The organism is Halomonas ventosae (genome assembly GCF_004361885.1).
GTDB classification, from domain to species: domain Bacteria; phylum Pseudomonadota; class Gammaproteobacteria; order Pseudomonadales; family Halomonadaceae; genus Halomonas; species Halomonas ventosae_C.
In genome coordinates this window covers 1-112975 of record NZ_SNWH01000005.1, presented here as the reverse complement: position 1 = coordinate 112975, position 112975 = coordinate 1, and the positions used below count along the sequence as shown (strand labels likewise).

The window sequence follows — 112975 nt, the reverse complement described above, 5'->3', positions numbered from 1 at the left end:
GCCGGTAACGAAAGCCCCACGCTCTGCGCATTGGCGGTGTGATCGACAACGGTCATCAGGGTCAGTCCCCTGCCCTCTATCGCCGCCCGCAGCCGCTGCTCGACGCGACCGATATCATCGCTCGATGCGAGATGCCGGATGCCGTGCGTTTCCGCCAGAACCGTCAGCGGCATGGCCACGAACAGGGCCATGGCCATCCCGGTCAGTGTCTTGCGCATGGTATCTCCCTCCTCATACACGGAACGCCAGATCGACCTTGGCGAGACGCCTCCATCAACACTACTTCGATTCCTCGGTGGCACGCTGTGCAATGGCGGCGAACAGGGCATCGAGTTCGCGGCCCACCGTTTCCAGTTCCTTGCCGGCCGCGTCCACATAGGGCTCGAGCAGATGAGTCGGCGTCTTCCAGGAGAGCGTGGCACTGCCGTCGTCATTTTCGGTGACATAGAAGCGCATGGGGGCCTCGATCATCGCCGGGACGCTCAGCCGCAGGATCCGTACCGCATAGTCATTGCGAAACACGCCGACGACCCGGTTGCCGGGGAGGGTGATCCCCCGATTCGCGGCGGCCTCGGTGGGCCCTGCCTCGGTGACCACGAACATGCCCTCGGCCTCGACCGCTTCCCTCAAGGCCTCCAGCAGGTCGTCGTAGGCAAGCGAGGTGGGCGTGACCTGCCAGCCCTGGTCAGGCCAATGGGGTTCCGCGCTCACGGGGGCCGCCACCATCAGCACCAGCAGCCAGGTCGCCAGTATCATGCGCGTCATCAGGCACTCCTCCGCGAGAATGACGCCTGCTCCTCTGGCGCCCGCTGCCAGTGGCGAAGCGTGGAGGGATGCACCCCGAATGTCTCGGGCAGATGGATACCCGACTGTTCGGCCAGCAGGGCAATGATAGCCATGTGATGAATGCTGTGACTGGTCAGGAAGGCAAGCTCACGGTCCAGGCTTGACGCCAGGGAGAGCCCCTCCTCATCCAGGGGATAGGCCAGGGTCAGCGCGGCCGAAGACGGCTCACCGCCCAGCACCGACAGCCTTGACTCGATGCCGGCCAGATGGCTTGCGGCTTGCTGCGGCCATTGCTCGAGGGCCTCGTCGCGTCGGCGCTGTTCGTAGTCGATGACCTCCCCTCCTCGCTCGAGCCCCACGAGGAGGGCATCGTAATGATCGATGATGTGACGCACATGCTTGCCCAGGGTGTGGCGCCCGTATTCGCCGAATGCCTGCTGATAGATGTCGGGTGAAAGGGAGGCGACCATGTCCTTCAGCTGGGAAAGGGTCATCAGGTTTTCCTCGACGAGACGCGCGGTGTCGGGAGACGGCCGGGGGTGAGGTGATGTCATGACGGATATCCTGTGAGTTCCGCTTCGGGTTACGTTAGGGGATCGCCGTGAGGCAGCAGAAGGGAAAAGCCAGGCCGCCACCGTGGTGGCGGCCTGGTCTCCCTCAGGGGGAGGGCTCATCCTTCGCCTTCGCCCTCGCCTTCTGCTTCACCCTCGCCTTCGGCTTCCGATTCCCCTTCGGCCTCGGCGCCACCCTCGGCGTGGGCCTCGGCAAGCATCAGGGGAGCCTCCTGGCCATTGGTATAGCCAAGTTCGGGGGACGTCTCGCCGGCCACGGCCTGGAAGGCCGCTCCGCTGGCGACCAGGGCGAGGACTGGTGCCGCATAGCCCAGCTGACGGCTGAGGCGACTCATCAGGCTACGGCGCTTCTCGTCTTGCAGTGTCATGATCATGATCTCCTTGATACAGATTGAGCGACATGCCGAACATGTCGTGTTGCCGTGACGCCGGCAAGGTGGCCGACATCTTCATCGGTGATGCCGGAAGGCATCACCATATGCTCGTGCTCCTGTCATCCTCTCGCCATGGTGGGACGAGTGACCGAGGGGGCGGAGTCTACCCGGGTGACCAGCCAATCGGTCAGTGACGCGGCATCCGGCGCCCCCGGGCCCACCTTCACCGCACTCAAGGCCAGGGTGGAGAGCCAGTCGCCGAGAACCATCACGCTCTGGGCATCCAGCGCCTGGCCATCAACGGTCAGGCAATTCGGCAGCAGGTCGCCAAGCGCCTCCAGCATGGCAACCGGGACAAGAGCCTGGTCAGCAGACGTCTTGGCCGGCAGCAGCATACCGCGGAGAGCCACGGCAGCGGGCAACCCGCTCGAGGCTCCGGCGACGCCCGGCAGGGGAAAGTCCAGGGGCTCGGCGATGCTCGGATCCGAGAGGTTCAGCCGTACGCCGCGGGTCAGCACGCCTCCCGTGGCCTCCCGCAGCCGCTGCAGCAGGGCGCGGCTCTCCTCCCCATCGGGGAGCAGACAGAGCACTCCGCTGCCCTGCGGCGTGATCAGCAGGCCAGCGTCGACGACCGGGCGGCCGGGCATCGCGGCCTGGCGAATCAGGTGCGATGTCAATACCGGACCCAGCTGCGCCAGCGTCAGCCGCGACGCCAGCAGCCGGTTATCGGTGGCCAGGGCATAGCCGCCGGACTCCTGCAGTACCGCCAGCCGCGGCAGCCGGCGCGCCGCCTCGGCGTCAAGCGGCGAGAGCCACTCGCCGAACCATGTCGCCAAGCGCGCCATGGCAGGGCTGCTGGCCACGTCCAGGGCCCAGTCACGGCCGTCCAGTTGGAGCCTCATGGCCCACCTCGACGACGACACTGACGTTGCCTCGTCATGGATCTCACCCTCTTCCGACGACGCTGCCGGTGCAGCGCCTTGCTGGCAGAGCAGGCCGGCACAGCACCAGTCGTGCAGGGTGTTCCACACATCACTACGCAGCGCCGAGAGCTGTGCCGGCACTCCCGCCTCGGCGCTGGCAAACGCCAGCTCATCGGCGATGGCATCGGGGTCCACTCCCTCGGTCGCCAGCAACCAGATCAGCGCCGCCGTGTCGTTGGGCCGGTAGTAGCGACCGCCGCGCGTGTCATAGAGGGCAAGACGCTCCTCGTCGACCAATTCCGCCACGTGGCGCCGCTGCAACCGCAGGGGCGGCAGGGGTCGCCCTGCCAGGGTCTCGGCCAGCTGCAGGTCGGCCGGAGTGGGCAAGGCGAAGTAGGGCAGGTAGCGTTCGGGCTCGACGGCCGGCAGCAGCCGCTGGAAGCCGCCGGCACGTGCCTGCTCGGCCGCTGCTTCGGCGGCCAGTTGCGCCGTGACGTCCGGCTCCTTGGCGGCAGTGCCAGCCTCGGACAGGGCCCGTCCGGGGAGATCGACCAGCGCCACCATGTCATGCACCAGCCCGCCCTTGACGGCCTCCTCGACGCGCCCCCCCGTCTCCGGAGCGGCACAGATGCCCAGCGAGGGGCTAAGGTTGCACTCCAGAATCCACGGCTTGAGGGTGTCGTCCACCAGGCAGTCGAGTCCCAGCAGCTCGTAGCAGCCGCGGGGGTCGGCGCCGGCCTCGGCGGTGCGAGCGCGCATGGCGTCCACGGCGGAGATCGTAGTCAGGGCCACCAGGTCCTCGATGCGCGCAAAGAGAGCCTCGTCGTCGTGCCCCTGATCTCTCAACCAGGCCCGGTATCGCTCCAGGTCGATGAACTCCACCGGCGCCTCGGCGTGGCTATTCAGGGCATTGATGTCCGGGTTGGTGAGTTGGCTGTAGGGGTTGTCGGCATCCTCGGGATCCCAGGGCTCCGAGGCCAGCTTGGCGAAGCCCTGGCGATAGAGATAGACGCGCAGCGGCGCAAGCGAGGTGATCAGCACATAGAGGCGCAGGACATACTTGTGGCCGCGAATGGTATGGGGATTGGCCAGATACTCCTGTACCAGCCAGTCCCGCGCGAGAGGCGCCTCGGCGACATCCTGCAGCACCTGCACACCCTTGCCCTTGGAGGCATTGGTGGGCTTGAGGATCCAGCGCTGCCCGGGGTCGGCCTGGGCGGCCTCCTGCAGCGCATGGTAGTCACCGGGCATCACGTAGGCTCGGGGAAAGAACGCCAGCCGCCGGACAAGGTCATGGTCGGCCCCATGGCTCTCCCGAATGCGCTCGCGAAGGGTGGCGAGGCTGTCATGGAGCCGGCTCTTGACGGTGAGCGCCGCATTGCCCGGGAAGTGGTTCATCTTGCGCGTCGGCGAGACACGCCGGAACTGCGCGGCATCCGGCATGCCGGTGATCCAGCCGGCGTCCCAATCGTGCTCGTCGCCGAGCTGCCAGCCCAGGGGTTCCAGGGCCTCACGGAAGAACCGGTCCTGCTCGGCGGCGCGCTTGCCGCCGAGCCAGAAGCGCCTTGTCGGCGAATGCTGCTCCGTCATGCTCGGGATCTCCTGTCGGCCATGGTGATCGTGGTGCCGATGGTCATGGTATCGGGTTGCTCTGTCGACGCTGCGACTCGCTCCTTACAGCGATAGCAAGTAAAGCGCGATCTGTCGTCCCTTGCATTATGGAACGATCGGTACTAAATTGGCCTACATGACACGCGGACGCCCCATCGCATTCAGCCCGGACGAGGCGGCCAACGCCGCCATGCAGGTCTTCTGGGCACGAGGCTACGAGAGCGCCTCGACTCGCGACCTGCTCGAGGCCATGCGCCTCTCGCGCAGCAGCCTCTATCAGGCCTTCGGCAACAAGGAGCAACTGTTCCTCGAGGCCCTGAGGCGCTATCGCGAGTCCTTGTTGGCACGTCTGGAGCGTCGACTGGAGGCCGCCCCCTCGGCCATGGGTTTCCTCGAGATGCTGTTTTGCGAGACAGCCCAGGAAGCCGGCAGCGAGCGCGCGGCGCTGGGCTGTCTGATCTTCAACTCCGCCAGCGAGCTCGGCCAGCAGGATGGCCTGCCCTCGCAGCATGCCCGCCAGAGCATCGTCGCCATCACGGCACTGTTCCAGCAGGCGGTCATGCGGGGCCAGGCGGAGGGTGACATCGCCCCGAAACGGAATGCAGCGGCCCTGGCCAGCTACCTGACGATGGGCATGGCCGGGCTCAGAACCCTGTTGAAGAGCGGGGCGACTACCGACCAGGCCAGTCAGGCGGTAGAACTGCTCCTGGACGGCCTGCGACGCTGATGAATTGTTTTTCTTGCCATTTATGGAATGATCGTTCCATAAATGGCACAACAGCAGACCCCCACGACCATGAAAGACCCCACGACCATGAAGGAGGCACACACCATGTCCGCCGATTATCAGATGCAACTTCCCCCCCAGACCCTCGACAACGCCGATGCCAAGGCGAAGCCGCTGCTCGAGCAGGCCAACCAGGCACTGGGTTTCGTGCCCAACATGTATGAGAGCATGGCCAAGGCACCGGGCGTGCTGAGCACCTACCTGCACGGCTATGAACTGTTCCGCAACGATTCAGGCTTCGCGCCGCCCGAGCAGGAGGTGGTCTTCCTGACCATCAGCCGACTCAACGGCTGCGGCTACTGCATGTCTGCTCACAGCATGCTGGCCGACAAGATGTCCCAGGTTCCTGCCGACGTGCTGGAAGCAATTCGCAACGGCCAGCCGATTCCCGACGAACGCCTCGCGGCCCTCGCCGAGTTTACCAAGGTGATGTTCGAGACCCGGGGCATGCCCAGCAAGGCGGACGTCAAGGCGTTCCTGGATGCCGGCTTCGAGGAGCAGCAGGTGCTGCAGATCGTGCTGGCCCTGGCGGTCAAGACGCTCTCCAACTACTCCAACCACGTCAACCACCCGGAACTCGACGAGGCCTTCGCCGACTATGCCTGGAAAGGCTGAGCGTACTCCCTCTCATAGCGGCACCGGATATAACGGCGCCGTTTTTATGCGGCAAGGGAATAATTGGGTCAAAAAGGGTTCTTGTCGTCAGATTGCCCTGTGGGGAGGGCACGCCTAGCATCGTGTCATCCCTGATGATGGAGGACACCCCATGAAACGTAGTCTGTTACTCGCCGCTGGCACCCTGGCCCTGGCCGGCCCGGTCCATGCCCAGCATCCCGCTCCGCTGGTCGAGGCTGCGTGGCTCGACCAGCAGTTGGACAGCGACAACCTGGTCATACTTGACGTACGCTCCGCCATCGATGACGGCGGCGACCGAGCGAGCTTCGAGGCGGCTCATATCCCCGGCAGCCGCTACAGCAACTACACCGATGCCGGCTGGCGCGAGGCTCGCCACGGAGTGGCCGGCCTGATGCCCGGCGTCGACGACCTCGAAGCCCTGATCGGCGGCCTGGGCATCGACAATGACGACACCGTGGTGGTGGTTCCGGCCGGCACGGGCCCCACCGACTTCGGCAGCGCCACCCGGGTTTACTGGACCTTCAAGGCCCTGGGCCATGACGAGGTCACCATTCTCAACGGCGGTTTCGCCGGCTGGGAGCAGCAGGGCTTCGAGGTCGCCTCCGGCACCCCCGACGCGCCCGAGGCCACGGACTTCTCAGGCTCCCTGCAGGAGCAGCTGCTGGCGACCACCGCGGAGGTCGAAGCGGCCCTCGACGCCGGCGAACCGCTGGTGGATGCCCGCCCGCCGGCCTTCTACAGAGGCGAGATAAAATCACCTGCCGCCCGCGTGCCCGGCACCATTCCCGGCTCGGTGAACCTGCCCCATGATGGCAGCTTCGCGGAGCGCGACGGGGCCTACTACCTGCAGCCAGACTCGCTGATGGCCCGCATCGACGAACTCGATCTCGACCGCGAGGCACCCGCCGTGGTCTTCTGCAATACTGGCCACTGGGCCGCCAGCGGTTGGTTCCAGCTCAGCGAGATCGGCGGACTGAAGAACGCTACCATGTACGACGGCTCCATGGCCGCCTGGACCCGTGATGACGATCACCTGGTGCAGCTGGCCGAGCGAGGCATCGTCAGCGTCGGCAAGCTAGCCGAGTAGTCTTGCGGCCTAAAGCCCTTACCACGACGCCCCGCGGTCAACCGCGGGGCGTCGCTTGTCGTTGCTAGCTCAGCCGTTCGGCGAGGGTATCGAGGTCGGGAACCGTGATGTCCGGCTCGACTCCCCAGGGGTCGAAGGGGGTATCCGGGGTACGACGCACCCAGGCGGCATGCAGGCCGGCATGGCGGGCGCCGATAACGTCGAAAGGATTGCTGGAGATCAGCCAGGTATCGCCGGGCTCGCTTTCCAGCCGATAGCGAAGATGGGCATAGACCGCGGGGTCGGGCTTGAAGCGCTTGATCTCGTCAACGCTGACCACCGTCTCGAAGCGCTCGAGGATCCCGGCCTGCTTCAACAGCCCCTCAACCGCCTCCCGGCTGCCGTTGGAGAAGGCCACGCAGCGGATCCCTGCCTCGGCGAGGCGATCCAGGGCGGTCGATACATCGCCAAAGGCCGGCAGCCGGGTGTAGACACCCATCAGGTGTTCCTTGTCGGTCTCCGAGAAGCGTGTGTGCAGGGCACGGTCGGTGAACTCCAGCGCCTCGCGCGTGCAGTGGGAAAAATCCACGTAGGCCCCCATCAGGCCGCGGCGGAAGCTGTACTCCAGCTGCTTGTCCCGCCAGCGCCGCGAGAACGCCGGGGCCAGGTCCGAACGGTCCTGCCCGGCGAGGCGCAGCTCGAGCTCGGCGACCACGCCATGAGTGTCGATCAGGGTTCCGTAGACATCGAAGGCCAGTACCTTTGTCATTCCCTTGTTCCTCTTATTGGTGAAAGTTCCTAGCCTGCGCCAGCCGCCGCGCCGCGACAAGTCGAGCGGCAGTAGAAAGGCTCAGCCGGACAGCAGCCGCGACAAGGCAAAGCTGGCGATGGCGGTATCCTGAACGCCGAGGCCGGTGAGATCGCACACCGTCAGGGTATCGTCCGTCAGGCGCAGGCGCTGCCCCTCGGCGATCACACGGCCCAGCTCGTGGACCTTGAAGGGCACTTCCCCGCCCGCGAAGGCCTTGAGCTCACCGTTGTTCTCGCTCTGGCTCCGGCTATCACAGACGAAGGCATCGGCGCGGGTCAGCACCGAGGCATCCAGTTCGCGCTTCTCCGGACTGTCCGAGCCCATGGCGGTGACATGCACGCCAACGGGCAGGTCTCGGGCCTCCAGCAGCGGCGTGCGCGACGGAGTAGCGGTAATGATGATATCCGCGGAGGCACAAGCCTCGGCCATGTCGTCATGGACGTTCACCGCCAGCCCCGTGGCACGCATCCGTTCGGCGTAGGCCTGGGCGGCCTCGCGACGTCGTGCCCAGACATCCAGGGTATCGAGATCGCGGACCAGGCGCAGCGCCTGTACCTGACGTTCGGCCTGCTCACCGGCGCCCAGTACCGTGACCCGATGACTGGTCTCCCGGGACAGGTGCTTGGCGGCGATAGCGCCGGCCAGCGCCGTGCGCACCATGGTCAGATACCCCTCATCGAAGAGTACCGCCTCGACCAGGCCTGTCCTGGCGGAGAAAGCCAGCATCAGACCGTTGAGACTCGGCAGGCCAAGCTGCGGATTATCGAAGAAGCCTGAGCTGACCTTGATGGCGAAGCGCTCGGCCCCCCGGATATGGGCGGTCTTGACGTCCACCTCGCCGTTGGCCTCCTCAATGGCCATGGACAGGATCGGCGGCTGCACCACCTCGCCGCGTCCCAGGGCGGCGAAGCCCGCCTCCACTGCGCGGAGTGCCGCCTGGTCGATACCGACAGTCCGTTCGATGGCATCGCGATGGTAAACCTGCATGGGGAACCTCCAAAGGCAAGTGGCAAGGAGCAAGTGACACAGAGCATTCCGCCCCTTTCTACTTTTTATTGGTGCTTTGGGACTTTCGATTTGCTCTCTACATCTTTGCCCTCTATCGTCCCGCCAGGGCGCGAGCCCGATCAAGCGTCGAAAGCGAGACCGCGTTGCCGGAGAGGATCAGCGCCACCCGCTGACCACGCACGTCCAGACCATGCTCCTCGATGGCCGCCAGGCCCACGGCGGCGGCGCCCTCCACCAGGCGCTTCTCCTCCGCAAGGATATCGACCATGGCCGCGGCGATGGCACGCTCGGATACTTGGAAATGGTCATCCATCACCTTGCGTACTAGAGAAAAGGTACAACGGTTGTTACGGCCGATGCCACCGCCCAGCGAGTCTGCCAGGCTCTCGACCTCCTCGACTGTCACGGGATGACCGGCCTTGAGGCTCTCCCACATGGCCGCACCACGCGACAGGCTCACCCCGGTGATCCGGCAGCTGGGGCGAATCGCCTTCGTGGCCGCCCCGATACCGCCCAGCAGGCCGCCTCCGGAGAGGCCGATGATGACCTGGTCCAGGTCCGGGCAGTCCTCCATGAGCTCGAGGCCGATGGTCCCCTGCCCAGCCACGATCCACGGCTCGTCGAAAGGCGGGATCAGTGTCATGCCATGCTGGTTCACCAGTCGTTCGACTTCGGTGAAGGCCTCGTCCTGGCTGGCGCCGACACGCCTGACCTCGGCGCCTAGCGCCTCGATGGCGGCGACCTTATTAGCCGGTACCAGCCGCGATACGCAGATCACCGCCGGCACGTCCAGACGCGCGGCGGCATGCGCCACCGCGCGGCCGTGATTGCCAGTGGAGGCCGTCACCACCCCGGCTGCCAATGCCTTGCGGCCGCGCTGATCGATCAGCGCGGCGAGCATGTTGGTGGCGCCGCGCAGCTTGAAGGCGCCGGTGGGCTGGCAGGTCTCCACCTTGAGCCGGATATCGGCATCGAAGCGAGCCGAGAGCGCCGCCGAGCACACCAGCGGCGTGCGCACCACTTTGCCGGCGATGCGCCGGCGCGCCTGGTAGATCGCCTCCAGAGAGACATCGTGCTCGTGCATTCTCTCCTCCATGCCATCTGAAGGTCGCTCCCACAAGGCCCAGGCTATCGTTCAGCTGCCGGAGACCGAGCCGAGGGCGCCCAGGCAGTAGTACTTGGTCTCCAGGTACTCGTCGATGCCGGTCACCCCACCCTCGCGGCCGAGGCCGGAGTGCTTGACACCACCAAAGGGCACGGGCGGCCCGGTCATCTTCACCGAGTTCACCGCGACCATGCCGAACTCCAGCGCACGCAGAACCTTCCAGATGCGGCGAATGTCATGGGTATAGAGATAAGCCGCCAGGCCGTACTCGGTGTCGTTGGCCATCTCGATGACCTGGTCATCGTCGGCGTAGGCGGTGATGCCGGCCACCGGGGCAAAGCTCTCCTCGTGCCAGATCTTCATGTCGTGGGTCACGCCCGTCAGCAGTACCGGCATGAAGAAGTTCTCGCCCGGCGCCTGGCTCTGATCGCCGGCCACCAGGGTAGCCCCCTTGGAGATGGCGTCGTCGACGATGGCCGCGGCCTTCTCCACCGCCTGGCGATGGATCAGCGGACCCAGGTCGATCTCGCCCTCCAGGCCGTTGCCCACGGTCAGCGCGGCCATGCGCTCGGCGAAGTGCTCGACGAAGGCGTCATGGATCGACTCGTGGACCAGGATACGGTCCGCGGCGAGGCAGTCCTGACCGGCGGTCTGGAACTTGGCCGCCACCGCGGCGAAGGCCGCCTCCTTGGGGTTCATGTCTGGGCCGACGATAAAAGGCGCGTTGCCGCCCAGCTCCAGCGAAACGCGCTTGACGGTATTGGCACACTGCTCCAGCAATAGTCGGCCAACCCGAGTCGAGCCGGTGAAGGAGAGTGCCTTGACCCGATCCTCGGCGCACAGGATCTTCGACACCTCGGCAGGCTCGCCCAGCACTACGTTGAACACCCCGGCCGGGATGCCGGCGCGCTCGGCGAGCTCCGCCAGCGCCAGCGCTGAGAACGGTGTCTCGCCGGCCGGCTTGACGATCACCGGGCAGCCGGCGGCCATGGCGGCGGCGGCCTTGCGGGTGATCATCGCCAGCGGGAAATTCCATGGGGTGATCAGCGCGGCGATGCCCACCGGCTCCTTGATGGTGCCCAGCGCCGCGTTGGGGATGTGGCTGGGGATGGTCTCGCCGAAGGTGCGCTTGCCCTCCTCGGCGAACCAGCGCACGAAGCTCGCGCCATACTCCACCTCGCCGCGGGCGTCGGGCAGCGGCTTGCCCTGCTCGAGGGTCATCAGGATGGCAAGATCCTCGCGATGAGCCTGCAGCAGGTCGTACCAGGCCAGCAGCCGCTCGCAACGCTCGTCGGCGCGCAGGGCGCGCCAGCGCCTGAAGGCGACCTCGGCGGCATCTACCGCAGCGGTGATCTGGTGCGGCTCCAGCCAGGGAATATGCCCCAGCGTCTCGCCGGTGGCCGGATTGAGCACGGCCTCCTCGCGCCCGCCCTCGCCATGGGTCCACTTGCCGTCGACGTAGGCATATTGACGCAACAGAAGTGGATCGCTGAGCTTGCTGGACAGTGTCATGTGATACCTCCCTGCACCGAGAAAAAAGAAAAACAGTCGAGCCACCGGGGGGTGATCTTCCAGGCGGCTGCTTGGTATCAAGGATAAGGGATCTGGCAGGACGGGACTTTTTGTTTACCCGCAGCAGAAGGCCCAGGATTTTTTGTCCTGAGCCGTAAAGGTGCGGTTTTTTCTGTGGGCCGGCGCAGGAACAGCGAGGGACACCCTCCCGTCCGGTTGTGCAACGCCGCGTGTCCCTGACGAAGGGACACGCGGTTGTCGAGCGACGTTCAGCCCGCCGGGGGGTTGCGCAGCGCCTCCTCGGTGAACACCAGCAGGCCGAGTTCCGGTCGATAGCCATGAATCTCGGTGACGTCCAGGGCCTGCAGGAAGTAGAGGATCTCTTCGCTGACCACCTGCCCCGGGACCAGCACCGGGAAGCCCGGCGGGTAGGGAATCACGAAGCTCGCCGAGACCACGTCGCGGCCGCTGCGCATCTGGGCCTGGAGTTCGCCGTTGTCGAAACGCAGGTACTCGGTGTTCTCGTCGTCGTAGCTGAGGAAATAGGCCTGGCGGATATCCCCCTCGGGGGTGTTACCGCCGGCGTCGGGCCTGAAGGCGTCGTGGAAGCGACTGAAGTCCGGCAGCGGCGGCAGCTCCTTGGTCAGCGAGTGGACCCGGTTCTCGATGATCTTGCGCTCCGGCCGGCTGCTCTCCTCCCAGCGATCCTCGAACTCCTTGGCCAGCTTGATCAACACGTCGAGCAGGTAGGCGATGGACCCCCGGGTGGTGCCGATGTTGGTCATGAACAGCACGGTGTTGCGTGAGGTCTTGTTGATCTGGATGCCGTACTTGTTCATCAGGTATTCGTTCTTGAAGGTATCACCGTCGATGCCCGTGGCGCCGATGGCGATGGTGATGCGGCTGGGGTCGACGACGAACTCGTCGTTGGCCCAGGCCTCCTCCATCTTGTTCCAGCCCGTGACCGGATCATAGAAGGTATCGACCCCCGACTGCCGATACTCCAGCGGCACCATGTCCTGGTTGACCAGCACCCGGAAATACTTCTGCAGCAGCGGATGGCTGTAGAGCTGCTCGCGCAGCGACATGGCGGCCTCAACCTGGGCATGCACTAGCTCGAACCCTTCCATCTCCGCCTGCATGCGACCCACGTCCAGCGAGGCGATGATCTGGTAATTGGGCGAGGTCGAAGTATGCGTCATATAGGCCTCGTGGAACGGCGCCTCGACCTTCTGGCGATAGTCCTGGTCCCAAACGTGGATCATCGAGCCCTGACGCAGCGAGGTCAGGGTCTTGTGGGTGGAGTGGGTGGCATAGGCGCGGATGCGCACCGCCTCGGGGTCGGGCAGCAGGGGCCGGTCGAGCCAGGTCGCATCATCATCGGGGTCGAGGGCGTCGAACGCCGCCTTCCAGGCCGCGTATTCCTCGCGGTAGGCCTCGCTGCGATAGCGGTCACGCAGGGTGCGTGCGGCATGCATGGCGGTACGCGGGCGGTAGGTAGGGTTGAAACCGGCGAAGGCGAACCACGCCTCGTCCCACAGGAACACCAGGTCGGGCTTGATCGCCAGGCACTCTTCCATCACCCGGCGCACGTTGTAGACCACTCCGTCGAAGGTACAGTTGGTCAGCAGCAGCATCTTGACCTTGTGCAGCTGACCCGTACGCTTGTAGCCGAGCAGCGTCTTCTTGATCTCCTTGAGCGGCACCGCGCCGTACATCGAGTAGTCGTCGAGCGGGTAGGAATCGAGGTAGCTGACATGGGCCCCGGCCAGCACCATGCCATAGTGGTGCGACTTGTGGCAGTCGCGGTCGATCAGCACGATGTCGCGCGGCTTGATCAAGGCCTGCACCACGATCTTGTTGGCGGTGGAGGTGCCGTTGGTGACGAAGAAGCTCTGCCGTGCACCGAAGGCGCGGGCGGCATACTCCTGGGCCTTCTTGATCGGGCCGTAGGGCTGCAGCAGCGAGTCGAGGCCGCCGGAGGTGGCCGAGGTTTCGGCGAGGAAGATGTTGATGCCGTAGAAGTCGATCATCTGCCCGGCCCAGTGAGAACGGGTGATCGACTTGCCCCGCGAGATGGGCATGGCATGGAAGACGCCGGTGGGCTTCTTGCTGTACTCGCGCAGCGCATCGAAGAAGGGCGTGCGATAGCGGTTGTCGATGGCACGCAGGATGGTGTGGTGCTGCTCGATGTAGTCCGTCTCGCGATAGAAGATACGCTTGAAGTGACGGATATCACGACTCGCCGTGGCCTCCACTTCGCCGCTGGTGACCAGGAACTGGTCGATCTCGGGACGCAGCTCGTGAATCATAGTGCTCAGCAGGATGCTGCGCTCGGCCTCGGATTGGTGCTCCAGGGACTGCTCGGAGATCCCCTCGAGGTAGCTGCGCAGGGCGCTGAGATTGTACTTCGACTTGTAGGGGAACTCGTAGCGGATCAGGCAGGCCTGGATGTTGGGATTGACCAGCACCGCGATCAGCGCATCCTCGAAGCTGCGCACCGTGACCACGTCGTAGACGAAGCGGTCCTCGGGGCGACGCATGTTGTAGAAAGCCTCGCGGACCACCTCCTCCTCCGGGGTCGAGAGGTTGTCGACGATCAGCAGCTCGAAGTAGGGCTGGGCCGAGCTGTTCGATGCCGGGTGCCCACGGCGCAGCTGTGCCAGGGCGTCGAGGGTTTCGAGGTCCTCGGCGTCGGCGTCGGTTTCGCTGAGATCCACATGGCGACGGCGATAGGATTCACTGATCAGCGCCCGCACCAGGCGCTTGACCACCTTATCCAGCAGGCTGTACTCCGCCCGGTTGAACAGTGACCAGAGGTGGCGGAAGTCCTCCTTGGAAGGGAAGGCGTGGTAGTCCTCGATGATCTCCAGCCGCGTCAGCTTGATGTCGATCGCCTTGATCAGGTTCTTGACCCGAGCGTCTTCGCGCTGGCGCGTCAGTTGTCCAAGGTCATGCTTTAGGGCATTCCAGGTGTCGGCACGCAGCTGGGTGATCTTGTGGTAGAACCCCAAGGCCGTATAGGGCGTTTCGGTATGGCTCGTCTCTTGCATGGCAACACCCATCCTTGCTTTTGTTATCGAGGCGATCACTCGGTAAACCGCCTTAGCCGCTGTGCAGCACGCCGGTGCCGTAGCGTACGGTGATGCGCTCCTCGAGGAAGTCGTCAAAGCTCACATTCAAGTTCATGCCCGGCCAGTGGTACTGGGCGCCCCCCGACCGGGGACGGTAGACCGCGGTATAGACCGTTCCCAGGCCCCGCCGATAGTCGTGGCGAAACAGCGGCGGCGAGGCGAAGGCGGCGATCAGCCGCTGCTCGGTGGTAGCCTCGTCATCCACCAGAATCGACAGCTGACGCTCGCGGATCAGAGTCTCCGAGGCCAGGGCGTGGGCATACCATTCGATGCGTTTCTGGTGGTTGGTGGCCACCGGCACCCGGCGGATGATGGCACGGTGATCCGGGCCGATCATCGCCGTCACGTAGCGACCGGCGGCATCGGCCACGGTGATGTTGTAGGCCATGTGGGTGGGCACACGAGACAGAACGTCTGCCGCCTCGGGCACGCTATCGCAGAACTCCAGTAGGTAGCGCAGGATGATCGGAGCGCCAAAGCCCACTCCCACCGCCTTGCGGCCACCGAAGGCCAGCGACACGGCGAGCCCGCGGTCGTTCATTCCGTCGAGCACCCCCCACAGGCAGTCGGACATGGCGATCACCCGACGCTCATTCCAGTGCGTGTAGAGGATCGTCCCTTCGCAAAGCTCCGGTGGATAATCGTAGTTGCGCACCAGTAGCGTGGAAGTGGGGCGGGCAAGCACCGCCTGGGAACAGCCCGTGATGTAGGGTGGTGGCTGGTAGAGGCTCAGAAACCGGGCTGACAGGTCACCGCCGCCGGCCAGATCACAGAGGGTTCGATACGTATCGAGCAGCTCCGGCATGTACTGACGCACGGCGTTGTAGCAGGCCAGGTACCCGGGTCGCTCGCGTTCACCCTCGCTGAGATACCACTGCACGTAGGCCGGCCAGTGGTACTCGAACAGCCCCTGCCATTTGGCGCCGGCCGTAGCTTCGCGCACGGTGCGAAAATCGAGCATCTTGTCCATGTCGGGTACAGGTACCTCCCGGGCCGAAGGTAAAACGGTCCCGGTATTCACAGGATCTTGAAGTTACCGCCGCCGACGGCATGGCTGACAGCCACTTCTTCCACCACCGGGTCTTGCAAGGACTGGCCAGCGTACTGGCCGCGGATGCCCTCGATCCAGGATTTGGCGCGTTCGGTGAGCTGGAAGTCATCATCCATCAGCCGTCCACGCGTGATCAGGATACCCAAGTCGGCGCCCTCGTAGCGAAAGTCGCCTGCCCCGCTGATGCGCAGGAAGAAACCCTCGTTTTCGCTTTCGGCGGCATGCGGATGATAGCTGTAGTGGTCGTAGCTGACGCTGCCATCATCGGCCATCTGCCAGACACCGGTGCGGGGCGCCCGGGTCAGCAGGTCGATGCTTTCGTCGGTATGCTTGATAACCAGCTGGCTCCAGCTGTCGACGCTGTCGGGGTGCGACCAGCGCTCGTTGATCTCGTTGATGTCGAGGTCGAAATCGATGTCAGAGAACTCCAGCAGATGGAAGAGGAATAGCGGGATGTCGGAGTGGGCGAAGGCCGCCACGTTAGTCAGCGAACTGGCGCCGGTGACACGCGGGTTGAGCTCGCCGAGATAGACTTCGCCGTTGTCCATATCGATCAGAAAATCGAGCTCGAAGTAGCCGCGATAGCCCTCCTCGCGCAGCGCCTCGCCGAACTTGAAGGTGTATTCGCGCGCCTTGTCGCGGATCTCCTGCGTGAAGGCTCCGGCGAACATCTCGTTGCCGCACCAGCCCCCCTTGTAAGGCGTCAGCGACTTGAAGCCGACGAGCTCGGTCATCAGGGGCCCGACCACGGTGCCACAACGGGTGGCACAGGCCTCGATGGCCGAGCCCCGGCAGTTAATGCGCTTCATGATCTTGACCTCGGCCTCGGCTTCGATCTCTTCGGCATGCTTGTAGTAGTCGTCCTCGCTGGCGATGAAGAAGGTGGTATGCCCGGAGTCGCCGAAGGCGGTCTGCACCACCAGGTCGTTGCCCAGCTCCTTGCTCACCTCGCAGAGTTCCTGATAGCTGCCGACCCTGGCCAGCACGTTGGGCACGCTGGGCACACCAGCCTTGTTGCCGATGCGCACGGTGGCGATCTTGTTGTCCATGCGACTTCTTAGCTCCGCCGGGGGGAACGCCACCCGCAGGCCGAGTTGCTTGCAGATCTCCTCGGTATGCTCATCGAACATCAAAAAAGCCGCCACGCCGGCATTCCCATCCTTGGCACGCGACTGGATGAAGTCGATCACTTCCTTGTGCTCGAGGAGGTAGTTGTTGATGTCCTCGATGCTCTCGAAGTCGCGAGGGAATTTCTCCTTGGGCACGAAGACGTTGCGCTGCTGGCCCTCGAAGCAGTCGATGTAGTTGATATGGCGGAAGTTACCCACCCAGTCGCCGATCCCCAGCAGGTTGAAGTTGGTGGCCGAGATGAAGTAGATCGGCTCCTTGTTGTTGAGGAAGTGGCGGCGGACATCGGCAATGGTTGTTATTTTGCTCATCGTGGTCGCTCCATCGGTGACGGGGGAGGTGCCGGTCGCCGGCTCTAGCGCGGCTGACGGCGTGGTACGGAACAGGCGGCGCAGCAGTCGAATCAGTGGTTCCAGCATGGGGGTCCCTTCTTGCCTGCAGCGCCCGCTTGCCTGCAGCGCCCGCAGGCGAGGCGTCAGTATTCCTCGATATCGGCGCGGACCGGCTTGGCCAGCGGGCCCAGCGTATCGAGGAAGGGGCTCGAATGATCCTCGCTGCGGTACAGCGAGAAGTCGACGGTGCGGTCGCGAAAGCTCTTGAGCGGCTGGCCGAGCCCCCTCAGTCCGGTCTCGCGCTCGCGACGCACGCGGCTCATGTCCACCTCAATGGGCATGATCTCCTCGCCGGTACCGGCCTGGTGGATGACGTCACCGGAGGGGCCAACCACGATGGAGCGGCCATTGCCGAGGGCACCGGCGCCATTGATGTCGAAGAAGTAGCACTGGTTGACCGCAGCATTGGTGCGGGCAATGGACAACTCGATGTCGCGGTCGATGGTATCGGTCATGGTCGGGTGCAGGATCACCTCGGCACCCATAGCCGCCAGGGTGCGGGTGGTCTCGGGGAACCACATGTCGTAGCAGATCGACACACCGAAGCGGGCCACGTTGGGCACGTCGAAGGTGACGAACTCGCTGCCGCTTTCCACGCCTGCCTCGTAGGGCCGAAAGGGGAACATCTTGCGGTAGCGGGCCACCACCTGGCCGTGGGGATTGATCACCGACAAGGTATTGAAGACACCGGCATCGGTCTGCTCGAACATCGAGCCGGGAATCAGCCAGATGCGATGCTGCTCGGCGATCTGGCAGAACAGCGCCTCGGCGCTGCTGGGCATCGGCTGGGCGAGGAGCGGCGATGCCCCCATGGGCATCAGCTCGCTGAACAGAACCATCTGCACCTGGGGGAAACGGCTCATCAGCACATCTATCCGATGGCGCATGGCCTCGGTATTGTCACCATGGTGCAGGGCATGCATCTGCACGCCGGCAATCGTGAAATAGGACATCTTGGTCTCTCTTCGTCAGGCGATCTCGGAAACTTCCAGGGCGCTGTCAACTATCAAACACACATGACCGGCACCAGTGGGAGCATGCCGGCGGGATCGCCCGGCCGCGTGAACCTTGGCCCACCCCTCTATTACCAGCTTATGCCACAAGGGGCGTGGTGACATCAACGCTGAAATTTCGCTCAACCGAGGGGGATCAAGCCAGGTCATCGAGGAGCGAGACGCCCGGGGCGGGACGTTTCACGGTCTTGGTGACGATGTAGGTGAAGTAGCGTTCGATGCCGGCCTCGCCGGTCAGCCAGGCGTCCATCCGCCGCTGGTAGGCATCAATGGAGTCGGTCTCGAACTTGATCAGATAGTCGACGCCACCGCCCACCGCCACGCACTCGGTGACCTCGGAGGTGGCGTGAACCAAGGCCTCGAAGCGGGCGAAGCTCTCGGCGTTGTGGGCCTTGAGCTCGACCTGCACCCAGACCGGTGTGCGCTTGATCAGTGCAGCGGCATTGATGCGAGCGCTATAGCCCTCGATGATGCCAGCCTTCTCCAGCCGGCGAACCCGCTCCCAGCAGGGGCTGACCGAGAGGTTGATCGCCTCGGCCAGCTTAGACTTGGTGATGCGTCCATCTCGGGAGAGAATCTCGAGGATCTTCACATCATAGCGGTCGAGTTTCATCGTGCTGCCGACCGCCTCATCCCAGCGAGTCGACGACATCGGCGATCACCGCGATGGTGTCGCCCATGCTCACCAGCGCCGGATGGCGACGGGCGGCCAACACGCCGCTGCGACGGGCGTGGTACGCGACCGGGGCGGTACCGCTGCGGGTCATGTCATAGACCCGGGCCACCACTTGGTTCTCCTCGACCGTCTCGCCCAACGCGACGCAGAGTTCCAGAACGCCGGAATGCTCGCTCTGCACGTAGCAGCTGGCATCGGGCATGTCGAGGTAGACCTGGGGCGCGGCTGGCATTTCCACCTCGCCCTCGAGCAGACCATAGTGGATCAGGAAGTTGCGCACGCCGCGCTCGGTAATCGCCATGCTCTCGGGGGTGGAGGTGCCGCCGCCGCCGAGCTCGGTGGCGACGAAGACCTTGCCCTGGCTCTCCACCGCGGTATCGAACAGTGCCGCAGCGTCGAGCTCGAACATCATCATCGCATAGGGCGCCCCGAAAGCCTTGGCGCCGGCCAGCGCCTGACGCTGCTGTTCGGCATCCTCCAGCACGTGGGAGGCGCCGAAGGGGATGATGTCCAGGGTGCGCCCGCCGGAGTGCAGGTCGAGCACCACGTCGCACATCGGCACCATCACCCGGGTGAAGTAGTCGGCGATCTTCTCGGTCACGCTGCCGTCCGGATCACCGGGAAAGCTGCGATTGAGGTTGCCGCCGTCAAGGCCCGAGGTACGCTTGCCGGCCATCACCGCCGGCTGGTTCATACACGGCACGATAATCACCCGGCCACTGACCTCCTCGGGCTTGAGCTGGCTCGACAGCTTGAGCAGCGAGGTGATGCCCTCGTATTCGTCGCCGTGATTGCCACCGGTGAGTAGCGCCGTGGGGCCCTGGCCGTTCTTGACCACGGTGACCGGTATCATCACCGCCCCCCAGGCGGAGTCGTCAACCGAGATCGGCAGCTTGAGAAAGCCGTGCTGGACGCCGTCAGCATCGAAGTCGACGGTGGAGGAGATGGGGCTGGGACGCTTGGTCATTGTCTAGGACTCCTTATTCTCATTCGGCAGACGACACCACTGCCGCAGCGTCGCTCGGGGCTGACCCGGCGACAGGCCTGCGAGGAGGCGCTGTGAATACTTCCCTGTACGCTACCGACGCCATCCATGGCGTAGAACCTTCTCTTCGGCCTGTCCCCGGCGCCCCCGATTAATCGTTGAAAAATGCTCGGCTTCTGCTCACTCAGCGCACGAAGAGCTGGCGCGGGAAGTCGGCCAGCGTCTCGCAGCCGGTCTCAGTGATCAGGATGCTCTCGGTGATCTCCAGGCCCCAGTCGTCCTCCCACAGGCCGGGCATGAAGTGGAAGGTCATGCCGGGCTGCAGGATGGTCTCATCGGAGGGGCGCAGGCTCATGGTGCGCTCGCCCCAGTCCGGGGGATAGCTGATGCCGATGGGATAGCCGCAGCGCGCGCCGCCGCGGTCGAAGCCGTACTTGTCCATGGCCGCGCCCAGCGCCATGGCGATGTCCGCGGTGCGGTTGCCGGGCTTGGCCACGGCCAGGCCATTCTCGATGCCCTCGAGCAGGGCCGATTCGGCACGCACGAACTCCTGAGGCGGCTTGCCGAGGAAGACCGTCCGCGACAACGGCGCATGGTAGCGCTTGTAGACCCCGGCGATCTCGAAGAAGGTGCCCTCGCCCTCGCGGAACGGCGTGTCGTCCCAGGTCAGGTGGGGGGCGGCGGCATCCTTGCCGGTGGGCAGCATCGGCACGATGGCCGGATAGTCGCCACCAAAGACCCTGCCGTTGTCGTCTGTCCACCCCTCGATGCCCACCCGGTAGATCTCGGAGACCAGCTTGCTCTTGGGCAGGCCGGGCTCGATCACCTCGAGGATCCGCGTGTGCATGCCCTCGACGATCTTCGCCGCCACGCGCATGTACTCGATCTCCTGGCCCGACTTGACCGCACGGCACCAGTTGACCAGCGAGTTGGCATCCATGAAGCGCGCATGGGGCAGCTCGCGCAGCAGGCACTGGTAGGCCTTGGCCGAGAAGTAGTAGTTGTCCATCTCCATGCCCACCACCCCCTCGTGCCAGCCGCGGTCGGGCAGGATGGTCTGGGCAAGGTAGTCCATGGGGTGCATGTCGGGGTTCTGGACGTAGTGGTCCGGGTAGTAGGTGATGTTGTCCGGGGCGATCCAGCAGGTCCGCAGGGCGCCATTGGCGTCCATCCGGCGGCCATACCACACCGGTTCGCCTTCCAGGCCCACGAGCACGCACTGGTGCACGTAGAAGGACCAGCCGTCATAGCCGGTCAACCAGGCCATATTCGAGGGATCACTGACGATCAGCACGTCGATACCACGGCTGGCCATCTCGGCACGCACCTTCCATAGCCGGCTGGCATACTCCTCGCGGGTGAAGGGCAGGGAAACCTGGATCATGAAGCCACTCGCCATCGCATCATCAAGAAAATCGGCCCTCTCTGCCGCGAGAAGGCCGGGCCGGGGGCCGGATCACTGACACGGGGCCGGGCCGCATCAGGGGTGCGGCAGGCATTCCGGACAGCCGCTCGGTTGCGTCGGGTGAAGGTTACTGCCAACCCATGGTGGGCGGTCAAGCATTTCCTGATGCTCTGTCACGCTTGTTCACGGCCCGCCACGCTCCCATGATGGAAGGAGAGATCGCCGATGGAGGAAGCATGAAGGTCCTGGTCCATATCGATGACGCCGAGCAGTGGCGTGACGCCCTGGCCGAGCGGCTACCGGATGCCGAGGTGTTCACCAGCAGCGCCTCGGCCAAGAAGCGCCGCGAGGCCGACTACCTGGCGGTATGGAAGCCGCCGGAGGAGCTACTGCGCGAACCCACCTCCCTCAAGGGCATCATCAACCTCGGCGCCGGGGTCGACGCCCTGCTGGGCAACCCGGGGCTTCCCGAGGGCGTACCCATCGTCAAGCTGCGCGATGCCGGCATGGCCGAGCTGATCGGCGACTATGTGCGCTACGGCATCCTGCACTTCCAGCGTGACTTCGACCGCTACCGCCGCCAGCAGGCGCGCCACGAGTGGCGCGAGCACGCGGTGGTGGACAAGGCCGACTGGTCGGTGGGGGTGCTGGGGCTGGGCGCCATCGGGGCGAAGGTCGCCGCCATGGTGGCCGCCGACGGCTTCCCGGTGCATGGCTGGAGCCGCTCGCCGAAATCCCTGGACGGCATCACCTGCCACCATGGCGAGGCGGGTCTCGATGCGCTGCTCAGCCGGGTACGCACCCTGGTGCTGCTGCTGCCAGACACCCCCGCCACGCGGCATATCGTCGACGCCGAGGCCCTCGGCCGGCTGCCCGAGGGCGCCAGCCTGATCAACCCCGGGCGCGGCACCCTGATCGACGAGGCCGCCCTGCTCGACGCGCTTGGTCCAGATAGCCAGGGCGAGGGGGAGACGGAGGGTCGGCTGCGCGGGGCGCTGCTCGACACCTTCCCCACGGAACCGCTGCCCGACGAAAGCCCGCTCTGGTCGCATCCGCGGGTCTGGGTCACCCCGCATATGGCCGGCCCGACGCCGCTCAAGGCCGCGCTGGATCAGGTCGTCGAAACGATTCGCGCTCTTGAGGCCGGCGAGCCGATCGACACCGTCGACCCCGCGGCCGGTTATTGAGCCCTCCCCCTACAACTGGTAGCGGGAAAGCCTTACGCTTGAAGGAGAAGACACCCAGCGACCGCCAAGGAGGTGCGTGATGACGATAGATGTGGATTATGGGCCCCGTGATGCCCTGCTCGTCGTGGACATGCAGAATGACTTCTGCGAGGGCGGCGCGCTGGCCGTCGACGGCGGGGCAGCCCTGGTGCCCGGCATCAATGCCGAGATCGAGGCGGCCCGGGCGGCAGGTGCCCTGGTGGTCGCCTCACGGGACTGGCACCCCGTCGACCACATGAGCTTCTCGCATCGCGGCGGCCCCTGGCCGGTGCACTGCGTGCAGGACACCCCCGGCGCCGCCTTCCACCCCGACCTGGCCCTGCCTGAAGACGCCATCCGCGTCAGCAAGGCCACCGCCTTCGATGCCGATGCCTACTCCGCCTTCGACGGCACCGGACTCGGCGGCTACCTGCAGGAGAAGGGCATCGAGCGGGTGATCGTCTGCGGCCTGGCGCTGGATGTCTGTGTCCATGCCACGGTACTGGCCGCCAGTCGGGAGGGCTTTACCACCCTGCTGCTGGAGGCGCTATCCGCCGCGGTCGACCCCGATGCCATCGAGGCGTGCCACCGTGACTTCGAGCAAGCCGGTATCGAGGTACGCCCATGAGCGAGCCGATTCCCCTGCAGGTCGAGGATGGCGAGCTGGCCCTGCTCACCGACCTCTACCAGCTGACCATGACCCAGGCCTACTGGAAGGAATCGATGCAGGAGCGGGCCACCTTCAGCCTCTTCTTCCGCAAGATGCCCCCGGCCCGCCGCTTCATGCTGGCCTGCGGGCAGCAGCATGCCGCGGCACTGCTCAGCCGGCTGCGCTTCAACGACGCGGCCCTCGAGCGTCTCGCCAGCACCGGCCTGTTCGACCCGGGCTTCCTAGACTGGCTGGGCGACTGGCGCTTCGAGGGCGACATCTGGACCCTTCCCGAGGGCACGCCGGTATTTGCCAATGAGCCGCTGCTGGAAGTGGATGCCCCCATCGCCCAGGCGCAGCTGCTCGAGAGCCTGGTGATGAACCTGGTGCAGCTGGAAACGGTGCTCGCCTCCAAGGCGGTGCGCATCGTGATGGCCGCCCAGGGCCGCCCGGTGGTGGATTTCGGGATGCGCCGCATGCACGGCGTGGACGCCGCGGTGCGCGGCGTGCGGGCCTACCGCAGCGCAGGGCTGGCCGGGACCAGCAACGTGCTCGGCGGCCTGCGCCACGACCTGGCGATAAACGGCACCATGGCCCACAGCTATATCCTGGCCCACGACGACGAACGGGAGGCCTTCCGTGCCTTCGCCCGCCACTATCCCGGCACCACCCTGCTGGTGGACACCCATGACACCCTGGACGGGGTGCGCAAGGTAATCGAGATCATGCGCGAGGAGCCCGAGGTCGGCGTCAAGGCCATCCGCCTCGACTCCGGCGACCTGGGCGAGCTGGCGAAGGGCGCGCGCGAGCTGCTCGACGAGGCGGGGCTCGAGGAGATCACCATCGTCGCCAGCAGCGGCCTCGACGAGCACAAGATCGCGGCGCTGCTCGAGGACGGCGCGCCCATCGATGCCTTCGGCGTCGGCACCCAGATGGGGGTTTCGGCGGATGCACCGGTGATCGACCTCTCCTACAAGCTGGTGGAGTATGCCGGAACACCACGAGTCAAGCACTCGCCTGGCAAGATCAACCTGCCGTGTCGCAAGCAGCTGTATCGCCGCCGTGACGATCACGGCCGCTACGTCGGCGATATCATCGCCCTGCGCGACGAGGCGATCGATGCTGGTGAACCGCTGCTGCGCCTGCTGGTCCAGGCGGGTCGGCTGAACGATGACGAGATGGCTCAGGCCAATGGGGCCCGCGAGCGAGTCGCCGACGCCCTGTCACGCTTCCCCGAGGATGTCAGGCGTCTCGACCAGGGCGAGAGCGACTACCCCGTCACGCTTAGTCCAGGACTCGAGCGCCTGCAATCCCGATCCTGAGGAGTCGGCCGGATAAACTCAGGATACCCACGCAGCAAATCAGGGCACGGCGCGAGCGCCGTGCCCTGACGAATAATCGCTGATTGCCCGACGAGCGCAGGGCCTTCGCCGGGCGCGACGCTTACAGCGGCTGCTTGGTCGGACGAATGATCAACTCGTTGACGTCGACATCCGCCGGTTGCTCGATAGCGTAGGCGATCGCCCGGGCGATGGCATCGGCATCGATGGCCGCCTCATAGAGCTCATCCACGTTCTTGGCGGTATCAGGGTCGCTAATGGTGGTGGTCAACTCGGTGGCCACCGCCCCCGGGGAGATGTTGGTGGAGCGGATCTCCTCGCCGCCCTCCTGGCGAATGCCTTCCGAGAGCGCCTTGACCGCGAACTTGGTGGCACTGTAGACGGCCGAGGCGGGGAAGACCACATGGCCGGCCACCGACGAGAGGTTGATGATGTGGCCGGCATGCTGCTCGCGCATGGTCGGCAGCACCGCAGCGATACCGTAGAGCACCCCCTTGATGTTGACGTCGACCATCTGCTCCCACTCGTCGACCTTGAGCTGGTCGAGCGGCGAGAGGGGCATCAGACCGGCATTATTGACCAGCACATCGATGCGCCCGTAGGCCTCCTTGGCAGCATCGGCCAGGGCCTCCACCTGACTGCGCTCGGTCACATCCGTGACGCGGTAGATGGCCTCGCCGCCCTGCTCGACGATGGCGTCACGCAGCGCCTGCAGACGTTCTTCGCGACGGGCGCCGAGCACCAGCTTGGCGCCGGCCTTGGCCAGGCGATGCGCGGTGGCTTCGCCGAGGCCGCTGCTGGCGCCGGTGATGATGACAACCTTGCCGTTGATCTCGGACATAGGCTCTTCTCCTTGGGTGGATCGGGATATGTTCCCCCTGGCCACTCGACCGGGGGTCTTGCAACTGTCGGGCCGGTTGCGATCGCCGGTATGGGCCGGCGCTTAACCGCTGCAACGCACTTTCCAGACCCGTCGACTAGCGTCGTGACATACACCTGGAGCGGCAGCGCTCGACCTGACGCCCATCAATGTGTCGTGGAGGGCTCGCGCCTCAGCAGCTGCCGGAAGAGGATCGTCTCGAAACACTCCATGGGGGCCAGCGACCTGACCGTCTTGGCCCGCAGGATGGCGCCTTCCCAGCCGGCCATGATGAAGCTCGCCAGTGCCTCGGGATCGAGGTCCTCCGACACCTCGCCGACCCGGCGTGCCTCTTCAAGGCAGGCCGCCAGCCGACGCTCCCAGGCGCACAGCACCTGATCGAGCCGTGCGCGGAAGACCTCGCTGCGCGCCGAGAGTTCCTGGCCCAGGTTGCCGATCAGGCAACCATGGGCGCAGGAGAGCATGTCCGTCTTGCCGACGGCGAAGTAGCGGCGCAGGCGCTCCAGCGGGGAGGCGTCGCTGGCCCCGAAGATCGCCGCCAGCCGGGCATCGTATTGCTCGGCGAAGGCGTCGATGACCGCCAGGCCGAAATCCTGCTTGCTCGAGAAGTAGTGATAGAAGGATCCCTTGGGAACCGCCGCTCGGCTGAGTACCGCATTGATACCGGTGGCGTTGAACCCTTTCTCGGCGATCAGCTCGGCACCGATATCGATCAGCTTGTCGCGGGTGGCGTGCGTCTTCATACCGTAAAGAATAGACCAGTCGTCTAGTGGCGTCAAATCCCGTCGTCCAAGGGAACCCATGAGGCCCGCCGGGGCTCTCAGTCCTACCCACCGATGGCCATGGAGTCCTTGCATGCTCGTACCGCTGCGTCAATGTACTGTTTTCATGCTGCTTCTGCTGCTGGTCGCCGGCAGCGCCTTTGCCGCCGAGCCGCGTCCCTTCGATGCCCGCTACCGCCTCGAGGTCAGCGGCTGGCCGAACGCCACCATCGAGCACCGCCTGAGCCATGCGGGCGCTGAGTGGCAAAGCGTCATGCGTACTGCCATCACCCTCGCCAGGGGACACGAGAGCAGCCGCTTCACCATCGGCGAGGCGGTTCACTCACTGCACTATTCCAGCGGCTATCGCCTGCTGGGCATCGGCAAAGACTACGAACTGAACCGAGAGAGCCTGACCCGACTGCCCGACCGTCAGGCCGCCCTCTTCGAGCTCTCCCGTCGCGCCGTGGCCGACGACTGCACCACCCCCTGCCGACTGCGCTATGTCGATCATCGCGGCCGCGAGGAGCGGATCGACTATCAGCGGCTTGGCCAGCACACACTCGAGCTACCCGCCGGGCGCTTCGAATCCATCCGAGTGGAAGTCACCGAACCGGACTCTCCCGAACGCCGCCTGGTGTTCAGCTTCCATCCCGACGTGCCGGGCCTGTTGCTGGCCATGGAGTACTATCGCGACGGCAAGCGGCTCAGCCAGTTGCGGCTTAGTGAGCTGTCCCTCGCCGCTGCCGAGCTCGCTTCCACCTCGACGGGAAAATGACTAGAGTGGGCGGCTTTCGGCCGTCCCTGGCGGCCCCTGGGCGGGAAGGGAATCGCCATGCTGAGCGGTCTGGTGATCGTATTATTGCCGCTGGTGCTGGGCTACCTGGTGCCGGTGGGGGATGCCCGGCTGATGGCGCTGATCAACCGCGGCGTGAATGCCTCGATCTATGTGATCCTGCTGCTGATGGGGATGAGCCTGGCGGGCCTGGACGACCTGGCCGGCCAGCTCTCGCGCCTGGGCGGTCAGGCCCTGGTGCTGTTCGCGGTGATCTCGAGCTGCAACCTCGCGGCGCTGTGGTGGCTATCGCACCGTCTGGAGCTCGTCGCCGATCCCTCGACGGCGGTGGCGGGGGCTCCCACCGGCAAGTGGGCCGCCATGGCCGGCTCGCTGGCGCTGGTGGCGGTGGTCGTGGCCGGCGTGCTGCTTGGCCTGCTGCTGGAGTGGTTCACCGGCAGCGGCCTGTTCACCGCTGCCGACTCGCTCGCCGAAGGGGTGCTCTACGCGTTGCTGGCGCTGATCGGCTGCCAGCTGCGCAATTCTGGCATGCTGCTGCACCAGATCGTGCTCAATCGCTTCGGCCTGGCCATCGCCCTGACGCTCTCCGCCAGTTCACTGGTCGGCGGTCTGCTGGCAGCACCGCTGCTGGGCCTGGCGTGGAACGAAGGGCTGGCGCTGGCCGCCGGGTTCGGCTGGTACTCGCTCTCCGGCATCCTGGTCGGCGACCAGCTGGGCCCGCTGATGGGCGGCGTCGCCTTCTTTAACGACCTGGCCCGGGAACTGCTGGCCTTCGTGCTGATTCCGCTGCTGATCCGTGGCCATGCGGCACTAGCGATCGGCTATGGCGGCGCCACCTCCATGGACTTCACCCTGCCGGTGATCCAGCAGCATGGCGGGGTGGCCTGCGTGCCGGTGGCCGTGGTCTCGGGTTTTCTGCTCTCGCTGCTGTCACCGCCGCTGATCCTCTTCTTGCTCTCGCTGTGACGCCTGCCTTGCCGCAGTAGCGGCGCAAGCGAGGCTGACCCCAAGCTGCACATTGCCTGCACACAACCTGCCCGATGGCTGCACGCCGAGCGGCGAGAATGCACCACGCCCCCGCCGCCCCTCGCTCCCGGAGCCCGCCCATGCGCTCGCCACGTCTCCCCCGTCCGGCCGTCTCGCGGCTTGGCATCAAGGCGACAGTGATATCCACCAGGAGCGTGTGATCCAGGGGCCGGCGTGGATCCGCGGAGATGCCCGGCGGCTGCGCCAGCTGTGGAACAACCTGATCGACAACACCTGCGCCTACACCGCGCCCCCGGGGCGGCTGCGCGTATGCCGGACTTGCCGCGACAGGGAGGTACGAGTGACCTGGGAGGACAGCGCTCCCGGCGTGCCCGAGGCCGAGCTGCCGCGGCTCACCGAGCGGCTCTACCGGGTCGAGGGCTCACGCAGCCGCGCCAGTGGCGGCAGCGGCCTGGGGCTATCGATCGCCACCGCTCTGGCCCGCGCCCACGGCGCGCGCATGGAGGCCTCCCCCTCGTCGCTCAGCGGGTTATGCTGGACCCTGACCTTTCCCGCCATCGAGAACCATCCGCCCAGGGAGGACGCCGCATGAGCACCCCGGACAGCGACCAGCAGCCAATCCTGATCGTCAAGGACGAACCCAAGATCGCCCGCCTGGTCGCCGACTATCTACAGGGCAGCGGCTTCACCAGCCACCACCTGGCGCACGGTGATAGCGTGCTGCCCTGGCTGCAGGCCCGCAGCACGCGCCCCGAGCTGGTGCTACTCGACCTGATGCTGCCGGGCACCGATGGCCTAACGCTATGCCGCGAGATCCGCCAGCGCTGGCCGTCGGTGGCGATCATCATGCTCACCGCCCGGGTCGAGGAGGTCGACCGCCTGCTGGGCCTGGAGCTGGGTGCCGACGACTATATCTGCAAGCCCTTCAGCCCGCGTGAGGTGGTGGCCCGGATCAAGGCCGTGCTGAGCCGTAGCCGGGCCAGCGCCTCGCCCGCCGCCGTCGGCAGCGACTTAGTCCTCGACGAGCAGGGCTGGCGGGGCCTGGCCGATGGCCACGACCCAGGGCTCACCGCGGTGGAGTTCCAGCTGCTCAAGGTGATGATGCACTCGCCCGGGCGGATCTTTACCCGCGAGCAGCTGATGGACCACATGTACCGCGACCACCGCATCGTCTCCGAACGTACCGTCGACAGTCACGTCAAGAAGCTGCGCCGCAAGATCGCCGAGACCTGGCCCGAGCGCGAGGTGATCCGCTCGATCTACGGCGTGGGCTACAAGTACCAGCCGGAGGAGTGAGCCCCCGGCCACTCGGCCGGCATGTCACGCGTCACGACACTGCCGGGCCGATGACGCTGCGCGGGCCGATTGATACACCCGGGTTGATGATGGCGCCGCCACCGATCCAACAGTCGTCGCCAATGTCGATGGGATGCCCTGCCTCCAGCCCGCTGCGACGGCTCTCGGCGTCCAACGGGTGAGTGGCCGTATAGAGCTGTACGTTGGGGCCAAACAGCACGTTATCGCCGATCGACACCCTCTGGCGCTGACCGCCGGAGAGGTCCTTGAGCTTGCGCTCGAGCCACCTGTGAAATTCTTTTGCTGCATCCTCGTCGACTATGGTGTAATACATTGTAGTCACTGATATTGAGGTTACCGCCATGAGTGTCACTACAGTTCGCCTTCAGGCAGAAGTTGAACAACACCTGGAAGCAATCGCCAGCAGGCTTCACCGGAGCAAAGGCTGGGTGATTAACCAAGCGCTTTCGGAATACATCGAAAAGCAACAGCGTGAGCAGGAGCGCTGGCAGCAAACGCTAGAGGCAATGGAGTCGGCCGCCCAAGGAAAGGTAGTTGATGCGAGCGAGGTCCATGGTTGGCTCAATAGTTGGGGAACCGAAAACGAGCAGGATGCGCCGAGGTCAGGTAAGTGAAACTGGTTTACACGGACGAAGCCATTGAAGACTTGAAACGCCTCAGGGAGTTTATCGCGGTTCACAATCCTTCTGCGGCAGGCAGGATAGCCACAGAACTGGTTAGCAAAATCGAATTACTACCAGACTTCCCCAGAATGGGAACACCGTTTGAACTGGCGCCGGTTCCTGATTCCATCCGCGACATGGTTTTTGGCAAGTACATTGTTCGCTATTCCGTACATGTGAGTGCCATCATCATTCTACGGGTATGGCACGAGCTGGAGGGTGAACGATAGCAATTTAACCGGCCGCTGTTGTCGGACAGTTTTTCCACCGCTACGTGGCTCCAAAATTGCCGCAAAGCTTCGCGTTCAATTGCAGGATCTCGGCGGCGTGGTCAACACGCCGCGGGCAAGCATCGAAACAGCAGGCAGGGCCCGGCCGGTGCCGGGCCCTTGCCATCAGAACCAGACTTCGGTCTGCACGCCGAAGGTCCACAGGCTACCGGTGAACTCGTCGCTGCCGAAGGAATCGTCGGCACTGTAGTCATTCAACTCTTCGTCCCAGTCGCTCCAACTGGCGAACAGGCGGATCTCCGGCCGCTGCCAGAAGCCCCCCACCTGGGGCTTGAAGGTCGGGGCGATGGTGAACTTGGTGTAGTCCCCGTCGACGGCGGTACGACCGTCGAGGCCCTGGGGGTCGAGGTCCATCCACTGGTAGCTGGCCTCGTACTGCATCTCGAAGTTCTGGGTCAGCTCGTTGGCCAGGCGAATGTTGAGGGTCGCCCAATCGTACTGGTCGCCGTCGACATAGCGGTCCTCGCTGGTCTCGGCCAGCAGCGCCGGGGCCACGCGCCACTTGGGTGCCACATAGGTGGTGCCGTAGAGGGCAACTCGGGTCGCGGTGGCATCCTCGGTCAGGTCACCTCGCGCACCGATGCCCTTGACCTCGGCCCCCAGACCCTGTCCGTGCAGCACGGCGGCCTTGAAATTGCCCTCGCCAAGGCCGAAGAAGCTGTCACCATGGTAGGCCACCATGGTATGGAAACCAGATTCGGCAGCCTCCTGGCCTTCGCCGATATCGCGCTCTTCGTTGTCGGCGGCGGACATGCCGTTGACCATCCACTGCCAGTTACCGAAGTAGTTGTTGGAGGTCAGGATCAGGTTATCGGTATCGCCGCTGTCAAGCCCCGGCGACTCGCTTGTCACGGGGAAGTTGCTGAAGCTGCGGCCATAGAGCGAGAGGCTGGACTTCCAGTTATCGGCCAGCTGCATGTCGTAGATACCCGCCCCTGTGCCGGAGAGGAAGACGATATCGCTGTCGAGCCAGTGGATATCGAAATTGTCACGGTCGAAGCGCTTGCCGGCCCAGATGGAGGCCTTCTCGAAGACACCGGTAAAGCTCGGCAGGTCGCTGAACTCGGCATACACCTGGCGCACGTTGAGGTTGGACTCCTCGGCGGTCCAGTCGTTGCTGGTGGTGGTGCCATCGGCCAGCATGGTGGTGTAGCGGGCCTTGGCGCCATTGTCGAAGCGCATCTTGTAGTTGAAAATCATCTCGACGTAGGTGTCCGGCTCATTGCCCAGGCGGCCCACGGCCCCGCCCAGGGAACCCGCCGGAGTAACGTAGGGGCCGCCCTCCGCGCTCTTGCCATCCTTGCCAATTAGCAGACCCGAGCGGGCGTAAGTGTTGAAGGAAAAGCCCTCCTCGCCGCTGACCTGGCGCTCGACCTTCGCCAGGCGCTCCTCAACCCTGGGCGCGCCGGGGGCTTTAGCAGCGGCCTGCTGCTCGGCCAACTTGGCGCGCTTTTCGGCGGCATCAGCACGCTGCTCGGCGGCGGCGATACGCGCTTCCAACTCGGCAAGACGTTGCTCGAGGTCACTGGACTGGGCATTGGCATTGCCGGCCAGAGCAAGGCCGGCAGCAGCGATGGCGATGGCGATGGCGATGGGCTTCTTTAGCGTGACAGTGTGCATTGTCGTTGTCGTCCTTTGTTGTTGTCGCGACGGGTGGTCATCACGAAGGGTGGGGAGGCCCCGGGGCCGGAGGGTCACCCCGGCAAGAAATACCTACCGGAACTTAATCGATTCAGGCCACGGCCACAAAAAGGGTTTTGTAGAATTACTACCAATGTCTAAGAATCGGGCAGGAACTCGGTGCCTTTAAGGTAATAAAACTACAAATTAACCCTTGCTATGGCATACGCTGCCCCATCGATACCATGACGAGGACAAGCAATGACGCCCGCATCCCCTTCTCCCCCCTTGATGCTCGGCATGATGCGCCTGCATGAGCGCCCCGACCTCCAGGCGCCGGCGCGGCTGGCCGACTGGCTAGAAGCGCGCCTCAACCAGGGGCTCGAATGGTTCGACCATGCCGACATCTATGGCGGCAACGGCCACAACGAGCGCCTGTTCGGCGAAGCCCTGCGCCGCCGACCGAACCTCGCTGCCCGGGTGAGGGTGGTCACCAAGGCCGGCATCCTGATGGCACCCGGCGAAACGAAGCACTACGATAGCTCGCCGGCATGGCTTGCCGGCGCCATCGATCGGGCCTTGGGGAGACTCGGGGTCGATCGGCTGGACCTCTTCCTGATCCACCGCCCCGACCCGCTAATGAAGGCCGAGGCCACCGCCCGGGTGCTGGACGATGCCGTCCGGGCCGGCAAGGTCGCCGCTCTTGGCGTCTCCAACTTCCTTCCCGAACAGTGGCGCCGCCTGCAGGCGGCACTGTCCCATCCGCTGACCCACCACCAGCTGCAGCTCTCCCTCACCCGGTCGGCGCCACTGTTCGACGGCGACTTCGATGCCCTGCGCCGGGACGGCCTCTCGCCCCTGGCCTGGTCGCCCCTGGATGGCGGCAGCCTGTTCCAGGGTGCCGCCGGCCAGGCCCTGGGACGTCTCGCCGAACGCCATGGCGTCAGTCCCGCCGGCGTTGCCCTGGCCTGGCTGCGCCGCCTGCCGGGTTCGCCAGTGCCGGTGATCGGCACCCTTGACCCGACGCGGATCACAACCCTGTGCGACGAGGCCCGGCTCTCGCTGTCGCGACTGGAGTGGTACGCCCTTCTGGAGGCGGCCCGCGGCCAGGAGGTGGCCTGACCGCCAGGCAGGCTGCGACCAAAGTCGTGGTTGAACTCCGGCATAAGCAAAGGCTAACTGTTTCAGACACAATCTTAATCGTTTAAGTCGTGAAGGAACGAACGTCTAGGCACCTGCAAGTGGCAAGTCGCGATCGGTCCTCATACTCTGACAGCGACAACAACAAGTGACGAGGAAGCCAGCATGCTCAAGAAGACCCTGATCTCAGCCTTCGCCCTGGCCGGCGCTGCCGTGAGCGGCAGCCAGGCCCAGGCAGTGGAACTGACCATCTCCTGCGGCGCAGTGGGCGCCGAGCTCGCCCTGTGCGAGCAGGGCGTCGAGGCGTGGGAGGAGAAAACCGGCCACACCGTCAACATCGTCTCCACCCCCAACTCCTCCACCGAGCGACTCTCGCTCTACCAGCAGATCCTCTCCGCCCGATCCAGCGACATCGACGTGATGCAGATCGACGTGGTGTGGCCGGGCCTGCTGGCCAACCACCTGCTCGACCTCGGCGAGACCCTCGGCGAGGATGCCGCCGCCGGCCACTTCGATACCATCGTCGCCAACAACACCATCGACGGCCGTCTGGTGGCGATGCCCTGGTTCACCGACGCCGGGGTGCTCTACTACCGCAAGGACCTGCTCGAGGAGCACGGCTTCGAAGCCCCCGTGACCTGGGAGCAGCTGACCGTGATCGCCAGCGAGATCCAGGACGCCGAGCGCGCGGCCGGCAATGACCGGATGTGGGGCTACGTCTTCCAGGGCCGCGCCTACGAGGGGCTGACCTGCAACGCCCTGGAATGGATAGCCAGCTACGGCGGCGGCACCATCGTCGATGCCGAGGGCGAGATCACCATCGACAACGCCCGGGCCGCCGAGGCGCTGGATCTCGCTGCCAGCTGGATCGGCAACATCGCCCCGAAAGGTGTGCTCAACTACACCGAGGAGGAGGCCCGCGGCATCTTCCAGAGCGGCAACGCGGTGTTCATGCGCAACTGGCCTTATGCCTGGTCGCTGGCCCAGAGCGAGGACAGCAACGTGCGCAACAAGGTCGGCGTGGTCAAGCTGCCCCATGGTCCCGACGGCGAAAGTGCCGCGACCCTCGGCGGCTGGAACCTGGCGATCTCGAAGTATACCGAGTCCCCCGAGGTCGCGGCCGACCTGGTGGCCTTCCTGACCGGCAAGGCCGAGCAGAAGCGTCGCGCCATTGAAGGCGCCTACAACCCCACCCTGGTCTCGCTCTATGAGGACGAGGAGGTACTCGCCGCCGTGCCTTTCTTCGGCACCCTCTACGAGACATTCACCAATGCCGTGGCACGCCCCTCCGCTCCCACCGGCGACAAATATGGGCGAGTCAGCAACAGCTTCTTCAACGCCGTGCACCAGGTGCTCTCCGGCGAGCAGAGCGGTGCTGAGGCCGTCGCCCAGGTGAAAAACGAGCTCTCGCGCATCAAGCGCCGCCACTGGTGATCCCGGAGGTACCCATGTCGACACCCGTCACCGAGCCCACTCCACAGGCTGTGAGCTCCGCCGCCCCCCCTCCTAAGGGGGGGTATCGTAGTACCAAGGTACGCCGCCAGCGGGTTCGCGCTGCCTGGCTGTTTCTCATGCCCATGCTGGTGGCCCTGGCACTTGTCGCCGGTTGGCCGCTGCTGCGCACCTTCTACTTCAGCTTCACCGATGCCTCGCTGTCGGATACCGCCAGCGCCACCTTTATCGGCATCGAGAACTATTTGGTCCATGACGACGGCGCCTGGTACGGCCTGCTGACTGACCCGGTGTGGTGGACTTCAGTATGGAACACGCTCTATTTCAGCGCCGTTTCTGTGTCACTCGAAGTGGTGTTTGGTGTCATCGTCGCGCTGCTGCTCAACGTCGAGTTCAAGGGGCGCATGCTGGTACGTGCCGCGGTGCTGATTCCCTGGGCCATCCCCACCATCGTTTCGGCCAAGATGTGGGCCTGGATGCTCAACGACCAGTTCGGGATCATCAACCACCTGCTGATGGCGGTCGGCATCATCGACTCGCCCATCGCCTGGACCGCCAGCGCCAGCTACTCCATGTGGGCGGTGATCATGGTCGACGTCTGGAAGACCATCCCCTTCGTCGCGCTGCTGGTGCTGGCCGCCCTGCAGATGCTGCCCAAGGACTGCTTTGAAGCCGCCGAAGTCGACGGCATCCATCCGGTCAAGGTGTTCTTCCGCGTAACCCTGCCACTGATCACCCCGGCCCTGCTGGTGGCGGCGATCTTCCGACTGCTCGATGCCCTGCGGGTGTTCGACGTGATCTACGTGCTGACCTCCAACTCCACCAGCACCATGACCATGTCGATCTACGCCCGCCAGCAGCTGGTCGAGTTCCAGGACGTCGGCTACGGCAGCGCCGCCTCGACGATACTGTTCCTGATCATCGCCCTGGCCGTGGTGATCTACCTCTACCTGGGCCGCCGCCAACTGGGAGTGGACCAATGAACCAGTATCAGCTGACCAAGCTCGCCAAGCGGGTCGGGTTCTATACCCTGATCGCCGTGGTGATGGTCTACGCGGTCTTCCCCTTCTACTATGCAGTGATCACCTCGCTGAAACCCTCCAGCGAGCTGTTCCGGGTCGACTTCTGGCTGTCATCGGTGGACTTCGGCAACTACGTGCAGATCTTCACCCAGAAGAGCTTCGTGCGCGCCATCTTCAACTCGATCATCGTCTCGCTCTCCGTGGTCTTCATCGCCCTGCTGCTCGGCATCACCGCTTCCTATGCGCTGGGCCGGGTGCGCTTCCGTGGCCGGACCACGGTGATGCTGGTAATCCTCGGGGTCTCGATGTTCCCCCAGGTGGCAGTGCTCTCGGGGCTCTTCGAGGTGATCCGTGGGCTCGGCCTCTACAACAACCCAGCCGGCCTGATCCTGAGCTACACCATCTTCACTCTGCCCTTCACCGTCTGGGTGCTGACCACCTTCATGAAGCAGCTGCCCATGGAGCTTGAAGAAGCAGCGATAATGGACGGCGCCACCCCCTGGGTGACCATCACCAAGGTGTTCCTGCCGCTGATGTGGCCGGCCATGGCGACCACCGGCCTGCTGGCCTTCATCGCCGCCTGGAATGAATTCCTCTTCGCCCTGACCTTCACGCTCACCGACGACCAGCGCACCGTGCCGGTGGCGATCGCCCTGATCTCCGGCGGCAGCCAGCACGAGTTGCCCTGGGGGCCGATCATGGCCGCTTCGGTGACCGTCACCGTGCCCCTGGTGATCCTGGTGATGATCTTCCAGAAGCGCATCGTCTCCGGCCTGACCGCCGGTGCGGTCAAGGGCTAAATCAACTAATGGAACCCAAGATGCAAGACACCCTGACCTGGTGGCGCGGCGGCGTCATCTACCAGATCTACCCGCGCAGCTTCATGGACAGCAACGCTGACGGCATCGGCGACCTGGCGGGCATCACCGAGAAGCTGGACTACGTCGCCAGCCTGAATGTCGACGGCATCTGGCTATCGCCCTTCTTCACCTCGCCGATGCTCGACTTCGGCTACGACGTCAGCGACTACCGCGACGTCGACCCGATGTTCGGCACCCTGGAGAACTTCAGGACCCTGCTGGCGAAGGCCCACGCGCTGGGCCTGAAGGTGATCATCGACCAGGTGATCAGCCACTCTTCGGACCAGCACCCCTGGTTCCAGGAGAGCCGCGCCGATCGCACCAATGCCAAGGCCGACTGGTATGTGTGGGCGGACCCCAAACCCGACGGCACGCCACCCAACAATTGGCTGTCGATCTTCGGCGGGCCGGCCTGGACCTTCGATCCGCGCCGCCGCCAGTACTATTTGCACAACTTCCTGACCAGCCAGCCAGACCTCAACTTCCATAACCCGGAAGTCCGACAGGCACAGCTCGATAACATGCGTTTCTGGCTGGAGCTTGGCGTCGACGGTTTCCGCCTGGATACCGTCAACTTCTACTTCCACGACGCCGCACTCACCGACAACCCACCGGTGCCGCCGGGCAGTCCCAAGACCCTGGGCGCGCCGGATGCCAACCCCTATACCTGGCAGCGCCACGTTTATGACATCAGCCGTCCGGAGAACCTGGACTTCCTGCGCGAGCTGCGCGCCCTGATGGACGAGTTCCCCGGCACCACCACGGTCGGCGAGATCGGCGACGACAACCCGCTCGAGCGTATGGCCGAATACACCGCCGGCAGCGACAAGCTGCACATGGCCTACACCTTCGACCTGCTCAACGCGCCCCACTCGCCGGCCTACATCCGCGAGGTGATCGAGCGCTTCCAGCGTCTGGCCGGCGACGCCTGGCCCTGCTGGGCGACCTCCAACCATGACGTGGAGCGTAGCGCTACCCGCTGGGGCCGAGGCGAGGATCCCGTGGCCTACCCCAAGGTGATGCTGGCCATGCTCTTCTCGCTGCGCGGCAGCGTCTGTCTCTACCAGGGCGAGGAGCTCGGCCTGCCCGAGGCCGAGGTGCCCTTCGAGCGCATCCAGGACCCCTACGGCAAGGTGCTGTGGCCGGATTTCAAGGGCCGCGATGGCTGCCGAACGCCGATGCCCTGGCGCCAGGCCCCGCAGGGCGGCTTCTCGCCCGTGGAGCCCTGGCTGCCGGTGGAGGAGCGCCACCTGCCGCTGGCCGTCGAGAACCAGCAGGCCGACCCCGGCTCGCCGCTGACCGCCACCCGCACGCTGCTGGCCTTCCGCACCGCGCATCCGGCGCTGGTCGACGGCGACCTCACCCTGATCGATGTCGGCGAGGAGCTGCTTGGCTTCCTGCGCGAAAGCGCCCAGGAGCGCCTGCTGTGCATCTTCAACCTCGGCGGCAGAACCCTGAGCACGACACTGCCCCACTCCGGCATCCCGCTCCAGGGGCACGGCTTCGTCTCGGCACTCGATGGCGACATCCTGACCCTGCCGCCGTATCAGGCGGCCTTCCTGGCCTTCGACCACTGACAACACACAACAAGGCCGGCTCCGAGGCCGGCCAGGAGCCGCAAGATGGCAAGCGTGACCCTGGAAAAGCTCAACAAGACGTTCGGACATGAGCACATCATCAAGGATGTCGACCTCAAGGTCGGCAATGGCGAGTTCGTGGTCTTCGTCGGCCCCTCGGGCTGCGGCAAGTCGACCCTGCTGCGCCTGATCGCCGGGCTGGAGTCGATCAGCGACGGCGAGCTCAGGATCGCCGACGACGTGGTCAATGACCTGCCGCCCCGCGAACGCGGCGTGGGCATGGTGTTCCAGTCCTACGCCCTCTACCCGCACATGACGGTCTACGAGAACATGGCCTTCGGCCTCAAGCTGGCCAAGATGGCCAAGCAAACCGTCGATGAGCGGGTGATGGCCACGGCCCGGATCCTGCAGCTCGAGGATCTGCTGCACCGCAAGCCCAAGGAGCTCTCTGGCGGCCAGCGCCAGCGGGTGGCCATGGGTCGCGCCATGGCCCGTGAGCCGCGCATCCTGCTGTTCGACGAGCCGCTCTCCAACCTCGACGCCTCGCTGCGCGTGCAGATGCGCAACGAGATCGCCCGCCTGCATCACAGGTTGGGCTCGACCATGATCTACGTCACCCACGACCAGGTCGAGGCCATGACCCTGGCCGACAAGATCGTGGTATTGCGCGATGGCCGCATCGAGCAGGTGGGCAGCCCCCAGACCCTCTACCAACAGCCGTTGACCAAGTTCGTCGCCGGCTTCATTGGCTCGCCGACCATGAATTTCATGCCGGCGGAACTGCTCGGTGGGAACGAGGAGGGCTGCCGGGTCAGGGCCCCAGGCCTCGGCGAGCTGTCGCTTCCCCAGGACGCCAGCGGCCAGCCCGCCGGTGCCGAGCTGTCGCTGGGCGTGCGGCCCGAGCACCTGCGCCTGGCCGAGGCCGACGGCGACAACCGCTTCGAGATCGTCAACGTCGAGTACCTGGGCAACGAGGTCTACGTCTACCTCGAGCCCAGGGTCGGCGACACCCTGCTGATCCACCGCAGCGAGGCGCCCAGCCGCTGGGAGCTCGGCCAGCGAGTCGCCCTGGTGCCGGAACTCGAGCATGTGCACCTGTTCGATGCCGAGGAGCGGGCCCTGGAGATTGCCTCGGGACGGCGCGCCGCCTGACCGGGTGGCGCAGGCCCGCGAACCGATCCTGTCCCATCGGTCAATGAGCGGTTATCCTGATCGACGAATTGCTTAGCAAGGAAAGATCTTGGTACTGCCACGTCGCATGACCCTCAAGGACCTGGCCGACGAGCTCGGCGTCTCCACCGCCACCGTCTCCAACGCCTTCAACCGGCCCGACCAGCTCTCATCGAAGCTGCGCGAGCACATCCTTACCGAGGCCCGACACATGGGTTACAGCGGCCCCGACGCCCGGGCCCGCAGCCTGCGCACGGGCCGTTCGCGGATCATCGCCGTGATCCTCGCCGAGAGCCTGACCTACAGCCTCAACGATGCGGTCTCCAGCGAGCTGCTCTCGGGTATCGCCGAGGTGCTAGACACCCGCGGCCACACCCTGCTGCTGCTCTCGGGGCGCCAGAATGCCGCCAGCGTGCCAGGCGCCTCGAGCATCGCCGACGGCTTCATCATCTATGGCCTGATGCCGAGCCTGAAGCTGTTCTCCGACCTCCCTCCCGAGCGTTCCCTGGTGGCGGTGGACTTCGATATCGAGGATCACGCCACGGTGCATGTCGACAACGAGCCGGCGTGCTACGCCATCGCCCGCCATGCCCTGAGAACACCGACGCGACGTCCTGCGGTGATCAACCTGCGGCTGACCGAGCAGCCCTGCAATGGCCGCATCGACGGCGACCAGGCGCTGCTCTCGGCCGAGCGCACCATCACCCGGGCCCGCCTCGCCGGCTTCCAGCGAGCCTTCGCCGAGGCCGGCATCGACCCGGCCGAGGTGCCGATGTGGAACATCGAGGAGAACACCTTCGAGGTCTGCACCCCGGTGATCGAGGAGATCCTCGACCTGCCGGATGACGAGCGGCCCGACCTGTTGCTGTGCATGTCCGACCGCATCGCCCTGACCGTGGTGACGCTCGCCGAACAGCGCGGCCTGCGTATCCCCGGGGACCTGCGTATCACCGGCTTCGATGGCATCGCCGAGGGGCAGTATCGTGCCCCCCGGCTGACCACCGTCCGCCAGGACAGCACCGAAAAGGGCCGCATCGCCGCGCGCATGATACTCGGGATGGAACCCGCCCAGTCCCGGGTCATGACCACCGAAATAATGATTGGCGATACTTGTCCCTGACCCCCGTCCCCGCTTATGAGCGGAAGGGCGCGCTTCAGGCCCCGTTGAGGGTGGCCATTAACCGCCGCGCCCCAGCGTGTTTGCGATGCTCCCCCAGCCAGATCCCCTGCCAGGTGCCGAGTACCGGGTGGCCATCGCGCACCGCCAGGGTCAGCTGGGTCCCGAGCAGGCTGGCGCAGACATGGGCCGGCATGTCGTCCGGCCCCTCGAGGGTATGGCGAAAGTAAGGCAGATCGCCGGGAATCCGCTTGCGCAGGAAGGCATCCAGGTCATGGCGCACGTCCGGGTCGGCGTTCTCGTTGAGGGTCAGCGACGCCGACGTATGCAGCAACTGCAGGTGCAGCAGACCCATGGAGACCTCCTGCAAATCGGGCAGGCTGTCGACCACCTCGTCGGTGATTAGGTGAAAGCCGTGCGAACGCGGCGCGAGACGCAGTTCCTGCTGCTGCCACATGACGGCTCCTGAAAGTAAACGCGCAATACCGCCATGCTAGCGCGACCCGCCGCAATGACAAGGGATCTTGGCAGCCACCCGCTACCGACTCAGCGCATGAAGCACGCCACCTGGGTCGGCTGGCCAAGCTGATCATCCATCTCACCGACCCCCGAGAAGCGCACCCGATAGCCGTTACGTCGCGCGACACCCAGCGCCCAGGCGCGAAAACGCGCCCGATCCCACTCGAACTTGTGGTCGGGGTCGCGAAACTCGCCCGCTGGCATGTCGAAAAGCGGGTTATATTCGTGGTTAGGGGTGGTCATCACCAGCAGGTGCGGTCGCAACCCGGAAAAGACTGCACGTTCAACCCGGGAGAGCGACTCAGGCGGGACATGCTCGATGGTCTCCACCATGGCCGCCGCCTCGAAGCCGACCAGTGCCGGGTGGGGATCGGCATAGGAGCCGCAAACCAGTTCGAGACGCCCCGCGCGAACAGCCGGCAGCTCCTCCAGGCGCAGCTTGGCCTGGGCCAGCAGCTCGCCGGAGAGCTCCAGGCCCACCACCCGCTCGAACTGCGGGTCACGCAGCAGATACTGCAGCAGGCCACCGGAGCCGCACCCCAGGTCGAGAACTCGTCGCGCACCGCTGGATTTGACCCGCGATACCACGCGCTGCAGTCGCTGCTGATGGAGGTCGGGAGCCTCGAGATCGATCATCACCATGCTTCTCCATCTGAACCGAGCGAGAGATGATGACGCATAGCGGCCGGGAGGTGTAGCGACGAGGCAAATAAAGTCGCGCGTCGCCTCGCGCCCTGGCCCCGATAGGCTTCAGCAACGATCACCGCCGCGCCCCCGACTACACTGAAGACCATCCCCCTACTCACGGAGCAAGAAGGCCATGAGTCATCGCTTCATCGAGGTCATCACCGACTTCCCTACCACCGAGGAGCAGTACGTTCTGCTAGTGCATCTCGATCAGATCGCGCAGATCCGCCCCGAGATCGAAGCGGAGAATGAACCGCGCCACGAGCCGGTGGCCGTGATCATCCTGACCAATGGCGAAATGCTGATCCTCAAGAACAGCTTCAAGAGCGTGGTCAAGCGGCTCACCGAGGCGAAGATGGTAATGCGGCCCTGACAGATGGCCGACCCTCACGGCCGGCCATCAGGTTGTCGTGCGAGACAGCAGCCCAGTGTGGCTCGCCTGGGGCCAGGGGCCCGAGAAGGCGCGATTGACCTCGCGCCCAGGGGCAGGGAACGTCCGTCCCTTGCGCTGTCAGCCCGTCATGTCGAGGACCACGCGCCCTTCGATCTGGCCATCGATCATGCGCTGGAAGATTTCATTGATGTTCTCCAGCTTGTCGGTTGCGATCGTGGACTTGACCTTGCCCTCGCCGGCGAAGTCCAGCGCTTCCTGCAGATCCTGGCGGGTTCCAACGATGGAGCCGCGTACGGTGATGCCGTTGAGGACGGTTTCGAAGATCGGCAGGGGGAAGTCGCCCGGCGGCAGGCCGTTGAGTACCAGGGTACCGCCGCGGCGCAGCATGCGCTGGGCCTGATCGAAGGCCTTGGGCGATACTGCCGTGACCAGTGCGCCATGGGCGCCGCCGATCTCGCGCTTCAGATAGTCAACCGGATCGATTTTCATGGCATTGACGGTCACTGTAGCCCCCAGCCGCTCTGCCAGCGCCAACTTGCCATCGTCGATATCGACTGCCGCTACGTTGAAGCCCATCGCATGAGCATATTGGACCGCCATATGGCCGAGGCCGCCGATACCTGATATCACCACCCACTGCCCCGGGCGGGCATCCGTCATCTTGAGCCCCTTGTAGACCGTCACTCCGGCACACAGCACGGGCGCGATCTCGAGGAAGTCGACGTTGTCGGGCAGGCGGCCAACGAAGCCGGCATCGGCCAAGGTGTAATCGGCGAAGCCGCCGTTCACCGAGTAACCGGTATTCTGCTGAGATTCACACAGGGTTTCCCAGCCTCCTAAACAGTGCTCACAATAGCCACAGGCCGAATAGAGCCAGGGCACCCCGACGCGGTCGCCCTCCTTGACATGTGTAACACCCTCACCTACTGCCACGATATGGCCAACCCCTTCATGTCCTGGAATAAAGGGCGGATTGGGCTTGACCGGCCAGTCACCGTGGGCGGCATGCAGGTCCGTGTGGCAAACGCCGGAGGCGGCCACCTTGACCAGGATTTCACCCTGCTGCGGCCGGGGTGTCGCGACCTCTTCGATGGCCAGCGGCTCACCGAACTTTCGCACCACGGCAGCTTTCATCGTGTTATCCATTGTATATCTCCTCGATTGGCGGGCAGCCTGACGCTGCACCTTTGCTTCATGCTCGCCAGGGGAAGCAAGTGAAGCGATGCAACCGCTCTTCTTGGCGTTGGGGGGCCGCTCAGAAAAACAACCGAGCGGCCAGAGGCTTCAGAAGAAGCCCATCGGATTGATGTCGTAGCTGACCAGCAGGTTCTTGGTCTGCTGGTAGTGCTCGAGGGCCACCTTGTGGGTCTCGCGACCGACACCGGACTTCTTGTAGCCGCCGAAGGCGGCGTGGGCCGGATACTGGTGATAGCAGTTGGTCCACACCCGGCCGGCCTGGATCCCACGTCCCATGCGGAAAGCGACATTGATATCGCGGCTCCACACCCCGGCGCCCAGGCCGAACTCGGTGTCGTTGGCGATGGCCAGCGCCTCAGCCTCGTCCTTGAAGGTGGTCACGGCGACAACCGGGCCGAAGATCTCCTCCTGGAAGACGCGCATCTTGTTGTGGCCCTTGAGCAGGGTCGGCTGAATATAGAAGCCCTTGTCGATGCTCGGATCCAGGCTCTCCTTGTTGCCACCGGTGAGGAACTCGGCGCCCTCCTCCCGGGCGATCTCCATGTAGGACATGATCTTGTCGAACTGCTCCTGGGAGGCCTGAGCGCCGACCTGGACATCGGTATCCAGCGGGTTACCGCGGGTGATCTGACCCACCTTCTCCATGACCTTGGCCATGAAGGCGTCGTACATCGACTCCTGGATCAACGCCCGGGATGGACAGGTACACACCTCGCCCTGGTTGAAGAAGGCCAGTACCAGGCCCTCGGCGGCCTTGTCGATGAACTCCGGCTCGGCGTTCATGATGTCGGCAAAGTAGATATTCGGCGACTTGCCGCCCAGCTCTACCGTGGAGGGTATGATGTTGTCGGCGGCACACTTGAGGATATGCGCGCCCACCGGGGTGGAGCCGGTAAAGGCGATCTTGGCGATACGCTTGCTGGTGGCCAGTGCCTGGCCGGCCTCGGCGCCATAGCCGTTGACGATGTTGACCACCCCCGGCGGCAGCAGGTCGCCGACCAGCTTCATCAGTTCGAGGATCGAGGCCGGGGTCTGCTCGGCGGGCTTGAGCACCACACAGTTGCCCGCGGCCAGCGCCGGTGCCAGCTTCCATACGGCCATCAGCAGCGGGAAGTTCCAGGGGATGATCTGTCCCACCACGCCCAGCGGCTCGTGGAAGTGGTAGGCCACGGTATTGGCATCGATGTCCGCGGCGCTGCCCTCCTGGGCACGGATGCAGCCGGCGAAGTAGCGGAAGTGATCGACGGCCAGCGGCAGGTCGGCGTTGAGGGTCTCGCGCACCGCCTTGCCGTTGTCCCAGGTCTCGGCCACGGCCAGCATCTCGAGGTTCTGCTCCATGCGGTCGGCGATCCTGAGCAGCACATTGGAGCGCTCGGCGGCGGAGGTCTTGCCCCAGGCCGGGGCAGCGGCGTGGGCGGCATCCAGCGCCTTGTCGATGTCCTCGGCACTCGAGCGCGGGATCTCGCAGAACACCTCGCCATTGACCGGGCTGACGTTGTCGAAGTACTGCCCCTTGACCGGTGGCACGAACTCGCCACCGATATAGTTGCCGTAGCGTTTCTCGAAGGCGATGACGGCACCGGATTCACCGGGATTGGCGTAGATCATGGCTTGGCTCCTGAAATTGTCGTTATAGAGGCTGTGCACTGTCAGTCTTGGTCGTAAGCGCAATCTGCGACATACTCCGGTGGCAGGAGGCGCCCTCCTTCCTTGGTAGGAGGGCCCGGCCCGCAGAGGAGAGGAAAGGAGAGCACCATGACCACCCTGATGGTCGCCGACGACCATCCGCTGTTTCGCGAGGCCATCGCCGCGGTAATCGCCGCCGGCCTGCCCGGCTGCCGGCTGCTGGAGGCCGACAGCCTGGCCCAGGCCATGCATGAGGCGCAACGCCACGAGGCGAGCCTCGACCTGCTGCTGCTCGACCTGGGACTCCCCGATGCCGCCGGGCTCGATGGCCTGGCGCGGCTGCGTGATGCCCTGCCCGACCTGCCGGTGGCGATCCTCTCCGCCGAACAGGATCGTCGCACGGTGCTCGAGGCGATCGAACTCGGCGCGGTGGGCTACATCCCCAAGTCGACGCCCCGCGACGATCTGCTGGCCGCGCTGGATCGCATCCTGGAGGGCCACCTCTATCTGCCGCCCCAGGTGATGCGCCGCCCGCCTCCCACCAGGCACGATTCGCCGCCGGCCCCCCTCGACGACCGCCTGACGAGGCTTACCAAAAAGCAACTCGAGGTGCTGGAAGCGCTCGGCCACGGCGCCTCCAACAAGGGCATCGCCCGCAAGCTGGGTATCGCCGAGACCACGGTGAAGACCCACGTTTCGGCGATCCTGCGCCGCCTCGGCGTCACCAGCCGCATCCAGGCAGTGCTGCTCGCCGGGGAACTCGACCTGGCCGCCTACCTGGCCTCACGGCGGGGACGCTGAGCCTCCAGCAGCGTGGCCAGCAACACCCTCAGCCGCAGCGGCTTGAGCGGCTTGTGCAGGCAGGCGTAGCCCGCCTCGCGGATACGGGCCTTGAGGGCCGCATCATGGTTGGCGGTAATCACCACCACCGGAAGGCCCGGGTAGCGGCGCCGCAACCGACCGGCCACCGTCAGGCCATCCGGCTGCCCCTCGCCGAGGTGATAGTCCACCAGCAGCACTTCCGGCGGCGTGCCTGCCAGCCCCTGAGGGGTGGCGGCACTTGCCACCCGGCATCCCCAGCCACCCAGCAGAGCGGCCATGCCGTCGCGGATATCGGCATCGTTGTCGATTACCCAGACACGCGCTCCGGCCAGAGGCCCCGGCGTCTCGTGCCTGGCCGTGTGGGGAGTGGCCGGTGAGGTACCGTAGGGCACCCGCAACGAGAACAGCGACCCCTGCCCCGGGCGCGAGATCAGCCCCAGCGGATGGCCCAGCATGCCGGCGATGCGCTCGACGATCGCCAGGCCCAACCCGAGGCCGCGGTCGTCTTCCACGCCGCCGGCACCGAGTCGATGGAACTCATCGAAGATCACTCGCTGCTGGGCCGGAGCGATACCCGGCCCCGTATCCCCGACCATGATCTCCAGTTCCTCGCCACGCCGCCGACAGCCAAGCAGGATACGCCCGTGGCGGGTGTAGCGAATGGCATTGCTCAGGAAGTTGCGCACCACCCGCGCCAGCAGCGCCAGGTCGGAGGTGATCACCGCGCCACTTGGCACATGGCGCAGCTCGAGGCCGCGGCTGGCGGCTACCTGGCGATACTCCTCGGCCAGCACACCGAGCAGTTCCTCGGCGGGGAAGCTGGTCACATCGGGCCTGAGCACCCCGGCATCGAGCCGCGAGATATCCACCAGACTGCCGATCAGCGCCTCGACGTCCTTCAGCGAGCGATTGATGCTGCCTACCAGGCGTTGCGACTCGTCGGGGAGGCGGTGTCCCTCCAGTGCACTGGCGAATAGCCGGGCCGCGTTGAGCGGCTGCAGCAGGTCGTGGCTTACCGCAGCGAGGAATCGGGTCTTGGAAAGGTTGGCCGCTTCGGCATCGGCCCGGGAGCGCTCCAGGGCCGCAAGGGTGCGCTGCAGGGTCTCGGTGCGCTCGCGCACCTGCTCGGCGAGCAGCACCGAGTGCTCGAAGGCGCCGTAGGGGCCGCCATGGGGCACGCCGCCCGCCTCCACACGCTCGATCAGGGCGGCGCAGATGCGGCGCAGCCGTTCGTTCTCGGCGGCCAGCGCCTCGGGTGAGGCACCAGGCTCAGGCGGACGTCGCGGATCCAATGGCCACTCCGGTGAAGGTCTGGTTGAGGTGCATGCCATGGTGCTGCTCGCCGTAGGTGTTGAAGCCGATCACCCGGCCCCGGGCCAGCAGCCGCGAGGCCGCCGCCAGCTCGCCACGCGCCTCGATCTCGAGCCGGCGCAGGAAACAGTCGCAGCCGATCACCAGGGCTGGTTCGCCGAGACGCTGCGCCAGGCCATCGAAGACCACCTCGAGTTGCTCGAGCATCGGCGTGGGACGCATGGCGGTCAGCACGATGCCAGTCTCCACGGCGCAGTAGAAGCTCAGGCTGCCGTCGGAATTGACCCGCTGTACCGAACGCACGTAGTGGGCGTCGGCGATGCGCACCGCCAGCGGATTCAGGGCAAAGGCCTCGGCATCCAGCGCCGCCACTGGCGCCCCTACCAGACGCGCATATTCCTCGGCCGCAGGCAGCGCATTGAGCTCGAGCACTCGACGTGTCTCGCTGTCCGCCCGGGTGACCACCAGCTTGTGGTCCAGCGGCTGCAGGTGGTGGGTGGTGAAGACCTCGAAGGGCAGCCGCGTCGCCACCATCACCACCACCGCCGCCCGGGAGTGGAAATGCCCCTCGGCATAGACATGGGTGCGCGCCAGGCGGTTGTCGTCACCGGCGGAGCCGCCGAAACCGGGGATGCGCCCCAACGCCGCCTCCAGAGTGGCCAGCACCTGCTCTTCGCGACTGGAGAGGCCGTCGAGCAGGGTCAAGGCGAAGCGCTCGGCGCCCGCCGGGGCTTCAGGACGGCAGCGTTCCAGCAGGCCGTCCACCAGCCGCTGGGCGGCGAGCAGGTCGAAGCGGTCGAGGTCGGCCACCAGGGCGGTGGCGACGGCGAAGGCCCCCCTCGCGAAGCCGATGGCGACGATACAGCCACGCTCATAGCCGGTCGGGCTGATCTCGCCGGCGGTGGTGCAGCCCACCACCGGCAGCCGCCCGAAGGTGTGCGTGATCGCCCGGGACAGGTCCTCGAGGGGATAGTCGGCGCTGCAGAAGAACAGCACGAACCCCAGCGCCGGATGACGCAGCGCCTCGCCCAGCTCGGCCACGGCAGCCGCAGGGTCGGCATGTCGCGAGACCGCGCTGCACAATGGGGGGGCGCCAGTGAACGCGGTGGGATCGGGGGGCATCATCGACTCCGGGGGCGAGGCAGTAATCCAGTGTAGGCCGGCCCCCGGCGCGGCCACAATGCCCGGGGAGTCAGTCCGCGGAGCCTTGTACCCAGCGGGTCAGGGAGCCCAGGGTGGTGGCAAGGCAGGCGTGCAACTCCTCGAGGACGGGACCCGCCGCCGCGAGCTGCTCCTCGAAAGCCAGCCGCTCGAGCCGCGCGGCCAGCCCCGCCACCTTCACCGCCCCCAGGCTCGCGGACTCTCCCTTCAGCTGGTGTGCCGCATGTCGCAGCCGCCCGGCATCGCCCGCCTCGAGGGCCGTGGTGAGCTGGGCGAGGTGCGCCTCGGCCTGGTCGCGGTAGAGCGCCACCATCGACGCCATTCCCTGTTCGCCCAGGGAGTCGCGAAGCGAATTCAGGATCAGCGGATCGGCCAGTGTCTGCTGGCTCATGGCGAGGGTGGGCGCCATGGCACTGCCGCCCAGATGGCGGCGCAGCACCTCCAGCAGGGCCTCCTGGAGCAGCGGCTTGGTGAGGTAGCCATTCATCCCCGCGGCCAGGCAGCGCGCCCGCTCCCTCCCTGGTCCGCCAGCGGTCATGGCTACAATGGGCACCGTGGCCGACCAGCCGTGGCGCTGGCGCAGCCGGCGGGTCACCTCCAGGCCGTCCATGTCGGGCATCTGAACATCCATGAAGATCAGGTCGAAGTGCCGGCGCTCTGTCAGGGCCAATGCCGCCTCGCCGGACTCGGCCAGGGTCACACGACACCCCAACCGCTCGAGCATCGCCTGGGCGACTCGCTGGTTGACAGGATTGTCCTCCACCACCAGCAGTCGCGCCCCCTGTGGCTGGCCGAGCTCGGCCCGGCTCGTCGCGACAGCCTGCGCCGGCTCGGCGGCGGGCACCAGCGGCAGCAGGCACCAGAAGCGACTGCCGACACCGGGCTCGCTCTGCATGTCGATGCTGCCTCCCATGGCATCGATCAGTCGGCGTGAGATCGCCAGGCCCAGCCCGGTACCGCCGAAGCGCCGTGCGGTAGAGGCATCGCCCTGGCGGAAGGGTTCGAAGATGCGCTCACGCTGTTCGGCGGGAATGCCGCAGCCGGAGTCACGCACTTCCAGCCGCAGGGTCTCGTCATCCTCGAGCGACGCCTCGAGAACAACCCGGCCCTGGTCGGTGAACTTCACGGCGTTGGAGACCAGGTTGAGCAGTACCTGGCGCAGCCGCGCCGGATCCCCCATCACCCAGGCGGGCAGCGCCTCGGATACCCGCGCCTCAAGCCCGATCCCGCGTGACTCGGCGCGAGCGGCGAAGATCGACACCGAGCCCTCCACCAGTGCCGCAAGCGACAGCGGCTGGTATTCCAGGTCGAGCCGTCCGGCCTCGATCTTGGAGAAGTCCAGCAGTTCGTTGATCAGCCCCAGCAGCAAGTTGGCGCTGTCGTGGATGGTGGCCGCATACTGCCGGGGATGCTCCTCGAGAGGCTCCTCAAGCAGCAGGTCACTCATGCCGATGACGCCATTGAGCGGGGTACGTATCTCGTGGCTCACGGTGGCCAGGAACTCCGACTTGGCCCGGCTCGCCGACTCCGCACGCCGCGCGGTGGCCTGCAACTCGTGGCTGAGTGTCTCCAGGTCGCGGCGGGCCGCGGCGTTGTCGCGTGCCTCGCGGAACAGCATCATCGCCACCAGCAGGGCGGCGAAGCTCATGGCGAGGATAAGCACCAGCAGCAGGCCATAGAGCCACTGAAGCTGGCGCCGCTCGTGGGTCGCGCTCTCGGCCAGGTAGCCATTGATGGCGATTACCAGGCGCTCGGTACGGTTGCCCAGCACCTCCAGGCGCTGCTCCAGGTCCTGCCGGGACTCCATTTCCAGCGAGGCAAGCCCTGCGATGGCGTCGTCCAGCGCCTCGATGCGTGCCTCGATCTCATCGATAAGGTCAACAGCCGCGGGAATCTGGGCGACCAGCTCGGTGACATCGCCCTGGCGCATCAGGGTCAGGCGGCTGTAGAAGAGCTCGAAGCGCAGCCGCAGTCCGGAGAGGACCGCTTCGGGCTGGGCGAGAAAGCTGCGCAGCTGCACGGTGTCGCGGTCCAGCTTGTAGGCATGCCAGGTGGCATCGCCACCCACGCTCGCGGCCAGGCTGTCCTGCCGCCAGGCCACCAGGCCAACCACCACCAGAGCGGCGGCAAAAAACACCAGGGCGGCGATGGCACCTAGCTTGAGTCGCAGGGGGTAGTGCAGCAGGCCAAAGCGAGTCAAGGCACGATGATCCGCTCGACGTGCCACACCGAACGGAAGCGAATGGCCTCGGTCAGCAGTTCCGGATGCTCATCGAAGGGGTAGAGCACGAACAGCGGTCCATACTCGCGGATGGACAGCGGCTCACCGTCCCGGGTCATGGCCAGGATCACGTCATGGCGTCGGAAATCTGCCACCGGCACCTGCGCTTCGTAATGGTTGAGTGCGCGAATGCGCACCTGTTCGGCATCATCAGCACCGACCCTCTCGAGCAGGGCCCGGATCAATGGACCCTCGTAGCGCCCCTTACCGCGATGCCAGGGTGTATGGGTCTCGATGACATGCGATGGCAAGGCGTCGAGCATGGCCCGATCGAAGTGCGCCTCGTCTCCCTTGTTGGAGTGGGCAATGTCACCACTGAGGGTCAGCAACACCTTACCCGTGGGCTCGGCAAGCGGCGCGGCCAAGGCAAGAGAGAACGATGCCAGGCATGCCAGCAGCAGTAGCGAGGGACGAAAGGCGATACCGGTCTGCATCGGCAGGCTTCCTGGCAATCAAAAGAGGCAATAAAGAGTACGCGATTCGCTCCCCGAGGTCAGGAGAGGGGCATGGTTCCCGCTATTTTCACGCCGATTGGCAAAACACCCAAAAAAAAGCCCGTCCACTCGGGGGAAGGGACGGGCAAGGGGGTTACAGGACGCAACCTAAATCTCAGTGTAGACCGTTGCCGCCCGATGACACGGGGCGGCAGGCTACTGGTTGATGGCGCCATGCGATGCGGCTTGCTGGCCAGCGGGCTCAGCGCTGCTGGAACACCAGCTGGTCACCGTCTGCTTCGACATGAATAACCTCTCCGGGCGAGAACTTGCCGGCCAGCAGGTCCTGGGCCAGCGGGTTCTCGATACGGCTCTGGATGGCCCGCTTGAGCGGCCGAGCACCGAATACCGGGTCGAAGCCCACCTCGGCCAGCAGGGCCAGCGCCGCCTGGCTGATCTCGAGGCGCAGATCGTGCTCGGCGAGTCGTGCCCGCAGGCGATCGAGCTGGATCTCGGCGATGGCCTGGATCTGCGCCTGGCCAAGGGCGTGGAATACCACTACCTCGTCGATGCGATTGATCAGCTCGGGGCGGAAGTGGTCGCCGACCACCGCCATCACCATCTCCTTCATCTGGTCGTAGTCCGAATCGTCGCCGCCCATGCGCTGGATGATGTCCGAGCCCATATTGGACGTCATCACGATCACCGTGTTGCGAAAATCCACGGTGCGCCCCTGGCCATCGGTGAGGCGGCCATCCTCGAGCACCTGCAGCAGGATGTTGAAGACGTCGGCATGGGCCTTCTCCACCTCGTCGAGCAGCAGCACCGAGTAGGGCTTGCGGCGCACCGCCTCGGTCAGGTAGCCACCCTCCTCATAGCCGACATAGCCGGGAGGCGCGCCAATCAGGCGTGCCACGGAGTGCTTCTCCATGAACTCCGACATGTCGATGCGTACCATCGCCTCTTCGGTATCGAAGAGGAAGTTGGCCAGCGACTTGCACAGCTCCGTCTTACCCACCCCGGTGGGGCCGAGGAACAAAAAGGAGCCATTGGGCCGGTTGGGGTCGGCGAGGCCGGCCCGCGAGCGGCGCACGGCGTTGGCCACGGCGGCCACCGCCTCGTCCTGGCCGATCACCCGCTCATGCAGCGCCTCTTCCATGCGCAGCAGCTTGTCGCGCTCACCCTCGAGCATCTTGGCCACCGGGATGCCGGTCCAGCGCGAGACCACCTCGGCGATCTCCTCCTCGGTGACGTTGGAGCGCAGCAGCCGATGCTTGGAAGTATCGGTATCGGCCTCGGCCTCGCCGGCTTCGGCGATCTTCTTCTCCAGCTCGGGAATCACACCGTACTGGATCTCCGACATCCGCGCCAGATCGCCCTGGCGCCGCGCCTGCTCAAGGTCAATGCGTGCCTTGTCGAGGGCGTCCTTGAACTGGGCCGCACCCTGGATGCTGGCCTTCTCGGCCTTCCAGATCTCATCGAGGTCGGCGTACTCGCGCTCGAGCTCATTGATCTGCTCCTCGAGGCTCTCGAGACGCTTCTTCGAGGCCTCGTCGGTCTCCTTCTTGAGGTGCTCGCGCTCCATCTTGAGCTGGATCAGCCGGCGATCGAGGCGGTCCATCTCCTCAGGCTTGGAGTCAAGCTCCATGCGGATGCGCGAGGAGGCCTCGTCGATCAGATCGATGGCCTTGTCAGGCAGCTGGCGATCAGTGATGTAGCGGGCCGAAAGCTTGGCCGCAGCGATGATCGCGCCATCGGTGATGTCGACCCCGTGATGCACTTCATAGCGCTCCTTGAGACCGCGCAGGATCGCCACCGTGTCCTCCTCGGAGGGCTCGTCCACCAGCACCTTTTGGAAGCGACGCTCCAGGGCGGCGTCCTTCTCGATGTACTTGCGGTACTCGTCCAGCGTGGTCGCGCCCACGCAGTGCAGCTCGCCGCGGGCCAGGGCGGGTTTGAGCATGTTGCCGGCATCCATGGAGCCCTCGGCCTTGCCGGCGCCGACCATGGTGTGCAGCTCGTCGATGAACAGGATCACCCGGCCCTCCTCCTGGGCCAGCTCCTTGAGCACCGCCTTGAGGCGCTCCTCGAACTCGCCGCGGAACTTGGCCCCGGCCAGCAGGGCGCCCATGTCCAGCGACAGCACGCGCTTGTCCTTGAGCCCTTCGGGCACCTCGCCATCGACGATGCGCTGGGCCAGGCCCTCGACGATGGCAGTCTTGCCCACGCCGGGCTCGCCGATCAGTACCGGGTTGTTCTTGGTGCGCCGCTGCAGTACCTGGATAGTACGGCGGATCTCGTCATCGCGGCCGATTACCGGGTCGATCTTGCCGCTGGCCGCCCGCTCATTGAGGTCCAGGGTGTACTTCTCCAGCGCCTCGCGCTGGTCTTCGGCATTAGGATCATCGACTTTCTCGCCGCCGCGCACGCTGTCGACGGCCGTCTCCAGCGCCTTGCGGGTGATGCCGGCCTGGGTCAGCAGCTTGGTCACCGCGCCGCCCATTTCCAGCGCCGCCAGCAGCACCAATTCGCTGGCAATGTACTGGTCGCCGCGCTTCTGGGCCTCGCGGTCGGTGAGGTTGAACAGCTTGATCAGGTCGCGTGAGGGCTGCACCTCGCCGGTGAACTCAGCGACCTTGGGCAGGTCGTCGAGGTGGCCCACCAAGGCGTCGCGCAGCCGGGCGGCATCACCACCGGCCTTCTGGATCAGCGCCTTGACGCCAGTATCGGTGGCCTCCAGCAACGCCAGCAGCAGATGGCCGGGCTCCAGCTGATTGTGGCCGCGCCCCACAGCCAGCGACTGGGCGTCCGCCACGGCGTTCTGCAGCTTGGCGGTGAACTTGTCGAAACGCATAAACACTTCCTCCATCGGGATGACGGCGCGGTCGGACGCGCCATTTGACCCTGTCTAGGTATCTTGACGTTATCAATGGAGTCGGCGTGGCCGGCTTTCAAGTCGGCGGCCAGGGAAAGGGAGCAGAGGTTGACGCAAGTCAAGCGCCAAGCCTGGATGGCTCAAAACGACAGGGAGCCAGCCTGGGGCTCCTGGATGCTTGCCGCTCGGCGCTGTTTTCAGCGCAGCCAGATCACACTGGCCATGCGGCCAGTGAGGCCATCATCGCGGCGGTAGGAATAAAAGCGCGGCTCGCAGGCGGTGCAGAAATGGCCGCCGCTGATATGGGCGACACCCAGGCGCTCGAGACGCAGGCGAGCCAGCTTGTAGAGATCGGCCATGTAGTGGCCGAGCCGGTAGGGGCTGGGATCGAAGGCCACCTCGGTCTCCGGGTGCACGCCGACGAAAGCCTGCTGGACCTCGGGGCCGACCTCGAACTGGGCGTTGGAGATCGCCGGGCCCAGCCAGGCCATCAGCTCCTCCGGCGGCAGGCCCATCGCCCCCACCGTGGCCTCGATCACTCCGCCGGCCAGCCCGCGCCAGCCACCATGGGCCACCGCCACCCGTTCGCCGCTGCGGTCGCAGAGGAATATCGGCAGGCAGTCGGCGGTGAGTACCACGCAGGCGTAATCGCGATTCCTGGCCACCGCGGCATCCGCCTGGGGTCGGGCGTCGGAGTAGGCGTGCTGCACTCGAGCGCCATGCACCTGGTCGAGCCACAAAAGCGGGCGGCCATCGCCCACTTCCTTCCCCAGCTGGCGGCGGCACAGCGCCACGTGGTCCGGGTTGTCGCCCAGCTTCTCGGCGGGATTGAAGGCAGCGAAAGGGCCCTGGCTGGGGCCAGTCTCGCGAGTGGTAACGAAGGCGCCCACGCTCTCCGGTGCCGGCCAGTCAGGCCGGATGGCGGTCGGGCGCAGGTCGAAGGTATCGCTCATCACGGGGTCCTTAGCGCATGGTCTCGCGGTCTTCGCGCAGGTAGTCGAGCAGCATCAGCAGGTTATCCGGCAGCGGCGCACGAAATGCCATCCGCCTGCCGCTCTCTGGATGCATGAAGGCCAGCTTGCGGGCATGCAGCGCCTGGCGCGGGAACTCACGCAGGATCTCCTTGAGCATCTCGCCGGCGCCGGCGGGCAGCTTGAGGCGCCCGCCGTAGACCGGGTCGCCGATCAGCGGATAGCGCAGGTGGGCCAGGTGTACCCGGATCTGGTGAGTGCGGCCGGTCTCGAGCTTGCAGCGCACATGGGTATGGGCGCGGAAGCGCTCCACCACCCGGTAGTGGGTGACCGCCGGCTTGCCCGAGTCATTCACCGCCTGGCGCTTGCGGTCGCGCGGGTGGCGGCCGATGGGCGCGTCCACGGTGCCGCCGGCGGTCATTACCCCGACCACCACGGCATCGTACTCCCGCGAGACGCTGCGCGCCTGGAGTTGCTCAACCAGCGCGGTCTGGGCGGCGAGGGTCCTGGCCACCACCATCAGCCCGCTGGTGTCCTTGTCCAGGCGGTGGACGATACCTGCCCGGGGAAGGGATGCCAGCGCCGAGTCATGGTGCAGCAGGGCATTAAGCAGGGTACCGTCGGGATTGCCGGCGGCGGGATGCACCACCAGCCCTGGCGGCTTGTCGATCACCAGCAGCTGATCGTCCTCGTAGACCACCGTCAGGGGAATATCCTCGGGCTCGAAGCGGGTATCCTCCTCGATCTCAGCGGCCAGGGCCAAAGCCTCGCCACCGTAGACCTTGTCCTTGGGCTTGGCCGGGCTGCCATCCAGGGTCAGAGCCCCGCTCTTGATCCAGGCCTTGAGCCGCTCCCGGGAAAAGTCGGCGAAGAGTTCGGCGGCGGCCTGGTCAAGGCGCAAGCCCGCCATGCGTTCGGGAACGCGATGCTGTGCTTTGAGGGTCTGGGGCATGGGTCGAGACTGGGCCTTTGCGCACCGGGCGCGATGACTGCGTTTCGCCGCAAGGTGCTTTATAGTGGGCAGATATTGGCCGATTCTACCACGGTCGTCCGGGTTGTTAGACACGAGGATCACGATGCGCGTTATCACCGCCCCTGCCCGCCTGGCCTCCCTGCTGCTGGCCGGCGTCCTGCTGGCCAGCTGCGCCAGCACCGACTCCCAGAAAGACGAACTCGAGGGCGTCGCCGAGCGCCAGCTCTACGAAGAGGCTCGCGAGGCCCTGGAGGATGGTCGCTACACCACTGCCATCAACCGGCTGGAGGCCATCGATACCCGCTACCCCTTCGGCGAGCATGCCCAGCAGGCCCAGCTGGAGCTGATCTACGCCTACTACACGACCGAAGACTGGGAAGGCGCGCGCGCCGCCGCCAGTCGCTTCATCCGTCTGCATCCCGACCACCCCCAGGTGGACTACGCTTACTACATGCGCGGCATGGCCGCCTGGCAGGCCGGGCGCTTCAGCCTCGAGCGGCTGCGGCTGATCGACATCGCCAAGCGCGACCTGGGCGCCACCCGCGATGCCTACGGCGACTTCCGCGAACTGATTCAGCGCTTCCCGAACAGCCAGTACGCCCCCGATGCGCGACAGCGCATCGTCTACCTGCGTAATGTGCTGGCCCGCCATGAGCTGCATGTCGCTGACTTCTACCTGCGCAAGGGCGCTTACCTGGCCGCCGTGGAGCGCGGCCGTTGGGTAATCGAGCACTACCCGCAGTCCGAGGCCACCCATGACGCCCTGGCAGTGATGGTGGAAGGCTACCTGGGCCTCAACATGCTCGACCGCGCCCGCGAAACCCTGCAGGTGCTGATCGACAACGCCCCTGACCACGATCAGCTGCGCGGCCGCACCTTCGAACCGCGCTACGTGGACGCCCCGGCGCTCTCGGCCTGAGGACGACGACAGCTCCCTGTGGGAGTGCTGCTTGCAGCGCGATCCGCCGCGAAGCGGTAGCCTCAGCGGCGCACCAATCGCTTTGCAAGCAAAGCTCCCACGACAACCTGTCCTGTGGCTCCACATTCTTTGGGAGCGCAATTCATTGGGCGCTCGGCGCTGTCAGTCGCCCGGCTGCCAGCCGTTGACGATGGGATAGCGGCGGTCGCGGCCGAAGCCACGACGAGTGACCCGCACCCCCACCGGCGCCTGGCGGCGCTTGTACTCGCAGCGGTCCACCAGCTTGACCACCTTGTAGACGTCCTCGCGCTCGAAGCCGGCAGCAATGATCGCCTCGGCGCTCATGTCACCTTCGATGTAGCGCACCAGGATGGCGTCGAGGACATCGTAATGCGGCAGCGAGTCGCTATCCTGCTGATTCGGGGCCAGCTCGGCGGAGGGCGGGCGCGTGATGACCCGCTCGGGAATCGCCGGCGACTGGCTGTTGCGCCAGCGCGCCAGTCGATAGACCCAGGTCTTGTAGACGTCCTTGAGGGCGTTGTAGCCCCCCACCATGTCGCCGTAGAGGGTCGCATAGCCCACCGCCATCTCACTCTTGTTGCCGGTGGACAGCACCATCAGGCCTTTCTTGTTGGAGATCGCCATCAATACCACGCCCCGGCAGCGCGACTGCAGGTTCTCCTCGGTAGTGTCGGCCAGGGTGCCGGCGAAACTCTCGGCGAGGCTCTCGTTGAAGGCCTCGACCATCGGCTCGATGGACAAGACATCGTAGCGAACCCCCAGCAGCCGGGCTTGCTCGGCGGCATCCTCCATGGAGATATCCGCCGTGTAGTGGTAGGGCATCATCATGGCATGCACGCGCTGCGCCCCCAGGGCATCGACGGCGATGGCCAGCGACAGCGCCGAATCGATCCCCCCGGAGAGCCCCAGTACGACCCCTTCGAAACGACACTTGTTGACATAGTCACGCAGGCCGGTGACCAGGGCGCCGTAGAGATCCTCCTCCGGCGCGACCTCGGCCTGGGTCTCGCCAGGGCGGGGCTCCCAAACGCCCTTCTCGCGCACAAACTGCACCGGCATCAGCCCTACCGCCCAGTGCGGTGCCTGTACCATCAGCTCGCCCCTGGCATCGACGCAGCACGAGCCACCGTCGAACACCAGTTCGTCCTGGCCGCCGATCATATTGACGTAGACCAGCGGCAGCCCAACCTCACGGGCACGTTGCTCGAACAGTTGCAGGCGCTCGGCGGGTTTGTCCTGATGGAACGGCGAGGCATTGAGGGTAACCAGGATATCGGCACCGGCGAGGCTCGCCTGGCGCACCGGCGCCTCCGCCCAGATATCCTCACAGATCAGAATGCCGAGCTTGGCGCCCTTGTGCTCGATGACCAGCGGCTGCGTTCCCGGGGAGAAATAGCGCTGCTCATCGAACACCTCATAGTTGGGTAGCGCCTGCTTGGCGTACTCACTGAGCCATTGGCCATTGTAGAGCACCCCGGCCAGGTTCCAGTTATGCCCCTCACGGCGCCCCGGATAGCCGACGATGACCATCACGTCGCGGGCCATCTTCTCGGCCATGTGGGCCCGGGCATGGCGCAGCCGGGTCTCCATGGAGGGGCGCAGCAGCAGATCCTCCGGCGGGTAGCCGGTGAGGAAGAGTTCGGGCAGCACCACAATATCGGCACCATGCTCAATGCGTGCTTCACGCACGGTCTCGATGGCGAGATCAGCGTTGCCGGGAATGTCGCCGACCAGCGGGTCGAGCTGAGCCATCACCAGGGTCAGGTCTTGCATGGGCTTGGAAATCTCTCGAGAATCGATGGATACTCGCCATTGTCCCGCAAGGGCGGCCGAGTGGCAAAGCCGGCCACCCCTACTTGGGAGCTCTACAAGGAATGAACCTGTTGCTGATTCGCCTGATCATCTTCGCCGTGCTGTTCTTCGCCGGCCTCAAGCTCTACCGCATGTACCGCGAGTGGAAACTCGACCGCGAAGGTCCCCGGCAGGCAGGCGACGCACAGGCTAACCGCATGGTGCGCTGCCGCTGGTGCCAGGTGCACCTGCCCGAGGAGGACGCGCTGCGCGTGCGCGGCGACTGGTTCTGCTCCGGCGATCACCGCGACAAGTACCTGGCCGAGCGCCAGGAAGAAGAGCAAGAGACACACCACGAACAGCACAACGACAAGCGCGGGGAATAATCCCGGCACGATCCGGCGCTTCCCTGTCCCGTCGCTCTCCTGCCCGCCTTGCGCCTTGCCGTTCGCCTCCTTACCGCCAGCATGGCCTGACATCGAGCGTACTGATCGTCCATCAACGTGCTAGCCAGGCGTGCGGCACGAAGCTTGATGGGCGTTTGCCACCATCATCGCCATTGCGTAGTGTTAAGTGATCACGGTTGGAGTAACAACGTCAACAAACCCTAATTCCAATTAGTGATTTGCTGCACGCGAGCACTTTCTGCCCATTCAACATATGAACAATCCCAACATGATCCATCACCTCTTCAAGAAAGCGCCGATCAAGGCCTGGATCATCAAGCAGATTGACAATGATGTCCTCCATCTGTGCGGCCAGGGAGGACTGGAGTCGACCAACACGCCCAGGCATGTCAAGAAATCCCTGCAGGCAGGGAACTACCAAGGCGGGGTGCGAGTGGGCAACACGGGCATTGTACTCAATACACGGCTGCTTGCCGCCGTGGTGCCGCTCGATCAGTTAACGCTGGCGGAAGATGGCCGAGTGGCGAAGTGGCAAGGGCGCCGCTGGAGCGTGTCTCAGGTACCGCAACGCTGCTGGGAATATGAAGGCCAGCTGGTCACCCGAGCGAACCCGATGTCGGACACCCCCTCGCTGATAAGCACGGAAGATGTCTCGGCCATCAGCGAGCATGTTGACCGCGAAGGGGCACCGCCCGGCAAGGTCGCCTTCCGCCCCGCCGACGCCCTGGAGGATCCGCTGCAAGACACTCGCGCGATCATCAAGGCCGTTCAGGAACGGCGCAAACGCTCCAAAGGGTGGCGCAAGGACGGTAGCTAGGGGCCACTGGATGCATCACGGTGAGGCAAGGAAAGAATAAAGTTCATCGCAATTCGATGTAAAAACGGCGGGGATGTCGGCTCGGCCGGATAAGCCGAAGGCGCATGTGGCGTGACGATGGCGCCCCCTCCACGCTCGGTGTGCTAGCGCTTACCGAACCTACAGCGGTTGGATGATCCGCCGATGTAGTGCAGCCCACTATCATGCCAGTTGGTGAAGACCCAAAAATAATCGGGGGGTCGTTCCTCCTGGGTTACACACTTCCTCCCTGGGCACTGCGAACAGGCACCTTCGGATAAACACCCTTATGAAAGCGCCTCGTCATTCGGGCTTCACGCTCATTGAGCTTTTGACCGTCGTGGCCATCATCGCCATCATGGCTACCTGGGCCATTCCCGGTTTTGGTCGCCTTGCAGATCGCGCCGAACTCGATCGTCAGGCCGACAGGCTTTGGCTGGCGCTGGGCACCACGCGCCTGGAAGCAGCGGAGCGCCGCCAGACCGTTTTCTTGTGTCCCAGTCACGATACCAGTGCCTGCTCCAGCAACTGGCAGGATTCGCTGCTGCTGTTCGTGGATGCCGATAAGGATGGCGCGTTCAATGCGGGAGATGAACTGATCCAGCGCTTCAATGCCGCCGCCAGTAATGTTTCGATCGATGCCACCGGCCCCACCAGTAACGGTATTAGCTTCAAGGCAGATGGGTTCACCAGCGATTGGGGAAGCTTCACCCTTTGTCACTCTGAACGAGCGGATGAGACTGCTCGGAAAATTGTGATCAGCTCAGCAAGAATGCGCCGTGATGATGGGGGCGACTGCAGCGGCACCTAACGCTCAGCCCCAGCAGCCCGTGCCTGGGCCACTGGCGGTCGTACCGCCATCACGAACTAGCGCCAAGGTGCCACAGACGTCGTCGGCCTGGGCTCCTTTAGGCGTCGCCTTCAGCGAAAAGTCCCTGCCTGAGCCGCTGATGGTGACGGTGATGCTGTAGCGATCTGCCATCTTTCCCGACATTCCATCAACACTGAGCGGCGGAACCACATCACCAGGCGCCTTGTCGCTTACGTCGGTGCCGTAGCGATAGGTCTGGCTGTAGCGCCGTTCGAGTTGCTGGGCCATCTGCTGCAGCAGTACCTGAGCCTGAGTGCGATAGGAGCGATCGACGTAGCGCTGATACGAGGGCAGCGCCACCGAGGCCAGTATGCTGAGAATGGCCACGGTGATCATCAGCTCGATCAGGGTAAAGCCGCGGGTTCGTTTCATGTCAGCGCTCCAGCTCACGCCAGGACACGCGGCCCAGCCCCAGCGGAATGGCAGGATCCCGCGCCAAAGTCATTGTCTCGCCGGTGCTGCTGACAGTATTGATGTTCTCCACTTTCTCTTCCAGACGGCTGTCCACTACGAGGGTGTACAGCATGCCTTCCGTTCCGATCCCGACCGGCGCCGGCTCGGCGCCGCCAGGCGGGGTAGTATCGACGTCGAACGCGTTACTGCCGTCATCCCTCAACGAAACGGCTTGCCCCTTGAACGCCTGCAGTTCGTAGAGAAAGCCTTGATCCTCGGCACCGCAGACTCCTTGTCCCGGAATCAAGCTAGTCACATAGAGGCGTTTTCCGTTCAGCAAGGGTCTTTGGGTCACACGTTCGCGCCCATCGGGAAAATCCATGAACCAGCCCTCATCAGCCGCGGCATTCGCCGTGACCGTCGAGAAGAACCGCAGCGCCCGTACGTTGCCCTCGGCATCCGTGCCACTGCCAGAAAGCAGCTCGCGTTCAGCGAGCCGGTCACGCGAGAGAGGCAGGATCCGGCTGCCATCGAGCAGGTCGCGTATCGCATAGAAACTGTCCGTGCCTCCGGCTTCCTGGGTATCGCCCAGCGCGAATGCGCCATCACGCTTGCCCGTTCCGACAAAGATCATCAAGCCTCCTTCTGGATGCTCGCCTACCTCGATGGGCGCCGTGATCATCTGAGCCGTACCCGCAGAGTCGGTCGCTGAGAACAAGCGTTTACTGGTGATACTGGTGGGGTCAGCCATGTTGAAGCGCCAAAGATTACCCTTGAGGTCGCCCCCGTAGGCGGTATCGACACGACCGTTGCCGTCGGCATCCACCAGGGAGACCGACGTCATGCCATTGACGCCGGCATTGGCGGCATCGGCAGGCACCAGCCGCGAGACATCATCTGCAGCGAGAATGCCGTCGGCCGCCCCGTCGAGCGTAATGACGTAGAGTGCCGCCTTGCCGGAGGGGCTGGCGAAGCCGTTGGCAAACACCGCCGCGTAACTGCCATCTTCGAGCTGAACCAGACTAATGTTGTCATCGATATAGCCCAGATGGTCGTTGCGGCCATCGAACAAGGCCGCCTCATGCACGGGACCATACTCGAACAGCGCAACTTGATTGGCATTCGCCTCGCTGAACGACGAAGGCGACGAGACATCAAGAGCAAAAAGCCCCCGACCACCGTGGCCCAATCCGCTGACCAGCACGGTGCGCCAGGTATCATTTGTCCCCACCTGCACATCCAGCGCGGTAGGACTGCCATCGACGAAGTAGCGGTGCTGGTACTCCGGCGATGCAAGCTCGGCGAGGCCGTCAAGCACTAGGCCTGGCACATAGGCGAGGCGCTCCTGCCCGGTAGCAGCATCGAAACCGTGCAGCATGCCGTCGTTGGCCCCCACATAGACCATCGTCGCGCGGTTTTGCTTGGCTACCCGGTAGTCGAGATATGAGGTGTCATCAGGCCCAGTGGGCACGTAATAGCTGTTGGGCCTGGCGACCACCACCGGTTGGGAGCTGATCATGTCACCCAGCCGCGCCGGGCTTTGATCTCGCCACAGGCGATCGCGATAGCTGCCGCCGTTACGTTGTTCATTCGCGGTATCTCCGCGCAGGTAATCGACCAGGGTATCGGTCCAGCCGTTTACCACACTGGCCGAGAGAGAGACCCCTTGGCCGCCTGAGGATGTGATGACCGTGCGCGCTGTATGGGCGGGCATCTGCTGCCTGGCGCTCCACTGCATGCCGCCAAGACCGCTGGACAGGGTAGCCAAGGCAATCAGATCACCCGACCAGCTATTATTGTTGTTGTATTCCGTCTGGAACGTGAGGCCACCATGGGTTTGGCTGAAGCCCAGGCCAGCACCGGTGGTACGTGCGCTTTTCAACACCTGGTCCAGTGCGGAACGCAGAGATTCCGCGAGCTCGCTGATGCGATTAACCTGAAAATAGTTTTCTGGCGTATCATCGCGAGAGTCGCTTCCATACTTGGCCGCGTAGAATAGCGGCGGTTTGAGCACACCCGCGCTGCCGGATGCGGAGATACGATACGTTTGCGTGCTGGGGCTATCGTCGAGCTCGCAGCTGCCTTTATTGCTGCAATAAGGCGATTCATTGTAGCGTTCGATACCTGAGTGAACCTGGAAGCCATCGCTGGCAAGATTTACGATTTCATTGCTGTTCGCATCTTTATAGCGGCCCGAGCTTCCGCTCAGAATATAGCCGACTCCAGCCTCGCGGCTGGTACTTTCTGACGTTACGTCCGTGGTCACCGACAGGCGGTCGTTTTCTACCTGATAGGCAAGGGTCATTTCAATGTCGGAGTCGTAATCGCCCCCGAACTCCGCCACCTCCCAGGTGATCTCGAACTCGCCGCGGGTATCACCGATGAACTGGGGCCGAAAGTCGACCAGTGCGCACTTGCCGTTATCCGGGATGTTTTCACAAGCCGGCACGATCGAGAAGCCCGGCAATTCGATGAGGGGAGTATTGGTAGTGAGTCGCACCGCATAAGTTCTGATTGGCGCACCGCCGCTGTCATCACGGGCACGAACAATCGGGTTCTCCCAGGCATAACGCGTCAAAGCAGCCACGTTGTAGGTTCCTTCCAGTCCCGGTGCCGCTGGGCAGATACCTTTCACGCCAGTAAGACTGGAAAGTGACTTGGCAGTACACCGCTTGTCCCTGTTACTTCCTGTCTCACCCACGAAGTACTGACCACCAATGCCCTCATCGCTTGCTACCTGGCCCAACCAGCTCTCGAGGCTTCCGCCCTGGGAGAACGGGAAACTGCCCAGATCGTCACCATCCAGAGACACCTCACTTGAATTGATCAGAATCATGGAACTGGCCGCGCACCAGGCGTCACCCACTTCGTTTTTCCAGGCGGGCGAGGTCAAACCATCGAGATATCCAGTCTCGACGCTTCCCTCGCCAACCTTGAAGGCCGACGTCGGCTCGGCTTCACCCGTGAGGTAGCGCAGTGCCTCCGCGGTGATCTCGCCAAAGGGATTGATCCAGCTAGAACAGTCTCCGCCACCAACCTGATTGAGGCGTTTGCCGAACGGGCAGTTGTCATTATTGTAAGTGCCATCCGAGTACCGATACCGCGATATGCGAAACGCATCGATATTGCTGACGATACCGCTGACGTTTTTCCGGAAGACACCGCTGCTTTCATCAAACTCTTTGATAAAGCTTTGCAGATTGGCACGCAGCACGCCGCCCCGGGTATTTTGCGCATAGGAGCCTGTCATCAAGCCAAAATTGATACTACGGGCGTATTCATGCAACAGTCCGGTAGGCTTGGGATGGCTAGAGTCCGGATACGCCGTACAGCCTTCTCCCACCACGGGGCACGCTTCGACTCGAACGTCAAAGGTAGCGCTGCCAGTATCATCACTTTCAGGTCTGAGTCTATCGTTCCCATTGTTGCGGCCAGTTTCATCGGCCCATACACACTGCCACCGCTCGTTAGCCGCCCAATTCGGCCATTTGCCAGCGGCGACGCGCAACTGAGGGGGAGCGTCGACATCCTTGGATTGGCCGCTATAACCGCCGGCAACACCCGTGGTATTGCAGAAGGAATACGACTGCCCGCTTAACGGCGTGTAACTGCTAAGGATGCTACTGTTATTGACGACTTTGACGAAGGAGTGGGCATCGTAAGGCAGATAAGCACGTTCGAGAATCGTGGTTTGGGAAACAGTATCGCGGACGCGCTTACCGCCGTATAGCACCTTGCGCAGGATATCCATGCGCGTCATCGTCAACCAGTTGAGAAAGTTGCCGCTCCAAAGGCCGCTACTCGAAGGGCAGACGTAGTTTGCGTTCGTGCTGACAGCGGGCTTGAATAGATTATCCGCGTAGACATAGCAGCGGTTGCTGTCGAAGTAGCCGTAGTACTCGTAGTCAGGCTTGAAACTGTCATCGATGACGCCGTCGCCATCGATATCACTCCAGTCGGTATAGGCCTTGAAGAACAGCTGATGGTCATTGGACATCACCACCATGCTACGAGGCGTCACACCGGCCTGGGCGCTGGAAGGTGTCAGGTAGGGGATGCCCGAGCGGATCGGCACATCCTGAGACTGTGCGTAAGCCACGCTGAAGAAACACAAAAGAGCCGTCATGCCAGCAAGCACATGACGCTTCCATACTCGCGTATTACACACCTGCCGGCAGGACATAACGTGCCTCCAGAGTCCGACTGATCATGCCGCTGGGATCGAAGCCACGGGCGAACACACGAAAGAACTGATACGGCTCGCCGCCAACCTCGCCTTTGCCCACGACCCGGCTTTGCGATCTGGTATAGCCCTCTACCGCGGCCTCATCAAGGCAGGCAATGACATAGCGCGGTGACTTTACCAGGGAGATTTCACCGTTTGCCTCGCCCAGGGCAAAATCGCTGACGCTCACGCCGTTTCCCAGGGCAGCGTCGACGTCATCGACATTGAGGTCGTCAAGGGTCGCAATATCGTAGCGCTCGGTGCTCCCCTGGCAGAAATTGACCAAATGGGGCGCCGCCGCCAATTCCTGGAAAGCCTCGCGAAGCGCCGCCTCGGCGGCCTGAAAGGCAATCTGGGCGGCCTGATCATTGCTGACTAGACGCTGCTGCAGCCGGGTAACCTGGCTGCCGGTAAAGGCCAGCAGGCTGGTCAGGGCGATTAACACCAAGGTGACCAACAGGGCTGCACCGCCCTGTGTACGCTGTCCTGTCATTGCCATGTTACTGCCGCCCCATGATATTGCGCAGGGTCACGGTTCGGGAGAGCTGCGCGCGCATGTGTCGATCGTTAAAGGTCAGGGTACCCTCCTGCGAGTCGAAGCTCTGCTGGGTGGCCGCATCCCAGGTGTCGGTTTCCGAGCTCACCAGCAATTCTACCCGCACCGCGCGAACGCTGGTCCAATCGGCGCTCTCATGATCCTGGAAGCTACCGGAACCATCGAGATAGCTAAACTGCAGCGCCTCGACGCCATTCAGCAAAGGCTGCGGGGTGGCGTTGATCGAGGACTGGCAAAGTAGGGTATTATCCTTGACGTAGAGACGAATCCGTGCAACGCCGTCGGCTTTGTCAACGGCCTTGTTGGTACAGTCGATGATCGGCTGCCCTGCCAACCCAGCGGCCTGGTAGCGTAACCAGAGCTCGGAAGAATTCGTCGCACCCCCTGCCTGGCCGACGACGATCTGGCCAGCGGCAAAGCCCGGAGCATCATTGGTAGCGCCAAACGAGGGAAATACCTCCTCCAGGGTCATCCAGGCGTCACTGTAACCGGCTTGCAGAAGCTGACGTACGACCAGCTGCATCACGTATCGCTGCGCATTGTTCAATTCGCTCGATACCACGGTCGTCTGATAGCTTTGACGGCTGGAGAGGTAATAGCTGGTAACCATGCCGACCACCATCAGCCCAATGACCATGGCGATCATCAGCTCGATGAGCCCCACCCCGGCCTGGCGACGGAGACCGGAAGCACGCTCCATCGTCATAGGCGGGTTTCCAGGATCACGCAGCCCCCCGAGCGTGCCTCGACACCGCATGTCGGCAAAGGGTTGTCGTCATTGGGGGGCCGCTGACGCCAGCGCAGCATGATCCTGATCTTCTCGACATCGCCGGACTGCACCGAGACTTCTGGCCTGGCATTAGGGAGCAGCCTGGCCACCTCCTGCTTCCAGTCTTTCATGAGCGCACAGATCTCGTCGTTGCTGCCATTACAGGCAGCGATAGTCGCCGCATCCCCGCTAACCTCGAAGCGACTCGCCGTGTCAGGGTAGCCAGGGCCAGAGTAAGCCCGCATGGTATCCGCCACGCTAGTAGCAAGCGATACAGCATCGGCTCGCCAGCGCGCATCGCGCGCATCCTGAAGGCCGAGCAGTTGCAGACCGGCCACGCCCAGCAGCGCCACACTGATCAACAACAAGGCAACCAGCGATTCAATGAGTGTAATACCGGCCTGTCGTGCCATGAGCTCTCCATCACTCACCCTCAACGCTGCACCAGGCGCGTACAAGCCAGGCCGAATGCGCCAGCCAAGTCTGTTACGCTTTGTTTCAGCAAATCCAGCATAGCGATTTCTGGGTGTGAATGCATATAAAAGGGCGAGAGACCCTCGCCCTTTTATATGCCCCATGTATGCCATTCCTGCAGAGACGAGTGCTCCCAAGTTCAGTCGCTGGCGATCACCCTTTCACGCAGTTCGCGGGGCATGGAGAAGGTGATGGTCTCCTCGCGACCGGCGAGCTCCTCGGGAGCGGTGGCGCCCAGCGCCTGCAACCGCTCGATCACGCCCTTGACCAGCACCTCGGGAGCACTGGCGCCGGCGGTGACGCCGATCACGCCGACGCCGTCGAGCCAGGCGGGGTCGACCTGCTCGGCGCTGTCGATCAGGTAGGCGGGGGTACCCACCCGCTCGGAGAGCTCGCGCAAGCGGTTGGAGTTGGAGCTGTTGGGGCTGCCTACCACCAGCACCAGATCACAGCTGTCGGCCAGCTCGCGCACGGCATCCTGGCGGTTCTGGGTGGCGTAGCAGATATCGTCCTTGCGCGGCCCCTGGATCTCGGGGAACTTAGCGCGCAGGGCGTCGATCACCCGGGCGGTGTCATCCATGGAGAGTGTAGTCTGGGTGACAAAGGCCAGCTGGCTGGAGTTCTTGACCTCTAGCCTGGCGACATCCTGTTCGTCCTCGACCAGGTAGATCTGCCCGCCGTGGGCGGTATCGTAGCGGCCCATGGTGCCTTCAACCTCGGGGTGGCCCGCGTGGCCGATCAGGATGCACTCCTGACCGTGGCGGGCGTAGCGCAGCACCTCAAGATGCACCTTGGTGACTAGCGGGCAGGTGGCGTCGAACACCTTGAGCCCTCGGCGATCGGCCTCCTGCTGTACGGCGCGGGAGACTCCGTGGGCGGAGAAAATCACGATAACGCCGTCGGGGACCTCGTGGAGCTCCTCGACGAACACTGCCCCCCGCTCACGCAGGCTGTCGACTACGAAGCGATTGTGGACCACCTCGTGGCGCACGTAGATTGGCGGGCCGAAGACGTCCAGCGCGCCGTTGACGATCTCGATGGCGCGGTCGACGCCGGCGCAAAAGCCGCGGGGGTTGGCCAGCTTGATGTGCATGGGTTCGGTCTGAAGTGTGTCAGGTTGCATGGGGGCTTTGCCTTGATGCGTCACGCAAAAATTTCATCCAGGGTGCCGGCCGTCAGGACTCGCTCGGCCCACAGCTCCAGCTCCTCGGAACTTGCCTGGTTCACCATCGACTCGACCTCGCGAGGAAGCTTGCCGAATTTCAAGGCCAGCAGTTTCAGCAACAGCTCGGCACGCCCACTCTGCATGCCCTGCTGCATGCCCTGTTGCATGCCACGCTTCTTAGCGATACGTTCGAACGATGTGACATACGACATCTGAATTTCCTCCTCGAAGCGGGCCATCTGGGCCTCAATCTCCTCTTCCAGAGCCGGCGGTAGTGCCAGCATCCAGTCGATCAAGCGTAACAGCTCCAGTACCTCGGAATGTTTGAAGCCACGCCGATACAGCCGCTTCATCAGGCTGAACTTGGTTACTAGGCGAGCATTGTCATTGCCTTGGGTCCGATGTGCTTCAAGCTGAGCATGCACTATGACAGCAAAAGGGTTGGTACTGTTCTCAAGTGCGTGGCGATCATCACGCGATCATCACGCATATGTTGAAGGTTCACCACTGGGAAACTGAACACTAGCCTTGTCTGCCACAGCTGCTGTTCATAGTGGCCGATGGACTGATGGTGCGCCTGATTGGTCAGAATGGCGAGATTCGCTATACGCCGTTGAGGGTACTTGTCCTGCAGGCGATAGAAATATCGGTACATCCTGGCATTGAAGTGCCGATCCGCCCTGCCCTGCACCTCGACATGGATCAGCACCCATGTCTCACTGCCATCCAGCGTGAAAACCTTGACCAGCTTATCGGTGTGGCGCCGACCGGCCTCGGTGTCACGCACCACCTGTTGCAGCTCCTTGTCGAGAAACTCGTGCGGCCGCTGCCAGTCAATGTCTCGATACATCTCTGGCTTTAGCAGCTGCAGAAATTGCGGGAAATAGTGCTCCAGCGCCTCCTTCCAGGGAGAGTCGAAATCGCTACTACCGGCTGCAGTGTCGTTCATGCTACCACCTCAGTGGGTGGTGGCGGGCTTTACGTCGAGCACTTCCACCTCGAAGGTCAGGGTACGCCCCGCCAGCGGGTGGTTGAAGTCCACTTCCACCCGCTCGCCCTCGATGCGGCTGATCACCCCGGGCAGCTCGCCGCCGGCGGCATCGGCGAAGGACATCACCATGCCCACCTCCGGCGCCTCGCTCTCGAAGTCGGCGCGCTTGAGCAGCTGGATGTTCTGGGGATTGTGCTGGCCGAAGGCGTGCTCGGGGGTGATCTCGAAGCTGTCGGTATCACCGCTCGCCAACCCCTTGAGAGGGTGCTCGAAGCCCGGCGGCAGGTTGCCATCGCCCACCTGGAAGGTGGCGGGGGCCTTGTCACGGGTGGAATCCACCACGGTGCCGTCTTCCAGGCTGAGGGTAAAGTGCAAGGTCACTTGCATGCCCTCGTCGATGCGGTGCTGGGTGCTGTTCTGGTCGCTCATGGCAGTCTCGGACTCGCTAAGGAGGATAAGATTCGAGGGCCGGCAGGGTGGCGTTATTCATCGCGCCTGACGTCGAGCCCAGCGTCGCTCGGCGAACAGCGACTCCCAGATCAGGCCGATGGCCCCCAGGGTGATGCCGATGTCCGCCACATTGAAGGCAGGGTAGTACCAACCGGCCACATGGAAGGAGAGGAAGTCCACCACGTAGCCATGCACCAGCCGGTCGTAGAGGTTACCCAGCGCCCCGCCGATGATAAGCGCCAGCGATGCCGCCAGCAGCGTCTCGTCGCGCTTGAGGCGACGCATCCATAACGTCAGGCCGATGCTTGCGCCCACGGCGATGAGGGCAAAGAGCCAGCGCTGCCAGCCTGGATGGCCGGCCAGGAAGCTGAAGGCAGCGCCGGTGTTGTGCAGCAGTGTCAGGTCGAAGAACGGCAGCACTCCCAGCGGCCGGGCGTATTCCAGCCAGGCACTGGCGGCGCTCTTGGTGGTCAGGTCCAGCACGATCACCGCCAGCGCTAGCCACAGCCAGCGCAACGGACGCTGCATGGGTTGGGCCTCGTGCCGACCGGTCTGCTGGCCACGCAGGCGCGTCTCGTGTTGCTCGCTCATCGCCGTATCCTCGTGCCGACCATCAGGCATAGTGGCGCGTCTCACCGGGGCCGCCCGGCAGGTTGCTGATGCAGCGCCCACAGAGCTCCGGGTGTTCCGGGTGGCTGCCGACATCCTCGCGGTGGTGCCAGCAGCGCTCGCACTTGCGGTGGGGGCTCTCGGCCACGGCTACCTTGAGCCCCTCGAGTTCGGTGGCCTCGGCGCGACTGCCCTTCGCAAGAGGTGCCAGATGCACCTCGCTGGTCAGCATCACGAAGCGCAGTTCGTCGCCGAGCTCGGCGAGGGTATCGTGCAGGGCGTCATCCACGTAGAGGGTGACCTCGGCGGCCAGGCTGCCCTTGATGGTCTTGGCCTTGCGGGCATCTTCCAGGCATTTGTTGACCGCCTGCTTGACTTCGAGTACCTGTTCCCAGAAGTCACGGCCCATGGTGGCGTTGTCGGCGAGCGTCTCGAGGCCCGTGTAGTACTCGGCTAGCAGCACGCTGTCGCCGCGCTCGCCGGGAATGTTCTCGAAGATCTCCTCGGCGGTGAAGGAGAGGATCGGCGCCACCCAACGCGAGAGCGCTTCGACCACGTGGTAGAGGGCCGTCTGGGCGCTGTGGCGCGCCACGGAGTCGGCCTGGGTGGTGTACTGGCGATCCTTGATCACGTCCAGGTAGAAGCTGCCGAGCTCCCGAGCGCAGAAGCCATGCACCTGCTGGTAGACATCGAGGAAGCGATACTCGGTATACGCGATCTCGATGCGCGCCTGCAGCTGGGCGGCGCGGTCGACCACCCACTGGTCAAGGGCCAGCATCTCGCCGAACGGCAGGGCGTCGCTCGCTGGCGAGAAACCCTTGAGGTTGGCCAGCAGGAAGCGCGCAGTGTTACGGATGCGCCGGTAGACGTCGGCGGTGCGCTTGAGGATCTCGTCGGAGACCGCCATCTCGCCGCCGTAGTCGGTGGAGGCCACCCATAGGCGCAGGATGTCTGCACCCAGCTTGTCCATCACCTCCTGGGGAGCCACCACGTTACCCACCGACTTGGACATCTTGCGGCCCTGGGCATCCACGGTGAAGCCGTGAGTGAGCAGGCCACGGTAGGGCGGGTGGCCGTCGATGGCGCAGCCGGTCAGCAGCGAGGAGTGAAACCAGCCGCGGTGCTGGTCGGAGCCCTCCAGGTAGAGATCGGCCACTGGCCCCTGCCGGTGGCCATGGGGGTGCGAGCCGCGCAGCACATGGCGATGGGTGGTGCCGGAGTCGAACCAGACGTCCAGGGTGTCGGTGACCTTCTCGTAGTCGCCGGCCTCATCGCCCAACAGTTCGGCGGGGTCGAGGCGAAACCAGGCGTCGATACCCTCGGCCTCCACGCGCTTGGCGACCTCCTCCATCAGCTCGACGCTGCGCGGATGCAGCTCGCCGCTGGCTCGGTGCAGGAAGAACGGAATCGGCACGCCCCAGTTGCGCTGGCGTGAGATGCACCAGTCGGGGCGGTTGGCAATCATGCTGTGCAACCGCGCCTTACCCCAGGCCGGGGTGAAGGTGGTCGCCTCGATGCCCGCCAGCGCCCGCTCGCGCAGGGTCTTGCCGTCGCGACCGGCCATGTCCATGCCCACGAACCATTGGACGGTGGCACGGTAGATCACCGGGGTCTTGTGGCGCCAGCAGTGCATGTAGCTGTGGGTGATGGTGGCATGGGCCAGCAGCGCACCGACCTCGTCGAGCTTGGCGACGATCTGCAGGTTAGCCTTCCAGATCATCTGGCCACCGAACAACGGCAGCTCGTCGACATAGACGCCGTTGCCCTGTACCGGGCTCTCGATCTCCTCGAAGCTCATGCCGTGGGCACGGCAGGTCACGAAGTCGTCGACGCCGTAGGCCGGCGCGGAGTGGACGATGCCGGTGCTGCCCGCCTCGATCTCCACGTAGTCGGCGAGATACACCGGCGACAGGCGATCATAGAAGGGGTGACGGAAGCGCACGCCATCTAGCCGCTCGCCGGTGGCGGTGGCGATGATCTCGCCGGAGAGCCCAAAACGCTCCAGGCACGATTCCACCAGCTCCTCGGCCAGCACCAGCAGGCGCTCGCCGGTATCCACCAGGGCATAGGTGAACTCGGGATGCACGTTGAGCGCCTGGTTGGCGGGGATGGTCCAGGGCGTGGTGGTCCAGATCACCACGGCGGCCGGCCTGGCCAGCGCCTCGAGGCCGAAGGCTGCGGCGAGGCGGTCGGCGTCCTCCACCGGGAAGGCCACGTCGATGGCATCGGACTTCTTGTCCTGGTACTCCACCTCGGCCTCGGCCAGCGCCGAGCCGCAGTCGAAGCACCAGTTGACAGGCTTCAAGCCCTTGAAGACATAGCCGGCCTCGACCATGTCGGCCAGCGCGCGGATCTCGCCGGCCTCGTTGGCAAAGTCCATGGAGCGGTAGGGGGTGTCCCAGTCGCCGATCACGCCCAGACGCACGAAGTCAGCGAGCTGCCCCTGGATCTGCTCGGCGGCGTACTCACGACACAGCACGCGGGCCCGCGCCGGCTCGAGGTGCTTGCCGTAGGTGGTCTCCACCTTGTGCTCGATGGGCAAGCCGTGGCAGTCCCAGCCGGGCACGTAGGGCGCATCGAAGCCGGCCAGATTCTTCGACTTGACGATGATGTCCTTGAGGATCTTGTTGACGGCGTGACCGATATGGATGCTGCCGTTGGCGTAGGGAGGGCCATCGTGCAGCACGAACAGCTCCCTGCCGCGGCGCGCCTCGCGCAGGCGATGGTAGAGGTCCATCTGCTTCCACTGTGCCACCCGGGCGGGCTCGCGCTTGGGCAGCATGCCGCGCATCGGGAAGTCGGTTTCGGGCAGGTTCAGAGTGTGCTTGTAGTCGCTCATATACTGGGGTTCAGCCGTCGTCGTGGTCGGCAGGCTTGCCCGCCGAGGAATCGGAAGTCACGGCCTCGCGCGCCAGCGGCGCCGATGCCAGAGGAAGAGAATCGTCGCTACCGTCGCCCGCGGGGTGCTCTAGAAAGTAGGCCCGGGCGCGCGCCTGATCGGCGCGAATCTGCGCCTTGAGCTCGTCGAAGTGGGCGAACTTCACCTCGCCGCGCAGTTTGGCACAGGGGAACACCGTCAGGCGCTGGCCGTAGAGATCGCCGTCGAAGTCGAAGAGATGCACCTCGAGCACCGGGCGCTCGCTGCCCACCGTAGGGCGCCAGCCGATGTTGGCCACACCGGGCAGGCAGCGTCCGTTGGGGAGCTCGGTAAGCACCGCATAGACGCCCTGCAGGGCCAGCGAGCGGGCCGGCTGCGGCAAGTTGGCGGTGGGCACGCCGATGGTGCGACCCAGCTGACGGTCGGGTACCACGCGACCGCCCACCCGGTAGGGGCGGCCCAGCAAACGCGCCGCAGCGGCGAAGTTGCCACTGGTCAGAAGAGTGCGTACCCGGGTACTGGAGACCCGCTCGCCATCAACGGTGAAGGTGCGGGTATGCTCGACGCCGAAGCCGCGGCTCTCGCCCACCTCGGTAAGCAGGTGGAAGTCGCCGCGTCGATCGCAGCCGAAGCGGAAGTCATCGCCCACCACCAGGTGGCGCACGCCCAGGCCAGCCACCAGCACCCGCTCGATGAACTCCAGCGCAGTGAGGCGGCGCAGGGCATCGTTGAAGGGCAGGCAGAGGATACGGTCGACCCCGCACTCGCTGAGCAGCGCCACCTTGTCGCGCAACCGGGTCAGCCGCGGCGGCGCCTGCTCGCCGGCGAAGAACTCGCGGGGCTGGGGCTCAAAGACCACCACCGTGACCGGCAGACCGAGCCTTGCGGCCTGTTCGCGGCACTGCTCGAGAATTGCCCGGTGGCCACGATGCACGCCATCGAAGTTACCGATGGTGGCCACGCAGCCGCGATCCGCGTCACGCAGGTTGTGCAGTCCTCGAATCACTCGCATGGGGGTCATCACGCTGGGAAATAAAGTTCACGATTATAACGGACCGGGGGACCCTTGACAGCCGGCGCGGCTTGGTCTTTGTCTACCCCTTCATCTGCTCACCTCAACTTTTCATTCGAAAGTGGCGAAGGCGCACCCCGAAGGTTGCCAGCCAAGTGAAGTAGATCGCCACCCCGGCCGAGACCAGCAGCGCCAGCCAGCCGGCGCGGGTCCAGACGCTCCATTCGAGCCACGCCCGCCACTCGGGGGCCAGCCAGGCCAGCCCCACGCCCATCACCGCACAGCCGCCGAGCAGTTGCACCGCGTAGCGCCCCCAGCCGGGCTGGAAAACCAGCACGCCCTGCTTTCTCAGCAGCCAGCCCAGCAGGCCGGCATTGAGGAAGGCCGAGAGCGCCGTGGCCAGCGCCAGACCGGCATGGGCCAGCGGCCAGATCAGGATCAGGTTGAAGACCATATTGGCGACCATGGCGATGATGCCCACCTTCACCGGCGTGGCGGTGTCCTGGCGGGCAAAGAAACCCGGTGCCAGCACCTTGATCAGCATAAAAGCTACTAAACCAAAGGCATATGCTCTAAGGCTTATCGCCGCCATGGCGATGTCGTGCTCGCTCATGGCGCCATAGTGGAACAGCGCGATCAGCAGCGGCTCGGCCAGCACGGCGAGAGCCAGCGCCGCCGGCAGGCCGAGCAGCAGCACGGCACGGATCGCCCAGTCGAGCATGGTGGCGAAGTGCGCGCCGGCCTGCTCGGCATGGCGTTTGGAGAGCGCCGGCAGGATCACCGTGCCGATGGCGATACCGAACACCCCCAGCGGCAGCTCCACCAGGCGGTCCGAGTAGTAGAGCCAGGAGACGCTGCCCGCCGCCAGCAGCGAGGCCAGCACGGTGTCGAGCAGCAGGTTGATCTGCGAGACCGAGACGCCGAACAGCGCCGGCAGCATCAGCCGCAGGATACGCCGCACGCCAGGGTGGGCGAAGTCGGGCCAGGGCCGCGGCAGCAGCCCCAGCCGCGCCAGGAAAGGCACCTGGAAGGCCAGCTGGGCGCCGCCGGCGATCAGCACCCCCCAGGCCAGCGCCATGGTCGGCTGCTCGAACAGCGGCGTGAGCAGGACCGCCGCGCCGATCAGCGAGAGGTTAAGCAGCACCGGCGTAAAGGCCGGCACCGCAAAGCGGTTCCAGGTGTTGAGCGTGCTGCCGGCGAAGGCGGTAAGCGAGATCAGCAGCAGGTAGGGGAAGGTCAGCCGCAGCATGTCGGCGGTCAACGCCAGCTTCTGCGGGTCGCGGCCGAAGCCGGGGGCGAAAGCCCACACCAGCCAGGGCGCGGCCAGCATCGCCAGCGCGGTAATCAGCGCCAGCACCGCCGTGAGGCTGCCGGCCACCGCATCGAGCAGCTCCTTCACCTCGCGCTTGCTGCCGCGCGTGGCGACTTCCGAGAGCACCGGCACGAAGGCCTGGTTGAAGGCCCCCTCGGCGAACAGACGGCGCAGGAAGTTGGGGATCTTGAAGGCGACGAAGAAGGCGTCAGTGCCGTTGCCGGCGCCGAACAGGGTAGCAATCACCACGTCGCGCGCCAGCCCCATCACCCGCGAGAGCAGGGTCATCACGCTGACCACCAAGCCGGAGCGCATCAGGCCACCCGCCTTGGGCGCTACCGCGCGGTCAGGGTCGTCGACAGCCGGCGGGCGGGGTCCATCCTCAGGCGTCTGGGGTTCATCGTCCCGGGGCTCGGGGGGCTGTTCGTGATCCGTCACCGTCTGTTCCTCGTTCGGCGCCTCAGCGGGCACTCGGCAAGAATCGCGGACACAAAAAAACCGGCCTCAGCCGGTTTTCTTCTGGCGCTCCCGGCTTACGCCGCGAGAGCCTTGATGCGTTTGTTCAGGCGGCTCTTGAGACGCGCAGCCTTCTTCTTGGAGAGCACATCCTTGTCGGCAATGCGGTCAATAACCGGCTGCGCCTGCTTGAAGGCGTCCATGGCCTGGGCGTGGTCACCGCCGTTGATGGCCTTGATGACGCGCTTGATGTAGGTGCGGACCATGCTGCGCTGGCTGGCCTTCAGGACACGACGACCTTCGGCCTGACGGGCACGCTTACGGGCTTGCTTGCTGTTCGCCACTGACTGTCTCCTTGGAGAAAGTTGTGGTCGCCATCTGCGGGCGACACTTGATAACTGTATGATCCAACAGGGAAATAAAAAAATCCCCGCCGGCCTGGCCATGTTACCGGCTGCGCCATCAAGCGCAGTCGCTTAGGGGCCGTGTCTGAGAGGATGGCGCATCCTATCACGCCAGCCTGGTGCTTGCCATAGTGGCTGCGAGAGTGCTAGAGCACCACCAGGTTGTCGCGGTGGATCAGCTCCGGCGCCTCCATGTAGCCGAGGATGGCCTCAATCTGGTGGCTGGGCTTGCCGACCAGCAGGCGGGCCTCGTCGGCGCCGTAGTTGACCAGCCCCTTGGCGACCCGCTGCCCCTGCTCGTCGACGCAAACCACCATGTCGCCGCGCACGAAGTTGCCCGCCACTGACTTCACGCCGACCGGCAGCAGGCTCGAGCCCCTGTCGCGCAGCACCTTCACCGCCCCGGCGTCCAGGGTCAGGCTGCCACGCACTTGCAGCTGCCCCACCAGCCAGCGCTTGCGTGCCGCCATGGGCGCCTGCTCAGGCAGCAGCAGGGTGCCCAGCCGCTCGCCCTCGGCCAGGCGACCGAGCACGTCCGGCTGGCGACCACTGGCGATCACCGTGACCGCCCCGGAGCGGGCCGCCAGCCGGGCCGCGCGCACCTTGGTGGCCATGCCGCCGCGACCGAGCGCCCCGCCGCCGCCGGCCACCGCCGCCAGGCTCGGATCGTCGGCACGTCCCTCGGCGATCAGCCGCGCCTCAGGGTTCGAGCGCGGGTCGGCATCGAACAGCCCCTCCTGGTCGGTGAGGATCATCAGGGCGTCGGCCTCCAGCAGATTGGCCACCAGGGCCCCCAGGGTGTCGTTGTCGCCGAAGCGGATCTCGTCGGTGACCACGGTGTCATTCTCGTTGACCACCGGCACCACGCGCAGCGCCACCAGGGTGCGCAGCGCCGAGCGGGCATTCAGGTAGCGCTTGCGGTTGGAGAGATCGTCGTGGGTCAGCAGCACCTGGGCGGTAAGCAGGCCGTGGCGGGCGAAGTGGCCTTCGTAGCACTCGGTGAGGCCGTTCTGGCCCACCGCCGCCGCGGCCTGCAGCTCGTGGACCGCCGAGGGACGCACCTGCCAGCCCAGGCGCACCATGCCGGCGGCCACCGCCCCTGAGGAGACCAGCACCACCTCGATGCCCCGGCGATGCAGTGCGGCGATCTGGTCCACCCAGCCGCCGATCGCCGCCTCGTCGAGGCCGCGGCCGTCGTTGGTCAGCAGCGCACTGCCGATCTTCACTACCACCCGGCGGGCGCCCACCAGCGACTCGCGACCAGGATTCGCAACCCCTTCCGTCATCTTGATTCCTGATGTTGTCTTTGCAGGGTTAAGGGCGATCACTCAGCTCGACCAAGGGCTCACCCTGCGATAACAGCTCGAGCGCGGCTGGCAACAGCCTCTGTAACACGTCCCGCATACGCACATTCGTGGTGTTCCCCATGGTGATCCAGATGACACGCGGCGGCGGGCCGTAACGCTCCAGAAGATCAGGAAAATCTCGATCCTTGGTCAACACGACAATCTCCGCCTTGCGTGCTGCGGAAAATATCTCCTCATCAGAAGCATCGCGATAGCCAAGCCAGCGGGCAGAAAGCGGGCAGAATAGGCCTCGATACCCAGAGTTTCGGTTATCCAGGGCGCCAGGTGGGGAGACAGTTGAGCATCAACCCAGAGGATCATGCCGCAAGGACGGGGTGGCCGAGACGGCGCGCGGCGAACTGCAGACACGCCAGGACATCCTCCTGCTCCAGATCCGGCAGCTCTTCGAGCACCTCCTGCGCGGTCAACCCTTGCCCCAGCAGGTCGAGCACATCCACCACCCGGATACGCATGCCGCGGACACAGGGCCTGCCCCCGCACTGCAAGGGGTCGATCGTGATACGACGCAACACGTCACTCATCCGGCACCTCCTCTCGTATCGCCCACCTAGCCTCAGCCTACTTCATCACGGCGCGTATTCGACCTCGACGTCGTAGTCGTCGTCATCGAAATCGTCGTCATCCTCGTCGACCGGCTTGCGCTTGCGGCCCAGGCGGGCCTCGGTGCGGGCCACTGCCTCGTCCTCCATGCGCGCGCGCATCTCGCGGGCACGCTCGGTGGCTTCTTCGTCCTCGTTCTCGAGCCGACGCTGCTCGGTGAGCCAGCGGTAGGCGGCCTGGACCAGGGCGTCGGTGCCGTCACGGGAAATCGCCGAGATGCGAAACGCCGGCCCTTCCCAGCCGAGCCGGCGGACGATGTCATCGACCACTGCCTCGCGCTCCTCAGCCGGCAGCAGGTCGAGCTTGTTGAGCACCAGCCAGCGCGGCAACTCGGACAGCGCCGGCGAGAACTCGCCCAATTCGTGGATGATCGCCTCGGCGGCCGCCACCGGGTCGGACCCGTCGAAGGGCGCCACATCGACCACATGGAACAGCAGCCGGGTGCGAGTCAGGTGCTTGAGGAAGCGCAGCCCCAGGCCAGCGCCTTCCGAGGCGCCCTCGATCAGGCCGGGCACGTCAGCCATCACGAAGTGCTCGTACTGGCCGAGCTTCACCACCCCGAGATTGGGCACCAGGGTGGTGAAGGGGTAGTCGGCGACCTTGGGTTTGGCCGCAGAGACCGAGCGGATCAGCGTCGACTTGCCGGCATTGGGCATGCCCAGCAGGCCCACGTCGGCCATCACCTTCATCTCCAGGCGCAGGGTGCGGCGCTCACCCTCGGTCCCCGGCGTGGTGCGCCGCGGTGCCCGGTTGGTGGAGGACTTGAAGTGGATGTTGCCCAACCCCCGGCGGCCACCCTGGGCGACCGGCACCACCTGGCCGATCTCGGTGACGTCGGCGATCACCTCGAGGGTATCCTCATCGATCACCGTGGTGCCCACCGGCACCTTGACATGCAGGTCATCGCCGGCGCGTCCGCTCATCTGCCGGCCCATGCCGGGCTGGCCATTCTGCGCCTTGTAGAAGCGCTGGTACTTGAAGTCGATGAGGGTGTTGAGGGCATCGTCGCCGATCAGGTAGACGCTGCCGCCATGTCCCCCATCGCCGCCGTCGGGGCCGCCCCTGGGCACGTACTTCTCGCGCCGGAAGCTCAGGCAGCCATTGCCGCCCTTGCCGGCTTCCACGATGATCGAGGCTTCGTCGACGAACTGCATCTCTCACTCTCCTGACGGCGCATGCCGCCATGATACGAGAAGGCCCCGCCTGGGCGGGGCCTTCTCGCTGCAAGCGTCAGGGGTCTCAGGCAGAGACGATACTGACGAACTTGCGGTTCTTCGGACCCTTGGTCTCGAACTTGACCACGCCCTCGTCCAGCGCGAACAGCGTGTGGTCCTTGCCGATCCCCACACCGGTGCCGGCGTGGAACTTGGTGCCACGCTGGCGCACGATGATGTTGCCCGGATTGACGACCTGGCCGCCGAACAGCTTGACGCCAAGGCGCTTGGATTCGCTGTCGCGACCGTTACGGGTAGAGCCCGCTGCCTTCTTGTGAGCCATTGCAAATACCTCGCTCGTTCGTGGGAGTATCTCGAAAAGCGTCCGCTGGCGTGGCGCTTACGCGGAGATCCCGGTGATCTTGACTTCAGTGAACCACTGGCGGTGGCCCTGACGCTTCATGTGGTGCTTGCGACGACGGAACTTGATGATGGTGACCTTGTCGCCACGGCCGTGGGAAACGACCTCGGCGGCCACCTTGGCACCGTCGACCAGCGGAGCGCCGACCGTGACGTCCTCGTCGTTGCCCATCAGCAGGACCTCATCGAACTCGACGGTATCGCCGGTCGGCACTTCCAGCTTCTCGAGCTTGAGCGTCTGGCCTTCCTGAACGCGATACTGCTTGCCACCGCTCTTGATAACTGCGTACATGTTTTCTCTCCAGGACTCATCGGGTGTTGGCTCTTCATCGGCCTGCGGCGAGTGGCGCCCCTTTTGGCAGCCATCTGACAGGGAGCGTGATGAGTGGGTCGCGGATTATAACCGCGGTGAAACCACCGCACAACCCGTGGGTGCCGTCCCGAAGATAGTGTCGACACCCCGGCCAAGGGCCCGCCGGCAGCGGCTTGACGCCCCCATGGGGGCCTCATAGCATGGCCGGCAACCCGATGCCCGAAGGGACGCCCGTCGCCCCGGCTCCACCTACCCGACGAAACCGCCTCCATGACAGCCAACGCCTCACCGCCCCGGTCGCCCCGCTCTGCTGCCGCACCTCCGCTGCATGCCGCGGTGGCCGATGACTTTCTCGCCGTGAACCGCACCATCATGGAGCAGCTCGCCTCGCGCATCCCGCTGGTGGAAACCATCGGTCAATACATCATCGAAAGCGGCGGCAAGCGACTGCGCCCGCTGCTGGTACTGCTGTCGGCACGCTCGCTGGGCTACACAGGCGACCGGCACATCACCCTGGCTACGCTGATCGAGTTCATGCACACCTCGACACTGCTGCATGACGACGTGGTCGACGAGTCGCACATGCGTCGCGGCAAGGCCACGGCCAACGAGGCCTGGGGCAACGCGCCTTCGGTGCTGGTGGGTGATTTCCTCTACTCCCGCTCCTTCCAGATGATGGTGGAGGTCGGCTCAATGCGCATCATGGACGTGCTCTCGCGGGCCACCTGCACCATCGCCGAGGGCGAGGTGCAGCAGCTCACCAACGTCGGCAACCCCGACACCGACGAGGCCGCCTACTTCGAGACCATCCAGGGCAAGACCGCCATGCTCTTCGAGGCGGCCTCCCACAGCGGGGCCATCCTCGCCGACGCCAGCCCCGACCAGCAGGCGGCCCTGCAACACTACGGCCGCTATCTGGGCCTGGCCTTCCAGCTGATCGACGATCTGCTCGACTACCAGGGCGACGCCGAGGCGATGGGCAAGAACGTCGGCGACGACCTGGCCGAGGGCAAGCCGACCCTGCCGCTGATCCAGGCTATGGCCACCGGCACCCCCGAACAGCGGCGCGTGGTGCGCCAGGCGATTCGCAAGGGCGGACTCGACCACCTGGATGAGGTGCTGGAAATCGTGCGCGACACCGGCGCCCTGGACTACACCCGGGCCCGCGCCGAGGAGATGGCCGACAGGGCCCTGGCACAGCTCGACGCACTGCCCGAAAGCCCGTTCCGCGACAGCATGGCCCAGCTTGCCCGAGTGGCCGTCGACCGGCAGAACTGAGCGCCATGAAGCCGCCAGCGCTTGCATTGCGGCCATCCTTGCGTACAATACGCTGCGTCAAAGCGACATCTGCGCGACAAAACGACATCGGAGTATAGCTCAGCTTGGTAGAGCGCTGCCTTCGGGAGGCAGAGGTCGTAGGTTCGAATCCTGCTACTCCGACCAGAAAACACAGCAAAAACGGCCACTTAGCGAATCGACGCGGTGGCCGTTTTTCGTTGCTGGATTTCTAGGTAGCAAATAGGTTCCAGCTGTCAAGAAGCCGCGGGCCAGGCTCTTGCAGGCCACCGACTGGGCGAGGACTGTCAACCAGCACCGTCCTTTTCGCCCTCTCTGCTTTTTACCTTACCCCGCACGCCCCGCCACCCCACCAATCGCGCGTGGCCTTCCCGCCCCAAGTTTGGTGAGATAGGCGCCAGTCACCACGGCCGCACGAGGCGGCCGGCTCAGCGAACACAGGGAACCGCGGTACATGATCCTCACCCTCAACCAGCTGGAACGGCACCTGTTCAAGGCGGCCGACATCCTGCGCGGGCGCATGGACGCCTCGGAGTTCAAGGAGTACATCTTCGGCATGCTCTTCCTGAAGCGCTGCTCTGACGTTTTCGAGCAGCGCCAGGAGGAGGTCCGCAGCCAGCTCAGGCAGGCGGGCAAGAGCGAGATCGACATCGCCCAGGTGATCGAGATGCCCAGCTGGTACAAGGCCACCTTCTACGTACCCGAGCTGGCGCGTTGGCCCTGGCTGCTCAAGGAGGCCCACCAGGGCGTCGGCAACGCCCTGAACAAGGCGCTGGCCGACCTGGAGGAGCACAACCCCAGCCTCGCCGGGGTGCTGGAGCACATCGACTTCACCCGCAAGGTGGGCTCCACCACCCTGCCGGACAAGAAGCTGCGCGACCTGATCGTCCACTTCAGCGAGTACCGCCTGCGCAACGAGGACTTCGAGTTCCCCGACCTGCTCGGCGCCGCCTACGAGTACCTGATCCGCGACTTCGCCGACTCCGCCGGCAAGGTCGCCTCACCCAACTGCGCGACGAGCTGCTGGGCAGCTTCACCGCGGCGCTGGAGCCCACCGCCATGCTCGACCGCTTCGCGGTGCGCGGCATCATCGCGGGATTCTGGTTCGACAACAAGAACGAGTTCCGCACCCTGCAGGCCCGCGGCTGCCTGGGCGTGGTGGACGCCTGGCGCACCAGCATCAATAGCCTGCTGGAGGACGAGCAGAGCAAGGCCGCCGAAGCCAAGCCGGAGGGCGATGACACCGACGAGGCGGAATCAAGCGACAGCGAGGACGACGACGCCCGTGGAATCTGAGTCGGGAGGCTCGGACCGTTTCGCTGAATACGTGGATCGCTCGCTGACTAATCTATATGACATCGAGCATCTCTGGGCGAATGATATTTCGCGCTATAGCGACCAGTTCGATGACATTGAAGAATTCCGGTCATGGAGAGACAATGTGGCAGGTTTAGTGCTGATACCTGCGGATGTTAACCGCAGCTATGGCGCTAAACCCTTCGAGGAAAAAGTTGGGCACTACACTAAACAAAACCTCTACGCGGCGAGCCTAGCTCCGGACACGTATAAGCATGCTCCCAAATTTCTCGCGTTCCAGGAGCGCGAATGCCTAGACTTCAAACCTTATGCAGCGTTTGGCAGGGAGCAACAGTTAGAACGGCGTCAGTTGCTCAAGGAGCTAGCCCTCATAGTCTGGTCGCCGGAGCGCTTTCGCGACTGCTTATAGCAGGGGTTGCTAGAGCAGTTCAATGAACTCCCGTAGCCTGTCGGCGGTGACGATCAGTCCACAGGCTGCCAGGGTATCGAGATACTCCTTGGCGCTTTTCGGAGGCTTGCGCAGGCTGGCGCGGTGGCGATGGACGGTCCTGAGCACCAGCCCCTCGTTCAGCTCGAACTGCTGCTCCAGGAAAGTATCGGGATGGACGGCCTCGACCCCGAAGCCGGCCAGGGTGTCGGCGGGGAAGTCCTTCAGATTGAAGGTCACGATCAGCTGCGCCCCGGCGCGAATGGCCGCAGCCAGCACATGACGGTCGTCAGGGTCGGGCAGCTCAAGTGCCGGGATCAGCGGCTCGTGCCCGGTGACCAGGGCATCCGGCACCGCACGATTCATGAGCTCGATGGTTCGCGGCAGCGCCTCCGCCAGTTCGGGGCGCTTCTTGAGTAGGTTGCGCGTCCACTCATCGTGGATTTGCTCCGTCCAGCGTGCGGCGAACAGCCCCGAGGTAGCCAGGCGCATCAGCAGGTCCCGCAATGGCGCGGGATAGAGCACACAGGCGTCGTAGACGACCACGAAGCGCATCAGTAGCCCATGTCCAGGTCCTGAGCCTGGTCGGCTAGCTCCTGTAGAGCGGCCTCGGAGGCCTCCTCCTGCTGGCGCTTGTAGGCAAGTAGGTCCTGCAGACGAATCCGGCGATGCGTGCCCACCCGGGTGAAGGGAATCGCGCCTTCTTCCAATAGCTTGACCAGGTGGGGTCGCGAGACATTGAGCATGTTGGCGGCTTCCTGGGTCGTCACCTCGGCATGGGTGGGGAGGATGGTCACGGCATTGCCTTGGGCCATCTCGGTCAGCAGGTCACGCAGCATCACCAGCGCCTGACGGGGCAACACCATGTCTGCTCCATCCAGCTTGATATGCGCCCGGTCGCTCTCGGGCCGCTCGCGGAGCAGCTGGCTAAGCTCGGTGGCGCTGGCCCTGGCCAGGCGGGTAAGTTCGAGGTTGTCGGGCACTGTATCTTGGGTGGCGGTGTTCATGGCATGACCTCCACGCAGCCCGCTACTGTTGGCTGCCGTCTCGTGTTCTATCGTCACCTGCCAGGCTATTCGAAATAAACAAAAGTCGCAATATCCAAAACGAGCTGCTGGCCCATGGACTGGTATGCTCAGGGAAGTGAATTCACACAGGGAGCCACGGCATGGCAGGTCCTGAGTACACGGACGTCGAGAAGCCCTTCATCGACCAGCTGGTGGGTCAGGGCTGGGAGACCCTGGCCGGTTCGGTGGACGACCCCACCGTTACCCACCGCGAGAGTTTCGCCCAGGTGGTCATGGAGACGCTGCTGAGGGAGCGACTTCGCAAGATCAACCTGCGTAACGGCAATCCCTGGCTCGATGAGGCCCGCCTCGACCAGGCGGTGGCGGCCATCACCCGGCTGCCGGCCAGCAAGGTGCTGGAGGCCAACAAGCAGGCCACCGAGCTGCTGGTGAATGGCCTGCCCGTCGAGGGGCTCGATGGCTGGGACGGCGGCCGCGGCCAGATGCTGCGCTACATCGACTGGGACGAGCCCGCCAACAACGTCTTCACCGTGGTCAACCAATTCAAGGTGAAGTGTCCGCCCGGTCATGATTCAGCCAAGGGGCACGTGATCCCGGACCTAGTGCTGTTCGTGAATGGCATCCCGCTGGTGGTGGTGAAGTGCAAGAGCCGCACCGTGCCGGAGGGCCTTAGCCAGGCGGTGGATCAGCTGCGCCGTTACCACAACCAGCGCTTCCTGGAGAACGAGGTCGGCGAGCACGAGGGGCGCCAGCGCTGTTCGCCACCAGCCAGTTCCTAGTGGCCAGCAACTTCGACGAGGCGCGTGTAGGCACCATCGGCGCCCGCTTCGCCCACTACCTGAGCTGGAAGACGGTGGCGCCGCTGCGCGAGGCGGAGGTAGCCATCGACCTCGGCGTGGCGGACCTCTCCGCCCAGCAGCGCCTGGTCGCCGGCATGCTCACCCGGGCCAACCTGCTCGACATCGTGCGCACTACACCCTGTTCATGAATATCGGCGGCCAGGAGATCAAGCTGGTATGCCGCTATCAGCAGTATCGCGGCATGACCCGCGCCGTCGAGCGATTGAAGCAGGGCAAGACGCGCCGCGAGGACGGCGAGAGCGATCGCCGCGGCGGCATCGTCTGGCACACCCAGGGCAGCGGCAAGAGCCTCTCCATGGTGTTCCTGGTGCGCAAGCTGCGCACCGACCCGGCGCTTCGCCGCTTCAAGGTGGTGGTGATCACCGACCGCAAGGACCTCCAGGCCCAGCTCTCCGCCACCGCCGAGCTCACCGGCGAGAGCGTCGAGAAGGCCGGCAATACTGCCCAGCTCAAGAAGCTGCTGGGCCGCGACGGCCCCGGCCTGGTGTTCGGCACGGTTCAGAAATACCAGGACCAGAAGCATCGCGACCCGGACGCCGAAGAAGAGGGCGAGCAGGAGTCGGACGATGCTGGCGCCAACGGCGGGTTGGACAGCGGCCGCCGCGATGCCGCCGAGCCCCTCAAGAAACCGACCCTCAGCGAGCCCTTCGAGGTGCTCAACGAAAGCGAGGACATCCTGATCCTGGTTGACGAGGCCCACCGCACCCAGGCCGGCGATCTGCACACCAACATGATGCGCGCCCTGCCCAACGCAGCCCGTATCGGCTTCACCGGCACGCCCATCATCATGGGCGACAAGAAGCGCACCCACGACATCTTCGGCGAGTACATCGACCGCCAGGTCGGCGACCGCGCCAAGGCCTCGGAGATGGAGCACGCGGTGCGCTCCCACGTGCGCAAGCACCTGGACGAGGACCCGGTGAAGTACGGCCGCCTCAGCGGGCGCCTGGAAGAGCTGCTCCAGCAGCTCGATGGCCAGTGGGCGGAGCAGGTGGAGGCGCTCAAGACGCTGATCCAGCAGCTGCGTGACGGCGCCCAGGGCGCCCCGCTGAAGCTCGCCGCTGGCCGCTGGCCGCTTCCAGCTACGCGAGGACGTCCTGGCTGATGCCCGGGAACACCTCGTCAGATGGTACAGCGCCCGCGCCGCGGACTGGCTGACCGCCAGGGTGAAGGAGCACGCCCAGCGGATGGGCGTGGAGCCCGCCGGGGTGACGGTGCAGGACCTCGGCTACCGCTGGGGCTCCTGCGGCAAGGGCAATCGGGTCTACTTCCATTGGAAGACCATTCTGCTGCCGCGAAATATCGCCGAGTATATGGTCGTCCACGAACTCGTCCACCTGCATGAGCCCCACCACACCCCCGCCTTCTGGCGCCGCTTCGAGCACGCCATGCCGGACTACGAGCAGCGCAAGAGCTGGCTCGCTCGGCACGGCATCGAGGTGGAAGGGATCTAGTTGGTGCTCCACGAGGATCACGAGGAAGGTGTCTGAGGGCAGGACCGCCGAGCATAGCCCATACCTACGGCCCAGCGACGATACGGCCAAGCAGGTTTCCCTTCGCGACTGAGGCTCCAAGGGGATGCCGTGATTCTTCACTCCACCGGCCTCAGGGTCTGCCCCTCTCGGCGCTCAGGATCGCAAATGGCACGAACCTGTGCGACGTCAACTACGTTGACCGGCTAGCGACAATTAAAATGGTTCTTCGCAAATCGGCGTGAAAACAGCGGGAAAGCCGCGTAGGTCGGATTAAGCCGGAGGCGCATCCGGCGTGACGATGGTGCCCTCGGCATACCCGGTGCGCTGGCGCTTACTGAGCATACGGCGACAGCTGGCCGGGTGGTCTCGTGCGGTCAACGAACAAAGCGCATCAGGAAGAGCCTTGCATCCTCTCAGGCCCCGCGTGCTCTCCACAATCGCTGAGCCAGGGTCACCGCTCCCAGTACCACTGCACCGACCAGCAGCCCGACGAGCATGTTGAGCAGCGAGGGCCCCACACCATTGACGACGGCACCCAGCCCCGGCATGTCGAACTGTGCCTCGGCTGCGCCCTGCACCAGGTGATGAAGCGCCGGGATACCGTGGGTAAGTATCCCGCCGCCGACCAGGAACATCGCCAGGGTACCGATGACCGATAGACTGCGCATCAGGTGGGGCGCCGCGGCCAGCAGGCCACGCCCCAGCATCTTGGGCAGGCCGTTGCGACGGCTCAGGTAGAGCCCCAGGTCGTCGATCTTGACGATGCCGGCCACCAGGCCATAGACGCCGACGGTCATCAGCAACCCGATCCCCACCAGCACGGCAACCTGCTTTCCCAGGGCCGCACCGGCCACCGTCCCCAGGGTAATGACGATGATCTCGGCGGAGAGGATGAAATCGGTGCGCACCGCTCCCTTGATCTTGTCCTTCTCGAAGGCACGCATGTCGACCTGTTCGTCGGCCATCGCCGCGAGACGCTGTCGATGGGACTCCTGCTCCTCCTCGCCATGCAGGAACTTGTGCGCCAGCTTCTCGACCCCCTCGTAGCAGAGGTAGGCACCACCGAGCATCAGCAGTAGAGTGACCGCCCAAGGCAACAGGGCACTGATCAACAACGCTGCGGGGATGAGAATCAGCTTGTTGACCAGCGAGCCCCGGGCCACCGCCCAGACCACCGGCAGTTCGCGGTCGGCTCCCACGCCGGTGACCTGCTGCGCGTTGAGGGCCAGATCGTCCCCCAGCACACCCGCTGTCTTTTTGGCCGCCACCTTAGTCATCAACGACACATCGTCGAGAAGGGTGGCGATGTCGTCGATCAGGGTGAGAAGACTGCTGCCAGCCACGCGCGGGGCTCCTTGTCAAAGTAGGATTCTGTCAGAGTAGGAGGTTATCAGAGTAGGGGTCAGCTTCGTTCAGGTCACAGTGATGACGGTACAACCGGCGGTGTGACTGACCCTGTGGGAGACGCTGCCGAACACCATGCCGCGCATGTCGCTGATACCGCGGCTGCCCATGACGATGGCATCGACGCCGAGTTCCTCTGCCACGCCGACGATCAGTTCCGCCGGGCGGCCCTGGCGGACCACCTCCTTGACCTCGATGCCGGCGAGCTCGACGGCAGCGCGCGCCTTGTCGATCGCCTGGTGGGCCTCCTCCTTCATGCCGGCCGCCAGCTTCTCGCGCTCCTCCTCGGCATAGGGTTCGGCAACACCGCCGGTGAACAGGCCAATGTTGTCAGGCGGAAATTCGGCGACGGTCATCAAATAAAGGATAGCGGACGTGCCCTTCGCCAGCTGGGCGGCCACCTGGAGCGCCTTCACAGCATGGCTGGAACCATCGACGGGAACGAGGATTGACTGGTACATGAGTTCTTCCCTTCAGAGATAGACCGGGGTACCCACGGCACCCCACCTGATTCTAGCCTAGACGCTGAGGCCCATCCGGCAATGTCCTGGATCAAGCGCGTGAGCCGAAACCCATCGGTGGCCGGGCCCGCTCAGTGCGCATCGCCGTCATCGTCGGCCAGGCGCCTCGCCATGGCCTTGCGTGCCCGGTTGCGTCGGTAGAGGCGTGCCAGGGCGATACCTAGTGCGGCCGTCACCATGGCCGCCAGGGTCCAGCCCTGCCAGGGTCGCGCGGCATCGCCCATCAGGGTCTCCAGGGTGATAATCAGGATGAAGCCCAGCGCCTGGCTGGCGATCGCCAGGGCGCGCAGGGTATCGAAGGCCGGTTGTGCCATGAGTGCTCCCGCTGGATGACAGCCCTGCCCACCGGCAGTAGGCTTGGCGAAACCAATCCACCCAGTGTACCCGCTGCGGCGCCCGCCGCCGACCTCTCGGGAGTCACCGCCACGCCATGGATGCCATCGCCCTGGGGCCCGTGCTGATCGCGCTGCCGCGCCTCTACGCCTTCATTGCCGCGCTGGCTCTGCTGGCCGCCAGTGCCTTCCTGCTGGGCCTGCCGCGGAGCCGCCATGCCCGCTGGTTCAACGGCCTGCTGCTGACCTGGCTGGTCGGCGCCCGCCTGGGACATGCGCTGATGAACCTGGGCGCCTACGCCGAGGCGCCGCTGGATATCCTCAAGTTCTGGCAACCCGGCTACCAGGGCCTGTGGGGCCTGCTGGCCGCGCTGGGCTGGAGCGCCTGGTCGCTGCGCGACCGGCTGGGGGCGATGCTGGGCGGCATGGGCCTGACGCTGGGCGCCTCGCTGCTGTGGCTGACGCTGGTCACCCTGGCCCCGCTGGGTGGCGGCATGGCGCTACGCGAGCTGCCCGACCTCGCCCTGGAGAACCTCGACGGCGAGGAAGTCACTCTGGCCTCGCTGTCCGGCGAGCGGGTGGTGGTCAACCTCTGGGCCACCTGGTGCCCGCCCTGCCGTCGCGAGATGCCCCTATTAGCCGAGGCCGACGCCCGCGAGGGGGTCAGCGTGGTGATCGTCAACCAGGGCGAGGAGCTGCTGCAGGTGGTGCGCTACCTCGACGACCAGGGCCTCGACTTCGACCATGCCCTGCTCGACCCGCGCCAGCGCTTGATGGCGCTGTCCGAGTCGCCGGGCCTGCCCACCACCCTGCTGTTCGACGCCGAGGGGCGCGCGCTCGAACAGCACGTCGGCGAGCTCACCCGCGCGCGGCTCTCGTCCTGGCTGGCGGAGAAGCGCTGATCGGCGCGAGTGCTTAAGCCGCGCCTGGCTTTGCGGTAAGATACCGCGCCCTGTCGCCGCCGGGCCGGCTGTGGCCAGCGGCAGCGAACCGATCCCAAGCATCCCCGAGGCACCATGAGCGACTTCTCTCCCGGCCAGCGCTGGATCAGCGACGGCGAGGCCGAACTCGGCCTGGGCACCATCCTCAACGTCGATGCCCGCAGCGTCACCGTGCTCTTCGGCGCCAGCCAGGAAACCCGCACTTACAGCCGCCGCAACGCTCCCCTGACCCGGGTGGCCTTCGGCAGCGGCGACCGCATCCAGTCCGCCGAGGGCTGGCAGATGACCGTCGACGACAGCAAGGAGGTCGGCGGCCTGATCGTCTACATCGGCGAAAACGACGCCGGCGAGCTCACCGAGCTGCCCGAGTCGCGGCTTGCCGACAGCATGCAGTTCGACCAGGCCCGCGACCGCCTGCTCACCGGCCAGGTCGACCGCAACGACTGGTTCGACCTGCGCTTTCGCACCCTGCACCACTACCACCGCATCGAGCAAAACCCGGCACTCGGCCTGGCCGGCCCGCGCATCGACCTGATCCCCCATCAGCTCTATATCGCCGACGAGGTGGCCCGTCGCCACGCGCCGCGGGTGCTGTTGGCCGACGAGGTGGGGCTGGGCAAGACCATCGAGGCGGGGCTGATCCTGCATCGCCTGCTGCTCACCGGCCGCGCCGAGCGGGCGCTGATCCTGGTGCCGGCGAGCCTGACCCACCAGTGGCTGGTGGAGCTGCTGCGCCGCTTCGCCCTCGAGGTCACCCTGCTCGATGAGCAGCAGAGCGAGGCCCATGGCGACGCCAACCCCTTCGAGGCTGGCCAGCTGGTGCTGGCCAGCCAGGACTGGCTGTTCGCCAACCCCCATCGCCAGCAACAGGCGCTGGCCTGCGACTGGGACCTGCTGATCGTCGACGAGGCGCACCACCTCGATTGGAGCCCGGAGCAGAGCGGCCCCGGCTATGCCTGCGTAGGGCGCCTGGCCGCCCAAGTGCCCGGCATGCTGCTGCTTACCGCCACCCCGGAGCAGATGGGCCTCGAAAGCCACTTTGCCCGGCTGCGCCTGCTCGATCCGGACCGCTATCACAGCCTCGCGGCCTTCCGCGAGGAGGAGGCCCACTACGTGGAAGTGGCCGAGGCGATCGATGCCCTGGAGCGCCTGCCGGGCGAGGCCGCCGACCGCGATAGCGTCGCCGCAGTGATCGCCGAACCCGACAGCCTGGCCCTGCTCGACACCCTAACCGACCCCGAGCGCGGCGAGGCTCAGCATGCCGCCGCCCGCGACCAGCTGCGCGAGCAGCTGCTGGACCGCCACGGCACCGGCCGGGTGATGTTTCGCAACAGCCGCCGCCACGTGGGTGGTTTCCCCGAGCGCCACCTGCACGTCGCCACACTCGAGGCGCCCGCCGCCTACCGCCGGGTGCTGCGCCGCCTGGTGCGCGACGAGGACTACCTGGACGAGCTGCTGATCGAGACCGGCCTCGGCCATCCCGAGGTGCTGATCTACCCGGACGCCATGTACCGGGCGCTGGCCGATGGCCTGCCGAGCGGCGACCCGCTCAACAGCGAGCCCTGGTGGCAGTTAGACCCTCGCGTGACCTGGCTGCTGGAGCGCCTCGCCGACGATGGCGAAGGCGGTTTCGCCGATGATAAGGTGCTGGTGATCGCCCATGACCGCGCGACTGCCCAGGGCCTGGCCGAGGGATTGCGGGTGCTCGGCGGCTACCAGGCTCCGGTGTTCCACGAGGGGCTCTCGCTGGTGGAGCGCGACCGCGCCGCGGCAGCCTTCGCCGACCAGCAGGAGGGCTGCCAGGTGCTGGTCTGCTCGGAGATCGGCTCCGAGGGGCGCAACTTCCAGTTCTGCCGCCACCTGGTGATGTTCGACCTGCCGCTGCACCCCGACCAGCTGGAGCAGCGCATCGGCCGGCTCGACCGCATCGGCCAGCGCCACGCCATCGAGCTGCATGTGCCGGTGTTCGCCGGCAGCCCTGGCGAGAAGCTGCTGCGCTGGTACCACCAGGGCATGGACGCCTTCAGTGCGCCCCATGGCCTGGGCAGCGAGATCCATGCCGCCTTCGGCGACACCCTGGCCGACAGCCTGCTCGACGACGAGGCCCTCGAGGAGGTGATCGCGGAGACCCGGGCGCTGTTCGAAGCGCGCCTGGCCGAGCGCGACGCCGGCCGCAACCGCCTGCTGGAGCTCAACGCCTGCCGCGTTGATCGTGCCGATGCGGTCATCGCGGCGATCCGCGAGCTCGATGCCGATAAGGCCCTGAGCCGCTACCTGGACCAGGCACTAGACATCTTCGGCGTCGACAGCCAGGAACTGGGCGGCGACATCCTGCACCTGCAGCCGAGCCCACAGATGCTCGACGGCCTGCCGGGCCTGGTGAAGGGCGAGCAGGGCTTCTCCGCCACCTTCTCCCGCGCCCGCGCCCTGGCCCGGGACGACGTCCAACGCCTCTCCTGGGAGCATCCGCTGCTGCGCGAGATGATGGGCCGGATTCTCAATGGCGCCATGGGCAACACCGCCCTGGCGCTGCTTAGGCATCCCGCGATTCCCGCCGGCCGGCTGATAGTCGAGCTGGTCTTTCGCACCCATTGCCCGGCGCCGAAGCGCCTGCACCTCAATCGCTTCCTGCCGCCCACCGCGGTGCGTGTGCTGCTCGACGAGTCCGGCGCCAACCTGACCGACAAGATCTCCTTCACGGGTCTCTCCAAGGCGGTGCAGAAGGTCAAGAAGGCGGTGGCGCGGGACCTGATCAGGCGCCGTCACGAGCGGCTACGTGAACTGCTCATGGCGGCCGAAGCGCAAGCCGAGCGGGAACTGCCGAGCATCATCGAGGCCGCTCAGGGGCGCATGCGCACAGAACTCGATAGCGAGCTCAGCCGCCTCGAGGCGCTCTCGCGGCTCAACCCGGCGGTGCGCGCCGACGAGCTCGAAGCGCTACGCCGCGAGCGCGCAGCGCTGGACGAAGCCATCGAGGGCGCTCGGCTGCGCCTGGACGCCGTGCGGGTGATCGTCACCGTGGGTGACGACACGCGCTAGCCCAGGATATCGGCCAGGGCCTTCTCCAGGGTCTCGAACTTGAACTCGAAGCCCGCCTCGAGCAGCCGGGCCGGGCGCATGTCGGCGCCGGTCAGCAGCAGCCGTGACATCTCGCCGAAGGCGGTCTCCAGGGCAATGGCCGGCACCGGCATCAGGGCGGGGCGCCCCAGCTGCCTGGCCAGGGTGCGGGTGAACTCGGCGTTGGTGACGGGATGGGGCGCGCTGCCGTTGAAGGGCCCCTCGAGGTCATCGCGCTCGAGCAGGAAGAGGATCGCGCGGACCAGGTCCTCGCGGTGGATCCAGGGCATGAACTGCTTGCCGTCGCCGAAGCGCCCGCCCAGCCCCAGCTTGAAGGGCGGCAGCATCTTCTGCAGGCTGCCGCCGCCAGCATCGAGCACCAGGCCGATGCGCAGCAGAGCCACCCGAACGCCGAAATTCGCCGCTTCCCGGGCGGTGTTCTCCCAGCGCTTGCACAAGCGATGGGCAAACTCGTCATGAGGCGGGGTCTGTTCGGTGACCTCGTGATCCCCCTGGTCGCCGTAGTAGCCCATGGCCGAACCGGAGACCATCACCCGTGGGGTTCGCCCCTGGCTGGCCTGGAGCTGCTCGCAGAGCATCACCAGGTCGCGGGTGACGTTGACCCGGGAATCGATCAGACGCTCTTTCTGCGCGTCGCTCCAGCGTCGCGCGGCGATCGGCTCTCCGGCCAGGTTGACGATGGCATCGGGTGGCGTGTCGATGAAATCCAGCACCGAACGGCGGATGTCGCTGCCATCCGGCAGGCGGTCGCGCACCTGCTCCGGTTCCCGCGACACCACCAGGACGCGATGCCCGGCCTCCTTCAATCGCCGGCACAGCCGCTGCCCGACAAACCCACTGCCGCCCGTGATCAGCACTCGCATCCGCCACTCCCCCTTCGCCGCGACCGCCGCGACCGCCGCGACGAGTTATACAGCCGTTGTACACTTCTGCTAGTCTAGCGATGAACGTCGTTGACTGCACGAGATGACCATGCCCAAGCCTGCTGTTTCCATCGCCATCATCGGCGCCGGCATCGCTGGCCTCGCCTGCGGCCAGGCTCTGCGCGCGGCCAACCTGCCGGTGCGCCTGTTCGACAAGGGTCGCGGCCCGGGGGGCCGCTTGTCCAGCCGTCAACTGCCGGGCGCAGTGGTCGACCTGGGTGCCCAATTCTTTAGTGTCCGAGATCCGGCTTTCCAGCGCCGGGTGGATGCCTGGCGGAATGCCGGCCTCGCTGCCCCCTGGCCAGATGCCTTCTGGCAGTCGACCGAGACGGGCTGGCAGCGCCACCGCGACGAGGTCAAGCGCTTCATCGGTGTCCCGCGCATGAGTGCGGTGACCCGCCAGCTGGCAGAAGAACTTGAGGTGGCTACCGATACCCGGATCGAACGCCTCGAGCCCCAAGGCCGGCAATGGTGGCTGGTGGACCAGCACGAGACGCGCCATGGCCCCTTCACAGCGGTGGTGATCGCAATTCCCGCGCCCCAGGCAGCGACGCTGCTGGCTGGCCATGAACCCGCCCTGGAGGCGGCCTGCAAGACGGTGATCCAGCGCTCCTGCTGGGCTGCCTGGGCGTGTTTCGATGCCCAGCTGCCCTCCCTGCCAGGGATCGACGACGACTGGCAGGTGCTGCGCCTGGAGCCCATTTTACGCCCCGCCCCGACCCGGGAAGCGCTGCGTTTCGTCAGCCGCAACGACCACAAGCCCGGCCGCCGCCACCAGGGCGAAAGCCTAAGCCTGCTGGCGCGGCTGGAGTGGAGCGAGAGCCACCTCGAGCTCGCTGCCGAGGCGGTGGCCCGGGAACTGCTCGAAGCCTTCCGTGAACGACTGCCAGGCGGGGTTGTGCTGCCCGAGCCCAGCGACCTGGGGGCCCATCGGTGGCGCTACGCCCAGCCGGATGTCTTCGCGGCGGGCGAGGCCGTCAACCACGACTACCGGCGTTCATCCACGGCACTGGCACTGTGCGGTGACGGCTGGCGCGGAGCGCGGGTCGAGGATGCCTGGCTCTCGGGCCACCACCTCGGCGAGGCCCTGGTGGCCGACGCTTCCTGACCCTTCTTCGCGACCGGAGACTCCCATGTCCTATGCCCTGATCCTGCTCGCCCACGGCTCCAGTGACCCGCACTGGCGAGCCCCCTTCGAACACTTCGCCCAGGCCCTGACCGCTCGGCTGTCGACCCCGCTGCGCCTGGCCTACATGGAGCTCAGCGAGCCTTCGCTGGAATCCACCGTGGCCGAGCTCATCCAAGCGGGGGTCGAGCGTGCCGAGATCCTGCCGCTGTTTTTCGCCGCCGGACGCCACCTCCGCAAGGACGTGCCTGGCCAGGTCGAGGCGCTGAGCGCCACCCACCCCGGCATCAAGCTGGCCCTGCTGCCCCCGGTAGGCGAGCATCCGGCCTTCATCGAGGCGCTGGCGGCGGTGGTCGCCGAGCAGGCAGGGGAGTCGGCACGCTCATGAATGATGAGGCAAGGCGTTCGGCCGACACCCCGCTCTACCCGATCCGCGAGGTTTCCCGGCTGACCGGGGTCAACTCCGTCACCCTGCGCGCCTGGGAGCGCCGCTACGGCCTGATCAAGCCACAGCGCACGCCCAAGGGACACCGCCTCTATGCCCGCGAGGACATCGAGCGCGTCCAGCGTATCCTGCAATGGCTCAACCGCGGGGTGCCGGTCAGCCAGGTCCGTGAACTGCTCGACCAGCCGGAGACCGCGCCGGCCCCGGCACCAGTGGCCGACGACTGGACCGGCCAGCGTCGCCTGCTGGTCAGCGCCGTGCAAGCGCTGGACCTGACGCGCCTGGAGGAGCTGTTCAACCAGTCACTGGCGCTCTACCCCGTACCGACCTGCCTGGCCGAGCTCTGGCAGCCGGTGATCCGCCAGCTCGAGGAGGGCTGGGGGGAGCAGCTCGGCGATGTGCTGCAGCGCCGCACCCTCGAGACTTTCCTGCGCACCCGCATCGGCACCCGGCTGCTGCATGCCAATCCGCTGAGCAGAGGCCCGAGGCTGCTCATCGCGCCGCTGCCCGATGACCCTGCGCCACTCTGGGTGCTGCTCACCGCATTGGCCGCCAGCGACCGTGGCTACCACGTGCAGATATTCGATGCCCCGCTGCCCTGCAGCGAGCTGCCACTGGCGGTGGAACGCTTCCAGGCGGCGGCCCTGCTGCTGGCCAGCGGCAAGGCGGAGAAGGCCGAGCTGGTAAGGCGCCAGCTGCCGCGCCTGGCCGATCAGCTCGAGGTGCCGCTGATGGTCTGCGGCCCCATGGCGCGCATTCGCGAGGCCGATCTGGAGAAGACCCGGGTGGCACTGTTGGGCGATGACCTCGGCGAAGCCATGGAGCGCCTCCAGGGCCACCTTCCCACATCTTGAACCGGAGCCGCCTATGTCCCACCCCGTGATGGTCTGGTTCCGCAGCGACCTGCGCATCCACGACAACACCGCCCTGGCGGCGGCCACTCGACAGGGGCCGGTGGTCGCCGTCTTCCTGCGCAGCCTGCCGCACTGGCAGCGCCACGGCCACGGCGCCAACAAGCTCGACTTCTGGGGCCGCGGCGTGGCCGCCCTGGCCGAGAGCCTGGAGGATCTGGGGATTCCCCTGCTGCACCGCGACATCGATGACTTCGACGAAGCGCCAGCGACCCTGCTGACCATCGCCCGGGAGACCGGCGCCAGATCCCTGCACTTTAATCGCGAATACCCGGTGGACGAGCTGTCCCGCGATGCCGCGGTGATCGAGGCTTTCGACGCCGCGGGTCTCACCGCCCAGGGCCACCATGACGCCGTGGCCTTCGCCCCGGGCGAGCTGCGCACCGGCAAGGGCGACTACTACGGGGTCTTCACGCCTTTCGCCCGGGCCTGGCACCGCGCGCTGACACCCGCGCGGATCTCCTTGCACGACACCCCGCCGCCCCAGGCGCGGCCCTCCATCGCCTCCGACCCGCTACCCGAGCTCCCCGCCCTTGCCGACTCACCCATCGACGGCCGACAGTGGCCCGCCGGAGAAGGGCCCGCCGCCGACCGCCTGGAACGCTTCCTGCGCTTCCGGGCTCGCCACTACGCCGCACAGCGCGACTTCCCGGCGATCCGCCGCACCAGCGAGCTCTCCCCGTACCTGGCGCTGGGCATGATCTCCCACCGCCAGTGCCTGCAGGCCGTGCTGGCCGACAACGACGGCGCCCTGGCCGAGGGCGACGCCGGGCTCAGCGCTTGGGTCAATGAGCTGGTATGGCGGGAGTTCTACCGCCACGTGGCCGTCGGCTTCCCGCGGGTCTGTCGCCATCGCCCCTTCCAGCGCCACACCGAGCGACTCGCCTGGCGCGACGACGAGACCGGCTTCGCCGCCTGGTGCCAGGGGCGCACCGGCTATCCGCTCGTCGATGCCGCCATGCGCCAGCTGGTCGCCACCGGTTGGATGCACAACCGCCTGCGCATGGTCACCGCCATGTTCCTCGCCAAGCACCTGCTGATCGACTGGCGCCACGGCGAGGCCTTCTTCCTGCGCCACCTGGTGGATGGCGAGTTCTGCGCCAACAACGGTGGCTGGCAGTGGGCGGCCTCCACCGGCACCGATGCCGCTCCCTACTTCCGCCTCTTCAATCCCACCACCCAAGCGACGCGCTTCGACCCCACGGGACACTTCATCGCCGAGTGGCTGCCAGAGCTCGCCGAACTGCCGACGAAGGCCCGCCATGCGCCTTCGATCGACCTGCGGCGCAAAGTCGACTACCCGCCCCCCATCGTTGACCACCGGGCCGCCCGGGCCCGCGCCCTGGAAGCCTTCAAGGCCCTTAACGACGACTGATACCCCGCCAACAAGAGAGACCCTGCCATGCAACCGCCAGCAGACCTGGAGGCCTTCTGTGCCTTCTTCAATAAACTAGACAAGAACTGTACAGTCAAGTTATACGATGTATATACTGAAGACGTGGAATTCATCGATCCACTGCACCACATACGTGGCAGAGAAGCGCTAAAAGCCTACTTCGCGACCCTGTACGACAACGTGACATCGTGTCGCTTCACCTTTCACGAGACCCTGCGCCAGCACGACACGGCATTCGTCACCTGGACGATGCATTTGGTGCATCCGCGTCTTAACGGCGCTCGCCAGGTGGATGTCGAGGGTTGCTCGCACCTTTGCATCGCGCAGGACGGGCGGGTGGCCAGGCACCGCGACTACTTCGACGTCGGTGCCCTGCTCTATGAGCGACTGCCTTTGCTGGGAAGCGCGATACGACTGGTAAAGCGACAACTGGGCCGCTGACGGCCCCGAGGAGGGCGAGATCATGAGCACCGCGAGCGACAGGCAGCGCATCTGGCTGACCGGGGCCAGCTCGGGCATCGGCCGTGCCCTGGCCGAACGCCTGCTGGAGGCGGGGCACCGGGTGGCGCTGAGTGCGCGCAGCGAATCGGCCCTGGCCGAGCTCTGCGACGGCCATGACAACGCCCTGCCGCTGCCGCTGGACGTGACCGACCGCCAGGCCGTGCGCCTGGTCGGCGAGCGGCTGGACGCGGCCTTCGGGGGGCTGGATTTGGTGATCCTCAATGCCGGGACCTGCGAGTACCTGGATGCCCGCGACTTCGATGTCGAGCTGATCGAGCGGGTCTTCGCGCCCAACTTCTTCGGTGCCATCTACGGCGTCGAAGCCGCCCTGCCCCTGCTGCGCCGGGCCCGTGCCGAGGGCGGGCGACCGCTGCTCGCCGCCACCTCCAGCGCAGCGGCCTACCTGCCGCTGCCCCGGGCCGAGGCCTACGGCGCCTCCAAGGCCGCGCTGAGCCACTTTCTGGAGTCGTTGCGCCTGGATCTGGCCACCGAGGGCATCGACGTGAGCCTCATCCACCCCGGCTTCGTCAAGACCCCGCTGACCGAGCGCAACGACTTCGCCATGCCCTTGCGGGTGAGCGCCGACGCGGCGGCCACGACGATCCTCTCGGGCCTCGCCAGTCGCCGCCTGGATATCCACTTCCCGCGACGCTTCACGCTGCTGGTCAAGTTGGCGGGCATCCTGCCAGCGCAGCTGCGCCATCGCCTGGGGCTGCGCCTATCCCGTCAGGGCACCACACCGGAGACTCGTTCATGAACGCCTCGTTCTCAGCGTCACCGCCACGCGTCACCGCCCAGCGCATCGCCGTGATCGGCAGCGGCATCGGCGGCATGGCCGCTGGCTGGTATCTGTCGAGCCGCCACGAGGTGACGCTTTTCGAGGCCGCCGACCGCCTGGGCGGGCATACCGCCACCGTCGATGTCGAGCTGGAAGGGCGGAAACATGCGATAGATACCGGCTTTATCGTCTTCAACGACTGGACCTATCCGCATTTCCAGCGCCTGCTGGCGCGGCTCGGCATCGCCAGCCAGCCCACTGAGATGAGCTTCTCGGTGCATCAGACCGCACACGACTTCGAGTACAACGGCCACACCCTGGCGAGCCTGTTCGCCCAGCGACGCAACCTGCTGCGTCCCCGCTTCCATCGCCTGCTGCGCGATATCCTGCGTTTCAATCGCGAGGCGAGCCGAGCGCTGGAAGAGGGCCGGCTCGACCCGGCCATGACGCTGGGCGCCTGGCTGGCGGACAATAGCTTCGGGGACGACTTCCAGCATCACTATCTGCTGCCCATGGGTGCGGCGATCTGGTCGGCCAGCATCCGTGACCTGCGCGACTTCCCGCTGCTGTTTTTCGTGCGCTTCTTCCACCATCACGGCCTGCTGTCGGTCAACCAGCGTCCCCAGTGGCACACCCTGGTGGGCGGCTCGCGCCGCTACATCCCGGCGCTGACCGCGCCCTGTGCCGGCCGCATCCACCTGGCCACCCCGGTCCTCGGCGTGCGCCGCCATGCCGACTGGGTAGAAGTACGCACCGCGAGCGGCATCCAGGCCTTCGATCAGGTGGTGCTGGCCTGCCACGCCGACCAGGCGCTGGCCATGCTCGACGACCCGAGCGCCGCCGAACGCGAGATCCTCGCTGCGCTGCCCTATCAGGACAACGAGGTGGTGCTGCATACCGACACCCGGTTGCTGCCGCGCCGCCGGCGCGCCTGGGCAAGCTGGAACTACCGGCTGGATGGCCGCGGCGACAACGCTCGGGTCTCGGTGACCTACAACATGAACATCCTGCAGCGCCTCAGCGCTTCGCAGACCTTCTGCGTGACCCTCAACGACAGCGCCGCCATCGACCCGGCCAAGGTGCTGGGCCGCTATACCTATGCTCACCCGCAGTTCACCCTGGCCGGCCAGGCGGCCCAGGCGCGCCACGCCGAGATCTCCGGGCCCGAGCGCCGCACCCACTACTGTGGCGCCTACTGGCGCAATGGCTTCCACGAGGATGGCGTGTGGAGTGCGCTGCGCGTGGCCCGCGCCCTGGGCTGCGACGAGAACGACCGCCGCGAGGGACAACCGCCCATGCCCGACGCAACCAGCGAGGAGCAGGTGGCATGATCCATTCGCCACGCTCGCGCATTTACCGCGGCACCCTGCGTCATCGCCGCTTGCTGCCGCGGGCCCATGCCTTCGAGTATAGCCTGTGGATGGCCTGGCTCGACCTTGACGAGCTCCCGGTGCTGTTCGACGGCGTGCCCGGCTTCAGCGCGCGGCGCCCGGCCCTGGCGCGCTTTCGCCGCGAGGACTATCTCAGCGACGATCAGGCGTCACACGACCGCCCCCTCAAGCAGGCAGTGCATGAGGAGCTGGTGCGCCAGCTGGGCAGCGCCCCCGACGGGCGTATCTGCGTGCTGACCCAGCTGCGCACCCTGGGGCTGGGCTTCAACCCGGTCTCGCTCTACTACGCCTACGATGCTCGCGGCGAGCTGCGCGCGGTGCTCGGCGAGGTAAGCAACACGCCCTGGGGGGAGCGCACCCGCTATGCCTGCGCCGTGACGCCTGGCCGCCGTGGCCATGTCGCCGAGTTCGACAAGGTCATGCACGTCTCGCCCTTCAACCCCATGGACATGACCTACCGCTGGCGCTTCGACACCCCGGGCGAGACCCTGTCGATGCACATGGAGAACTGGAAGGACGGTGAGCGCCACTTCGATGCAACCCTGTCGCTGCGAGCTCGCCCGGCGACCCGCGCGGTACTGCTGGCGACCCTGGCCCGCCAGCCGTGGATGAGCCTCAAGACCCTCGCCGGCATCCACCTCGAGGCGTTGCGGCTGTGGCTCAAGCGCGTTCCCGTCCATGACCACCCTGGCCACGATCCCCCTTCCCGTGAGGAGAGCTCGCCGTGAACACCCTTCGCTCCGCCACCGCCCGCCCCCTGGCCCCCGAAGGCGACCGCCTGACCCGCTGGCTCAAGCCGCGGGTGCTGGCCCAGCTCGATCGCCTGGAGGGCGGTAATCTCATTCTGATCGACGGCCACCAACGCCACACTTTGGGCCAGGGAGGGCCGTTGCAGGCGACCCTGGTAGTGCGCCACCACCGGGCGTGGAAGCGCCTGGCCCTGGGCGGCACCGTCGGCGCCGCCGAGGCCTACATGGACGGCGACTGGGATGCCGACGACCCGGTAACCCTGGTGCGGCTGTTCGCCAGCAACCTCGAGCGGGTCAACGGCGAGATCGAGAATGGCCCGGCGCGTCTCGGGCGCTGGCTGCTGAGCGCCTTGTATGGCCTGCAGCGCAACAGCCTGCGCGGCTCGAAGCGCAACATCGCCGCCCACTACGACATCGGCAATGCGCTGTTCGCCACCTTCCTCGACCAGGACCACCGCATGTACTCCAGCGCGGTATTCCCCCACGCCGAGGCAAGCCTGGAAGAGGCCTCGACCCACAAGCTCGACCTGATGCTCGAGACACTTGATGTCCAGCCCCATCACCACCTGCTGGAGATCGGCACCGGCTGGGGTGGGCTGGCCATCCATGCGGCGAAGACCCGCGGCTGCTGTGTGACCACCACCACCCTTTCCGCCGAGCAGCGCGCCTTCACGGCACAGCGCATCGCGGAGGAGGGGCTGGGTGAGCGCATCACCCTGCTCCAGCAGGACTACCGCGAGCTTTCCGGTCGGTACGACCGCTTGATCTCGGTGGAGATGATCGAGGCGGTGGGCCACCAGTACCTGACCACCTATCTGGCAACCCTGGACCGGCTGCTCACCGATGACGGCCAGGCCATGCTGCAGGCGATCACCATTCGTGACCAGCGCTACGAGGCGGCCAAACGCGAGATGGACTTCATCAAGCGTCATATCTTCCCGGGGGGCTTCCTGCCCTCGCACCACGCCATCCTCGATGGTCTGACACGCCATACCTCACTCAACGTCATCGCCCTGAACGAGATCGGCCTGCACTATGCGCGCACCCTGCGCGAGTGGCGCCACCGCTTCGAAGCCAACCTTGAGACCGTGCGCCGGCTCGGTTATGACGAACGCTTCATCCGCATGTGGCGCTACTACCTCTGCTACTGCGAGGGCGGCTTCCTGGAGCGCACCATCGGCACTTGCCAGTTGCTGCTGGCCAAGCCCGGCGCCCGGCCGGCGCCGCTCACCGGGGCGGTGTGACCGCGATGGCCACCCTGCCCGACAGCGCCGTGAAACTGCTCGCCAACCTAGCCGCCTTCCAGGCCGGCTGGTTCGCCTGCGTGCTGGGCGGCACGCGCATCGGCCTGCTGATAGTCGCGGTGATTGTCACTCTGCACCTGGCCTGGCTGGCGCGTCCCGGGGAGTGGCGCTGGCTGGCAGGCTTCGCCATGCTGGGGCTGGCCATCGACGGCGGCCTGGCGCTGGCCGGTGGTTTCGATTTCGCCGACCCGCTCGGTATGCGTCCGATCATGCCGATCTGGCTGTGGCTGCTCTGGCCGTTGTTCGCCACCCTTGTCCACCACTCGCTGGCCTGGCTGTGGCAGTATCCCTGGCTGGCCATGCTCGGTGGCGCCACCAGTGGGCCGCTCTCCTACTATGCTGGCGCCCGCCTCGCCGGGGTCAAGCTAGCGCCCTGGCTGCTACCTGCCGAGGCGCTCGCCTGGGCGCTGATCTGTCTGATCTTAAGCTGTCGCCTGGGCAAGAGGTTTACCCTGGCCCGCTAAGGCCTGCTCACGCCACTGGGCCTCGATGAGCGACGCGGCCATGGGCCGGGCGTAGAAAAAGCCCTGAACCTGGGCACACCCTTGGGCCAACAGGAAGTCTCTTTGGGCCTCGGTCTCGACGCCTTCGGCAATCACCTCGAGTTCGAGCCCACGAGCCATGGCCAAGACAGCACAGACGATCGCCGCATCGGCGCGATCATCGGGCAGCTCCTTAATAAAGGCACGATCCAGCTTGAGTTTGTCCAGCGGGAGGTGCTTGAGATAACCCAGCGAGGAGTAACCGGTGCCGAAATCATCGATGGCGATCCGGTGTCCTTGCTGTCGCAGCCGCTCCAGTCGCGGAGCGATATCGCCCGCACGCTCGTCGAGCAAGACTGATTCCGTCAGCTCGAGTCCCAACAGCCGAGCCGGCAGGTCATGGCGGGCAAGGCCTGAAGCCAAGGCCGTTTCCAGGTCACCCTGAAACAGCTGCATGGCCGAGATATTGATCCACACCATCGTCTCGGGCATACCCTTCCTCCGCCAGTGAGCGAGTTGGGCGAGGGATTGGTCGATGACCCAGTCGCCAAGTGTCGCCATCAGGCCGTGACGCTCGGCCAGAGGGATGAAATCGCCGGGAGAGATCATGCCATCTCGGGGATGTCGCCATCGCAGCAGAGCCTCCAGGCCGACCAGGCAGTCATCTTCCAGTCGGTACTGGGGCTGATAGTGCAATTCCAGCTGGCCGCCGACGGCCAGTGCATTACGAAGCTCGTTGAGCAGCCCCAGCTGGGGGCTATCCTGTACATCCAAGGCAGGACGAAACCGCAGGCTCTGATTTCGACCATTGCGCTTGGCGCTGTACAGCGCCGACTCCAGCCGCTGGAAGAGCACCCCGGACTCTCGACCATCTTCGGGAGAGCGGCAGCTGCCTATCGTCAGTCCCAGTCGCAAGCTGTGCTTGTCGATCTCAAAGGGCTGGCCCAGGTGGTTCTGCAGCCCCTGGATCCAGTTGTCATGGTCGCTGTGAGTCGTGGTGCGAATCACCATAAACTCATCACCCCCCAGTCGGCCGACCACACCGCCAGCGGCATGCCTGGCCAGGCGTTGCCCAAACTGAGAGAGCAGCCGGTCGCCGAGCTCAACGCCGATACCGTCATTGATCTCCTTGAAGCCATCAATGTCGATCAACGCCATGTCCAGGCTCTCGCCGGCTCGCAGATGGCGAAGGCGAGAGGCCAGCAGGTCATGCAGGCGACGGCGATTGGGCAGGCCGGTAAGCGGATCCTCGAAGCCGATTCGCTGAAGATCGCGCTCGCGAGCCTTATGAATTGAGATATCGGTGAAAAGGCAGACATGGTGGGTGATACGGCCGGCCTCGTCGCTGACGACGCGGACGCGCAGCCATTCTGGATACTCGTCACCCTGCTTGCGCCGGTTCCAGATTTCCCCCTCCCAGCGGCCCGTCGCGTGCAAGGCCTGCCAGTACCGCTCGAAGAACGCCTTGTCGTGACGTGGCGCCGATAGTGAACTGGCATTGAGGCCGCGGACCTCGTCCAGGCCGTAGCCAGTAATCCGAGTGAAGGCCGGGTTGACAGCCTGGATGCGATTAGCGGCATCGGTGATGATAACGCCCTCTTCCGAAAGCGAAAGGGCCTGTTCACCGAGGCGTGCCCGTTGGTGCTCCAGACGTATCTGGCGCCAGGCATCCACCAGGCCGAGGACCACCACGGCGGCGGCAGCCAGGCGCAGCGGTATGCCGGGCAGCCATATACAGGCCGTGAAGGCCGAAAGCGCCACCCAGGGCATGGGGCGGTTGAGAGAGAAGGCTGGCCACATGGGCTGAGGCTCGCTAGTTGAACGATATCATTGACGAGACTTGATAAGGGTCTTCAAACGCTATCGGCCGCCAGCCGGGAAACTTGAATCCCATGCTTCACCCGACTCCCGAAAGAGGGCTGCATGAGGGCAGATGCCGCAACGCCACAGGCAGCGACGAAACCGGACAAAGCCGCTTAGCGTGCATTCATCTTATGTGAACAGTAGACTAGGCGCAGCCGCCCGGCGGCCTCAGAGCGCTTTCGCCACACCATGATCTCGACTCTCGGAACGATTCAGTGACCAAGCAACACTCCTTTGATCGCGAAGAACTGCTGGCCTGCTCACGCGGCGAGCTGTTCGGTCCGGGCAATGCCCAATTGCCGGCCCCCAACATGCTGATGCTCGATCGCATCACGCACATCTATCAGGAAGGCGGGGATCACGGCAAGGGCGAGCTGATCGCCGAGCTCGATATCCACCCCGATCTATGGTTCTTCGACTGCCACTTCCCCGGCGACCCGGTGATGCCGGGCTGCCTGGGCCTCGATGCCATGTGGCAATTGGTGGGGTTCTACCTGGGCTGGCTGGGCCATCCCGGCCGTGGGCGTGCCCTGGGCTGTGGCGAGGTCAAGTTCAGTGGCCAGATCCTGCCCGATGCCCAGCAGGTCACCTACCGCATCAACATCAAGCGCATCATCACCCGGCGCCTGATACTGGGCATGGCCGACGGCACCCTAGCCGTTGACGGCCGCGACATCTACCAGGCCAACGACCTGCGGGTCGGTCTGTTCACCTCCACCGCGAATTTCTGAACAGGAGGCTCCCATGCGACGAGTGGTAGTCACCGGCCTGGGCATCGTGTCCTGCCTGGGCAACGACGCACAACAGGTTCTAGAGGCACTCAGGAGCGGGCACTCGGGCATTCGCTTCAAGGAAGAGTACGCCGAACGGGGCTTTCGCAGCCAAGTAGCCGGCAGCGTCGATATCGATCTGGATGCCCTGATCGACCGCAAGCTGCGTCGCTTCATGGGCGACGCCGCGGCCTTCGCCTACGTCTCCATGACCCAGGCCATCGAGGACTCGGGACTGGCGCCGGAGCAGGTCTCCAGCGAACGCACCGGGCTGATCGCCGGCTCCGGCGGCGCTTCCAGCGCTAACCAGGTGGAAGCCGCCGACCTGTTGCGTGAGAAGGGGCTGCGCCGCGTGGGCCCCTACCGGGTCACCCGCACCATGGGCAGTACTGTTTCGGCCTGCCTGGCAACCCCGTTTCGGATCAAGGGCGTCAACTACTCCATCTCCTCGGCCTGCGCCACCTCGGCCCACTGCATCGGCAGTGCCATGGAGCAGATCCAGATGGGCAAGCAGGACGTGGTCTTCGCGGGTGGTGGTGAGGAGGAGCATTGGACCCTGTCTTGCCTGTTCGACGCCATGGGCGCGCTCTCGACCCACTACAACGACATCCCCGACAAGGCCTCCCGGCCCTATGACCAGGCCCGCGACGGCTTCGTCATCGCCGGCGGTGGCGGCATGCTGGTGCTCGAGGAGCTGGAGCATGCCCGGGCTCGCGGCGCCAAGATCTATGCCGAAGTGACCGGCTACGGCGCCACCTCCGATGGCCACGACATGGTCGCTCCCTCCGGGGAGGGGGCGATGCGCTGCATGCGCCAGGCCATGGCCGGCGTCGATGGCCCAATCGACTACATCAACACTCATGGCACCTCGACACCGGTGGGCGATGTGGCCGAACTCAAGGCGATCCGCGATGTCTTCGGCAACTCCACGCCGGCGATGAGCTCCACCAAGTCACTGACCGGCCATTCGCTGGGCGCCACTGGCGTGCAGGAAGCGATCTACTCGCTGCTGATGATGGAGAACGACTTCATCGCCGCCTCGGCCAACATCGAGACCCTCGACGAACAGGCCGACGGCTTCGATATCGTGACCCAGCGCCGCGACGGCGTGAAGGTCGAGCGCGTACTCTCCAACAGCTTCGGCTTCGGCGGTACCAACGCCTGCCTGGTGCTGGAGAAGGTTCGCGACTGACCCGTCGCGCGCCAGCCGCAATGCAAGAGGCGCCCTCATGGGGCGCCTCTTGCATTGACGCCGCGACTGCGCTCAGACCGGACTCTCGGTGGCCGGCGCTTCGACCGTTGCCGGGCGCGGCACCTCGGAAATCTCGGAAAGCCGGGCCTCAATCCATGCCTCCACCTCGACCAGCACCGCCTCGGCGGTACGGCCGGCGGTCTCGATGGGCTGGCCCACCTCCAGCGACAGGCGCCCCGGGCGCTTGACCCAGTGATGGCCCGGCCAGCGCTCCCCGGCATTGTGAGCCACCGGCACCACCGGCACCCCGGCGCGACAGGCAATCACCGCACCGCTCTTACTGTAGCGACGCCGGCTTCCCGGGGCCACCCGAGTGCCCTCGGGAAAGATCAGTACCGAGAGCCCCTCCTCGAGCCGAGTCTTGCCTTGGGTCAGCACCTGTCTCATGGCCCGGGCCGGCTTGCTGCGGTCCAGTGCAATGGGATGCAACAGCTGCAGCCCCCAGCCGAAGATCGGGATATTCAGCAGTTCCCGCTTGAGCACCGTGCAGACCGGCGGATGCAACAACTGCAGATAGATGGTCTCCCACTCGGACTGGTGGTTGGCGAGGATGACGCAGGGGCCGTCGGGCAGGCGCTCATGGCCACGGAAGTCGTAACGCACCCCGCAGGTCATACGGAACCAGGCGATGATAAAGTGATTATAGAGGTTGAGCAGCCGATAGCGGGAGCGCAAAGGCAGGAAGGGTGCCGGGGGCAGGAAGAGCACGCCACAGACCAGCATGGCCAGGAAGTAGCCGGCATAGAAGACCAGGCTGCGGATCACGTTCATCGGAGCATCGACTCCTCTGCGATCTCGCCATCATCTCGGCCCAGACACCAGGTATCCAGCATCCGCCCGACCTCCAGCCGCCAGGGCTTCTGGTGGACACCGAACACATCCAGCACCCGCCGGCAGTTGAGCACCCGACGCAGCGGCTGGTCGTGGTGGTGATTGAGCGCGTTGACGTCACCCAGTGCGACCCGCTCGCCACGCCCCTCGAGCCGCGTGGCGAGTTGGGTACGCACCATGGAGACGAAGGTGTAGGCGCTCACCGGCTCGGTGCCAGCCAGATGATAGCTGCCCCAAGCCTCGGCGCCACAGCACTGCTGCTGGAGCATGCCGATCAGCGCCATGGCCACGGCATCCGCCGAGGTCGGGCAGAGAATCACGTCGGACTCTGCCCGCACCTCGCCGCCGTCCACCAGGGTATCGAGCAGTTCGCTCAGCCAGGCCTGGCTGCCCTCTAGGGCGAACAGCGGCCCCAGGCGCACGATCAGGTGGCGCGGGTACTCGGCGCGAATCCGATCGCCAGTGCGTATCAGCCGCCTCAGGCTGTCGTCGCGGGGCTCGGGAATCACGTGTTCGTCGATGGGAACGTCAAGCCCGTCTTCGTAGAGCTGATCGGAGACGCACCATACCAGCGGGATAGCCGCCTCGCGGCAGGCCTCCATGCAGGCCTCGACCGCCTCGGCATGCGCCGTGACGGCCGCCGGCTCGGCACTGATCGGGCGCGACAGCGGCGGGATCACCAGCGCATCAGGTCGCAGCTCGTCGAGCAGCTGGCCGGGGGGCGCCAGACCCGGCTCGATGGTAAGCTCGGTGTCGCTGCGGCGGTTGGCTTCGCGCGCCAGCGCCAGGCTCAAGCAGTGCCCGGCCTCCAGGATCAGCAGCTTCACGGCACCTCCTCGGCTGGCCTCGCTTAGAAAGGGATCTCGTCATCGAAATCGTCGAAGCTGCCCGGGTCCGGCTCCCCGTAATTGCTCCCCTGCTGGCCGCCACCCTGCTGAGGAGGCGCCGGCTGCGCGGCCGGACGCTGCGGCTGACCGCCACCGGCATTGCCGCCCTGCTGAGCGGCGTTGCCATGGCCACCCTGAGGCTGGCCGCCATAACCGCCGCCCTGAGGCTGACTTCCATACTGGCCGCCCTGCTGACCCCCATCGCCGCCGCGGGAGTCGAGCATCTGCATATCGTTGGCGACGATCTCGGTGGTGTACTTGTCCTGGCCGTTCTGATCCTGCCACTTGCGGGTCTGCAGGCGGCCCTCGATATACACCTTGCTGCCCTTCTTGAGGTACTGCTGGGCGATCTCGGCGGTCTTGTTGAACAGCACGACCCGATGCCACTCGGTACGCTCCTGGCGCTGGCCGCTCTGCTTGTCCAGCCAGGTATCGGTGGTGGCCAGGTTGAGGTTGGCAACGGCGGTGCCGGAGGGCGCGAAACGCACCTCGGGATCCTGCCCCAGGTTGCCGATGAGGATGACCTTGTTGATGCCACGGGCCATGGAGGAACTCCTTGCTGTCATGAATGCGTTATCAGGATCATACGCGGCTCAGGCGCCGCTGTGGTGATTCCCGGAACCAGTGAGGCGCGCCAGGGCCTGCTCGTCGAGTCGCTGTCGGTCTATCTTGAGGTAGGCCAGGCGCTCCTCGGGGACGACCAGCACGTCTTCCACCCCGGCCACCTCGGCGAAGCGCGCCATCAGGGACTCCAGGGCAGCGTCCTGTTGGCTGTCGTCGAGCGCCACGACCTCGCTGGTCAGATGGCGCGGCGGAGCCATGCCGGCCATCACCGAAAGCCAGACCAGGCCCGCCAGGCCGCCGCCGATGAACACCGCGGAAAGCCCCCATTGCTGTACCAGCGCACCCCCCAGCACGCCCCCCAGGAAGGCCCCCAGAAACTGGCTGGTGGAGTAGATGCCCATGGCGGTGCCCTTGGCACCGGCAGGAGCCAGCTTGCTGAGCATCGATGGCAGGGTGGCCTCGAGCAGGTTGAAGCCGGTGAAGAACAGCAGCAGCCAGCCGAACAGCGCCGGGAAGCCGTCACCCAGCGTGGCCAGCCCAAATAGACTCAGCGTGATGCCGGTGATCGCCGACAGGCACATGGCCTTCATGCGCCGGCGTTTCTCGGCGACGATCACCAGCGGCACCATCGCCACGAAGGCCAGGCCCATGATGCCCAGGTAGGTGAGACCATGGCGCTCGATGGCGATACCCGCCTCGACCAGCCGGAAGGGCACGGCAACGAAGATCGCCATCAGCAGCAGGTGCAGGGCGAAGATCGAGACATCCATCCGCCACAGGTCGCCGCGGGTGAGGATGTTGCGCAGCTGGTCACGATCCAGGCCCACGTCGCGGTGATGAACCCGTCGCGGGGCCGGCGGCACCAGCTTCCACAACACGACCAGGCCAAGCAGCGCCAGTGCCGTGGAGAACCAGAACACCCCGGCCAGGCCATAGCCGGAGGCCAGCCAGGGTCCGAGCACCATGGCCACGGCGAAGGCCACGCCGATGGATAGCCCGATGCTGGCCATGGCAGCGGTACGCACCTGCTCGCGGGTCTGGTCGGCGAGCAGCGCCATAATCGCCGCGGCCACGGCGCCGCTACCCTGCAGGCAGCGCCCCAGGATCACCCCCCCGATGGAGTCGGCGCTGGCGGCCACCACGCTGCCGACCAGGAACAGCGCGAGCCCCCCGGCAATCACCGGCTTGCGCCCCAGGCGGTCGGAGAGCAGGCCGAATGGGATTTGCAGCAGCGCCTGGGTGAGCCCGTAGATCCCTAGCGCCAGGCCGACCAGCAGCGGCGTCGCCCCCTTCAGCTCATCGGCATACAGGGCCAGCACCGGCAACACCATGAACAGGCCCAGCATGCGCGAGGCGTAGAGCCCCGCGAGCCCGATAATGGCGCGGCGCTCGGTGGCTAACAGCAATCCTGAGAGCTTACGCATGACGATTCGAACTTCCGTGGACGGCCCCTCGGACCCGGAGGTGACCGCATATTCTAGCGGCTCGGTGGGGCACAGGGAAAGCCGATGGCGACCCGCGCTTTGCCGCCGGTGCGGGCCGGGCCGTATAATCGAGCTTTTGCCGCGTCCGGCGAGGTGGGAATGGACACAATTCTGGTCAGGGGTGCGCGCACCCACAACCTGAAGAACATCGACGTCGAGCTGCCCCGCGACAAGCTGATCGTGGTCACCGGGCTCTCCGGGTCGGGCAAGTCGTCACTGGCCTTCGATACCCTCTATGCCGAGGGGCAGCGACGCTATGTGGAGTCGCTTTCCACCTATGCACGCCAGTTCCTGTCGATGATGGAGAAGCCCGACGTCGACCATATCGAGGGACTCTCTCCGGCGATTTCCATCGAGCAGAAGTCCACATCACACAATCCACGCTCCACCGTGGGTACCATTACCGAGATCTACGACTACCTGCGCCTGCTGTTCGCCCGCGCCGGCACCCCGCGCTGCCCCGAGCATGGCGAGGACCTCGAGGCGCAGACCGTCTCGCAGATGGTCGACCAGGTGCTGACCCTGCCCGCGGGCAGCAAGCTGATGCTGCTGGCCCCGGTGGTCAAGGGACGCAAGGGCGAGCACCTGCAGCTGCTCGCCGAGCTGCGCAGCCAGGGCTTCGTGCGCGTGATGGTCGACGGCCAGGTGCTGGAGCTCGACGACCTCACCCCGCTGGACAAGAACCGCAAGCACGACATCAGCGTGGTGGTCGATCGCCTCAAGGTAAGGGACGGCCTGCAACAGCGCCTGGCGGAGTCCTTCGAGACGGCCCTCAACCTGGCCGATGGTACCGCCGTCGTGCATTTCATGGACGGCGAGCATGAGGATATCGCCTTCTCGGCGCGCTTCGCCTGTCCGGTATGCGGCTACTCGATCGCCGAACTCGAGCCGCGCATGTTCTCCTTCAACAATCCGGCAGGGGCCTGCCCGACCTGCGACGGCCTGGGCGTGCAGCAGTTCTTCGACCCCGACAAGCTGATCAGCCACCCGGAGCTGTCCCTGGCCGAAGGGGTGATCAAGGGCTGGGACCGTCGCAGCGTCTACTACTTCAACCAGTTGCAGGCGGTGGCCGACCACTATCGCTTCACCCTGGAGACTCCCTGGCAGGACCTGGCACGCCACGAGCGCGAGATCATCCTGCATGGCAGCGGCAACGACGATATCGCCTTCAGCTACGTCAACGACCGTGGCCGCAAGGTGACCCGCGAGCACCCCTTCGAAGGGGTGCTGCCCAACATGCAGCGCCGCTACCGCGAGACCGAATCCAGCATGGTACGCGAAGACCTGGCGCGTCACATCGCAACTCAGCCCTGCCCCACCTGCCACGGTTCGCGACTGCGCCGCGAGGCACGCCACGTCTACGTCGACGACCGCACCCTGCCGCAGCTGGTCCGCCTGCCCATCGGCGAGGCGCTGAGCTACTTCGGCACCCTCAGTCTGCCCGGCCGCAAGGGTGAGATCGCCGTCAAGATCGTCAACGAGATCCAGGCTCGCCTGGAGTTCCTGCTCAACGTGGGGCTGGACTACCTGAACCTGGAGCGCAGCGCCGAGACCCTCTCCGGCGGCGAGGCCCAGCGCATCCGCCTGGCCAGCCAGATCGGCGCCGGCCTGGTGGGGGTGATGTACATTCTCGACGAACCCTCCATCGGCCTGCACCAGCGCGACAACGACCGCCTGCTGCAGACCCTGGAACGCCTGCGCGACCTGGGCAATACCGTGATCGTGGTCGAGCATGACGAGGAGGCCATCCGCGCCGCCGACCACGTGCTCGATATCGGCCCCGGCGCAGGCGTGCATGGCGGGCGCATCGTCGCCCAGGGCACCCCGCAGGAAATCATCGCCAACCCCGAGTCGCTGACCGGCCAGTACCTCGCCGGCACCCGGCGCATCGAGATCCCGCCGTGGCGCATTCCTGGCAACCCGGAGAACGTGGTGCGCCTGACCGGCGCCCGGGGGAACAACCTGCAGGACGTCACCCTTACGCTTCCGCTGGGGTTGTTCGTGTGCATCACCGGTGTCTCGGGCTCCGGCAAGTCGACGCTGATCAACGCCACCCTGATGCCCATCGCCGCACGTGAGCTCAATCGTGCCACCAGCCTGACGCCGGAGGCTCATGATCGCATCGAGGGGCTCGAGCATCTCGACAAGGTGATCGACATCGACCAGAGCCCCATCGGCCGCACGCCGCGCTCCAATCCGGCCACCTACACGGGGATATTCACGCCCATCCGCGAGCTGTTCGCCGGCACCCAGGAGGCGCGCTCGCGAGGCTACAAGCCTGGGCGCTTCTCCTTCAACGTCAAGGGCGGGCGCTGCGAGGCCTGTCAGGGCGAGGGCATGATCAAGGTCGAGATGCATTTCCTGCCGGACATCTACGTGCCCTGCGACGTCTGCAAGGGCAAGCGCTATAACCGCGAGACCCTGGAGATCGCCTACAAGGGCAAGAACATCCACGAGGTTCTGGAAATGACCGTGGAGGAGGCGCTGGCGTTCTTCAGCCCCGTGCCGGCCATCGCCCGACGGCTGCAGACCCTGCTTGACGTGGGGCTCTCCTATATCCGCCTGGGACAGAGCGCCACGACGCTGTCCGGCGGCGAGGCCCAGCGGGTCAAGCTGGCCCGGGAACTGGCCAAGCGTGATACCGGCAAGACGCTCTACATCCTTGACGAGCCGACCACCGGCCTGCACTTCGAGGACATCCGTCAGCTGCTCACCGTGCTGCACCGGTTGCGCGACCACGGCAACACCATTGTGGTGATCGAGCACAACCTCGACGTGATCAAGACCGCCGACTGGCTGATCGACCTGGGCCCCGAGGGCGGCTCCGGCGGCGGGCGGATCATCGCCGAGGGCACCCCCGAGCAGGTGGTGCGCATGGAAACGTCGCACACCGGCCGCTTCCTCAAGCCGTTGCTTGAGCGGCAGGCAACGAGCGCCGAGCCACGAGCCGCGAGCGCGGCGGAAAGCTGAGCTGTAAGCTGTAAGCTGTAAGCTGTAAGCTGTAAGAGCAGTATAGTGGACCCCACCCTTCGCCGTAAGCCGTGGGGTTTTCTTATGGCTTACAGCTTAAGGCTTACAGCTATCGAGTAGGAGGGGGAGTCGCCTCCCCCGTCCTCTCACACCACCGGGCATACGGTTCCGTACCACGGCGGTTCACGAAGAACGATTAAGCCCTC

Annotated in this window: 108 protein-coding genes, 1 tRNA gene and 1 pseudogene (1 of these 110 cut by a window edge); 47 read left to right on the top strand and 63 right to left on the bottom strand. The window is 65.4% G+C overall.

The window, feature by feature from the left end; translation table 11 throughout:
* The 5 genes from DFO68_RS05850 to DFO68_RS05830 form a co-directional block, all read right to left on the bottom strand.
* On the bottom strand, window positions 1-218 hold the 5' end (the start) of the coding sequence (locus DFO68_RS05850; protein WP_243726432.1) for a DUF302 domain-containing protein. It extends 241 nt beyond the left edge of the window; 218 of the gene's 459 nt are visible here — the first part of the coding sequence; the start codon lies at window positions 216-218; the stop codon falls past the left edge of the window.
* Between the two features lie 61 nt (window positions 219-279).
* Entirely contained in the window at window positions 280-765 is a 486-nt protein-coding gene (locus DFO68_RS05845) for a DUF302 domain-containing protein (RefSeq protein WP_133482733.1), read from the bottom strand.
* On the bottom strand, window positions 765-1340 hold the full coding sequence (locus DFO68_RS05840; protein WP_166637530.1) for a DinB family protein: 576 nt from the start codon (window positions 1338-1340) through the stop codon (window positions 765-767). Before DFO68_RS05840 ends, DFO68_RS05845 begins: the two co-directional genes overlap by 1 nt.
* 116 nt (window positions 1341-1456) lie before the next feature.
* Complete coding sequence (locus tag DFO68_RS15470) at window positions 1457-1726, bottom strand: hypothetical protein (protein ID WP_166637529.1); 270 nt, start codon at window positions 1724-1726, stop codon at window positions 1457-1459.
* A 125-nt stretch (window positions 1727-1851) separates the two neighbouring features.
* Window positions 1852-4245: a PqqD family peptide modification chaperone gene (locus DFO68_RS05830; RefSeq protein WP_133482731.1), complete on the bottom strand. Its 2394-nt coding sequence runs from the start codon at window positions 4243-4245 to the stop codon at window positions 1852-1854.
* Window positions 4246-4402: 157 nt separating this feature from the next.
* On the opposite strand from DFO68_RS05830, the gene DFO68_RS05825 reads away from it, so the two are divergent.
* The 3 genes from DFO68_RS05825 (at window position 4403) to DFO68_RS05815 (ending at window position 6776) form a co-directional block, all read left to right on the top strand.
* On the top strand, window positions 4403-4993 hold the full coding sequence (locus DFO68_RS05825) for a TetR/AcrR family transcriptional regulator (RefSeq protein WP_133482730.1): 591 nt from the start codon (window positions 4403-4405) through the stop codon (window positions 4991-4993).
* Window positions 4994-5098: 105 nt separating this feature from the next.
* Window positions 5099-5668 (top strand): carboxymuconolactone decarboxylase family protein, encoded by a 570-nt coding sequence (locus DFO68_RS05820; RefSeq protein WP_133482729.1) that lies wholly within the window; start codon window positions 5099-5101, stop codon window positions 5666-5668.
* 151 nt (window positions 5669-5819) lie between these two features.
* A complete protein-coding gene (locus DFO68_RS05815) occupies window positions 5820-6776 on the top strand; it encodes a sulfurtransferase (protein WP_133482728.1) in 957 nt (318 codons plus the stop codon).
* Between the two features lie 64 nt (window positions 6777-6840).
* Here DFO68_RS05815 and DFO68_RS05810 read toward each other — a convergent pair whose 3' ends face one another.
* From DFO68_RS05810 to doeA, 11 genes are all read right to left on the bottom strand, one after another.
* Window positions 6841-7524 (bottom strand): haloacid dehalogenase type II, encoded by a 684-nt coding sequence (locus tag DFO68_RS05810; RefSeq protein WP_133482727.1) that lies wholly within the window; start codon window positions 7522-7524, stop codon window positions 6841-6843.
* 81 nt (window positions 7525-7605) lie between these two features.
* On the bottom strand, window positions 7606-8553 hold the full coding sequence (locus DFO68_RS05805) for a cyclodeaminase (RefSeq protein WP_133482726.1): 948 nt from the start codon (window positions 8551-8553) through the stop codon (window positions 7606-7608).
* 112 nt (window positions 8554-8665) lie between these two features.
* Window positions 8666-9658, bottom strand: a complete 993-nt coding sequence (gene eutB, locus DFO68_RS05800) for a hydroxyectoine utilization dehydratase EutB (RefSeq protein ID WP_133482725.1) — start codon at window positions 9656-9658, stop codon at window positions 8666-8668.
* A gap of 51 nt (window positions 9659-9709) precedes the next feature.
* The gene (locus tag DFO68_RS05795; RefSeq protein WP_133482724.1) at window positions 9710-11191 is read right to left on the bottom strand and encodes an NAD-dependent succinate-semialdehyde dehydrogenase; all 1482 of its coding nucleotides are present in this window, start codon (window positions 11189-11191) and stop codon (window positions 9710-9712) included.
* Window positions 11192-11460: 269 nt separating this feature from the next.
* Window positions 11461-14244, bottom strand: coding sequence for an aminotransferase class I/II-fold pyridoxal phosphate-dependent enzyme (locus tag DFO68_RS05790; protein ID WP_133482723.1), 2784 nt, complete (start codon window positions 14242-14244; stop codon window positions 11461-11463).
* A gap of 52 nt (window positions 14245-14296) precedes the next feature.
* A complete protein-coding gene (locus tag DFO68_RS05785; RefSeq protein WP_243726431.1) occupies window positions 14297-15295 on the bottom strand; it encodes a C45 family autoproteolytic acyltransferase/hydolase in 999 nt (332 codons plus the stop codon).
* Window positions 15296-15342: 47 nt separating this feature from the next.
* Complete coding sequence (locus DFO68_RS05780; protein ID WP_243726430.1) at window positions 15343-16923, bottom strand: biotin carboxylase; 1581 nt, start codon at window positions 16921-16923, stop codon at window positions 15343-15345.
* A 56-nt stretch (window positions 16924-16979) separates the two neighbouring features.
* Window positions 16980-17849, bottom strand: coding sequence for a carbon-nitrogen hydrolase family protein (locus DFO68_RS05775; protein WP_133482722.1), 870 nt, complete (start codon window positions 17847-17849; stop codon window positions 16980-16982).
* A gap of 196 nt (window positions 17850-18045) precedes the next feature.
* The gene (locus DFO68_RS05770) at window positions 18046-18522 is read right to left on the bottom strand and encodes an Lrp/AsnC family transcriptional regulator (RefSeq protein ID WP_133482810.1); all 477 of its coding nucleotides are present in this window, start codon (window positions 18520-18522) and stop codon (window positions 18046-18048) included.
* A gap of 16 nt (window positions 18523-18538) precedes the next feature.
* On the bottom strand, window positions 18539-19552 hold the full coding sequence (gene doeB / locus DFO68_RS05765) for a N(2)-acetyl-L-2,4-diaminobutanoate deacetylase DoeB (RefSeq protein WP_133482721.1): 1014 nt from the start codon (window positions 19550-19552) through the stop codon (window positions 18539-18541).
* 202 nt (window positions 19553-19754) lie between these two features.
* Window positions 19755-20954 (bottom strand): ectoine hydrolase DoeA, encoded by a 1200-nt coding sequence (gene doeA / locus DFO68_RS05760; protein ID WP_133482720.1) that lies wholly within the window; start codon window positions 20952-20954, stop codon window positions 19755-19757.
* 257 nt (window positions 20955-21211) lie between these two features.
* Here doeA and DFO68_RS05755 point away from each other — a divergent pair, with 257 nt between their 5' ends.
* The 3 genes from DFO68_RS05755 to DFO68_RS05745 all read left to right on the top strand — a co-directional run bounded on the left by DFO68_RS05755 (window position 21212) and on the right by DFO68_RS05745 (window position 24151).
* The gene (locus DFO68_RS05755) at window positions 21212-22162 is read left to right on the top strand and encodes a 2-hydroxyacid dehydrogenase (protein WP_133482719.1); all 951 of its coding nucleotides are present in this window, start codon (window positions 21212-21214) and stop codon (window positions 22160-22162) included.
* Between the two features lie 79 nt (window positions 22163-22241).
* Window positions 22242-22808: a nicotinamidase gene (locus DFO68_RS05750; RefSeq protein ID WP_208107362.1), complete on the top strand. Its 567-nt coding sequence runs from the start codon at window positions 22242-22244 to the stop codon at window positions 22806-22808.
* Entirely contained in the window at window positions 22805-24151 is a 1347-nt protein-coding gene (locus DFO68_RS05745; RefSeq protein WP_133482718.1) for a nicotinate phosphoribosyltransferase, read from the top strand. The genes DFO68_RS05750 and DFO68_RS05745 overlap by 4 nt, the downstream gene beginning before the upstream one ends.
* A 121-nt stretch (window positions 24152-24272) precedes the next feature.
* Here DFO68_RS05745 and DFO68_RS05740 read toward each other — a convergent pair whose 3' ends face one another.
* Both DFO68_RS05740 and DFO68_RS05735 read right to left on the bottom strand, forming a co-directional pair.
* Window positions 24273-25010: an SDR family oxidoreductase gene (locus tag DFO68_RS05740; RefSeq protein WP_133482717.1), complete on the bottom strand. Its 738-nt coding sequence runs from the start codon at window positions 25008-25010 to the stop codon at window positions 24273-24275.
* Window positions 25011-25195: 185 nt separating this feature from the next.
* Window positions 25196-25792: a TetR/AcrR family transcriptional regulator gene (locus DFO68_RS05735; RefSeq protein ID WP_133482716.1), complete on the bottom strand. Its 597-nt coding sequence runs from the start codon at window positions 25790-25792 to the stop codon at window positions 25196-25198.
* A gap of 112 nt (window positions 25793-25904) precedes the next feature.
* Between DFO68_RS05735 and DFO68_RS05730 the strand changes: the two genes are divergently transcribed.
* The 4 genes and pseudogenes from DFO68_RS05730 (at window position 25905) to DFO68_RS05715 (ending at window position 28889) form a co-directional block, all read left to right on the top strand.
* Window positions 25905-26588 (top strand): hypothetical protein, encoded by a 684-nt coding sequence (locus DFO68_RS05730; RefSeq protein WP_133482715.1) that lies wholly within the window; start codon window positions 25905-25907, stop codon window positions 26586-26588.
* A gap of 57 nt (window positions 26589-26645) precedes the next feature.
* A complete protein-coding gene (locus DFO68_RS05725) occupies window positions 26646-27572 on the top strand; it encodes a lysine exporter LysO family protein (RefSeq protein ID WP_133482714.1) in 927 nt (308 codons plus the stop codon).
* Window positions 27573-27810: 238 nt separating this feature from the next.
* Window positions 27811-28185: pseudogene (locus DFO68_RS15775) on the top strand (ATP-binding protein); the annotation flags it as partial.
* Complete coding sequence (locus DFO68_RS05715) at window positions 28182-28889, top strand: response regulator (protein WP_133482712.1); 708 nt, start codon at window positions 28182-28184, stop codon at window positions 28887-28889. The pseudogene DFO68_RS15775 and the gene DFO68_RS05715, both read left to right, overlap by 4 nt.
* Before the next feature lie 31 nt (window positions 28890-28920).
* Here the strand turns inward: DFO68_RS05715 and DFO68_RS05710 are convergent, their stop codons facing one another.
* Window positions 28921-29223, bottom strand: coding sequence for a DapH/DapD/GlmU-related protein (locus DFO68_RS05710; protein WP_279512795.1), 303 nt, complete (start codon window positions 29221-29223; stop codon window positions 28921-28923).
* Window positions 29224-29251: 28 nt separating this feature from the next.
* Here DFO68_RS05710 and DFO68_RS05705 point away from each other — a divergent pair, with 28 nt between their 5' ends.
* Both DFO68_RS05705 and DFO68_RS05700 read left to right on the top strand, forming a co-directional pair.
* Window positions 29252-29524, top strand: coding sequence for a CopG family ribbon-helix-helix protein (locus DFO68_RS05705; RefSeq protein ID WP_133482711.1), 273 nt, complete (start codon window positions 29252-29254; stop codon window positions 29522-29524).
* Window positions 29521-29802: a type II toxin-antitoxin system RelE/ParE family toxin gene (locus DFO68_RS05700; RefSeq protein WP_133482710.1), complete on the top strand. Its 282-nt coding sequence runs from the start codon at window positions 29521-29523 to the stop codon at window positions 29800-29802. Before DFO68_RS05705 ends, DFO68_RS05700 begins: the two co-directional genes overlap by 4 nt.
* A gap of 165 nt (window positions 29803-29967) precedes the next feature.
* On the opposite strand, the gene DFO68_RS05695 is transcribed toward DFO68_RS05700, so the two are convergent.
* A complete protein-coding gene (locus DFO68_RS05695) occupies window positions 29968-31482 on the bottom strand; it encodes a carbohydrate porin (RefSeq protein ID WP_133482709.1) in 1515 nt (504 codons plus the stop codon).
* Between the two features lie 261 nt (window positions 31483-31743).
* On the opposite strand from DFO68_RS05695, the gene DFO68_RS05690 reads away from it, so the two are divergent.
* The 7 genes from DFO68_RS05690 (at window position 31744) to DFO68_RS05660 (ending at window position 39823) form a co-directional block, all read left to right on the top strand.
* Window positions 31744-32604, top strand: coding sequence for an aldo/keto reductase (locus DFO68_RS05690; RefSeq protein WP_133482708.1), 861 nt, complete (start codon window positions 31744-31746; stop codon window positions 32602-32604).
* 183 nt (window positions 32605-32787) lie between these two features.
* On the top strand, window positions 32788-34056 hold the full coding sequence (locus DFO68_RS05685) for an ABC transporter substrate-binding protein (protein ID WP_133482707.1): 1269 nt from the start codon (window positions 32788-32790) through the stop codon (window positions 34054-34056).
* A gap of 14 nt (window positions 34057-34070) precedes the next feature.
* Window positions 34071-35057: a carbohydrate ABC transporter permease gene (locus DFO68_RS05680; protein WP_133482706.1), complete on the top strand. Its 987-nt coding sequence runs from the start codon at window positions 34071-34073 to the stop codon at window positions 35055-35057.
* Window positions 35054-35896, top strand: a complete 843-nt coding sequence (locus DFO68_RS05675) for a carbohydrate ABC transporter permease (RefSeq protein ID WP_133482705.1) — start codon at window positions 35054-35056, stop codon at window positions 35894-35896. The genes DFO68_RS05680 and DFO68_RS05675 overlap by 4 nt, the downstream gene beginning before the upstream one ends.
* 20 nt (window positions 35897-35916) lie before the next feature.
* A complete protein-coding gene (locus DFO68_RS05670) occupies window positions 35917-37533 on the top strand; it encodes an alpha-glucosidase (protein WP_133482704.1) in 1617 nt (538 codons plus the stop codon).
* Window positions 37534-37578: 45 nt separating this feature from the next.
* Window positions 37579-38685 carry an ABC transporter ATP-binding protein gene (locus DFO68_RS05665; RefSeq protein ID WP_133482703.1) on the top strand — a complete coding sequence of 369 codons (1107 nt, stop codon included), beginning with the start codon at window positions 37579-37581 and terminating at the stop codon, window positions 38683-38685.
* Window positions 38686-38773: 88 nt separating this feature from the next.
* Window positions 38774-39823 (top strand): LacI family DNA-binding transcriptional regulator, encoded by a 1050-nt coding sequence (locus DFO68_RS05660; protein WP_243726429.1) that lies wholly within the window; start codon window positions 38774-38776, stop codon window positions 39821-39823.
* A 34-nt stretch (window positions 39824-39857) separates the two neighbouring features.
* Here DFO68_RS05660 and DFO68_RS05655 read toward each other — a convergent pair whose 3' ends face one another.
* Both DFO68_RS05655 and DFO68_RS05650 read right to left on the bottom strand, forming a co-directional pair.
* Window positions 39858-40277 carry a secondary thiamine-phosphate synthase enzyme YjbQ gene (locus DFO68_RS05655; RefSeq protein WP_133482702.1) on the bottom strand — a complete coding sequence of 140 codons (420 nt, stop codon included), beginning with the start codon at window positions 40275-40277 and terminating at the stop codon, window positions 39858-39860.
* 89 nt (window positions 40278-40366) lie between these two features.
* Window positions 40367-40975 carry a methyltransferase domain-containing protein gene (locus DFO68_RS05650; RefSeq protein ID WP_133482807.1) on the bottom strand — a complete coding sequence of 203 codons (609 nt, stop codon included), beginning with the start codon at window positions 40973-40975 and terminating at the stop codon, window positions 40367-40369.
* 184 nt (window positions 40976-41159) lie between these two features.
* On the opposite strand from DFO68_RS05650, the gene DFO68_RS05645 reads away from it, so the two are divergent.
* Entirely contained in the window at window positions 41160-41399 is a 240-nt protein-coding gene (locus tag DFO68_RS05645; protein ID WP_133482701.1) for a hypothetical protein, read from the top strand.
* A gap of 138 nt (window positions 41400-41537) precedes the next feature.
* Here DFO68_RS05645 and adhP read toward each other — a convergent pair whose 3' ends face one another.
* On the bottom strand, window positions 41538-42566 hold the full coding sequence (gene adhP, locus DFO68_RS05640) for an alcohol dehydrogenase AdhP (protein ID WP_205743486.1): 1029 nt from the start codon (window positions 42564-42566) through the stop codon (window positions 41538-41540).
* Between the two features lie 138 nt (window positions 42567-42704).
* On the bottom strand, window positions 42705-44225 hold the full coding sequence (exaC, locus tag DFO68_RS05635; RefSeq protein WP_133482700.1) for an acetaldehyde dehydrogenase ExaC: 1521 nt from the start codon (window positions 44223-44225) through the stop codon (window positions 42705-42707).
* A 147-nt stretch (window positions 44226-44372) separates the two neighbouring features.
* On the opposite strand from exaC, the gene DFO68_RS05630 reads away from it, so the two are divergent.
* Window positions 44373-45044: a response regulator gene (locus tag DFO68_RS05630; RefSeq protein WP_133482699.1), complete on the top strand. Its 672-nt coding sequence runs from the start codon at window positions 44373-44375 to the stop codon at window positions 45042-45044.
* Here DFO68_RS05630 and DFO68_RS05625 read toward each other — a convergent pair.
* The 7 genes from DFO68_RS05625 to rluD form a co-directional block, all read right to left on the bottom strand.
* Window positions 45017-46357 carry an ATP-binding response regulator gene (locus DFO68_RS05625; RefSeq protein WP_243726428.1) on the bottom strand — a complete coding sequence of 447 codons (1341 nt, stop codon included), beginning with the start codon at window positions 46355-46357 and terminating at the stop codon, window positions 45017-45019. The two genes, DFO68_RS05630 and DFO68_RS05625, sit on opposite strands and share 28 nt — an antisense overlap.
* Window positions 46335-47498 (bottom strand): nitric oxide-sensing protein NosP, encoded by a 1164-nt coding sequence (gene nosP / locus DFO68_RS05620; protein ID WP_133482697.1) that lies wholly within the window; start codon window positions 47496-47498, stop codon window positions 46335-46337. Before nosP ends, DFO68_RS05625 begins: the two co-directional genes overlap by 23 nt.
* Window positions 47499-47568: 70 nt before the next feature.
* A complete protein-coding gene (locus DFO68_RS05615) occupies window positions 47569-49737 on the bottom strand; it encodes an ATP-binding protein (RefSeq protein WP_243726427.1) in 2169 nt (722 codons plus the stop codon).
* Window positions 49734-50252, bottom strand: a complete 519-nt coding sequence (locus DFO68_RS05610) for a molybdopterin-dependent oxidoreductase (RefSeq protein ID WP_133482696.1) — start codon at window positions 50250-50252, stop codon at window positions 49734-49736. Before DFO68_RS05610 ends, DFO68_RS05615 begins: the two co-directional genes overlap by 4 nt.
* Window positions 50253-50514: 262 nt before the next feature.
* On the bottom strand, window positions 50515-53106 hold the full coding sequence (gene clpB / locus DFO68_RS05605) for an ATP-dependent chaperone ClpB (RefSeq protein ID WP_133482695.1): 2592 nt from the start codon (window positions 53104-53106) through the stop codon (window positions 50515-50517).
* 218 nt (window positions 53107-53324) lie between these two features.
* Window positions 53325-54080, bottom strand: a complete 756-nt coding sequence (gene pgeF, locus DFO68_RS05600) for a peptidoglycan editing factor PgeF (RefSeq protein ID WP_133482694.1) — start codon at window positions 54078-54080, stop codon at window positions 53325-53327.
* Between the two features lie 10 nt (window positions 54081-54090).
* Complete coding sequence (gene rluD / locus DFO68_RS05595; RefSeq protein ID WP_133482693.1) at window positions 54091-55050, bottom strand: 23S rRNA pseudouridine(1911/1915/1917) synthase RluD; 960 nt, start codon at window positions 55048-55050, stop codon at window positions 54091-54093.
* 124 nt (window positions 55051-55174) lie between these two features.
* On the opposite strand from rluD, the gene DFO68_RS05590 reads away from it, so the two are divergent.
* Entirely contained in the window at window positions 55175-55990 is an 816-nt protein-coding gene (locus tag DFO68_RS05590) for an outer membrane protein assembly factor BamD (protein ID WP_133482692.1), read from the top strand.
* 162 nt (window positions 55991-56152) lie between these two features.
* On the opposite strand, the gene DFO68_RS05585 is transcribed toward DFO68_RS05590, so the two are convergent.
* A complete protein-coding gene (locus DFO68_RS05585; RefSeq protein ID WP_133482691.1) occupies window positions 56153-57784 on the bottom strand; it encodes an NAD+ synthase in 1632 nt (543 codons plus the stop codon).
* A 101-nt stretch (window positions 57785-57885) separates the two neighbouring features.
* Between DFO68_RS05585 and DFO68_RS05580 the strand changes: the two genes are divergently transcribed.
* From DFO68_RS05580 to DFO68_RS15650, 3 genes are all read left to right on the top strand, one after another.
* On the top strand, window positions 57886-58188 hold the full coding sequence (locus DFO68_RS05580) for a PP0621 family protein (protein WP_133482690.1): 303 nt from the start codon (window positions 57886-57888) through the stop codon (window positions 58186-58188).
* 289 nt (window positions 58189-58477) lie between these two features.
* On the top strand, window positions 58478-59026 hold the full coding sequence (locus tag DFO68_RS05575; RefSeq protein WP_133482689.1) for a hypothetical protein: 549 nt from the start codon (window positions 58478-58480) through the stop codon (window positions 59024-59026).
* A gap of 307 nt (window positions 59027-59333) precedes the next feature.
* Window positions 59334-59855 (top strand): GspH/FimT family pseudopilin, encoded by a 522-nt coding sequence (locus DFO68_RS15650; protein ID WP_133482688.1) that lies wholly within the window; start codon window positions 59334-59336, stop codon window positions 59853-59855.
* Window positions 59856-59858: 3 nt separating this feature from the next.
* Here DFO68_RS15650 and DFO68_RS05565 read toward each other — a convergent pair whose 3' ends face one another.
* From DFO68_RS05565 to rplU, 20 genes are all read right to left on the bottom strand, one after another.
* Window positions 59859-60287, bottom strand: coding sequence for a type IV pilin protein (locus DFO68_RS05565; protein WP_133482687.1), 429 nt, complete (start codon window positions 60285-60287; stop codon window positions 59859-59861).
* A 1-nt stretch (window position 60288) separates the two neighbouring features.
* Entirely contained in the window at window positions 60289-64446 is a 4158-nt protein-coding gene (locus tag DFO68_RS05560; protein ID WP_166637528.1) for a pilus assembly protein, read from the bottom strand.
* A gap of 22 nt (window positions 64447-64468) precedes the next feature.
* Window positions 64469-65032: a pilus assembly PilX family protein gene (locus DFO68_RS05555; protein ID WP_133482685.1), complete on the bottom strand. Its 564-nt coding sequence runs from the start codon at window positions 65030-65032 to the stop codon at window positions 64469-64471.
* A gap of 1 nt (window position 65033) precedes the next feature.
* Window positions 65034-65795 carry a PilW family protein gene (locus DFO68_RS05550; protein WP_166637533.1) on the bottom strand — a complete coding sequence of 254 codons (762 nt, stop codon included), beginning with the start codon at window positions 65793-65795 and terminating at the stop codon, window positions 65034-65036.
* Window positions 65792-66271, bottom strand: coding sequence for a type IV pilus modification protein PilV (gene pilV / locus DFO68_RS05545; protein WP_166637527.1), 480 nt, complete (start codon window positions 66269-66271; stop codon window positions 65792-65794). The genes DFO68_RS05550 and pilV overlap by 4 nt, the downstream gene beginning before the upstream one ends.
* 200 nt (window positions 66272-66471) lie before the next feature.
* Window positions 66472-67425 (bottom strand): 4-hydroxy-3-methylbut-2-enyl diphosphate reductase, encoded by a 954-nt coding sequence (gene ispH / locus DFO68_RS05540; RefSeq protein ID WP_133482804.1) that lies wholly within the window; start codon window positions 67423-67425, stop codon window positions 66472-66474.
* 50 nt (window positions 67426-67475) lie between these two features.
* The gene (locus tag DFO68_RS05535) at window positions 67476-67793 is read right to left on the bottom strand and encodes a DUF4351 domain-containing protein (RefSeq protein ID WP_166637526.1); all 318 of its coding nucleotides are present in this window, start codon (window positions 67791-67793) and stop codon (window positions 67476-67478) included.
* Window positions 67794-67921: 128 nt separating this feature from the next.
* Window positions 67922-68446, bottom strand: coding sequence for a hypothetical protein (locus tag DFO68_RS05530; RefSeq protein ID WP_133482681.1), 525 nt, complete (start codon window positions 68444-68446; stop codon window positions 67922-67924).
* Between the two features lie 9 nt (window positions 68447-68455).
* Window positions 68456-68917, bottom strand: a complete 462-nt coding sequence (gene fkpB / locus DFO68_RS05525) for an FKBP-type peptidyl-prolyl cis-trans isomerase (RefSeq protein ID WP_133482680.1) — start codon at window positions 68915-68917, stop codon at window positions 68456-68458.
* 57 nt (window positions 68918-68974) lie between these two features.
* The gene (gene lspA, locus DFO68_RS05520; RefSeq protein ID WP_243726426.1) at window positions 68975-69529 is read right to left on the bottom strand and encodes a signal peptidase II; all 555 of its coding nucleotides are present in this window, start codon (window positions 69527-69529) and stop codon (window positions 68975-68977) included.
* Between the two features lie 22 nt (window positions 69530-69551).
* Window positions 69552-72386: an isoleucine--tRNA ligase gene (gene ileS, locus DFO68_RS05515; RefSeq protein ID WP_133482679.1), complete on the bottom strand. Its 2835-nt coding sequence runs from the start codon at window positions 72384-72386 to the stop codon at window positions 69552-69554.
* Window positions 72387-72396: 10 nt separating this feature from the next.
* Complete coding sequence (ribF, locus tag DFO68_RS05510; RefSeq protein ID WP_133482678.1) at window positions 72397-73437, bottom strand: bifunctional riboflavin kinase/FAD synthetase; 1041 nt, start codon at window positions 73435-73437, stop codon at window positions 72397-72399.
* A gap of 103 nt (window positions 73438-73540) precedes the next feature.
* Window positions 73541-75064 carry a murein biosynthesis integral membrane protein MurJ gene (gene murJ / locus DFO68_RS05505; protein WP_133482802.1) on the bottom strand — a complete coding sequence of 508 codons (1524 nt, stop codon included), beginning with the start codon at window positions 75062-75064 and terminating at the stop codon, window positions 73541-73543.
* Between the two features lie 218 nt (window positions 75065-75282).
* Entirely contained in the window at window positions 75283-75549 is a 267-nt protein-coding gene (gene rpsT / locus DFO68_RS05500; RefSeq protein WP_133482677.1) for a 30S ribosomal protein S20, read from the bottom strand.
* A gap of 206 nt (window positions 75550-75755) precedes the next feature.
* Entirely contained in the window at window positions 75756-76895 is a 1140-nt protein-coding gene (gene proB, locus DFO68_RS05495) for a glutamate 5-kinase (protein ID WP_133482676.1), read from the bottom strand.
* A 28-nt stretch (window positions 76896-76923) separates the two neighbouring features.
* A complete protein-coding gene (locus DFO68_RS16040; RefSeq protein ID WP_208107370.1) occupies window positions 76924-77232 on the bottom strand; it encodes a DUF5615 family PIN-like protein in 309 nt (102 codons plus the stop codon).
* A 40-nt stretch (window positions 77233-77272) separates the two neighbouring features.
* The gene (locus DFO68_RS05485) at window positions 77273-77497 is read right to left on the bottom strand and encodes a DUF433 domain-containing protein (protein WP_133482675.1); all 225 of its coding nucleotides are present in this window, start codon (window positions 77495-77497) and stop codon (window positions 77273-77275) included.
* 45 nt (window positions 77498-77542) lie between these two features.
* Window positions 77543-78730, bottom strand: coding sequence for an Obg family GTPase CgtA (gene cgtA / locus DFO68_RS05480; protein WP_133482674.1), 1188 nt, complete (start codon window positions 78728-78730; stop codon window positions 77543-77545).
* A gap of 85 nt (window positions 78731-78815) precedes the next feature.
* Window positions 78816-79073 carry a 50S ribosomal protein L27 gene (gene rpmA, locus DFO68_RS05475; RefSeq protein WP_089714316.1) on the bottom strand — a complete coding sequence of 86 codons (258 nt, stop codon included), beginning with the start codon at window positions 79071-79073 and terminating at the stop codon, window positions 78816-78818.
* Window positions 79074-79130: 57 nt separating this feature from the next.
* Window positions 79131-79442 (bottom strand): 50S ribosomal protein L21, encoded by a 312-nt coding sequence (gene rplU, locus DFO68_RS05470; protein ID WP_133482673.1) that lies wholly within the window; start codon window positions 79440-79442, stop codon window positions 79131-79133.
* 291 nt (window positions 79443-79733) lie between these two features.
* On the opposite strand from rplU, the gene ispB reads away from it, so the two are divergent.
* The 3 genes from ispB (at window position 79734) to DFO68_RS05455 (ending at window position 82485) form a co-directional block, all read left to right on the top strand.
* A complete protein-coding gene (ispB, locus tag DFO68_RS05465; RefSeq protein ID WP_133482672.1) occupies window positions 79734-80741 on the top strand; it encodes an octaprenyl diphosphate synthase in 1008 nt (335 codons plus the stop codon).
* An 88-nt stretch (window positions 80742-80829) separates the two neighbouring features.
* A tRNA-Pro gene (locus DFO68_RS05460) sits at window positions 80830-80906 on the top strand.
* 307 nt (window positions 80907-81213) lie between these two features.
* Complete coding sequence (locus DFO68_RS05455; protein ID WP_133482671.1) at window positions 81214-82485, top strand: type I restriction-modification system subunit M N-terminal domain-containing protein; 1272 nt, start codon at window positions 81214-81216, stop codon at window positions 82483-82485.
* A gap of 9 nt (window positions 82486-82494) precedes the next feature.
* Here the strand turns inward: DFO68_RS05455 and DFO68_RS05450 are convergent, their stop codons facing one another.
* Entirely contained in the window at window positions 82495-83058 is a 564-nt protein-coding gene (locus DFO68_RS05450; RefSeq protein ID WP_133482670.1) for a PIN domain-containing protein, read from the bottom strand.
* Entirely contained in the window at window positions 83058-83510 is a 453-nt protein-coding gene (locus DFO68_RS05445) for a helix-turn-helix domain-containing protein (RefSeq protein WP_133482669.1), read from the bottom strand. Before DFO68_RS05445 ends, DFO68_RS05450 begins: the two co-directional genes overlap by 1 nt.
* Window positions 83511-83671: 161 nt before the next feature.
* On the opposite strand from DFO68_RS05445, the gene DFO68_RS15645 reads away from it, so the two are divergent.
* The 4 genes from DFO68_RS15645 to DFO68_RS05435 are packed head-to-tail and all read left to right on the top strand — an operon-like array spanning window position 83672 to window position 85845.
* Entirely contained in the window at window positions 83672-84310 is a 639-nt protein-coding gene (locus tag DFO68_RS15645) for a type I restriction endonuclease (RefSeq protein WP_208107361.1), read from the top strand.
* Window positions 84310-84519: a hypothetical protein gene (locus DFO68_RS15640; RefSeq protein ID WP_208107360.1), complete on the top strand. Its 210-nt coding sequence runs from the start codon at window positions 84310-84312 to the stop codon at window positions 84517-84519. Before DFO68_RS15645 ends, DFO68_RS15640 begins: the two co-directional genes overlap by 1 nt.
* Entirely contained in the window at window positions 84516-85496 is a 981-nt protein-coding gene (locus tag DFO68_RS15635) for a DEAD/DEAH box helicase family protein (RefSeq protein WP_208107359.1), read from the top strand. Before DFO68_RS15640 ends, DFO68_RS15635 begins: the two co-directional genes overlap by 4 nt.
* Window positions 85453-85845 (top strand): M48 family metallopeptidase, encoded by a 393-nt coding sequence (locus DFO68_RS05435; protein WP_347813122.1) that lies wholly within the window; start codon window positions 85453-85455, stop codon window positions 85843-85845. Before DFO68_RS15635 ends, DFO68_RS05435 begins: the two co-directional genes overlap by 44 nt.
* Window positions 85846-86279: 434 nt before the next feature.
* Here DFO68_RS05435 and DFO68_RS05430 read toward each other — a convergent pair whose 3' ends face one another.
* From DFO68_RS05430 to DFO68_RS05420, 3 genes are all read right to left on the bottom strand, one after another.
* Window positions 86280-87209: a DUF808 domain-containing protein gene (locus DFO68_RS05430; protein WP_133482668.1), complete on the bottom strand. Its 930-nt coding sequence runs from the start codon at window positions 87207-87209 to the stop codon at window positions 86280-86282.
* A gap of 69 nt (window positions 87210-87278) precedes the next feature.
* Complete coding sequence (locus DFO68_RS05425) at window positions 87279-87731, bottom strand: universal stress protein (RefSeq protein WP_133482667.1); 453 nt, start codon at window positions 87729-87731, stop codon at window positions 87279-87281.
* 131 nt (window positions 87732-87862) lie between these two features.
* Entirely contained in the window at window positions 87863-88105 is a 243-nt protein-coding gene (locus DFO68_RS05420) for a hypothetical protein (RefSeq protein WP_133482666.1), read from the bottom strand.
* A 116-nt stretch (window positions 88106-88221) separates the two neighbouring features.
* Here DFO68_RS05420 and DFO68_RS05415 point away from each other — a divergent pair, with 116 nt between their 5' ends.
* The gene (locus DFO68_RS05415; protein ID WP_133482665.1) at window positions 88222-89025 is read left to right on the top strand and encodes a TlpA disulfide reductase family protein; all 804 of its coding nucleotides are present in this window, start codon (window positions 88222-88224) and stop codon (window positions 89023-89025) included.
* A 114-nt stretch (window positions 89026-89139) separates the two neighbouring features.
* A complete protein-coding gene (gene rapA / locus DFO68_RS05410) occupies window positions 89140-92103 on the top strand; it encodes an RNA polymerase-associated protein RapA (RefSeq protein WP_133482664.1) in 2964 nt (987 codons plus the stop codon).
* Here the strand turns inward: rapA and DFO68_RS05405 are convergent.
* Complete coding sequence (locus tag DFO68_RS05405; RefSeq protein ID WP_133482663.1) at window positions 92100-93005, bottom strand: TIGR01777 family oxidoreductase; 906 nt, start codon at window positions 93003-93005, stop codon at window positions 92100-92102. The genes rapA and DFO68_RS05405 overlap by 4 nt on opposite strands.
* Before the next feature lie 109 nt (window positions 93006-93114).
* Between DFO68_RS05405 and DFO68_RS05400 the strand changes: the two genes are divergently transcribed.
* From DFO68_RS05400 to DFO68_RS05355, 10 genes are read left to right on the top strand one after another with little or no spacing between them, the layout of a single operon-like run.
* Window positions 93115-94173, top strand: coding sequence for an NAD(P)/FAD-dependent oxidoreductase (locus tag DFO68_RS05400; RefSeq protein WP_243726425.1), 1059 nt, complete (start codon window positions 93115-93117; stop codon window positions 94171-94173).
* A 25-nt stretch (window positions 94174-94198) separates the two neighbouring features.
* Window positions 94199-94579, top strand: a complete 381-nt coding sequence (locus DFO68_RS05395) for a sirohydrochlorin chelatase (RefSeq protein WP_133482661.1) — start codon at window positions 94199-94201, stop codon at window positions 94577-94579.
* Entirely contained in the window at window positions 94576-95490 is a 915-nt protein-coding gene (locus tag DFO68_RS05390; RefSeq protein ID WP_133482660.1) for a MerR family transcriptional regulator, read from the top strand. The genes DFO68_RS05395 and DFO68_RS05390 overlap by 4 nt, the downstream gene beginning before the upstream one ends.
* A 13-nt stretch (window positions 95491-95503) precedes the next feature.
* Complete coding sequence (phrB, locus tag DFO68_RS05385; protein ID WP_133482659.1) at window positions 95504-96922, top strand: deoxyribodipyrimidine photo-lyase; 1419 nt, start codon at window positions 95504-95506, stop codon at window positions 96920-96922.
* A 27-nt stretch (window positions 96923-96949) separates the two neighbouring features.
* Window positions 96950-97384, top strand: a complete 435-nt coding sequence (locus tag DFO68_RS05380) for a nuclear transport factor 2 family protein (RefSeq protein ID WP_133482658.1) — start codon at window positions 96950-96952, stop codon at window positions 97382-97384.
* A 22-nt stretch (window positions 97385-97406) separates the two neighbouring features.
* Entirely contained in the window at window positions 97407-98201 is a 795-nt protein-coding gene (locus DFO68_RS05375; RefSeq protein WP_133482657.1) for an SDR family NAD(P)-dependent oxidoreductase, read from the top strand.
* Window positions 98198-99553 (top strand): NAD(P)/FAD-dependent oxidoreductase, encoded by a 1356-nt coding sequence (locus DFO68_RS05370; protein ID WP_133482656.1) that lies wholly within the window; start codon window positions 98198-98200, stop codon window positions 99551-99553. Before DFO68_RS05375 ends, DFO68_RS05370 begins: the two co-directional genes overlap by 4 nt.
* A complete protein-coding gene (locus tag DFO68_RS05365; RefSeq protein ID WP_133482655.1) occupies window positions 99550-100341 on the top strand; it encodes a DUF1365 domain-containing protein in 792 nt (263 codons plus the stop codon). The genes DFO68_RS05370 and DFO68_RS05365 overlap by 4 nt, the downstream gene beginning before the upstream one ends.
* Window positions 100338-101606, top strand: coding sequence for an SAM-dependent methyltransferase (locus tag DFO68_RS05360; RefSeq protein ID WP_133482654.1), 1269 nt, complete (start codon window positions 100338-100340; stop codon window positions 101604-101606). The genes DFO68_RS05365 and DFO68_RS05360 overlap by 4 nt, the downstream gene beginning before the upstream one ends.
* Before the next feature lie 5 nt (window positions 101607-101611).
* Entirely contained in the window at window positions 101612-102130 is a 519-nt protein-coding gene (locus DFO68_RS05355) for a DUF2878 domain-containing protein (RefSeq protein ID WP_133482653.1), read from the top strand.
* Here the strand turns inward: DFO68_RS05355 and DFO68_RS05350 are convergent.
* Complete coding sequence (locus DFO68_RS05350) at window positions 102089-103948, bottom strand: putative bifunctional diguanylate cyclase/phosphodiesterase (protein ID WP_133482652.1); 1860 nt, start codon at window positions 103946-103948, stop codon at window positions 102089-102091. The genes DFO68_RS05355 and DFO68_RS05350 overlap by 42 nt on opposite strands.
* Window positions 103949-104226: 278 nt before the next feature.
* Here DFO68_RS05350 and fabA point away from each other — a divergent pair, with 278 nt between their 5' ends.
* Entirely contained in the window at window positions 104227-104742 is a 516-nt protein-coding gene (gene fabA, locus DFO68_RS05345) for a 3-hydroxyacyl-[acyl-carrier-protein] dehydratase FabA (protein WP_133482651.1), read from the top strand.
* 13 nt (window positions 104743-104755) lie between these two features.
* Window positions 104756-105973, top strand: a complete 1218-nt coding sequence (gene fabB / locus DFO68_RS05340) for a beta-ketoacyl-ACP synthase I (RefSeq protein WP_133482650.1) — start codon at window positions 104756-104758, stop codon at window positions 105971-105973.
* Between the two features lie 72 nt (window positions 105974-106045).
* Here the strand turns inward: fabB and DFO68_RS05335 are convergent, their stop codons facing one another.
* From DFO68_RS05335 to DFO68_RS05320, 4 genes are read right to left on the bottom strand one after another with little or no spacing between them, the layout of a single operon-like run.
* Window positions 106046-106804 (bottom strand): lysophospholipid acyltransferase family protein, encoded by a 759-nt coding sequence (locus DFO68_RS05335; protein WP_133482649.1) that lies wholly within the window; start codon window positions 106802-106804, stop codon window positions 106046-106048.
* On the bottom strand, window positions 106801-107691 hold the full coding sequence (locus DFO68_RS05330; RefSeq protein ID WP_133482648.1) for a sugar nucleotide-binding protein: 891 nt from the start codon (window positions 107689-107691) through the stop codon (window positions 106801-106803). Before DFO68_RS05330 ends, DFO68_RS05335 begins: the two co-directional genes overlap by 4 nt.
* A 23-nt stretch (window positions 107692-107714) precedes the next feature.
* Window positions 107715-108296, bottom strand: coding sequence for a single-stranded DNA-binding protein (ssb, locus tag DFO68_RS05325; RefSeq protein WP_133482647.1), 582 nt, complete (start codon window positions 108294-108296; stop codon window positions 107715-107717).
* Window positions 108297-108344: 48 nt separating this feature from the next.
* Entirely contained in the window at window positions 108345-109739 is a 1395-nt protein-coding gene (locus tag DFO68_RS05320; protein WP_133482646.1) for an MFS transporter, read from the bottom strand.
* A gap of 159 nt (window positions 109740-109898) precedes the next feature.
* On the opposite strand from DFO68_RS05320, the gene uvrA reads away from it, so the two are divergent.
* Window positions 109899-112769: an excinuclease ABC subunit UvrA gene (gene uvrA, locus DFO68_RS05315; RefSeq protein WP_133482645.1), complete on the top strand. Its 2871-nt coding sequence runs from the start codon at window positions 109899-109901 to the stop codon at window positions 112767-112769.
* The last annotated feature ends 206 nt before the right edge of the window (window positions 112770-112975 follow it).

Coding starts and splice junctions, on each gene's coding strand:
- DFO68_RS05845 (WP_133482733.1), bottom strand. CDS start 765: ATGACGCGCATGATACTGGCGACCTGGCTGCTGGTGCTGATGGTGGCG.
- DFO68_RS05840 (WP_166637530.1), bottom strand. CDS start 1,340: ATGACATCACCTCACCCCCGGCCGTCTCCCGACACCGCGCGTCTCGTC.
- DFO68_RS15470 (WP_166637529.1), bottom strand. CDS start 1,726: ATGACACTGCAAGACGAGAAGCGCCGTAGCCTGATGAGTCGCCTCAGC.
- DFO68_RS05830 (WP_133482731.1), bottom strand. CDS start 4,245: ATGACGGAGCAGCATTCGCCGACAAGGCGCTTCTGGCTCGGCGGCAAG.
- DFO68_RS05825 (WP_133482730.1), top strand. CDS start 4,403: ATGACACGCGGACGCCCCATCGCATTCAGCCCGGACGAGGCGGCCAAC.
- DFO68_RS05820 (WP_133482729.1), top strand. CDS start 5,099: ATGTCCGCCGATTATCAGATGCAACTTCCCCCCCAGACCCTCGACAAC.
- DFO68_RS05815 (WP_133482728.1), top strand. CDS start 5,820: ATGAAACGTAGTCTGTTACTCGCCGCTGGCACCCTGGCCCTGGCCGGC.
- DFO68_RS05810 (WP_133482727.1), bottom strand. CDS start 7,524: ATGACAAAGGTACTGGCCTTCGATGTCTACGGAACCCTGATCGACACT.
- DFO68_RS05805 (WP_133482726.1), bottom strand. CDS start 8,553: ATGCAGGTTTACCATCGCGATGCCATCGAACGGACTGTCGGTATCGAC.
- eutB (WP_133482725.1), bottom strand. CDS start 9,658: ATGCACGAGCACGATGTCTCTCTGGAGGCGATCTACCAGGCGCGCCGG.
- DFO68_RS05795 (WP_133482724.1), bottom strand. CDS start 11,191: ATGACACTGTCCAGCAAGCTCAGCGATCCACTTCTGTTGCGTCAATAT.
- DFO68_RS05790 (WP_133482723.1), bottom strand. CDS start 14,244: ATGCAAGAGACGAGCCATACCGAAACGCCCTATACGGCCTTGGGGTTC.
- DFO68_RS05785 (WP_243726431.1), bottom strand. CDS start 15,295: ATGGACAAGATGCTCGATTTTCGCACCGTGCGCGAAGCTACGGCCGGC.
- DFO68_RS05780 (WP_243726430.1), bottom strand. CDS start 16,923: ATGCTGGAACCACTGATTCGACTGCTGCGCCGCCTGTTCCGTACCACG.
- DFO68_RS05775 (WP_133482722.1), bottom strand. CDS start 17,849: ATGTCCTATTTCACGATTGCCGGCGTGCAGATGCATGCCCTGCACCAT.
- DFO68_RS05770 (WP_133482810.1), bottom strand. CDS start 18,522: ATGAAACTCGACCGCTATGATGTGAAGATCCTCGAGATTCTCTCCCGA.
- doeB (WP_133482721.1), bottom strand. CDS start 19,552: ATGACCAAGCGTCCCAGCCCCATCTCCTCCACCGTCGACTTCGATGCT.
- doeA (WP_133482720.1), bottom strand. CDS start 20,954: ATGATCCAGGTTTCCCTGCCCTTCACCCGCGAGGAGTATGCCAGCCGG.
- DFO68_RS05755 (WP_133482719.1), top strand. CDS start 21,212: ATGAAGGTCCTGGTCCATATCGATGACGCCGAGCAGTGGCGTGACGCC.
- DFO68_RS05750 (WP_208107362.1), top strand. CDS start 22,242: ATGACGATAGATGTGGATTATGGGCCCCGTGATGCCCTGCTCGTCGTG.
- DFO68_RS05745 (WP_133482718.1), top strand. CDS start 22,805: ATGAGCGAGCCGATTCCCCTGCAGGTCGAGGATGGCGAGCTGGCCCTG.
- DFO68_RS05740 (WP_133482717.1), bottom strand. CDS start 25,010: ATGTCCGAGATCAACGGCAAGGTTGTCATCATCACCGGCGCCAGCAGC.
- DFO68_RS05735 (WP_133482716.1), bottom strand. CDS start 25,792: ATGAAGACGCACGCCACCCGCGACAAGCTGATCGATATCGGTGCCGAG.
- DFO68_RS05730 (WP_133482715.1), top strand. CDS start 25,905: ATGCTCGTACCGCTGCGTCAATGTACTGTTTTCATGCTGCTTCTGCTG.
- DFO68_RS05725 (WP_133482714.1), top strand. CDS start 26,646: ATGCTGAGCGGTCTGGTGATCGTATTATTGCCGCTGGTGCTGGGCTAC.
- DFO68_RS05715 (WP_133482712.1), top strand. CDS start 28,182: ATGAGCACCCCGGACAGCGACCAGCAGCCAATCCTGATCGTCAAGGAC.
- DFO68_RS05710 (WP_279512795.1), bottom strand. CDS start 29,223: ATGTATTACACCATAGTCGACGAGGATGCAGCAAAAGAATTTCACAGG.
- DFO68_RS05705 (WP_133482711.1), top strand. CDS start 29,252: ATGAGTGTCACTACAGTTCGCCTTCAGGCAGAAGTTGAACAACACCTG.
- DFO68_RS05695 (WP_133482709.1), bottom strand. CDS start 31,482: ATGCACACTGTCACGCTAAAGAAGCCCATCGCCATCGCCATCGCCATC.
- DFO68_RS05690 (WP_133482708.1), top strand. CDS start 31,744: ATGACGCCCGCATCCCCTTCTCCCCCCTTGATGCTCGGCATGATGCGC.
- DFO68_RS05685 (WP_133482707.1), top strand. CDS start 32,788: ATGCTCAAGAAGACCCTGATCTCAGCCTTCGCCCTGGCCGGCGCTGCC.
- DFO68_RS05680 (WP_133482706.1), top strand. CDS start 34,071: ATGTCGACACCCGTCACCGAGCCCACTCCACAGGCTGTGAGCTCCGCC.
- DFO68_RS05675 (WP_133482705.1), top strand. CDS start 35,054: ATGAACCAGTATCAGCTGACCAAGCTCGCCAAGCGGGTCGGGTTCTAT.
- DFO68_RS05670 (WP_133482704.1), top strand. CDS start 35,917: ATGCAAGACACCCTGACCTGGTGGCGCGGCGGCGTCATCTACCAGATC.
- DFO68_RS05665 (WP_133482703.1), top strand. CDS start 37,579: ATGGCAAGCGTGACCCTGGAAAAGCTCAACAAGACGTTCGGACATGAG.
- DFO68_RS05655 (WP_133482702.1), bottom strand. CDS start 40,277: ATGTGGCAGCAGCAGGAACTGCGTCTCGCGCCGCGTTCGCACGGCTTT.
- DFO68_RS05650 (WP_133482807.1), bottom strand. CDS start 40,975: ATGATCGATCTCGAGGCTCCCGACCTCCATCAGCAGCGACTGCAGCGC.
- DFO68_RS05645 (WP_133482701.1), top strand. CDS start 41,160: ATGAGTCATCGCTTCATCGAGGTCATCACCGACTTCCCTACCACCGAG.
- adhP (WP_205743486.1), bottom strand. CDS start 42,566: ATGGATAACACGATGAAAGCTGCCGTGGTGCGAAAGTTCGGTGAGCCG.
- exaC (WP_133482700.1), bottom strand. CDS start 44,225: ATGATCTACGCCAATCCCGGTGAATCCGGTGCCGTCATCGCCTTCGAG.
- DFO68_RS05630 (WP_133482699.1), top strand. CDS start 44,373: ATGACCACCCTGATGGTCGCCGACGACCATCCGCTGTTTCGCGAGGCC.
- nosP (WP_133482697.1), bottom strand. CDS start 47,498: ATGCCCCCCGATCCCACCGCGTTCACTGGCGCCCCCCCATTGTGCAGC.
- DFO68_RS05610 (WP_133482696.1), bottom strand. CDS start 50,252: ATGCAGACCGGTATCGCCTTTCGTCCCTCGCTACTGCTGCTGGCATGC.
- clpB (WP_133482695.1), bottom strand. CDS start 53,106: ATGCGTTTCGACAAGTTCACCGCCAAGCTGCAGAACGCCGTGGCGGAC.
- pgeF (WP_133482694.1), bottom strand. CDS start 54,080: ATGAGCGATACCTTCGACCTGCGCCCGACCGCCATCCGGCCTGACTGG.
- rluD (WP_133482693.1), bottom strand. CDS start 55,050: ATGCCCCAGACCCTCAAAGCACAGCATCGCGTTCCCGAACGCATGGCG.
- DFO68_RS05590 (WP_133482692.1), top strand. CDS start 55,175: ATGCGCGTTATCACCGCCCCTGCCCGCCTGGCCTCCCTGCTGCTGGCC.
- DFO68_RS05585 (WP_133482691.1), bottom strand. CDS start 57,784: ATGCAAGACCTGACCCTGGTGATGGCTCAGCTCGACCCGCTGGTCGGC.
- DFO68_RS05580 (WP_133482690.1), top strand. CDS start 57,886: ATGAACCTGTTGCTGATTCGCCTGATCATCTTCGCCGTGCTGTTCTTC.
- DFO68_RS05575 (WP_133482689.1), top strand. CDS start 58,478: ATGATCCATCACCTCTTCAAGAAAGCGCCGATCAAGGCCTGGATCATC.
- DFO68_RS15650 (WP_133482688.1), top strand. CDS start 59,334: ATGAAAGCGCCTCGTCATTCGGGCTTCACGCTCATTGAGCTTTTGACC.
- DFO68_RS05565 (WP_133482687.1), bottom strand. CDS start 60,287: ATGAAACGAACCCGCGGCTTTACCCTGATCGAGCTGATGATCACCGTG.
- DFO68_RS05555 (WP_133482685.1), bottom strand. CDS start 65,032: ATGGCAATGACAGGACAGCGTACACAGGGCGGTGCAGCCCTGTTGGTC.
- DFO68_RS05550 (WP_166637533.1), bottom strand. CDS start 65,795: ATGACGATGGAGCGTGCTTCCGGTCTCCGTCGCCAGGCCGGGGTGGGG.
- pilV (WP_166637527.1), bottom strand. CDS start 66,271: ATGGCACGACAGGCCGGTATTACACTCATTGAATCGCTGGTTGCCTTG.
- ispH (WP_133482804.1), bottom strand. CDS start 67,425: ATGCACATCAAGCTGGCCAACCCCCGCGGCTTTTGCGCCGGCGTCGAC.
- DFO68_RS05530 (WP_133482681.1), bottom strand. CDS start 68,446: ATGAACGACACTGCAGCCGGTAGTAGCGATTTCGACTCTCCCTGGAAG.
- fkpB (WP_133482680.1), bottom strand. CDS start 68,917: ATGAGCGACCAGAACAGCACCCAGCACCGCATCGACGAGGGCATGCAA.
- lspA (WP_243726426.1), bottom strand. CDS start 69,529: ATGAGCGAGCAACACGAGACGCGCCTGCGTGGCCAGCAGACCGGTCGG.
- ileS (WP_133482679.1), bottom strand. CDS start 72,386: ATGAGCGACTACAAGCACACTCTGAACCTGCCCGAAACCGACTTCCCG.
- ribF (WP_133482678.1), bottom strand. CDS start 73,437: ATGCGAGTGATTCGAGGACTGCACAACCTGCGTGACGCGGATCGCGGC.
- murJ (WP_133482802.1), bottom strand. CDS start 75,064: ATGCGCTCCGGCTTGGTGGTCAGCGTGATGACCCTGCTCTCGCGGGTG.
- proB (WP_133482676.1), bottom strand. CDS start 76,895: ATGACGGAAGGGGTTGCGAATCCTGGTCGCGAGTCGCTGGTGGGCGCC.
- DFO68_RS05485 (WP_133482675.1), bottom strand. CDS start 77,497: ATGAGTGACGTGTTGCGTCGTATCACGATCGACCCCTTGCAGTGCGGG.
- cgtA (WP_133482674.1), bottom strand. CDS start 78,730: ATGCAGTTCGTCGACGAAGCCTCGATCATCGTGGAAGCCGGCAAGGGC.
- rpmA (WP_089714316.1), bottom strand. CDS start 79,073: ATGGCTCACAAGAAGGCAGCGGGCTCTACCCGTAACGGTCGCGACAGC.
- rplU (WP_133482673.1), bottom strand. CDS start 79,442: ATGTACGCAGTTATCAAGAGCGGTGGCAAGCAGTATCGCGTTCAGGAA.
- ispB (WP_133482672.1), top strand. CDS start 79,734: ATGACAGCCAACGCCTCACCGCCCCGGTCGCCCCGCTCTGCTGCCGCA.
- DFO68_RS05455 (WP_133482671.1), top strand. CDS start 81,214: ATGATCCTCACCCTCAACCAGCTGGAACGGCACCTGTTCAAGGCGGCC.
- DFO68_RS05450 (WP_133482670.1), bottom strand. CDS start 83,058: ATGCGCTTCGTGGTCGTCTACGACGCCTGTGTGCTCTATCCCGCGCCA.
- DFO68_RS05445 (WP_133482669.1), bottom strand. CDS start 83,510: ATGAACACCGCCACCCAAGATACAGTGCCCGACAACCTCGAACTTACC.
- DFO68_RS15645 (WP_208107361.1), top strand. CDS start 83,672: ATGGCAGGTCCTGAGTACACGGACGTCGAGAAGCCCTTCATCGACCAG.
- DFO68_RS15635 (WP_208107359.1), top strand. CDS start 84,516: ATGAATATCGGCGGCCAGGAGATCAAGCTGGTATGCCGCTATCAGCAG.
- DFO68_RS05425 (WP_133482667.1), bottom strand. CDS start 87,731: ATGTACCAGTCAATCCTCGTTCCCGTCGATGGTTCCAGCCATGCTGTG.
- DFO68_RS05420 (WP_133482666.1), bottom strand. CDS start 88,105: ATGGCACAACCGGCCTTCGATACCCTGCGCGCCCTGGCGATCGCCAGC.
- DFO68_RS05415 (WP_133482665.1), top strand. CDS start 88,222: ATGGATGCCATCGCCCTGGGGCCCGTGCTGATCGCGCTGCCGCGCCTC.
- rapA (WP_133482664.1), top strand. CDS start 89,140: ATGAGCGACTTCTCTCCCGGCCAGCGCTGGATCAGCGACGGCGAGGCC.
- DFO68_RS05405 (WP_133482663.1), bottom strand. CDS start 93,005: ATGCGAGTGCTGATCACGGGCGGCAGTGGGTTTGTCGGGCAGCGGCTG.
- DFO68_RS05400 (WP_243726425.1), top strand. CDS start 93,115: ATGCCCAAGCCTGCTGTTTCCATCGCCATCATCGGCGCCGGCATCGCT.
- DFO68_RS05395 (WP_133482661.1), top strand. CDS start 94,199: ATGTCCTATGCCCTGATCCTGCTCGCCCACGGCTCCAGTGACCCGCAC.
- DFO68_RS05390 (WP_133482660.1), top strand. CDS start 94,576: ATGAATGATGAGGCAAGGCGTTCGGCCGACACCCCGCTCTACCCGATC.
- phrB (WP_133482659.1), top strand. CDS start 95,504: ATGTCCCACCCCGTGATGGTCTGGTTCCGCAGCGACCTGCGCATCCAC.
- DFO68_RS05380 (WP_133482658.1), top strand. CDS start 96,950: ATGCAACCGCCAGCAGACCTGGAGGCCTTCTGTGCCTTCTTCAATAAA.
- DFO68_RS05375 (WP_133482657.1), top strand. CDS start 97,407: ATGAGCACCGCGAGCGACAGGCAGCGCATCTGGCTGACCGGGGCCAGC.
- DFO68_RS05370 (WP_133482656.1), top strand. CDS start 98,198: ATGAACGCCTCGTTCTCAGCGTCACCGCCACGCGTCACCGCCCAGCGC.
- DFO68_RS05365 (WP_133482655.1), top strand. CDS start 99,550: ATGATCCATTCGCCACGCTCGCGCATTTACCGCGGCACCCTGCGTCAT.
- DFO68_RS05355 (WP_133482653.1), top strand. CDS start 101,612: ATGGCCACCCTGCCCGACAGCGCCGTGAAACTGCTCGCCAACCTAGCC.
- DFO68_RS05350 (WP_133482652.1), bottom strand. CDS start 103,948: ATGTGGCCAGCCTTCTCTCTCAACCGCCCCATGCCCTGGGTGGCGCTT.
- fabB (WP_133482650.1), top strand. CDS start 104,756: ATGCGACGAGTGGTAGTCACCGGCCTGGGCATCGTGTCCTGCCTGGGC.
- DFO68_RS05335 (WP_133482649.1), bottom strand. CDS start 106,804: ATGAACGTGATCCGCAGCCTGGTCTTCTATGCCGGCTACTTCCTGGCC.
- ssb (WP_133482647.1), bottom strand. CDS start 108,296: ATGGCCCGTGGCATCAACAAGGTCATCCTCATCGGCAACCTGGGGCAG.
- DFO68_RS05320 (WP_133482646.1), bottom strand. CDS start 109,739: ATGCGTAAGCTCTCAGGATTGCTGTTAGCCACCGAGCGCCGCGCCATT.
- uvrA (WP_133482645.1), top strand. CDS start 109,899: ATGGACACAATTCTGGTCAGGGGTGCGCGCACCCACAACCTGAAGAAC.